This is a genomic window from Nocardiopsis baichengensis YIM 90130, assembly GCF_000341205.1.
In the GTDB taxonomy this organism is placed as follows: Bacteria; Actinomycetota; Actinomycetes; order Streptosporangiales; family Streptosporangiaceae; genus Nocardiopsis_A; species Nocardiopsis_A halophila.
The window spans coordinates 1-112,386 of sequence record NZ_ANAS01000011.1 but is presented as its reverse complement, the minus strand read 5'-3'; the positions used below and the strand labels follow the sequence as shown (position 1 = coordinate 112,386).

Here is a 112,386-nt window from a genome sequence, read left to right as displayed (position 1 = left end):
GGGGCCCCGCCGACCGGTCCCCGGCACGGGTCCGGTCGGCGGGCGCGGGCCGCTCAGCGTCCCGCGTCCGCCGCGCCCCCTGCGCGCGCGTTGCCGCCCAGCCCTTGGTGGTCCGGCGTCAGCGCGAACTCCACCACCTCCTGGGACAGGCTGCGCACACACGTCCTGCGCAGCTCATCGCGCACCCGGCGGAGCGCGGCCTGGCGCTCTTCGGGGGCGGCCTCCTCGATGTCGTCGAAGGCGGCCATCAGCCGCCGGCTCACCTGCGGCTGGCCCCCGCTGTTCACCACGAGCTCGGTGAAGGCCAGATCGACCAGAGGCTCCCACTGCGGGAGCGGGATCGCCACGCGTGCGGTCCCCTTGCGGTCGCGCAGGGTCCGCTCTCCTTGGGGGACCACGGCGAACGCCTCCACCAGGAGCTGGAGCCGGTCGATGCACTGGACCGCCGTCGTGGGGTCGTTGATCCCCGGTGAGAGCGCGCGGACCCCGATGTCGGCCAGCTGGCGCAGACCGAAGGCGGGGTCCTGGAACGTCGACCGCTCGGCCCCGGTGCGCACCGCCTTGGCCGCCCGGTCCAGCCTGCGGGGCTCCCGGGAGGCGTGCACCTCCAGGACCGGGGTGCCCGGCGCCACATAGTCGCCGATGTCGGGGACCACCCGGACGAAGGCGTCGTTGCGGGCGGCCCAGCGCATCAGGCGCGCAGTGTCGATACGGACGAGGACGCCAGAATCGGCACGCGACCGGACGACGGTGCAGGACTCTCCCAGCGGGGCCACCTTCGACCGCCTGGGCACGGGTCCGGTGGCCCGCGGCAGCGCCCGGATCTGCCTCAGCGTCTCGCGGCCCACGCGGTCCAGGACCGTCGTCGGACGCATCAGCTTGACCGTGCCGTCCACGAAGTACACGAACGCCACCAGGCTCGCCCCGACCAGCAGAAGCGCCGCGGCGGTGGAGAACACCGGCAGGAAGGGCACGTCGCCCTCATCGTCCCCGAGCAGGCCCCCGGCGTAGCGGACCAGCAGCGTGAAGACGAAGGTGCCCAGGAAGACCGCCAGTGTCACCTTGGCGGTCCAGCCCCGGGTGAACAGGTACATGACCCGCGGACTGAGCTGGCCGGAGGCCATCTGCAGGGCGACCAGGGTGATGCTGAAGACCACGCCCAGCACGGTGAGCGTGGCCGGGCCCGCCGTCTGCAGCACCGCGTTGCCGCTCTCGACCAGGGACTCCAGTGCGGAGCGCAGCTCCTCCAGGTCGGCGCTGGCCGCCAGGAACCAGGTCACCACCTGGTCGATCAGCACGGTCAGCGCGGCCAGCGGCAGGGCGGCGGCCATGCCCAGCAGCGGAACGAGCACGAAGGACTCGCGGATCCGCTCGCCGCGCTCGCGCCCCGCCGGATCGCGCACACGTCCGCCGCTCCCCGGCACCGCAGCCTCCCCGCCCGATCGGTGACGCCGTCACGCTACCTCCGCGAGCTGCGAGGACACCGGATCCGGGGCCGGACGGGCGTGCCGCCCAGAGGACGCGGCGGGCTGCAAGGATGGAGGCCTGAAAAGATGGAGGAGCACCGAACGCCGCGGACCCCGGCCCCGGACGGGGCCGGCGCGGCGGCCGGGGCCGACAGGACCGCCTGGCCACGAGCACGGATCGAGGAGAGCACGATGGGGCGCCGCGTCGTCTTCGCCGCATCGGCGGTCGCCGCGGGCGTGCTCTACTCCTCGTTCTGGTGGGAGGCGGCCCTTCCCACCGGCCTGGACCCCGGTGCGGCCTATGTGAGCGAGCTCTTCGCCCGCGACCAGCCCTTCCGCCCGCTGTTCGCCTCCGCCGAGGCGGCCGCCGGGCTGCTCGCGGCCGCCGCCGGCGCCGTGGGAGCGCTCGCTTGGGCGGCGGGGCGGGACCGCGGGCGCACCGGCCCCCTGACGGCCGGCGCGGCCGGGTGGGCGGCGCTGGTGCTGTTCGGGCTGCTGACGGCCGCCGACGCCCTGGTGCCCATGGACTGCGCGGTGACGGCGGACCCGGCGTGCGCGCTCGCCGAGGCCGAGGGGCGGCTGTCGGCGGCGCACACGGTCCACACGGTGACCAGCAGCGCCGCCGTCGCGGCCGGCCTGGCGGCGATGGCCGCGCTGGCCGTGGCGCTGCCGCGCCGCGCCCGGCGGCCGGGCCGTCTGCGGGCCGTGCTCGCCGTGCCCGCCGCCGCCCAGCTCGCGGCCACGGGCGTGCTCCTGTGGCTCATCGCCGCGGGCGCGGACGTCGGAGCGGCCCAGCGCGTGCAGGTCTCGGTGTTCTCCGTCTGGCTGATCGCACTGGGGGTGGCCCATGGCCCTGACGACTGACACCGTCGTCTGCGTTCCGGGCCTGGGCGGCGCCGCCTTCGACTGGGACGGCGTCGTCCGGCTCCTGCACGACGACTACGCGCTGGTGCGCTACGAGCGCAACGGCCTGCACCCGACCCTGCGCGGCGAGGCCGACCGGCTGGCGGAGGCCGCGGCCGGCCTGCCCGTGGTGGTGGCGGCCCACTCGGTGGCGGCCTTCCATGCCGAGGCGTTCGCACGGCTGTACCCGGACCTGGTGTGCGGCCTGGTCCTCGTCGACCCGAGCAACGAGCCGCGTCCGCCGCGCCCGTCCCGCGCCAAGGAGGCCCTCGTGCGCGCGGCCGGCCGGGTGCTGGCGCCGTTCGCCCCGCTGGTGGGCCCGCCGCTGCGCCGCGCGGTGGTGGGGCGGCAGAGCGCCTCGGGGCGCGATGTGGGCCCCCGGGAGGGGATCCGCGAGCGCTACGGGGACCCGCGCACGCTGCGCGCGGCCGCCGCGGAGCTGGCCGCCTACGACCGGATGGCGGCCGACCTGGCGGCGCTGCGGCGCGCGAGGCCGTTCCCCGACGTCGGGCTGACCGTGCTCAGCGCGCCCGCCGCGCCGGAGTGGCGGCGCCGCCACGAGGCGCTGGCGCGGATGAGCCCGCAGGGCCGCCGCATCGAGGTGCGTCCGGCCGGCCACATGCTCCACGTGGACTTCCCCGAGGTGGTGGCCGAGGCCGCCGACGAGCTGGCCCAGGGGCTGGGCCGTGAGCGGAGCCTGGGCGGACGCTGAGGCCGGGCGGCGGACCCGCTCGCCCGACCGCGCCGACCTGCTGAGAACCTCAGATGTGCCGCGCAGAAGCACTGTGCAGGAGAGGACTACTGGGCAGGAGCGCTTCGGACGTCGACGGGCCGCGCTCTCAGGGATCGATGGGGCGCACCGGCGGGAAGGCGATGGTGTCGCGGATCGTCCTGCCCGTCAGGGTGATGAGCAGGCGGTCGATGCCCATCCCCAGACCGCCCGCGGGCGGCATGCCGTACTCCATGGCCTGTAGGAAGTCCTCGTCCAGGCGCATCGCCTCGGGGTCGCCGCCCGCGGCCAGCAGGGACTGGGCGGTCAGCCGCTGGCGCTGTTCCACAGGGTCGTTCAGCTCGGTGTACCCGGTGCCCAGCTCCAGGCCGAACACGATCAGGTCCCACTTCTCGGCGAGGCGGGGATCGCCGCGGTGCCCCCGCGCCAGGGGCGAGGTCTCCGTCGGGTAGTCCCGTACGAACGTGGGGGCGACCAGTTCCTCCTCCACCAGCGCCTCGAACATCTCCTGTACGAGGCGCCCCTGCCCCCATTCGGGGCGCGGCGCCACACCGTGCGCCTCGGCCAGGGTGCGCACGCGCTCCAAGGGCGTGTCGGTGGTGACCTCGTGTCCCACGGCCTCCGACACCGCGCCGTAGACCGTCACCTCCCTCCACGGCTCGGCCAGGTCGTACTCGATGCCGTCCCTCTCCACGACGGTGGTGCCCAGGGCCGCGCGCGCGGCGGAGACCACCAGATCGCGGATGAGCGCGGCGACGGTGTCGTAGTCCCCATAGGGCTCATAGGCCTCGAGCATCGTGAACTCAGGATTGTGCCGAGGGGAGGTCCCCTCGTTGCGGAAGTTGCGGTTCAGCTCGAACACCTTGCCCGCGCCGCCCACCAGCAGCCGTTTGAGGTAGAGCTCAGGGGCGATGCGCAGGTACATGTCGGCGTCGACGGCGTTCATATGCGTGACGAAGGGACGGGCGGCGGCGCCTCCGTGCACCGGCTGGAGCATGGGCGTCTCCACCTCCAGGAAGCCGCGCTCCCGCAGGGCGTCGCGGACGGCGGCCACCGCGTCGCCGCGCATGCGCAGCATCCGCCGGGCCCGCGGGTCGACGATCAGGTCGAGGTGGCGGCGCCGCGCCCGCGCCGCGGCGTCCCGGGTGCGCGGCGGCGGCCGCAGGCACTTGGCGGTCATCGTCCAGGAGCCGGCGGCCACCGTGAGCTCCCCGGCGCGGGTGGCGACCACCTCGCCCTCCACGACCACCTGGTCGCCCAGGTCCACCAGGCGCTTCCAGCCGCCGAAGTCCCCGGCGGCGTCCCGGGCGAGCATCACCTGCACGTCGCCGGTGGCGTCCCGCAGCACCGCGAAGCCCACACCGCCGTGGTCGCGGACCGCCACCACGCGTCCGGCGACGGCGGCCGCACGGCCGGTGGCGGTTCCGGGCGCGAGCCCGGCGAACTCCGCGGCCAGCCCGGCGGCGGTGTCGGTGGGGGCGAATCCGACCGGGTAGGGGTCGCGGCCCTGCGCGCGCAGGGCGTCGAGTTTGGCGTGGCGCACCCGCTCCTGCTCGGAGAGGCGGCGGCGGGGCAGGCGCTCGGCGTCGGCCTCGCGCTCGATCCGGGCGATGCCCTCCAGGAGCGCCGGGGAGGGCCCCTTGGCCCGCGCACGGGGTGCGCGCAGGTCGGGCAGGAACCCCTCGGCGCGCGCGGCGGCGACGGCCACCGAGGCCAGGTCCCCCGGGCGGCGGTAGCAGACGAGGCGGGGGACCCATTCGGGCCGGTACTTGGCGTTGGCCTGGTACAGCGACTCCAGCTGCCAGAAGCGGGAGGCCAGGCTCAGCACCCGGTAGGCCGCCCGCAGCACGGGGCCGGCGCCGATGCGCGCCCCGCGCTCGAAGATCCCGCGCAGCACGGCGAAGTTGAGCGACAGGCGCCGCACGCCCAGCGATCCGGCGTCCTCGGCCAGGGCCGCCACCATGAACTCGTTGACGCCGTTCTCGGCGCCCGGGTCGCGGCGCATCAGGTCGAGCGACAGGCCGGACCTGCCCCAGGGCACGAAGCCGAGCATGCCCCGCAGCCGCCCGTCGGGGCCGAAGGCCTCCACCACGGCGCAGGCGCCGTCGCGGGGGTCGCCCAGGCGCCCCAGCGCCATGGAGAAGCCGCGCTCGGTCTCGCCGTCGCGCCACCGGTCGGCCAGCACGATCAGGTCGGCCATCTCGTCGGCGGGGATGTCCCGGCACCGGCGCACCCGCGCGGTGTACCCGGCCCGGCGCACCCGTCGCACCGCCTGGCGCACCGGCCGCATGCCGCGCCCGTCCAGGGTGAAGGACGCCAGGTCCAGGACGGCCTCGTCGCCCAGTTCGAGCACGTTCAGCCCCTCGCGGCCGTAAGCGGCCGCCGCGCGCTCACCGGCGCCGAGCACCCCGGGCGTCCAGGCGTGGGCGCGGCAGCGCTCCAGCCAGGAGCGGATCGCCTCGGGCCAGGCCCCGGGGTCGCCGATCGGGTCCCCCGCGGCCAGGCAGACCGGTCCCACCCGGCGGTAGGCGATGGCGGCGCGGCCGCTCGGCGCGGTGGCGGTCTCCTTGTCGTCGCGCAGGGCGAAGTAGCCCAGTGAGTCGTCCTCGCCGTAGCGCGCGAGGAGGCGGCGGGCTTCGAGCTCCTGGTCGGCGGAGAGTCCGCCGCCGGCGCGCGCGGGCCGGAACAGGGCCCACACGGTGACGAGGAGCAGGCCGCTGCCGAGGACGCCCAGGAGGAGATCGACCCAGGCGGGCACGGAGACGCCCAGCGCCTCGCCGGTGATCCGCGGTCCGAAGACGGTCTGAAGCAGCGAATAGGCCACGTCCTGCCAGACCGGGCCGGCGGCGCCCGTGTCGTTCCCGGCGACGACCGTGCCGCCCAGTCCGACCAGGACGAGGAGGCAGGCGGTGAACACGGCCGCGGCGAGCTTGCGGTCGGCCGGGTCGGGCAGCGCGGGGAACTCGCGGCGGGCCGCGACCAGCCAGGCGATCTGGGCGACCACCAGGACCGACGGGACCGCCAGGAGGGCCACGACGTCCGGCCACCCGACCAGGCGGCGCTCGTCGGGGGTGAGGCTGAGCAGGATGACCAGGAACAGGGCGGTGCGCGCCAGCACCACGCCGAGGACGGCGAGCATGATGCGCCGCGCGGAGCGCTTGCGGCGGCGCAGGCCGACCGAGAGCAGCAGCATCAGCGCGGCGAACGGAAGGCTCGGCCACCACCCCAGCGCATAGACGACGCCGAACCGGTCGACCCGGACGAGCCAATCGTCGATCGAACCCGAGAACCAGGCCAGCAGCGAGAGCACCGCGACAATGCGCGCATACCAGCTGAAGAAGGCGGGAGCCGCCTTGATCATGTGTTCCCCCCTAGCGGCGCACGCCCCTTCCGCGCTGCGCACATCGGGAAACAGTAAACGAGTTGCGAGGCCGGAAACGCCCTCCCGTGCGGCGTGCGCCGGGAGCGGACGGGAACGCACGGAATTCCTGACCGGAGATTTCCCGTCCTTTTAAGGGCGTTTGACGTCGCACCTCACCGGATCCGCTGGTTCGGCAGAGGCGCGAAGCGCTGCGGCCCGGCCGCCCTCCCCTTCAGAAATTGCGCCTGAAGAGCCGCACGCTTTCGTCCACCGCGACTACCACCCCGGCCGGGCGCTGCGGTCGGACGGCAGGCTCAGCGGGATCGTCGACGGGACGACGGCGTGCCGGGGGCCGCGTGCGATCGACCTGGCGCGCCGCCCCTCCGAACCCCGACGAACGGAGAAGCGGGCGTTGAACGACGATTCCGCCGGCTCCGTGCGGTGCCGCTCCCCCGCGATCGGCCTGGACGGGGATCGCGGAGCGGCGATCGGCAGTGGCGGTTCCCCCCTCGGTGGACGGAGGGGGGCGGGACGGCCCACAGCCCGCCCACCCCGCCCCGGCGGTGTCGACGCTGATGCCCTCGGCGGCGGGTCCGCGCCGCTCCGCCTCGGCGATGCGGGCGTCGTCCCCGATCAGCGGTATGCGCACGGCGGCATGCTGTGCGTGCCCTGTGCCGCCCCACGAGCCGTGGTCCCGCGCACGCCTCAGGCCTGCGGCTCGGCCCAGCTCAGGCCGTCGGCGGAGGGGACCAGCCCTCCCTCGACGAGCGGCGCCTCCTCCGTGCCGGGGCCGGCGACCCCGCGGCGCTGGATGCTGTTCATCTCCTGCATCACCTCGCTCACCACGGGCGTGCCGAAGAGGTTGTTCATCCGCTCCCCGCTCCGGGTCTGCGCCGGGCCGGTGCGGGCGACGGCCTCGGCCAGGTCGGCCGAGGAGGAGGCGAACTTCTCGGCCACCGATCCGGCGTCCACCAGCGCGCGCTCACCGGAGAAGGCCCCGCCGACCAGGGTCGTGAAGGCCTCCATGGAGGTGAGGTTCTCGGCGCCGGTGACCTTGCGGGCCTTCCAGAAGTAGGAGTCCTCCTGCTGGTCCATGTCGTAGAAGGCCGAGAGGAACTCGTAGAAGACGGCGTACTCGCGCCGGTAGCGCGCCTCGAACTCGCCGAAGGCGCGGGCCTCGTCCATGCCGTCGGCCAGGACGGCGTTGACGGACCGGGCCGCCAGCAGGCCGCCGTAGGTCGCCAGGTGCACGCCGGTGGAGAAGACCGGGTCGATGAAGCACGCGGCGTCGCCGACCAGGGCCATGCCGGGGGCCCAGAAGCGGGAGTTGGCGTAGGAGTAGTCCTTGCGCACGCGGACCTCGCCGTAGGTCCCCTCGGTCACCCGGGTGGCCCCGGCCAGGTAGTCGCGCACGATGGCGCACCGGTCGATGGAGGCGAGCAGGGTGCCCTCGCGGTCGGCCTGGATGCGGGCGGCCTGGTCCCGGTGGAGCACGGCTCCGACGCTGGTGAGGGTGTCGCTGAGCGGGATGTACCAGAGCCAGCCCTCGTCGAAGGCGGCGCACAGGATGTTGCCGCGGTCGGGGCCCGGGAGCCGTTCGCCGCCCTCGAAGTACCCGAAGACCGCGAGGTTGCGGAAGAACTCGGAGTAGTGGCGCTCGCCGCCGACGGCGCGGCTGAGGCGCCCGGTGCTGCCGGAGGCGTCCAGCACGTAGCGTGCGGAGATCTCGCGCTTGGCGCCGTCGGGGCCGGTGTAGCGCACGCCGGTCACCCGGTCGGCGGCGCGCACGGCCTCCAGGGCGGTGGACTCCTCGCGGACGTCCACCCCGCGGCGGGCGGCGTTCTTGAGCAGGATGTCGTCGAAGGTCATCCGGTCGACCTGGTAGGCGTAGGAGGTCGGCCCGGAGAGCTGCGGCGAGAGCGCGAACAGGAAGTTCCACGGCTCGGAGCCGGTGCCCCAGCGGAAGCTGCCGCCGCGCTTCAGCTGGAAGCCCGCGGCCTCGATGTCGTCGGACACCCCGAGCAGCCGGCACACCCCGTGCACGGTGGCCGGGAGCAGCGATTCGCCGATCTGGTAGCGCGGGAAGCGCTCGCGCTCCAGCAGGGCCACCCGGTGGCCCTGCTCGGCGATGAGGGTGGCGGCCGTGGAACCGGCGGGGCCGCCGCCGACCACGACGACGTCGAATTCCTCGACGGGCATGCTGGGTCCTCGTCTCATGGAGGGGTGTGGGGAAGCCACGCACGGACGGCGCACAGCGCACGGGGGCACGCACGACGGCGCCCATGCTTAAGGTAAACCTTACCTAAGTAGCGCCCCCAGTTTTGAAGGCGGACCGCCCCGTGTCAAGACCCGGCCGCGGACTCCCGTCCCACCCGCGGCGCCGCCCTTCCCGTGACCGGGGCCCACCGGACGCGGACGGACGCGGGCGGCCTCGGAGGACCCCGCCGCGGAGGCCTCCCGGCACCGGCCGGTTCACCAGGTCACCGGAAGCCGGTGCACCCCGTAGAAACCGGAGTCGACCGCCAGCGGGACCTCCTCGAGCGGAACCGCCGACCGGAGCCCGGGGAAGCGCCGGAACAGGGCCGCGTAACCGATCTGCAGTTCGGCCCTGGCCAAGTGTTGGCCGAGGCACAGATGGACGCCATGCCCGAACGCCAGGTGCTTCCGCACCGGCCTGCCGAGGTCGAGTTCGTCCGGGCGGTCGTAGGCCTCCGGGTCCCGGTTCGCGACGGGCAGGGAGATCGTCACGTTCTCACCGGCACGGACGACCCGCCCCTCGACCTCGACGTCGACCACCGGCGTCCTGGGGACTCCGAACTGGAAAATGGTGAGGTACCTGAGGAGTTCCTCCGCCGCGTTCTCAGGGGCGCCTTGCCCCCTGATCAGGGCGTCGCGCTGTTCGGGGTGGTGGAGCAGGGCGAGGGACCCCAGGGACAGCATGCTGGACACCGTCTCGTGCCCGGCGGTGAACAGGAACACCCCGGTCCCGGTGATCTCCTCATCCGACAGGTCGCTCGCGACCAGCTCGCTCAGCAGGTCGTCGCCGGGGCGGCGCCGCTTGAGGCGGACCAGTTCCCCCAAGTGGCCGGTGAGCGCCCGCATGGCCTCCGCGCTCTCCTGAGCGCTCACCTCCAGACTGAACAGGGTGGCACTGTTGCGCTGCACCTCCGCGCGCTCAGAACGGGGGACACCGAGGATCTCGCAGATGACCAGGGACGGCACGGGCAGGGCGAACCCCGCCACCAGGTCGGCCGGTGGACCGGCGCGCGCCATCGCGTCGAGGTGCTCGTCGGCGACGCGCCCGATCCACGGGCGAAGCGTGTTGACCCGGCGGGCGGTGAACCGGCCGGCCAGCAGCCTCCGGTAGCGGGCGTGCTCCGGCGGATCCATGTCGACGAACCATCCCGGCAGCGCGGGCCTGCCCAGGAAGACATCCGCCCCCGGCCGGGGAACGGGGACCCGCTTGTGCTCGGAACGCGCACTGAAACGGGGATCGGCCAGCAGCGCCCGCCCCAGGGCGTGGCCGGTGACGAGCCAGCCGAGATGCCCGTCGGGGTAGACGAGCCGGCGCAGCGCCGCCGCCCGCCCCGCGGCGAGCAGCCCGGGCGGCGGGTCGAAGGGGCCGTCCCTGCGGGTCGGAAGCGCCATCGCCTCCGGCCCGCAGGGGCGCCAACGGGCGGGCGCGCCCTCCCCTGCGGCGCTGCCCCTCGCGTCGTCGTTCATGTTCCTCCCCTCCATCCCTCCGTCTCCCGGTCCCGGTCGGCTCAGGGAGCTCCGGCGGCGCCCCGGCCGCCGGTCACCGGCGTGCGGCGCACTCCACGACCGCGTTGGCCCCCGCGGCGTGGACCGCGACGGCCGCGAGGCCGGCGCTCGCGGCGAGCTCGCCGATCTCGTCGCGGTCGCGCTCCCGCCCGCCGAAATAGGCGGCCATCCGCAGGTCCGCCTCGGTGCTCGGCGCCCGGCCGTCGGGACCGAGCTTCTCGATGACGAAGACCCGGCCCCGCGAGCCCGCCGCCTCCGCGCAGCGCCGAAGGATCGCCCGTGCGTCGCCGTCCCCCCAGTTGTGGAGGACGGCCGACAGCAGGTACCCGCCGGCCCCCGCCGGCAGCGGTTCGAAGAAGCTTCCGGCCACCGCCTCGCCCCGGTCCCGCAGCCCGGCCGCGGCCAGCCCCCGGCGCGCCTCTTCAACGCCGCCGGGCAGGTCCACGACGGCGCCCCGCAGCCCCGGGTACGCACGGAGCAGCGCGATGAGCAGCGTCGCGTTCCCGCCGCCGACGTCGACGACACGCCCCAGGGAGCCCCAGTCGTACGCGGAGACGATGGCGGGGGCGTCCTGCCCCACCGCCGTTCCCATCCGGTGGTGGAAGGAGGCCGCCAGCGCCGGGTCCGCGTCCAGATGCCTCCAGAACGGCCGACCGTGGTAGCGGTCGAACGCCGGACCGCCCGTCCGGACGGCGTGGAGCAGCTCCGTCAGGGACAGGTCGGCACTCCCCTCCGCGCCTTCGAGGTCCAGCCTGGCCCGCGCCCCGGAGGGGTGGTCCGCCCGCAGCACCTCGCCGACCGGGGTCAGCGAGTAGCGCCCTTCCCCGTCCCGGTGCAGCACGCCCGCGGTGCACAGGTGGCGCAGCAGGCGGTCCAGCGTCCCGGTGTCGGCGCCGGCGGCCCGTGCGGCCTCGGCGGCGGTGAGGGCCCCTCCGCCGAGGCGGTCGGCCAGGCGCAGGGTCGCCGCCACCCGGACCGCCATCGGTGTGGCCAGGCTCGCCAGAGCGTTCAGCTCGGCCTCGGCCCGTTCAGCGTTCACCGGCACCGCCCCCTCCGCGCCCTGAGGCCGCGTGGCGGACGAGCCCGGCGAGACGGGCGACCCCCTCGTCGATCCCCTCCGGGTCGAGGTAGCTGCAGGACAGGCGCAGTTCGTTCGCCCCGCCGCCGCCGATGTGGAACGGCGCCATCGGCGTCCACAGCACACCGAACTTCGACGCCGACAGCTCCAGCAGCTCGGCGCCGGCCTCCACCGGCAGCCGCATCAGGACGAAGAACCCGCCCGGCGGACGGTTCCAGCGCACCCCCGGCGGCGGCTCGCCCCCGGGTGCCAGCCGGCGGTCCAACGCCTCCAGCAGGTGGGCGAGGTTGCGCCGGTACAGGGCGGCCTTCCGCCGGCCCATCGCGTCGAGCGACCCGCCGTGCTCCAGCAGCATCCCTCCGATGACGGCCTGGGAGACGGGGGAGGTGTTGACCGTCGTCATGCTCTTGACCGCGGTGATGGCGTCGCTGAGCAAGGACCGTTCTCCGCCGCCGGAGCGCACCTCCTGGTCGGCGACGACGAATCCGACCCGGGCCCCGGGCATGCAGACCTTCGCGAAGGTGCCGATCAGGATCACCCGCCCGCCCCCGTCGAGCGCCTTGAGCGGTGGGAGCTCCTGCCCCGGCGGTGCTGTGAACGCGTAGGCGTTGTCCTCCAGGATGAGGAAGTCCTCTGCTTCCGCCAGGTCGAGCAGGCGTCTGCGGTGGGAGAGGTCCAGAAGGTTTCCCGACGGGTTGGAGAAGTCCGGGGCCGCGTAGAGCGCACGGATCCGCTTCCCGCGCCCTCTGGCCTCTCGGCACGCCGCCGCCAAGCGGTCGAGGTCGATGCCGTCCTCGGTCTCGGAGACCGGAACGATGCCGATGTCCAGGAGGCGGGCCGCCCCCGCGATCCCGACGAAGCACGGGTCGGCCACGGCCAGCACGTCGCGTCCCGGGCGGAACAGGGTACGCAGGGTGAGCAGCATGGCCTCCTGCGCGCCGACGGTGATGACCAGCGCTTCGGGCGGGACATCGACGTGGCCGGCCGCTCGCAGGGCGTCGGCGACGATGTCGTTGATCAGCCCGCGCGCCGGACCGTACTCGGTGAGGAGCCTGCGCGCCCGTTCCCGGTCCACGCCGCGGACGGAGCGGACGTGGTCCAGGAAGCGGTCGACGCAGGCGGCGATGTCCGCACCCCCGACCGGGGCGAGCTGCGGGGCTCCCGGCGCCAGGGACACCGCGTCCGGGTACCGGTCCATGATCTCGTTCAGGAAGTTGATGGACCCCAGGACCGGATGGTGCAGGGACCCGTGCAGGTCAGCCCCGTCGATCAGCACCGTCACCCGCCCCCTTCCGCGCCCGGCCGCTGCGCGACCACGCCGCTGCGACCTTGTCCAGGACGTCCTTGCTGTAGAGCCGGGACGCCTGGACGGCGGCGAACTCGGACAGGTACTCCCGGAGCCGGTCCGGCGGCTCCTCCGCGAGGGCGAGCATCCTCCGGTTCTCCACCACCGCCGGGGCGTCCAGCTCCTCGGCCGCCCGCTCCACGGCGCCCTCGACGGCGTCGGCGTCCACGACCTCGTCGCACACCAGGCCGGCCTCCGGGTCCGTGGCCCGGATCCTCTGCCCCGAGAGGATGATCCGCCGCGCCAGCCGGCTCCCCGTGAACCGGCCCAGGCGCAGACCCGCCACGCCCGGAACGATCCCCTCCTGGGCGGCCGGAAGGCTGAAGTAGGCGTCCTTCTCGGCGATGACGCGGTCGAAGAGCAGGAGCAGCTGCATGCCGCCGCCGATCGCGAACGCGTCCACCGCGGCGACCCAGGGCTTGTGCACCGCCTGCCGGGTGAGGCCGTCCGCGTCCGGCTCCGGGTGCAGCCCGTGCATCAGCTTGCCCAGGCACCCCATCTCCCTGCGCAGCAGGAAGTCGACGAAGGAGATCCTGCCGCCGTGCAGGTCCGACAGGTTGATGCCGGCGCTGAAGACGCGCCGTCCCCGGTAGCGCGGGTGGGTCATCACGCCTCCGCGGACGACGCCCACGCCGGTCCCGTCGTCCATGAGCACCAGGTCGACGGCGGTCTCCAGGTCATCGACCAGCCGGTCGTCCTCGGCGTTCAGGCAGTGCTCGTTGCAGAGCGTCAGATGGGCCGCCCGCCCGCTCCGCCTCAGCCGTACGGTCGGCAGGTCGAGCCGTCCCGACCGCCGGAAGTCCGGGAGCAGGCGCTCCGCACGCGGGGAGGGCGCCAGCATCGACTCCATGAGGCGGGGGCCGGCGTCCGGCGACCGCAGCAGGCCCCGGAAGAAGACGCCCTGGTCGATCTCGCGGCCCTCCTTGTCCTCCTGGACGTGCCGCCGCTCCGCGCCGAGCTGCTCCCGGGTCGGCACCAGGCCGGGGAACGCCTCGGCGGCGGCGAAGGCGAGGTCGGACAGCCGCTCCCTCCGCTCCCCGCCCCGGGTCAGAGCCTCGTACACCCCGTCGGCGTGCAGGCCGATGAACCGGCCCCGCAGCGCGCGGCACGCCCCCAGGACGCGGTCGGCGGTGCGCTGCCGTCCCCGGTCGCGGTCCCGCCGTTCGGGCAGCGCCGCGAGCAGCTCCTCACCCGCGCGGACGAACCCCGCCAGTGCCGCGGCATCGTCGGCGAGTGCGCCCTTCTGCGCGGGCATGGCCGCGCGCCAGTCCTCGACCCGCGCGGCGATCGGTGCCGTCATGGACGCGCCCCCTCCGGCTCGGCGCCGCCCAACCGGCGCAGCTCCCGGTCGCACGCGGCCAGGTGGGCGCCGAGGGCCTCCTCGAAGCCCGTGGTCGGGGCCTCCATGAGCAGCTGGCGCCGGACCGCGAGCTCCGGGCCGGCGATGCGGCCGAGCAGCAGGGCCGCCGCCCGCACCGAGTCGGCGACCTGCGCGGCCACGTCGTCGACCAGCCCCAGCTCGCCGGCGCGGTCGGCGGTGATCCCGTCGGCCCACAGCACCAGTTGCCGCGTCCGCGCCGCCCCCACCTGGTGGACCAGCCGGTGCACCGCCATGCCGGGCCAGAACTGGCCCTCATTGACGGGCATCAGCAGCCGCATGTCCGTGCTCCCGATCCGGTAGTCGCTCGCCAGGAGGAGGTCGAGCGCGGGGCCGCCGCAGGTCCCGCGGATCACCCCGATGACCACCGCGTCGAGGCGCTCCAGCCGCCGCACGGCCTTCTCCCAGCGGCCGACCTCCCGGATCTCCACCTTCCCGGGCCAGGAGCGGCCGTCCGGTGAGGTGGGGCCGGGCCACAGGACGACGACCGCCGGCCCGGAGGCCTCCTCGACGCGGTCGCACACCCCGTTCAGCGCCGCGGTGAGCTCGGCGAGCGGGCGCGTGCCGTCGACCTCCAGCGTGAACTCGAACTCCTCGTCGATCTCGTGCATGTCACTGCGCGCGTTCATGCCCTGCGCTCCTCTCCTCTCCCTCGGTGCCGCTACCACCGCAGCAGCGCCGTCTCGATCGTCGATCCCGGGCCCATCGTCATCAGCACCCCGTGGTCCCCCGGGACCGCCGCCCCCTCGGCGAGCAGGCGTTCGTAGGAGAAGAGGAACGATCCGCTGGACAGGTTCCCGCAGTCCCGGAGCACACCGGTGGTGTGCCGCAGGTCGTGCCGGGTGAGCCGGAGATTGACGCGCAATGCGTCGATGACCTTCTTGCCTCCCGAGTGCACGATCCAGTGCGCGATGTCGGAGCGGCGCAGTCCCGCGTCCGCGAGGAGGCGCCGCACCGGCTCCGCGGCGTGCGCCCCCACGACATAGGGGATGTCCGGATCGAGGGAGAAGCTGAACCGGCCGTGGGTCTCGTCCCAGTCGTAGCGCATGGCTTCGGAGGCCTCGGGGACGATCTCGCTGGCGAACCCGAGGAGGGCGGGCGCGCCCCCTCGGGCCCCGTCCCCTGCGGTCCCTCCCCCGGCGGGCTCGGCGCCGGCCTGGACCGCGACCGCCGCCGCACCGTCGCCGAACAGGCTGTTCACGACCGACGTGCGCATCGTCCCGTCGAAGACGTAGGCGGCGGAGCAGGCTTCGATGCAGACCATGAGCGCGAGCGCCCCGGGGCGGGCCCCGGACCACCCCGCCACCGCTCCCAGGGCGTTGAGCCCCGCGTTGCACCCCATGCCCACGACGTCCAGGCGCGAAGTGGCGGTGGGGATCCCCATCTCCTTGATCAGCAGCGCGCTGAACCCCGGCGTGATGAACCCCGTCGAGGAGACGCAGCACAGGTACCGGACGTCCGAGACGTCCGCGCCCGCCCGCTTCAAGCACGCCCGGATCGCGGAGGCCCCCATGGACAGGCCGCTGTCCACATGTCTGCGCAGGAGGTCCCCCTGCGTCTCCTGCACCATTCCCCCGCTCGGGGATTTCGGAGGCAGGGTCAGGTGGCGCCGGTCGATCGCGCTGTTCAGGAACACCGACCTGATCCGGGGCTCCTCGATCCCGAAGATCTCCAGCAGTTCGTGCTGTGTATAGGAATGCGGAGGCAGAGCGGTACCGACCGCGGTGATCCGCGGGTGCGATTCGGGCGTTCCAGCGCCGGAACACCCTCCCGCGCCCTCCGTATCCGGAGCTCGGACGCCTCTCATCAGTCTTTTCGCCCTCCCCTCTCATCAAGGGACTACCTGGAGAAGACCGCCGTTGATAACTTGGGCCCCATGAGCTCTCCCGCGGCGGAAACGGAAACAGCCGGCCAGGGGCCCAGAGTCCGATACGAGAAACACGGCCGCGTCGCACGCATAACCCTCGACCGCCCCCACGTGCTGAACGCCATGGACACCCGCATGCACGAAGAACTCGCGGAGGTCTGGGACGACTTCGAAGCCGACGACGATATCTGGGTCGGTGTCCTCTCCGGCGCCGGGGAGCGCGCCTTCTCGGTCGGGCAGGACCTCAAGGAGCGCGCCGCGCAGATCCGGTCGGGAGAAGCGGAGCCCACCACGTTCGGCAGCCGGGGGCGTCCGGGGTGGCCGCGGCTGACCGAACGCTTCGATATGGTCAAACCCCTCATCGCCGAAGTGCGGGGATACGCCCTGGGAGGCGGGTTCGAACTCGCTCTGGCCTGCGACATCGTCGTGGCGTCCGAGGACGCCGAGTTCGCCCTTCCCGAAGCACGGCGCGGACTCGTTCCCGGAGCGGGGGGCGTCTTCCGGCTGTCCCGGCAGATCCCCTTCACGACCGCCATGGGGTACCTGATGACGGGGCGCCGGATGACGGCCGCGCGCGCGTACGAGCTCGGGCTGGTCAACGAGGTGGTACCGCCGGGGGACCTCCGCGCCTGCGCCGACGGCTGGGTCCGGGACGTCCTGCGCTGCTCGCCCCTCTCCGTCCGCTCCATCAAGGAGGCCGCCGCGAAGTCGGCCGGCATGTCGGTGGAACAGGCCTTCGCCACCCGGTACGCGTGGGAGGAGAAGCGCATGCGCAGCCGGGACGCCGAGGAGGGGCCGCTCGCGTTCGCGGAGCAGCGCCCGCCCGAGTGGCGGGGGTACTGAGGCCGGCGGTCCGGCCGGACGCCACACCCCATCTCAGCCGTAGAGGTAGTCCTCGGGCCCGCCCTCCCGGACCGTGTCGAGGGTGAAGCAGTGGAAGCCCCCGCCGAACAGCCGCCGGTGGCGGTGCCGGACGGGAACGGCGGTGAACCCGTGCCGTTCCAGGGTCCGCGCCAGGTCCGGGCACGCTTCGTTGACCAGGACCGTCTCCGGGTCCACCGACAGCACGTTGAGGTCGATGAACGGGGTGGTGAGCACGAGGTCGTCGTCCTCGTAGCGCGGGAAGGCGTCCTCGCCGGGTGCGGGCGCCACGATCCTGTCCCACCTGCGCAGCGGCTCGGGGAGGTACTCGGCCACCTCCTCCGAGCGCACCAGGAGGGTGCCCGGGCGCAGGGCCAGCACCATGCTGTCGATGTGGCTGTCGCTGAGGCGGTGGACCCGGTGGATCCGGAAGCGCCCTTCGAGGTGGCGCTCCAGCCAGTCGACCGCCATGGCGTGGTTGGCGGTCGAGATGTTGGCGACCACATCGCGCCCCAGGCGCAGGCACTGGGCCCCGTCGAACATGATCTCGAAGCCGACGTCGTAGGGGGAGGGCTCCCGGCCGGCGACCGGCTCCATCGGGCCGCCGGCCGCGTTGTCCGCGTACGAGGGGTCGAAGGAGGCGTCGGTCATCAGCGGCCGGGGCATCACCGTCCAGCGCGCGCCGCGGCGGAAGTAGTCGGCGAAGATCCCGGTGAGGAACTGGGTCTCGAAGTAGCGGGACCGGATCATCGGCGAGGTCTCGATGATCTCGTCGCCCAGGACGAGCGCGATGTCGCGGACGTTGAGCGGCGGCACGACGGCGGCCGACCACGCGGGCGTGCTCACCTCGGCGGTCGACTCGTGCACGTCGATCGGGCGCAGGACCTTGACCGAGAGCGACTCCAGCGTCTTGGCGATCCCTTCGAGGTCCTCGTTGAGCTCGTCGACGTAGCGCTGCTTGATCGGCGAGCGGCCGGGCCTGCGCCCGCCGCCGTCGCGCGCAGGGGACAGCCGGGGGTAATACCACTCCGACTTCAGGTGCTCGTGAAAGAAGAGTTCAAAGGAGAGTTCACGCTCATGGGAGGTGTAATTGGCGGCCGAACCGACGACGACTTCTTTGAGCGGAGACCATTCGTCGAAACTGCTCAGCAGCATTCCCGCCTCCTTCGAAACCAGGGCATTCAGCGAAATTACAAGAGGCGCTCAAACGCGTCAACCCCACAAAGAAGCAATCATTCGAACCGGCCTCCTGCAGCAGGTCCGGCGACCGGACAGTCTTTCCTCACTCAAGGGCTACTGCCATGCAGCCCGAGCGCCGGGTAGCGTCGGCCCCGCCGTGCGGAATCAACGGATGCCCACCGGAGAGCGGTCGACGCCCGTCCACTCTCCGATGCATTTTCATTCTGCGCTTTTCAGCACTCCGGATCGGAATGACCACGGAGGATTCCAAAGGAGACTCGACATGTCTGAAAAGGTTTCCCGGCCCTGCGGGGATCTGAACGGCCTCGCCGAGCTGGGGCCCGACCGGCTGCAGTCGTTCCTGGAGGCGCGGGCCGGCACGGCCGTCCGCGGCGCGGGCGACTCGTTCTTCACCGCGCCGAGGGCCCAGACGGTCCGCGGCGTCGGCGACTCGTTCTTCGCCGCACCGAAGGCCCAGACGGTCCGCGGCGTCGGCGACTCGTTCTTCGCCGCACCGAAGGCCCAGACGGTCCGCGGCGTCGGCGACTCGTTCTTCGCCGCACCGAAGGCCCAGACGGTCCGCTAGCACGCCCGCTCTCAGTGGCAGTCGCCTGAGAGGAGGCACGCGGGTCCCCCGCCACACGGGGACCAGTGAGCGCGCCCGAGGGGGCGTTCATCCGTCTCCCTTGGGCGTTCCGCGACGTCCGCCCCCCATTCGCCGACGAGGGCCCATGGAACTGCGTTCGCACGTGAAGAAGACGTCCGGGCCGGGTGTGCACCGGGAGATCGCCGCAGAGGAGACCTGGCAGAACATCGCACCTCATCTGCGGCGCGCGGGGATCACCCGCCTGGCCGACATCACCGGGCTCGACTACATAGGGATCCCCGTCTACAGCGCGATCATCCCCCGCTCCAACGACAGCATCTCGGTTTACAGCGGGAAGGGGTTCCGTCCGGTCGACGCGAGGATCAGCGCGGCGATGGAGGCGATCGAGCGCTTCTCCGCCTGGCTGCCGCTGCGGCCCGACCTCGTCTCCTCCTATGACGAACTCGCCGCGGCCGGCAGGAACGTTCTGCACCCCGGGGACTGCAACCTGGAACTCACCCGGGACTACCGCGACGACGGGCCGATCTCCTGGGTCCGGGGCTGGGACCTGCTCAACGAGGAGTCGGTCCTCGTTCCGCAGGACGGGGCCGCCTACCAGGCGCGCCTGCACGAGCAGCCCTGCTACCGGATCACGACCACCAACGGGCTCGCGTCGGGGAACAGCATCGAAGAGGCGCTCTGCCATGCGCTGTGCGAGGTGATCGAGCGCGACTCGATGACCCTCGCCGAACTGGTCAGCAACTACCTGCCACAGGTGCTGGAACAGGACGGGCACCTGGGCGGTGCCACCGCCGGCGCGGTCGACCGCCTCCGCGGCCTGCACCCCCACGTCCGCCTCGACGGCCTCCCACCGCGTGCCCATCGCGCGGTGGAGCGGTTCACGGCGGCCGGCGTCGAGGTGCGCATCGCCGACATCACCTCGGATCTGGGGATCCCCGGCTTCTTCGCGGCCACGAGCGAGGACATCGGCGACCGCACCTCGCGGGGCCACGCAGGCTACGGCACCCACCCCGACGCCGAGGTCGCGCTGCTGCGCGCCCTGACCGAGTGCGCCCAGGCCCGGGCCGTCGACGTCCAGGCCATGCGCGAGGACATCAGCCTCCCCGGCTCCGAGGTGTCCAAGTACGAGATGCACGTGCGGCGCTCCTCCACGGTGGACAAGGGCTCGTGGGCCTGGCAGCCGGCGGACCGGACCGTCGGACTGGACGAGGTGGAGTCGCACCCCTCCGACGACGTCATGGAGGACGTGGCGCTGATGCTGTCGCGGCTGGAGTCGGCGGGGGCGGACCGGGTGATCGCGGTCGACCTGTCCCCTCCGCAGATACCGGTGGGCGTCGTCCGCGTCATCGTGCCGGTCCTGGAGTCCTGGGCGACGGACCAGGGCCGCATCGGCGCCCGGGGCGGGGAGGCGTGGCGCCGAGCCGTCCGGTCGCTGGCCGCCGAGGAGGAGGGGCACGCGACGGCCTCGGTCTGAGAAGCACCGGGGCGCCGTGCCGCGAGGCCGAATTTCCGATAGTTGGGGAGACCATGTACCCGGTCGTCTTCCTCGGTCCCAGTCTCGACCACAAATCCGCTTCCCGAGAGCTGGAGGCCGAATACCTGCCTCCGATCGCGCGCGGGGACATCGATTCCGTGATGGGCCGGGATGAGCCGCCATGCGCCATCGGGATCGTCGACGGTCGCTTCCTGAGCGACCTCTCGGTCTCCCCCAAGGAGGTGCTCAGGGCCGCGGACGCGGGCATAGCGGTCTACGGCTCCTCCAGCATGGGGGCGCTGCGGGCGGTGGAGTGCGCCCCGTTCGGTGTGGTCGGAGTGGGACGGATCTACGAGGCCTACGCCTCAGGGGAGATCGAGGCCGACGACGAAGTCGCCATCGTCTACGATCCCGAGAGCCTCCGCGCGCTCTCCACGCCCATGGTCGACTTCCGGTTCGCCCTCCAGGCCGGGGTCGAGCGGAACAGGATCGCCGACGACGTGGCCGAACGGTTCCTCGACGCGGCCAAGGCGATGCACTTCCCCCAGAGGACCACAGCGAACGTCCTGAGCGATCTGAGGGCCGAAATCGACGAGGATGCGGCCCGTGGGCTGGCCGAATACCTCGGGAATGAAGCGCCGGAGACCAAGCGGGACGACGCCGTCCGGCTCCTCAGAACGATGCGCGACGACCTGGGCCGCTCGACCGGGCGGCACGGCCCGGCCTCAGCGCACATGGCGCACGGCTGACCGAATGCGACCACTGAACGCACGCCGAAGGGCCCGTCTAGAAGTGAACCATCGGTGATCCACAAGTATCGAGAGTTGTTCCTCGTCCCCGGAGCGGCCGCATTCTCCCTCGCCGCGTTCGTCGGCCGGCTGCCCGTCGCCATGCTCGGGCTGGGGGTCGTCCTGCTGGTCTCGACGGTCTCCGGGTCCTATACGGCCGCCGGCACGGTCGCGGCCGCCACGATGGTCGGCTACGCGGTCGCCGCCCCGGTGGTGGGGCGGACGGTGGACCGGCACGGGCAGCGCCGGGTGCTGCTGGCGCTGGCCGCACTGCACTTCGTGGGCCTCGTGGCCCTGATGGCCGCGGCCGAGTACGGGGCGCCGCTCGCGGTGCTCTGCGCCGCGGGCGCCCTCGCCGGGCTCTCCCGCCCCTCGACGGGGACGATGGTGCGGACCCGGTGGGCGCACATCCTGCAGCGCGGGGACGGCCGGGCGGGCGAGGCGAAGGTGCAGACCGCCTTCTCGTTCGAGGCGATCGTCGACGAAGTCGCCTTCATCTCCGGCCCGGTCATCGTCACGGCACTGGCGACCGGCGTCCACCATCTCGCCGGTATCGCCGCCTGCCTGGTGATGACCGTCGGCGGCGCCACCGCCATGGCCCTGCAGAAGAACACCGAACCCCCCGCGCGGGGCGCACCCGGCGAACGCGGATCCGCCCTCGTGGTCCCGGGCATGGCGGTGATCGCGGTCGCGATGCTGTTCGCCGGGGCCATCGTCGGAGCGCTGGAACTCGCCGTGGTCGCGAAGACCGAGGCGTTCGGCTCCCAAGGCGCGACGGGTCCGCTCCTGGCGGTGCTGGCCGTCGGCAGCATGCTCGGCGGACTGTGGTACGGGGCGCGCTCGTGGGAGCTGCCTCCCGACCGACTGTGGATCCGGTGCCTCGCGGCCCAGGCGGTCGCCCTGGGGCTGCTGCCCTTGGCCGGCGGTATGTGGAGCCTGGCGGCGGCCATGTTCGTCGTCGGACTCACGGTCGCCCCCGTGGGCATCGCCGGCGTGGTCCTCATGGAGCGCCTGCTGCCCTCAAGGGTGCTGACCGAAGGGATCAGCATCGAGACCACGGCGATGGCGACCGGTGTCGCGGTCGGTGGATGGGCCGCCGGAGTCGTCACCGAGGAACTGGGCTCGGGCCGCGCCCTCGCGCTCCCGGCGGTGTGCGCGCTGGCCGCCCTGGGCGCGGCGGTGCTGGGAGCACGCCGGCTCGCCGTGGAGAACAGCTCCGAACCCGACGCGCCCTCCCGGACGGAGTGACCGAGCCTTCCTAACGAGTGGGGATGAGATGTCTCGACTGCTGATCGGCAACGACTTCACCGAAGAGCTGGACGGGGCGGACCGCGCGCGGGAGGCCACGGCCTGCTGGTACGCCCAGCGCACGCTCTTCTTCGCCGAGGACGGCGACACCGTCGTCCTCCCGCACGCCCCGACCGACGTCTTCCTGGGTTACGTCACCTCGTTGACCGGAACGGACCCCGCATCGCTGCGCATCGTCGTTCCCCCCGCCCGCGTGCACTCCCAGGAGCACCTGTCGGCGGAGCGGATCGCCGACCCGTCGTTCCACCGGGCGCTCCACGAGGCCATCGCCGGCCGCCCCGTGGACGAGGTGGTCATGCTGTACCCCGACCCGCGAATCGTCGCCCTGGCGCGCGCCCTCGGAATCGGGGACGCGGTACCGGGCGGCGACTTCATCATGCAGTCCGGTGGTGCGCTCGCGAACAGCAAGGCCGCCTTCCGCGCCCTCGCCTCCGGCACCGGGGTCCCGGTGCCCGAAGGCGCCGTCTGCAGCGACCCGTCGATGGCCCATGACGTCGTGGAGCGGCTGCTCGGCGCAGGCGCGCCGGTCATCGTCAAGCACGAGTACCGCCAAGCGAGCAAGGGGAACGAGATCCTCAGCCGACACGGAGGGGTGACCCCCCGGGGCGCTCCGCGGGCCGTCGTGCTGCCGGACCCGGAGTCCGCCCGGAAGCATCTCGAAGCGGAGTGGGACCGGCTGACCAGCGGTGGCCGCCACAGGCTGGTGGTCGAGAGGTACTTCCCCGACTCCGCGTCCGTGTTCGCGGAGCTGCTGCTCACCGATGCGGGGGTGGAGCTCGCGGGCGAGGGGGAGCTGATCTACGCGCCGACACCGCGCGGCCAGGTGATGCCGGCGTGCCGCCTGCCCTCCGGAGCACGCGGCGAGCTCGCCGTCCACAGCCGCCGCATGGGCCGCCTGTTGTGGGACATGGGGCACCGCGGGCGAGTGAGCATGGACGCCGTCGTCACCCCCGACGGGCGCCTGTTCTTCACCGAGTACAACGGGAGGGTCACCGGGTCGACCCACGTCTACGCGATCGTGGGGCACCGCGTGGTCGGCCGGGACTACCCCGGAAGCCGGGTCCTCGTGGAGCACGTCGGGCTCGTGGTGCCCTCGTTCGAGAGCGCCGTCGCCCGGCTGTCGGCCGAAGGACTCGCCTACGACCACGAAAGCCGGACGGGCGTCGTCCTCGTCAGCGACCTCCACACCGACGACAGGGACGTCATCTACTGCATCGTCGTGGACGACGTCGCCTCCGCCGAGAAGTACCGGCAACGCGTGGAACGGCTCTTCGGCGATGCCCGGACCGCCCGTTCCTAACCCCCGGCCCGCTCTCACCCCGGAAGGGGGCAGGTCCCTTGCCCGAACCCCGCCGCAACGACGACCTCTTCGAACGCTTCCAACTCATCGCGAACGCCCCGGCCCTGTTCAACGCCATCGTGGCCGGCCTCGACCTCGACCTGTTCGGGCTGCTCGCCGAACGCGGGGAAGCGACGCTCGACGACGTCCACGCCTCCACCGGGGTGCCCCCGCACAAGCTCCGCGTCCTTCTGCTCGCCCTGTGCTCGACCGGACTGGTCGACAAGGACGGCGACGTCTACCGCAACTCCGCCGTCGCCGAGGAGCACCTGTCGACGGACGATCCGGACAGCTGGCGCCATATCCTGATCGGCTGGCAGCGGATCTACTACCCGGCGTTCGCGCACACCACCCGAGGGCTGCGGGCGGGCACGAACAAGGCGGCCCTGGACGACTACACCGGGGCGGGCGACTCCCTCTACGCGCGGCTGTCCCACGACCGGGAGCTGGAGTCGGTGTTCCACGCCGCGATGTCGGCCTTCACGCTGCAGTCCATGCCCGGACTGGTGGAGAACGCCGAGCTGTCCGCCGTCCGCAGCCTGCTCGACGTCGGCGGCGGGGACGGAACGACGGCGATCAGCATCGCGCGGCGCTCCCCTGAGGCCCGGGTGACCGTCTTCGACCTGCCGAGCGTGGTGAAGCGGGCGGGCGAGGCCCTTCCGGCGGACCTCGCCGAGAGGGTGCTCTTCCGGGCCGGCGACATGTTCGAAGAGGACTTCCCCACCGGGTGCGACGCGGTCCTCTTCAGCCACGTCCTCGAAGTGTTCTCCGAAGAGAGGATCCTCCGGCTGCTGTCGAAGGCGTACGAGGCCCTTCCCTCCGGCGGGAAGGTCTTCCTCTACGGGTACAACGCCGCACCCGACGAGAGCGGCGGGATCATCTCCGCCCGATTGTCGCTGTACCTGAACATCCTGGCCAGCGGCGAGGGGATGGCCTACCCGGCGACCGACTACGAGGGGTGGCTGCGCCGGGTGGGGTTCACGAGGGTCCGGACGTACGACGGACTGCCCTACGAACACGGGCTCCAGGTCGCCGTCAAGGACTGACGGCCGCCCGTCCCCTCCCCTCGCGCAGCGGCCGGGGCGGTGGCCGGTCCCGTGTCGTGCGCGGGTCCGGCCACCGCCCCGGGGGGCTTGTCACTGGCGCCCGGAGGAGACCGGGAGCGGCGACTCGACCGGCTGGGGGCCCGCGGCCGGGCCGCAGCAGCCGCCGGAGTCCGCTTCCGTCTCGGAGGCGTCGGCCTCGGCGGCCTCGGCAGCGTCGGGCAGGCCCGACCCCTTGCAGACCCCGGTCTCGGGCAGGACCAGCTCCACCCGTTCGGCCGCCTCGCGGTCGCCCGCGATCGCGGCGGCGATGCTGCGCACCTGCTCGAACCCGGTCAGTGCCAGGAACGTGGGCGCGCGCCCGTAGGACTTCATCCCTGCCAGGTAGAAGCCGGGTTCGGGGTGGGACAGCTCCCGGGCGCCGTGCGGGTAGACCGTGCCGCAGGAGTGGACGTTGGGGTCGATCAGCGGCGCCAGCCCCACCGGTGCCTGCAGGGTCGCGTCCAGGGCCAGGCGGATCTCCGAGAGCGGGGACAGGTCCGGGCGGAACCCGGTGAGCACGACGACCTCGTCGACCGGGTCGAGCTCGCGGCCGTCCTCGCCGACCAGCACGGTCCCCGCCGCGCCCGTGCGGACCTCCGCGGTCCGGAAACCGGTGACCACGGTGATGTTCCCGGACTCCACGGCCCGCTGCCCCCGGCGCCCGAGCGCGCCCCTGGCCGCCAGCTGGTCGTCGGCGCCGCCGCCGAAGGCGTCGCCCACCTCGCCCCGGCGCAGCACCCACACCCCGCGCGTGCCCGGGTCGCGCTCGGCGGCCTCGGCCAGGTGCACCAGGGCGGTCAGCGCCGAGTGCCCGCTGCCCACCACGGCCGTGCGCCGTCCCTCGTACCGCACCCGCACGGCCTCCTCCGACAGGTCGGGGACCCGGTAGGAGACCCGGTCGGCCGCGGCCTCGCCGAGCGCGGGCAGCCCGTCGGCGCCCAGCGGGTTGGGGGCGCCCCAGGTCCCCGAGGCGTCGACGACCGCCCGGGCGAGGAGGCGCTCCTCGGCCCCGTCGGCCGTGCGCACCCGCACCGTGAAAGGCTCCTCTTCGCGACCGGTGTCGACCACGCGGTCGCGGCCCCGGCGGCTCACCCCCACCACCTCGGTGCCGAAGCGCACCCGCTCCCCCAGGGCCTCGGCCAAGGGCTCCAGATAGTCGCGGACCCAGTCGGCCCCCGTCGGGTACGACCCTTCATCCGGGTGCCGCCACCCGGTCCCGGCGAGTACCTTCTCCGCGGCCGGGGAGACCAGGTCGCGCCAGGTGGAGAAGAGCCGCACGTGCCCCCACTCGGCGACCGCCGCGCCGGCCCGCGCGCCCTTCTCCAGCACGACCACGGGCACGGCCCTGTCGACCAGCTCCGCCGCCGCGGCCAGTCCCACCGGCCCGGCGCCGACGACCACGACCGGTGGCCCTTCCGCATTCTTCGGCACCATGACGCTCCACCTTCCATCGATGTCGGTCGATCGAATGGAACTTTATCGATCCCCATCGATGGAATCAACCATCGATCATGGTCGATACTGGTTCCATGACGCTGACGCACGACCCCGCCCCGCCCGACCTCGACCCCGCCGACGCCGCGGCCTACGCCTCCTGGTTCGCCTGCCTGGCCGAACCCACCCGGGTGCGCCTCCTGCACACCGTGGCGGCCTGGCCGGGCGCGGCCGGGGTCGGCGAACTCGCGGCGGCCCTGGGCATCGGGCAGCCCACCGTCTCGCACCACCTGCGCAAGCTCGCCGAGGTCGGGTTCGTCGTCCTGGCCAAGGAGGGCACCTCCACCCGGGTGCACATCAACCCCGCCTGCTGCACCGGCCTGCCGCACGCGGCCGACGCGGTCATGGGACTGCTCGCCTCGCGCCCCTGCTGCCCCACCGACCTGCCCGCCGACGTGTCGGTGCGCGCCATGGAGCCGGGGGACACCGAGGACGTCCGGCGGATCTACGCCGAGGGCATCGCCACCGGCGACGCCACCTTCGAGACCGAGGCGCCCACCGCCGAGGAGCTGGAGGCCGAGTGGCTCGAAGGCCACCGATGGGTCGCCGAGCGGGACGGCCGGGTGGCGGGCTGGGCCGCCGCCGCACCGGTCTCACCCCGGGCCGCCTACTCGGGCGTGGCCGAGACGTCGGTCTACGTGGCCGAGGACGCCCGCGGTCAGGGCGTGGGCAAAGCGCTCATCCACCGCCAGGTCACCGGGGCCGACACCGACGAAGGGCTGTGGACCCTGCAGACGTCGATCTTCCCGGAGAACAAGGCGAGCCTGGCCCTGCACCACTCGGCCGGGTTCCGCACCGTCGGCATCCGCGAACGCATCGCCCGCCTGGACGGGCGCTGGCGCGACACGGTCCTGCTGGAACGCCGCTGCAACGGGGGATGCACGCCCGAGCCGGCGTGACCGGTGCTCCCCGTTCCTGCACCACCCGCCCCATTGGACCTGCGCCCAGAGCCGAACTCGATTGAGCAGGGGGCGGCATCGGAGCGCGCCAGGAGCCCACACACGACGAAACCCCAGGGCGGACTCGCGTTAAAGCGGTTCCGACCTGGGGTTTCTTCTGTGCGCCATCAGGGACTCGAACCCCAAACCCACTGATTAAGAGTCAGTTGCTCTGCCGATTGAGCTAATGGCGCCCGCCGCGTCCGGCTGCCCTGGGGCTTCCTGTCGGCGACGGGTTCAACTTTACCGGACTCTCCGGGGTGGCCGGACCATCCCGGCTGCCTACTGGGTCACAGTGCCCGTGGGGTCGCCGCCGCCGGTCACAGTGCGTCCTGGTCGCCGCGCGTCCCGCTCACAGGGCGTCCTGGGCCGGGCTTTGGAGGGCCTGGGCCTCGGTGCGGGTCCGGTCTGCGGCCGCCGGGCGGCCGTCGGCCTCGTAGGCGCGGGCCAGGGCCTCCAGCGCGCCCGCCAGGAACGAGGACCACCCCCGCGTCCGCCACAGGCGCACCGACTCCTCAAGCGCGGCGACCGCCTCGGCCGTGCAGCCCGCCACCAGATGGGCCTCGCCCGCCACCGAGAGGGAGTCCGCGAGGTGGTGGTTCATCCCGTGGCGCCTGCTCAGCGCGACCGCCGTCTCCGCCGTCGGCAGCGCCTCGGGGTCCTCGAGGGCGGTGTACAGCCGCGCCAGGTACATCAGGGAGAACACCTCGGCGTACCGGTCCCCCATCGCCCGCGCCATGTCCAGCGCGCGCACCAGGTGGTAGCGGCCGGTCTCCACCCGGCCGGACAGCGCCTGGGCCGCCCCGAGGAACTGCATCGCCGTCGCCTCGAACCGCGAGTTCCCCAGCAGCCGGGCCAGCTCCAGCGCCCTCTCCAGGTGCGCGACCGCGTCCTCCAGGCGCCCCTCTTCGTGGGCCGCGACGGCCATCACGTGGTAGGCGCGCGCCCGGCCGCCGAGGTAGTCGGCCTCCTCGGCGATCCGCAGCGCCTCCCGCGCCGACTCGTGCGCCGCGCGCGCCTCGCCCCGCGAGACCAGCCCCCAGGTGGCCATCACCCGGGCGTCGGCGACCCCGCGCGGCTCGCCCAGCTCGGTGAACATCTCCAGCACGCTCTGGGCCTCGGACCGCATCCCCGACATCGCCTCGCCGGGCCCCTGCGGTGTCGCCCACGTCGTCAGGTCGGCCAGCCCGCGCCGCAGCACGGCCTCGCCGAGCCGGTCGCCGGCCGCCCGGCAGGCCGCGATCGCGCTCTCGTGGGTGCGCCGCCAGTCGTCGAACCGCCCCCGGACGTCGAAGTACTTCTCCAGGCACCCCGCCAGGTCCCAGGCGGCCTCGTGCATGCCCAGCGCCCCGGCCTGCTGCACCGCCGCCGCCATGGACTGCCACTCGGCGTCGAACCACAGCATCGGCTCGGCCAGCGCCTCGGAGGCCTCCGGCGCCGGGAGCGGCCACCGGACCGCCTGCCCGTGCAGGGTGGCGTAACAGGGCCCCGGGATGTACTCGGTGGCCTGCTCGGCCAACCACAGCCACCCGCCGAAGGCCCGCCTGAGCGCCGCCCTCCGCTCCTCTTCGGGCTCGTCGGACTCGCCCAGCTCGCGCGCGTACAACCGGATCAGGTCGTGCATCCGGTAGCGCAGGCCGCCGCAGGGGGTCTCGGTGATGGTGAGCAGCCGGGCGTCGACGAGCTGTTCGATGTACTCCTGCGCCTGGTCGGTGGACACGTCCATCAGCGCGGCCACCGCCCATTCGGGGAAGTCCGGGACCTCCAGGGCCCCCAGCAGCCGGAAGGCGCGCTTGGCCCCCTCCCCCAGCGCGCGGTGGCTCAGCGCGAAGCTCGCCCGCACGGCCCTGTCCCCCGAGGCGAGCTCGTCGAGGCGGCGGCGCTCGTCCTCCAGCAGGCGCACCATGCGCGCCAGCCGCCACTGGGGGCGCCCGGCCAGCCGTGCCCCGGCGATGCGCACCGCGAGCGGGGCGTGGCCGCACAGCCGCACGATCCGCTCGGCGGCGGCGGGCTCGCGCTCGCCCCGCTCCTTCCCGGCGATCCTGCCCAGAAGTTCGACCGCGTGCTCGGGGGTGAACACCTCCAGGTCCACCAGGAGCGCGCCCTCCAGGCCGGTCAGCCGGGGCCGGCCGGTGACGAGGACGGTCGCCCCGGGGGCGCCCGGCAGGAGCGGCCGCACCTGGGCCTCGCTCGCGGCCCCGTCGAGCACCAGCAGCACCCTGCGCCCCGCCACCATGCTGCGGAACAGGGCGGCCCGCGCGTCCAGGGAGTCGGGCACGCCCGCCCCGTCGACGCCCAGGGCGTGCAGCAGGAAGGAGAGGGCCTGCGCCGGGGCCAGCGGCTCGGCCTCGGCACCGCGCAGGTCCACGTAGAGCCGCCCGTCGGGGTGCTCGTCGGCGAGCGCGTGCGCGGCGTGCAGGGCCAGGGCCGTCTTTCCGACGCCGCCCATCCCGGAGACCGCGACCACCGGGACCGGGCCGCCGCCGGCCAGGTGGGCGTGGATGCGCTCCAGCGCGCGCTCGCGGCCGGTGAAGTCGGGCAGATCGGCCGGGAGCTGCGCGGGCACCGGGAGCGGGACGGAGGCGACGGGCGTGCCGGTGGTGCCGGGACGCGGCGCCCCCTCGGCCTCCGGGGCGGCCAGCGCCGGGTCGTCGCGCAGCACGGCCTGCTCCAGGTCGCGCAGCTCGCGGCCGGGCTCGGTGCCCAGTTCCCCGACCAGCAGCCCGCGCCCGGTGCGGTAGACCTCCAGCGCCTCGGCCGACCGCCCCGAGCGGTGCAGCGCCAGCATGAGCCGGGCGCGCAGGCGCTCGCGGAACGGGTGCTCGTTGACCAGGGCGGTGAGCTCGGCGACGACCTCGGCGTGGCGGCCCCGGTCGAGCTCGGCGTCCATCAGCTCCTCGGTGCAGGTCCAGCGCAGCTCGTTGAGGCGCGCGGCCTCGTCGCGCACCACCGGCAGGGAGTCGAGTCCGGAGAAGGCGGGGCCCTTCCACAGGCCCAGCGCCTCGCGGAGGAGGGCGGCGGCCCGCGCGGGGTCGCCCTGCTCGCGCGCGCGGCGCCCCTGGCCGACCAGGCCGTCGAAGCGCTCGGCGTCGGTGTCGCCCTCCGAGCGCTCGATGCTGTAGCCGCCGGGCCCGCGCGCGACCGAGGCCGTCCCGCCCAGGGCCTGCCGGAGGTGGTGCACGTAGACCTGGAGGCTCTTCTGGGCGGAGCGCGGCGGGTCGTCCTCCCACAGGACGTCGATGAGCCGTTCGTCGGCCACCGGCGCCCCCCGGGCGCACAGCAGCGCCGAGGCGACCCCGGCGAGCTTGGGCGACAGGCGCACCTCACGCCCGTCGCCGTCGCGGACCTGAAGCGGTCCCAGGATGGAGAACCGCATGCGCTCCCTTCCCCGGCGGGCCCCGCGCCCGCCGTCGGCTCCCGCGTCCAGGGTGGCGCGGGAGATCCAACCGTAGTCCAACCGGACCACAGCCGCCGGAGGGAAGGATGGGCCGTGGATCAAGCGGCACCACCGCACGCGAGGCGGCGAGGGTGCGTTCCCTGCCCGACCAGGACGGCAGCCGGCGCCTCGGGCGCCGGCTGGGGAGGGCGGAGAGAGGTCCGGCGGCCGCTCGCGTCGGCAACGGCGAAGAGCGGCCGCCGCCCCTTGCTTCCCGTACAGCCCGTACAGCGGCCATCGACGACGGCGCGGTCATCGCCACGGGGGCGCGGCCCGCGCCGCGCGGCGACGCCCCCTTCCGGACCGCCCGCCGGTCGGTCTGGCAGGGGGCGTTTTCTGCGGTCCGAACACCGGTCCTTAACCTTCTCGATCTGCCCGGCGGCCGACCGGCGTTCTCAGCCCGGCGTTCTCAGCGCAGGAGCGGAGCGGGAAACGCGACGGTTTGCGCGCCGCCTCCTCCACCGAGGCCCCGGCCGCCCGCATCGACACCCCCGTTGATCTCGGGAGAGTCGGGGTAATACCGGCGAGTATTACCCCGACTCTCCCGAGATCAACCGCGAGGAGGCGGCGCGCACCCGGGGCGGGGCCGCCGATCGCGCCGCAGCGGCCGCACCGCTCACACGGGCGACGCCCAAAGTTCCACCACTCCAGCGGACACGACCTCGGCGCATCCCACCAGCCTCCATCGGACCCGGTACCGAGCGGAAAGGAACAGGCCGAGGACGTGTTCAGGAAGAGGGCATCCACTCCACCACACGGCGCAGGCCTTCGGGATCCTCGTGCAGGTAATCGGTCCAGCGGGCGAAGGCGCCGTGGGAACCGAGACTCAGGCCGTCCCACTCTGGAGCGACGAACAGACAGCAGCAGTCGTCGAAGACGAGCTCGATGCAGTCGACCACGCCCCGTTCAGGGCGGGAGTCCGGCCCGGCCGCATACTTGGCCCGGGTCAGGGTGTTGAAGTCACGCCCGTCAGCGAGGAACTGCCACTCCAGGGACACCGGCATGAACTCCTCCCCGTACTCCCTGTTCAGCACGACTTCGTCGAGGTCCTGTTCAGCGTCGGCGAGGCCGTCGGTCGTGGACAAGCGAAGTCGGCCGTACGCCCGCCGATCCTCGATGCGCAGCGCCCCCTCGTCGGTGACCACATAGACGCTGGTGTTCCACACGTTGAGGAACGGGCGCTCCTCGTTCAGCGTACGGTCGATGTAGCCCGGAACCACGAGGTCCTCGACCTTCCTGGCAGCCAGCCAGGAAAGGAGATCCTCAATGGAGGATGCAGTCATGTCCAGCGCTCAGTTTCTTCGGGGGCCCGGTGATCTGGAGGGACGTGTCCATGCTCTGGGCCGACCTCAGCAAGGACCGCCAGGAGCCGTCCTCCTTCAAGAGGATCTTCATTCCTTCGGCCCGATCGACGCGGACCTCAGGCATCCCCTTCTTCAGGGCGCCCATGGCCTCGGAGCCGGTGCTCAGGCGCTCGTACCCGCGGGCCGTTCGGGCCGCCGTGCACCGACGGCCACGGCTCCGAGTGGTCAAGCCGATTTCGACTCTGCCGACGCCGAACCGGATCTGACCGGCGGAGAGGAGACGGACGGGCGACACCTGCAGGACACTTCGCTGCCGCCCCCGGGCGGGCCACGTGCCCGGGCCGGGAGCCCGCACACGACGAAACCCCAGGCTCGGACCGGGGCGAAAGCCGGTCTGACCTGGGGTTTCTTCTGTGCGCCATCCAGGACTCGAACCTGGAACCCACTGATTAAGAGTCAGTTGCTCTGCCAATTGAGCTAATGGCGCGTGCCGGATTCCGCCTGGTCGGCTCCGTCCGACGTCGTTAAGGTTAGCAGCCTCTCGGACCGGTCGCGAACCGGTTGTTCCGGGCGGTTCGGCGTCCCCACCCCGCGCGGTGCGGAGGTGGGGCTCACTGCGCCTCGTGCGGTCCGTCCGCGGCGGTCAGCTCCACGCCACCACCACGCCGACGATGATGGCGATCGCGACGACCGCCCCCACGCCCGCCAGGACGTAGGGGGTGACGGGCCGACGCGGTGCGGCCTGCGGTTCGTTGTTGTCGGAAACGAACTTCTGGAACATGACGGTCGAGCCCGCGGGATCGACGTTCTCTTCGTTCTTCTGGGACATGCGGACGACACTAGCGACTCCCGGGGCCCGCGCGCGCCCTGTGCGGACGTGAATTCGGCCGGTTCCCCCGTCATCCGCCGCCCGAAATGAGGCGGGCGTGCGCTTCGGGGGGCGCACCGGCGGCGCGAAGGGCCAGGCCGGCTGCGCCGAGCACACCCTCGGCCGCCGTGAGGGGCCCGGTTCCGAACCGCTCGCGGACCCCCGCCCGCACACGCTCGGCGATCTGTCCGCCCGCCAGCAGCGCCCCGGAGACGACGACCGGCGCCGCCGCGCCGGGGGCCAGGACGGTGTCCAGGGCCGCGAGGAGCCGGGCGGCCGCCTCATCGCAGATCCGGACCGACCGGGCGTCGCCCTCCGCCGCCGCCCCGGTCACCTCGGGCGCCAGGCCGCCCAGCTCGGCCGGGAGACGCGCGTAGACGGTCCGGATGAACTCCTGGGGGTCCCCCGGGACGATGCCCAAAGCGGCGGCCATGCGGTCGGAAAGGACGGTCGGTCCTCCCCTGCCGTCGATGCCGGCGAGGGCCGCGCGCAGCCCCTCCAGGGCGATCCACACCGCCGACCCTTCGTCCCCCAGCAGCCACCCGTACCCGTCGCACCGGTGCCGGACGCTCCCGTCGGCCACGTAGGCCGCCACCGCCCCCGTACCGGCGATGACGACGGCCCCCTCGGGCTCGTGCGTCCCCGCGGCGAACGCCACCGCGATGTCGTCGGTCACGCGCGGCAGCCCCGGAAGGCCGACGCCCCGCCAGGCCCGCCCCGCCGTCTCCGCCGCGCGCGCGTGGCCGGCCGCCGACGCGCCCGCCACGCCGAAGACCGCGGCGGCCACCTCGTCGGCCCCAGCGCCCAGCACCGCACGCGCCCCGGTGACCGCCTGGCGGAGGGCCTCTTCGAAGGCTGCCGCGGGGTCGGCGCTGGAGAACTGGTTGCCGCCGCCCGCACGCCCCCGGGCGACCACCCTCCCGCCCAGGTCGGCGACCACGCACCGGGTCGACGTTCCGCCCGCGTCGGTACCGATCACCACACCGCCCACACCATCCCGTCCCATGAGGGCACCCTAGATCGCCCCACCGCGCACGCCCCTCGGCCGCTTCCGGCCATTCCGGGCGCGTCCGCACCTCGTCGGGCGATTCCCGGCGCTCCTGAACGCTCCTGAACGGTCCTGAACGGTTCGAGCGGTGCGCTTCCGGGGCGCTGACGCCCCTGAAGGCCCGACTGAAAGCGGACCGCCAGTGCGCTGAAAGCGGCCTCGTGCACATTGGGGAGCATCGGGGCGGACACGGCCGGCGCTTCCCCGCGGCCGCGCCCTCTCCGATGAGGAAAGCGGGCCGGACACGGGGAGGGGTCCGGCTCCCGCGAGCCGGAGGACGGACGGCTCGCGGGGGAAGCGGCGCTCCATGGGGAAGGGCGTCGAGCCCGGCGGGGTGCACGGGGACGATCGCCCCGCCGGGCCCTCCCCCGTCTACTCGCGACCGCCGATGAGGAATCGCGGATCGCCGCCGAGCGCGGCGGCCATCCGCACCGCGGGGGCGTCCTCATCGCGGTCCTCCACCCGGGCCGCCAGCTCCGCGGGGGCGGCGCCCGGGTGGGTGGACAGCCACGCCGCCGCCATGCTGAGCGGCAGCGGCAGGCGCCCGGCAGCGCCGACCAGGCGCCGGACCCCCTCGGGGTCGGCCCCGGCACGCTCCACGCCGATACGGGCGGCCAGCAGCGCCACGGCCTCCTCCTCGGAGAGCGCTCCGACCTCCACCGCTTGCACACCGTCCCGGATGATCAGGTCCGCCAGCCAGTACCTGCTGGTGACGATCACCGCCCCGGGCGGGGAGCCGGGCAGCAGGGGGCGCACCTGACCGGCGCTGCGGGCGTTGTCCAGCAGCATCAGGACCCGCCGACCGGCCAGCGCCGAGCGCAGCAGCGCCGCGCGCTCCTCCGGTGCGTCGGGGTAGGGCTCGGGGACGCCCAGTGCGCGCAGGAAGCGCGCCGCGACCTCGCCCGGCCCCGGGCGGGCGTCCTCGTCCCCCTTCAGGTCGGCGTAGAGCCGCCCGTCGGGGAACCCCTCCACTCCGGCGGCCCATCGCAGTGCCAGGGCGGTGCACCCGGCGCCGTACGGGCCGCTGATCAGCGCGCGGGCCGCGCCGTCGCGCCGCCCGAGCAGACGGTCCAGCCTCCCCAGCTCGGCCTCGCGCCCGACGAAACCGGGGTGGGGCGCGGGGAGCTGCGCCGGAACCGGCTGGGGCCGCCGCGGAGGAGGCGCGCCCTGGCGGCGGGACGCTCCGGCCGGCGCCTTCGCCTGGGGTCCGGCGGCTCCCGTGGTGTCCCCAGTGTCCCCGGTGCCCCCGGCGTTCCCGGTGTCGTCCGTGCCGCCCCTGTTCTCCGTTCCCACGGTGCGCTGGCGCGGCACTGCGGGGCCGGCCTCCGCCTCGGAGAGGTCGCCCCTGAGGATCCCCTCGAACGTCCGTTGCAGTCCGTGTCCCGGGTCCAGACCGAAGCGCTCGACCAGCGCGCGCCGCGCCCGGCCGAAGGCCGCGAGCGCGTCCCCCTGCCGCCCCGACCGGTACAGCGCCACCATGTGCTGGCGCACCAGCTCCTCCCGTTCGGGGAAGCGCGGAACCAGCCGGTTGAAGGCCTGCAGGAGCGCACCGTGCCTCCCCAGGCGCAGCCCCAGGGCGCCCCAGTGCTCTGCGGCCTGAAGAAGTTCGTCCTCCAGGTGCCGGGCGTCGCCCTCATGAATGGCCGCGCTGACCACGTCCTCCAGGACCGGGCCCCGCCACAGCGCCAGCGCGTCGCGCAACTGCTCATAGGCGCGCAGGGCGTCCCCCACCTGCTCGGCCCGGTCGGCGCCCGTGCGCAGCGCCCGCAGGCGCAGCAGGTCCAGCCGGTCGGCCGGCAGCTCCATCCGGTAGCCGCCGTCGACGCCGGTGACCAGGATCCGCGCGCCGGACTCCTCGCCCAGGGCCGCCCGCAGACGGGCCACGTGCACCTGCAGCGAGCCCTTGCGCGCGTCCGGGGCGGCACCGGTCCCCCAGAGGGCGGTGACGATGTCGGCGATCGGGACGGTCCTGCCGCACCGCAGGAGCAGCAGCGCCAAAAGGGCGCGGCGCTTGGTGCCGCGGAGCTCCACGGGCCTGTCCCCGTCCGTGAGGCTCAGCGGTCCGAGGACGCCGAACTCGTACTGTGCCACCTGTTCCTCTGCGGAGGTCCCGCCCCTCCCACCGCTCGCGCCGCTCCGGGCGTTGTGGGATCCGTCTATGCCCCCTACAGTGCCGGGCGGCGACCGCGGCGCGCAATCCGTCCCGGCACCCGTCCTCGTTCACGGCGGTTCCCCGCCGCCTCCCGCCGCGTCGGCGCCGCACCGCCCCCGAGATTGACTCCGACCTGAGACGGCACGAGACTTCCTGCGATGGCGAACTCGGCGAACCCCCCGGACAGCGGCGCGCGCGACGGCGCGCCGGCCCCCGGCACCGTGCTCCGGGTGCGGGCGCTGCTGCCCTCCCTGCCGCCGGCCGAGCAGCGGGTGGCCCGGCGCATCATCGACGACCCCGAGGGCGTGGCCGCCTCCTCCATCACCCAGCTGGCCCGGGACTGCTCCACCTCCGAGGCGACCGTGATCCGCTTCTGCCGGACCATCGACCTGTCGGGCTACCGCGAGCTGCGGCTGGCCCTGGCCTCCGAGGCGGGGCAGGCGCGCGGCGCAGGGATGAGCGGGCGCGCGCCGGTGGGCGACATCGACCCCGACGACACCCTGGTCACCGTGGTGCAGAAGATCGCCTACACCGACGCGCGCGCGGTGGAGGAGACCGGGGCCCAGCTGGACGCCGATGTGCTGCAGGCCGTCGTGGCGGCCATGGACGCGGCCCGGAGGATCGACATCTACGGGGTGGGCGCCAGCGCCTTCGTCGGCGCCGACCTGCAGCAGAAGCTGCACCGCATCGGCCTGGCCTCGTTCGCCTGGTCGGACAGCCATGTGATGCTGACCAGCGCCGCGGTGCTGCGCCCGGGCGACGTTGCGGTCGGCGTCTCACACAGCGGCGCCACCATCGAGACGGTCAACGCCCTGGCCGAGGCGCGCGGGCGCGGGGCGGCCACGGTGGCCGTCACCAACTTCCCGCGCAGCCCCATCTGCTCCTACGCCGACCACGTGCTGACCACGGCCGCCCGGGAGACCACCTTCCGCTCCGGGGCGACCGCCAGTCGGCTCGCCCAGCTCACCGTCGTGGACTGCCTGTTCGTCGGCCTGGCCCAGCTGCGCTACGCCGACAGCCGCTCGGCCCTGGAGACGACCTACGACGCGGTGCGGGGCCTGCGCGTGGGCGAGAAGGGCCGCCGGAACCCCGGCGGCCCCTCCGGCACGGGGTCTTCCGGCTCGGACACCTCCGCCTGAGCCGACCCTTGAGCGAGGCGGTCAGCCCCGTTCGAGGGCGGTCCCCATCAGCCCCAGGGGCGGCGCCCCCAGGTCGAGCAGGGCCGCGTGGAAGCGCTGCAGGGTGAAGCCCTCCGCCCACCGCTCGCGGGCGCGCTCGCGCAGCGCCTGGATCTCCAGCTTGCCCCAGGTGTAGCGGCCGTACGTGGGGTCGAAGACCGCCCTCCGCGCCTCGGAGTGGGCGGCGGGGCCGGCCAGCGGCGTGTCGGAGGCGAAGCGGCGCGCCGCGTCCTGGACCGTCATCTCCCCGGTGTGCACACCGATCGCCACGGCCAGGCGGGTGACACGGATGAGCGCCTCCACCCACACACCGGTCTCGAAGTGCGCCGCGGTGAACCTTTCCCGGCCGTCCGGCTCCCCGAGGGCACGCTCCTCGGCGATGCGTTCCTGCGCATAGGGCCCGAAGCCCTCCTCCACGCACAGCTCCTCGGCGTAGTGCGCCCATCCCTCGATGAACGCGGCGGAGAAGAAGCTCCTGCGGACGGGTCCGGGCGCGCGCCGCAGGGCGCGGCCGTGCGAGTGGTGGCCGGGGGCGACCTCGTGCACGCAGACCGCGGGCAGGGTGGTGGCGCTGAACATCTCCAGCCACTCCTCCCGGTCCTGCTCCGGCCACGCCGGGTCGGGCGGGGTGATGTAGTAGTGCGAGTCCCCGTCGTCCTCGGCGGGACCCGGCCAGGCCATCATCGCCGTCGACCAGCGCCGCGACTCCGGCGCCGCCGAGACCCGCACCCTGCCGTCGTTGTAGGGGGCCAGGCCGCGCTCCCGGGTGAAGTCCACCGCCAGCCGCGTCCAGGTGCGCGCCTCCTCCAGCACGCCCTCGGGGCCGGGGTGGTCGCGCACGAGCTCCCGCGCGGCCTCCAGCGGGGGCCGGCCGGGGGCGATGCGGGAGACGGAATCGGCCAGGCGCTCCATGAGGCGGTCGCGTTCGGCGTCGGCGCGCTCGGCCAGGCGGCCCAGGTCCACCTCGGCCCCGTCGCACGCGCCCATGAGGCGGGCCAGCGCCGGCCCGCCCAGGGTGGCGTCGGGGTCGCCGTCGCGCGCGGCCTTCTCCAGGTGGGCGACGAGGGCGGCGTGCGCATCGAGCGCGGGTCGGCGCACCCCCTCGGGGGCGTCGGCGGGGACCCCTTCGGCGAGCCCGCGCGCAGCGGGCAGGAGCGCCTCGGCGATCGGGGCGTTCAGCCGGTCGAGGGTCTCCACGGCCCTGCCCGCCGCGTCCGGCCAGGCCTTGAGCTGGTCCAGGCGCGCCCGGCGCCGCTCCTCCTCGGACGCGTACCCGCGGTCGTATCCGGCCAGGTCGAGCTCGCCGAGGTGGACCAGGGGGTTGGAGCGGTGGACCTCCAGCTCCCCGTAGAGGCAGCGCAGCGCCTCCTCGGCCACCCGGGCATGGGCCTCGTCGTGCGGGTCCTCCAGCGCCTCTCCTCCGAGCCGGGCCAGGCCCGCACGCACCCCCTCCCCGGACATGTCGCCGGTCGTCCCGTCGTACTCGTGGCGCCCCGCCCCCTCGCGCATCTCAGGGGTCTGGAGGTCGGCGATCGCACGCAGCCGTGCCGGAAGTTCGTCCATGGGGCGCGAGCCTACTCCGGGCGGGGAACCCACGCCCGGGCCCGGGCGTCGCACCGGGCATGGGTCGATTCCGCGGGCCGGGCCCGCTCCTCGGAAACCGGCGCCGGGCCTGGGCGGCCGCGGCCGCCGCCCTCTGCGCCGTGCTGCTCCCCCTGCCCTTCGCGTGGTTCCACCTGTCCTCCTCCGGACTGCGCAGCGGCGCCGACGAGGTCCCCGAACGGCCGGTCGCCCTGGTGCTCGGGGCCGGGCTCGACGAGGACGGCAGGCCCCGGACGATGCTGTCGCGGCGCCTGGACATCGCGGCCGAGCTGTACCACTCGTCGAAGGTGGACGCGGTCCTGGTGAGCGGCGACAACAGTCGCGAGGGGTACAACGAGACCGACGCGATGGCCGACTACCTGGCGGCCGTGGGCGTGCCGCGGGACAAGGTCGCCGCGGACTACGCCGGGTTCAGCACCTGGGACTCGTGCGCGCGGGCGCACCGGGTGTTCGGGGTCGAGGCGGCCACCGTGGTGACCCAGGAGTTCCACCTGCCGCGCGCGCTGGGGCTGTGCCGGGCGGCCGGCATCGACGCCGTGGGCGTGGGCGACCCCAGCGGGGACCGGAAGCCCTCCGACACGGCCTACGGATACGTTCGGGAGCTCCCGGCCGGCTACAAGGCGGCCGCCCAGGCCCTCTTCCGTCCCGACCCGGTCTTCCCGGGGCCGCCCGAGACGGACGTGGAGGAGGCGCTGGCCGCGCCCCGCTGAGGCGGCGGCCCGTCAGCCCCCGAAGAGGCGGCCCAGCAGACTCTTGGGGCGCTCTTCGGCGGCCTGTCCGGATGCGGCCTCAGGAGCGGCGTCTCCGTCCTGGGCCTCCGAGGCATCCTCCTCCTCGTCGTCGTCCACGCCGACGTAGTCGCGGAAGGCGTCCCGGTCGGCGGGCAGGGACCAGGCCTGGACCGTGTCCCCGACACCCTGCTCCTCCCAGTCGGCCTCCGGCAGCTCGGCCACGGACCACAGCACCCGCAGCAGCCGGTCGGGCTCGCCTCCCCCGTCTTCGGCGAGCGCCTTCTCCATGGCCTCGGCGGCGTCGGCCGGCCCGCTGCGCGGGCCCAGCACCGACTCCAGGGCGTCGCCGACCACGGCCGCGGCGGACGGCCCGGCCTTGGCCAAGGCCTCGGGCAGGATCCGCGCCCGCAGCTCCGCCGCCGCGTCGCCGCAGCGGCCCAGCGCCAGGTAGGCCAGCACCACCGGCTCGACCACGCCGGGGTGCGGCCAGGCGTCGTCGAAGAGCGCGGTGAAGCCCACCCGGGTCCCGCCCAGCTCGCCGAGCTTGTCCAGCGCCTGGACCGGCGCCCGCTCGCCGTGGATCAGGGCCAGCGCGCACGCGGCGGCGAACGCCCGGTAGAGGTTGCCGGCCTCCATCTCCTCCACCAGGGCCACGGTGGCGGTGGCGTCGGAGGGGTCGCCCAGCATCCCCAGGGCGAACAGCTCCGCGGCCAGCGGGCGGCGCCACTCCTCCTGCATGCGCACCCCGGTCCCGGACTGGCGGGCCTCCCGCCGGGCCTGGTCGACCATACGGGTGCGGATCCGGGAGACCGTTCCCTCGGCCGCCTCGGGCAGGAAGGCCAGGATGGACACCGCCCACTCGGCGGTCGAGTTCATCCCCCGGCGGTTCTCCCGGCCCTCCAGGAGCCCGGTGAGCGCCTCGGCCCGCTCGGCGACCGCCGCGCGGGTGTCCAGCTCGGCCTTGAGCAGCCCGGCCCCGCCTTCCAGGCCCAGCACGCCGAAGCGCGCGGACATGCGCCGGTAGGCCTGCTCGTCGGGGGCCTCGGCGCTCCACTGGCGGTACTGCTCGCGCGCCTCCTCAGGGGCGGCGGCCACCGCCCAGGCGACCTCGTCGCGCCACAGGTCGGTGTCCCAGAAGCGGGGGACGACCGCCAGCGGCACGGGAACCACGAGCTCGAACAGCAGGCTCAGCGCCTCACCCGGCGCGGCCGTGTCCGGGTGGCAGGCGATGTCGGCGAGGAAGCCCGCCGCCTCAGGGGCGGCGAGGTACCCGGGCCCGGGGTGGCGCAGGATGTCGTAGAGCGCGGTGACCGCGTCCATGGAGTCCGTACCGCCTCCGGCGATGGTCTGCAGCAGGCCGGGGATCTCGTCGCCCCGCTGCGGCGCCAGCCGCACCCAGTCGACGTCGTGCACTCCCTGAAGCGGCGCCCGGCCGGTGTTCGCGTCCATGGGAGCCGATTATCCCCGTCCGCCGACCTCCGGCGCGACCCGGTGCCCCTCCGCGGCCAGGAGCGCGTCCCGCACGTCGTCCCGGGGCGAGCAGGTGCGGAACGGGGCGGGACGGGACAGGGCGTCGCCCAGCGCGCGGGCGTTGGCACCGATCTCGCGCACATGGCCGAGCGCGGTGGCGCGCGGGCGCGCCCGCCAACTGTCGTCTCCCACGCCCACGGCGTCGATGCCGGCCGCCACGGCCAGCGCGAGCGCGCGCGGCAGGTGGAACCCCTGGGTGACCACGGTGGCGGAGTTGATCCCGTAGACGTCACGGGCACGCACGAAGCTGTCCCAGGTGCGGAAGCCGTAGGGGTCGGCGGCGATGCAGGCCGCAGGAACGCCCGCGGCCACCAGGTAGGCGCTCATCCCGTCGGTCTCGCACCCGGACGCCTCGCGGTTGTCGCCTGAGACCAGGACGGCGCGCACCCGACCCGTCCGGTGCAGCAGCGCGGCCAGGTCGAGCCGCCGCGCCAGCAGCAGGGAGGGCCCATGCGGCTTCATCCCCGCCCCGAGCACCAGGGCCACCGGCCGGACGGGCACGTCCTCGGGGCCGAACCGGCGCCCCAGCGCCGACGCGTGCGCCCAGGCGGTGGGCCCAAGGGCCGCTGCCGCCGCGCTCCCGGCGGCCAGTGCCGCCCGCTTCGCTGCTCCCACAAGGCGACCCTACCGGGGCCGGGCTCAGTGGATGGGCCACAGCCGCGCGATCTCGGGATACTTGGCGGCGATCCGGTCGCGGAACTCCACGGCCTCGGCCCGCAGCTCCCGCCACCCGTGCTCGTCCGCCCGGCGCACCGCCGCCTCCAGCTCGTCGGCCACCCGCCGCAGCTCGGCGCCGTCCACCCACATGATGCGGGCGCACAGGATGAGCACGGCGGTCTCCCCCGCGCTGTTGCCCCGCTCGCGGTAGAGCCGCAGCGCCTGCCGGGCGTGCCGGTGGGCGTCGTGCAGCGCGCCGGCCAGCGGCTGGGGGACGGTGCGCTCCAGCCGCTGGCCGGGCGGGGAGACCGCGTGGTAGAGGTCCTCGGCGGCGATGTGGTGGGTGCGCGCCTCCCAGCGGAGGTCGCCCGGCTCCCCCGAGCGCTGGCCCGCCTGGCTGAGCGCGCCGAATCCGGCGGCCGCGGCCGCGAAGGCGCGCTCGGCGTCGGGGAACGCACCGGCGCGCACGAGCACCCGCCCCAGGGTCAGGCGCGCGCGCTGCACGCCCCACTCGTCGCCCATGCGCTCCATGAGCACGATCGACTCGCGCACCAGGGCCATGCGCCCGCGCGCGGACCAGGCCCGCCGCAGCCGCCGCGCGGTGCGGCGCAGCACCGCCGGGTCGGCCTCCGCGCGCGCGGCGCGGACCGCGTTCTCGTCGCCGAGCAGTTCGGCGAGCCGGGCGGTGATCCGGTCGCGGCGGCCCCGCGCGTCCTGGACCGCGCCGCCGAGCACCGCTGCGGCGCCGTCGCCGCGCACCTCACGCTGGGCCCCGGCGTCGAACCGCGCCCGCCTGCCGACCCGGGCCACCTCCTTGAGCAGCGACTCGGCCGTGCGCCACTGAGCGCGCAGCGCCTTCTCATCCAGGCCGCCCAGGACGCGCAGGCACTGGGCGGCGTACCAGAGCCGCTGTTCGGCGCGGAAGCGCGCGCACAGCTCGCTGAGCTCGTACCAGGCCCGCAGCTGGTGGCCTTCATCGGCGTGGACCTCGGAGAGCATGACCCGGGCCAGGTCGCTCTGGCCGGTGTCGCCCTCCTCGGCGAAGAGGTCGCACGCCCACCGCAGCAGGTCCGAGGCGGGGCCCAGGCTGCCGATGTCGGCGTTGAGCTCGGCGAGGTTGTACAGCGTCCGCGCGCGCCACCAGCGCTCCCCGTGCCGGGCCATCACCGCCTCGGCGCGCTCCAGCTCCTCCTTGGCGCCGTCCAGCTCGCCCCAGCGCTGGAGGCAGACCCCGCGCGCGCGGCGGGCGCGGGCCAGCCAGCGCTCGTCCACACCCTTCTGCTCGAAGGCGTAGAGCGCGCGCTCGGCATAGACGACGCCGGGTCTGTACTGCCCGCGCGCGCCGGACAGCTCCGAGGCGTCCAGCAGGGCCATGCCCAGGGCGTGCAGGTCGCCGTGCCCGTAGGCCAGAGCAAGCTGGGCCTCGACCGCCTGGTCCCACTCCTCCCAGTGGGCGCGCAGGGCCTGGCACATCACCGCGAAGGCGCGCGCCAGCCGCCAGCCGAGCCGGGCGTGGCCGGCGTCGGCGGCCAGCCACAGGCAGCCGAGCAGGACCTCGCGCTCCCGGTCCAGCCAGGCCGGCGGGTGCTCCGGGCCGGCCAGCCCCAGGCCCCCGTCGTCCCCGGGGCCGGGGTCGGCGCCGGCGATCGGCGGCCGGGGGAAGCCCGCGTCGACCCGGTGCTGGTCGGCGGCGGCGCGCTCGACCATCCAGGTGTAGGCGGCCACCAGCCTCCGCCCGGCCTCCCGGGCCGCCTCGGGCGACCACTCCCGGCGCGCCTCCTCGGGGTCCACGCCCAGTTCGGCCGGGCCGAGCGTGCGCATGGTGTCGTGCACCAGCTGGTGCATCCGGTACCGGTGCACCCCGTCGTCGGCGCGCCCGATCGGCTCGATCAGGGACAGCCCCACCAGCTCGGCCAGGACCTCGGCGGCGCGGGCCCGGTCGGCGTCCAGCAGCGCGGCGGCACCGTAGTCGGCGACCTCCCGCATGCCCGTGGCGGCCATGCGGTGCAGCAGGCGGGCGGCCTCGGTGCCGCAGAGCCGGAACACCCCCAGGAAGGAGGCCGGGAACCCGGTCGGACCCAGCAGCGGGGTGCCGTCGGTGCTGCGCAGCTTGTCCAGCAGCTCCTCGGTGTCCTCGCCGCTGTGCGAGGCCAGGCGGGTGCCGCACATCTTCAGGGCCAGCGGCAGGCCGTGGCAGTGGGAGGCGATGGTGCGGCGCAGCGCGCGCTCGTGCTCGCGCTCCCGGGCGTCCGAGGGCAGGGGGACCTGGCGGTCGAGGAGTTCGGCGCCCTCGTCCTGGGTCAGCCCTTCCAGGTGCTCTTCGACATAGGAGAACCCGACGTCGTGGAAGGGGCGGCGGGAGGTGACGACCACGGCGCTGTAAGGGCTGTTCGGCAGCAGCGCCGCGACCTGTGCAGGGTCCTGGGCGTTCTCCAGCACCAGGAGCAGGCGCCGCCCGGCGGTGCGGCTGCGCCAGGCCTCCTCCAGGTGGCGGCGGGGGCCGCGGGGGCTGTCGCCGGAGGCGCCGAGCAGCTCCTCCAACAGGTCCGGGACCGTGCGCGGGCGCGAGGAGGCGGCGGCCGCGGCGAACTCGGCCGCCCGCTCGGCCGCCGGATCCCCCTCGTCGGGCCCGGACCGCCCGGGCAGCCGGCGCAGGCGCCGCGGGAGCACGTCGCGCAGGCGCATGCGGGCCGCCGCACCGCCGGGCGGCTCCTCGCCCTCCTCCTCGTCGGGGCTGGTGCCGGTGGTCAGGTCCACCCACCGGGAGCCGTCGGGGAAGCGGTCCTGCACGTCCCGGGCGATCCGGTTGGCCAGCTGGCTCTTTCCGGTCCCGGGGGCGCCGGTGACCACCACGACCAGCGGCGGGGTGTGCCGGCCGGGGAGCAGCCACGGGCGCAGGCGCGCGGCCAGGCCGCGCCGGCCGGGCCGGGGGAAGCCCCGGAACAGGCGCCGGAGCCGCCGCCGCTGCTCGCCGTAGCCGGTGAAGTGGGGCTCGGGGTGCAGCAGGTTGTCGCCGCGCCCCTCCCGCCAGAAGGGCTGTGCGCCCCGCCCCGCCGAGGTGCGCCGCACGTCCCGCACGATGAAGGGGAGCTGGGCCAGGGCGCCGATGACCACCAGGCCCCAGATCGCCTCGTTGGGCAGCCAGTCGAGCAGGTCGGGGGCGTTCTGCAGGACCGTGGCCGCGATGGACAGGCAGCCCCACGCCGCCCATCCGGCGGCGTGCGCGCTCAGGCGGCGCCGGGAGACCGGCCCGGCGGCGGGCGGCTGGGGGGTGGGCCGCTCGGTCATCTGCTCCTCATTCCCGGCCTCGGGGGCAACGCCCTGATGCTCTCAGACCGCCTGCTGCGCACCGGGTCCCGCATCCGCCCCGGGGCGCCGGACGCTCGCGGGGTCACCGGTTCGGATGCGCCGGGCCGCGACCGGGTTCGCGCGCGGCCCGCTCCGACCGGCCGCGCCACATCCTGTCTGGTATTTGGGACACCCGTGACCGGATCAGTGCAGGTCAGCGGAGGTGCGCCCGCCCGTCGACGGCGGAGGGGCCCCAGAGGGCCGGGGCGGCGCGTGTGACCTGGCGAACAATGGGCCGCGTCACACCCGTCGCGGAGGTCTCCCCATGTCAGACGCCCCCCGGTCCGCGGCACCGGCCGCGGCGCCTCCCCGCACCGCCGCCGTCCGGTTCGCCGCGGCCACCCTCACCGGGCTGTTCTTCTTCCTGCTGCCGCTGCGCGTGGACGGCGCCTGGACCATCCCCTTCGACCTGCTGGTGAGCGCGATCCGGGACGGCGCGCCGACCCTGGTGCGCTTCACGGTGCTGGCCATGATCGCCCTCTCGGCCCTGCTCACCCTGGGCGCGGCGGCGCAGCGCGCACTGGGGCGCACCGGGCCGGCCGACCTGTCCCCTTTCGCCACCGGGTGGGTCTTCACCGCCGTCCGCCTCGCCGGGGCGGCCGTGGCGGTGATGGTCGTCTCCGGCACCGGGCCGGCCGCCCTCCTCGACGAAGGCGTGGGGCCGATGATCTTCGACAGCGTCGTGGTGGCGGTCGCGGTGATCGTGCCCATCGGGGCGGTCTTCGTGACGCTTCTGGTCTCCTACGGCGGCCTGGAGTTCATCGGCACGCTCGCCCGCCCGGTGATGCGCCCGCTGTTCCGGGTGCCGGGGCGCGGCGCCCTGGACGCCTTGGCCTCGTTCGTGGGCTCCTACTCCATCGGGCTGTACGTGACCAACCGGATGTACCTGGAGGGGCGCTACAGCGCGCGGGAGTCGGCGACCATCGCCACCTGCTTCAGCAGTGTCAGCCTGGGCTTCTTCGCCGTGGTGGCGGCCACCCTGGACCTGATGCCCTACTTCCCGCTGATCGTGGGCTCGGTGCTGGGGCTGTCGGTGGTCCTGGCGGCGGTCCTGGTGCGCATCCCGCCGCTGTCGCGCAAACCCGACACCTACGCGGCCGAGCCCCGGCCCGAGCCCGAGCCCGAGCCCGAAGGCCCCCTGGTGCGCACGGCGGTGCGGCGGGCCGTGGAGCGCGCGGGCGCCTCCCGCGGGGTGGCCCGCGAGTGCGCGACCGGGTTCGCCGAAGGGGTGCGCCTGGCACTGGTGATCCTGCCGACGATCCTGGCGGTGGGCACCGCCGCGGTCCTGGCCGCCCAGCACACCCCCGTCTTCGACTGGCTCGGCCGTCCCCTGGAGCCGGTGATCGCCCTGCTGGGCATCCCCGACGCCGACGTCGTGGCCCCGGCCTCCCTGGTGGGGCTCAGCGAGATGTTCCTGCCCGCGCTGTTCGCGACCGGGGCGGCCGTGGAGGCCAAGTTCTTCGTGGCGGTGCTGTCGCTGACCCAGCTGCTGTTCTTCTCGGCGACCATCCCGCTGCTGCTGGAGCTGGACGTGCCCGTCCGGCTGCGCGACTGCCTGGCCCTGTTCGTCCTGCGCACGGCCCTGTCGATCCCGCTGATCGCGCTGATCGTGCACCTGGTGTTCTGAGGGGACCACCATCCGGGCGATTTGCGGACGGCCGGCGGACGGCCGCCCGGTCTTGGCCGCTTCGGGCCACTCGGGCGGTTTGTCCGAGGCCTCCGCGAGAATCGGGCATGTAAGGCGAGACGCAAGTGGCTTGCGCGCCGGATGTGAGGAGGCCCATGCCCCAGCTGGCCATCGATGCGACGTGTCTGCCCCAGTACGACAAGCTCGACCGGCCCACGCGCGAACGGCTGCGCGCCGCCACCCGCATGTTCAGGGAGCTCCCCCTGGACGCCCTGCTCGCCCACCCCGACCTGCGCATCCGCTCGCTCCCCGCCGGGCAGGACCCCCGCATCCGCACCTTCCGGATCAGCGACTCCTGGACCGGGGTGATGCTCGCCCCCGAGTCCGGCGAGACGTTCCTGCTGGTCCACCTGCTGCCCCGGGACACCGCCGAGGGCTGGGCCCGGGACCAGCGGCACGACGTCAACGGCGTCATGGGCACCCTGGAGCGGCGGGACGCGACCGCGCTGGAGAAGACCGTCCCCGAGGAGCCCGCCCCCGAGGAGCCGGCCGGCCCCTTCGACGCCGTCTCCGACGGCGACCTGGAGCGGCTGGGCGTGGACCCCGAGATCCGCCGCTTCGTCCGCAGCCTCGGCTCGGCCCGGGAGCTGGCGGCCTGGCGCCCCGCGCTGCCCCAGGACCAGTTCGAGGTGCTGTCCGCCCTGGCCGAGGGGCACCCGGTGCGCCGGGTGCAGGAGGAGGTGGTGGCCCCGCGCCGGCCGCGTGTGGGGGCGGTCGCCACCGACGACTACGACGCCGCCATCCGCAACACCCGCGAACGGGTCATCGTGGTCGGCGACGACCAGGAGATCGAGGACGTGCTCGCCGGGGAGTTCAACGCCTGGCGCGTCTTCCTCCACCCCAAGCAGCGCGACCTGGCCTACCGGCCGCGCTTCGGGGGCCCGGCCAAGGTCACCGGCGGTCCCGGCACCGGCAAGACCGTCGTCGCCCTGCACCGGGTCAAGCACCTGGCCGAACACCTGCCGCTGGACGGGCGCATCCTGCTCACCAGCTTCACCAACGCCCTGGTGGACTCGCTCAAGGGCAACCTGGCGCTGCTGCTGGATCCGCCGCTGCTGGACGACGTGGACGTGGTGACCATCGACAAGCTCGCCCTGGACGTGGTCCGCCGGGCCCACCCGGACATGCGGCTGCGCACCGACACCCGGGGCGTGTTCGCCAACATCGCCCGCCAGCACGGGCTGGCCTACCCGCCGGACTTCCTGTACTCGGAGTACCGGCACGTGGTGATGGCCCAGCAGATCACCACCTTGGAGGGCTACCTCGACCCCGACGCGCGGCGCGGCCGCAGCACGCCCCTGGCCGCCGACCAGCGGCGCGCGGTCTGGCACGCCATCAGCGAGGCCCGCGCGCTGATGCGCACCGGGCGCGCGCTGCCGGCCGAGGAGATGCACGCCGAGGCCGCCCGCCTCCTGGCCGAGCGGTCGGAGGCGCCCTACACCAGCGTCGTGGTCGACGAGGCGCAGGACCTGCACCCGATGCAGTGGCGCACGCTGCGGGCCGCCGCAGCGGAGGGGCCGGACGACCTGTTCATCGCGGGGGACAACCGCCAGCGCATCTACGACAACACGGTCTCCTTCAAGCGGCTGGGCATCAACGTGGTGGGCCGCTCCTACCCGCTGCGCGTCAACTACCGCACCACCCGGCAGATCCTGGACTGGGCGGGCGGCATCGTCGCCGGGCGCACCACCGAGGAGCTGGGCGGCTCGGCCCCCGAGCCGGAGGGGGCCGACCGGTGCGTGCTCAGCGGCCCCGAGCCCCGGCGGCACGGCGCCGCCGACGAGCCCGCCGAGCTGGACGCCCTGGCCGAGCAGGTGCGCGGCTGGCTGGCCGAGGGCATCGCCCCGGCGGACGTGTGCGTGACCGCCCGCACCAACCGGCAGCGCGACGCGGTCGCCGCCCATCTGCGGGCCCGCTCGCTGCCGGCGGCGGCGTTCAACCCGCGCGAGCAGGCGGTCACCGACGCGGCCGGGTCGGTGCGGGTGGCCACCATGCACGGGGTCAAGGGCCTGGAGTTCCGGGCGGTGGCGGTCACCGGAGCCACCGCGGCGGCACTGCCGCTGCTGGACCACGTGACCCCGGCCGAACAGGACGAGAACCAGCACCGGGCGGACCTGGAGGCGCAGCGGTCGCTGCTGTACGTGGCCTGCACACGGGCCCGCGAACACCTCTACGTCTCCTGGCACGGCACCCCCAGCCCGTTCCTGCCCGAGACATGAGCACCGGGGACCGCGCCGGTCCGGTCCGCGCCGGTCCGGTCGTGTCCACTGGAGCGGCGCCTTCACCCGAGGCCCGGGCCGACACGGTGCGCCGACGGTCACCGTAGAAGCCGGCGGCGCGAGACCCGGGGCGGGCGGGCGCCCCGCCCCTGCCCCTCGGCCCGCTCCCCCTCGGCAGGCGGACAATCGGGGGCATTGCGGGCACCGTGGAACCGAATCCCGTTCTGGTCTGGCCGGGATCGCGCCCGGGAGCCGCCGTGGGGCGTCGATCGGCGCACTTCCCCCCTCCCCGAACCGTGACGGCGCGTATTCACCCAGGTCAGAAGGGGGTGCTGGTCCCGGCGCCGGCCGGGTGGGGCGCCGCGGGCGCGTCCGGGCGGCGACCGGGCCCACCACGCGCCCGGCCCGGACCGCGAGAGGCCCGACGGCCGACCGGAGGCCCCGGGGAACCGCCCCGCCTCTTCGTCGCCGCCCTCCCACTGCACCCCGGCGGCCCGCCGCCCGCCCGGCAGGCGCGAGCGGGGCACCGGCCGTGCCGTCGTCGCTCCTCCCGCGCAACCGGTGGGCCTTCGCCGGGGGTTCGTGCGTCTCCGTGCGTCCACCCGATGCACCGGCCGGGCGCCCGGGCCGACGCGAGATCAGGGGGCCTGGGAGCGGGCTTCGCGGACCATTTCGGCGATCTGGTCGGGGTGGCGCAGGTCGCTCCACGTGAAGCGGAGCAGCACCAGGCGGCCCGGGGCCGTCGCCATGCGGTTGTGCCGTCTGCGGTCGGCGAAGAGCGCGTCCGGCAGCGAGTGCGGCCCGGCGCCGTCGGCCTCGGCCGCCACCCCCCACTCCGGCCAGGCCAGGTCGGCGCGGCCGGCCAGCTCCCCCTCCGCGGTGAACACCGGGTACTGCAGCTCCTGCGGGGCCAGGCCGCGGTCGGCCAGCACCAGACGCAGCCGGGTCTCGAAGGTGCTCTCGGCCCGCCCGTCGGCCTGCCCCCACCACGGGCGGCTGCGCGGTGCGCCGAGCCTGCCCGCGTTGGCGGCGGCCAGCTCCTCCAGCTCGCCCGGGTCGACCAGCCCCAGGTTGAGCGCCGAGTCCAGCACGCTGACGGCGGTGAAGCGGTCGGTCACCAGCACCGTGTCCCGGAGGGTGCGGGCCGGGGTGGTCAGGCGCAGGCCCCGGCGCACCGTGGTCTCGCCCGGCGGCACGTCCCAGCCGTACCGGCGCACCCCCGCCGAGGCCCCGCCGCCCCGCCCCGGTGCGCTGACGTGCACGTGCTCGTACCCGGGACCGGGCAGGGGCCCCTGGACGCCCCAGAGCCGGGCGGCGGTGGGCCCGACCGCCACCGCCCGGGGCCCCAGCGACAGCTGGACGGCCTTGACCCGGGCGGCCAGCGGCAGCGGCCCCGGCTCCACCCGGTAGACGTTGGGCCGGACCCGGGCCCAGCGCCGGGAGCGCACGAGCCGGTCGATCGCCCGGTCCGCCAGCCCGCAGCCGCGGGCCTGGTCGCGGGAGACGACCCCGTGCTGGGAAGCGGCCAGGGAGGTGAGGGCGGCGAAATCGTCCATGCCCCTCATGGGACAGCGGCGGCGCACCCGCCCGCCAGTGGGCCGCCCCCGCCTGTGGACGGTTTCCGCCCCCTCACCGGGATCCGCCGTGCCCTCGGGGACGGCCTGGGCTCCGGTGATCCGGGGGCTCCCCGAGCGGGCGACCGCGGCGGGGCCCGGGCGGGCCGGCGACCGCCGGATTCACAGCGGCTCGGGCCCGTTCCCTCCCCGGACCAAGGGCCGCGGCTTCCTTGAGGGGAGCAAGGTGATCCCCTCCGCAAACGGCCCGACGGGTGTCGTCGTCCCTGGCGGGCGGCCATGGCGGAGCGATGCCGGGCGGCCCCGCCGGGAATCGCGGGATCCGGCGGCCGCCGCCACTCGGTAGGCTCACCGACCATGATCTCCGCCGTTCGCGACGTCTTCTCCGGGGCAGGGCTCCTGCTTCGCGGGGCCGGCATGGTTCTGAGCCGGCCCAAGCTGTTCTTCCTGGGCGCCATCCCCCCGCTGTTCACCTCGCTGCTGTTCCTCGGCGCGCTCATCGCGCTGCTGCTCAACATCGGCGACCTGGCCGCCTGGGCCACCCCCTTCGCCAACGACTGGTCCGAGGGCTGGCGGACGACCGTCCAGGTCACCGCCGGGGTGCTGATGGTGGGCGGCGCCGTGCTGGTCATGGTGGTCGGCTTCACCGGCCTGACCCTGGCCCTGGGCGCGCCCCTGTACGACCTGATCGCCGAGGACGTGGAGGAGCGCCTGGGCGGCGCTCCGGAGGTCGACGAGTCGCTGACCGGGTCCATCGCGCGGTCGGTCCGCCAGTCGCTGGTCCTGGTGCTGGTCTCGGCGCTGTTCGCCGTGCCGATGCTGATCGCCGGGTTCGTCCCGGTCGTCGGGCAGACGGTGGTGCCGGTGGTCTCGGCCCTGGTCGGCGGGTTCCTGCTCGGCATGGAGCTGGTGGGCGCCGCCTTCGACCGGCGCGGGATGCGCCGCCTGGCCGACCGCCGCCGCGCGCTGTGGTCCCGCAAGGCGCTGTCCCTGGGCTTCGCAGTGCCCGCCTACCTGCTGCTGGCGGTGCCGTTCGTGGCCGTGCTGGTGTTCCCCGCCGCGACCGCCGGCGGCACCCTGCTGGCCCGCCGGGTCCTCCCCGCCGTGCCGCCGGGCGCCCCGCAGGTCCCGCCCGGCCCGGCCGCGCCCGCCGCACCGCCGGTTCCTCCCGGACCCCCACACGGTCACCCGCCGGCGCCGCCCCAGGGGTTCACGCCGCCGGGCCGCTAGAGACGGGGCCGGAGAATCCGGTGCGCGGCCGGTGGTGGCCGTAGCGGCCCGAAAAGGCCGGTCCACCGGCGTGCCGCGCGACCCCGGATATGCCCGGTCGAAGGCAGGGGCGTACCGGGGTGGAGCCGGAGGGCCTTCTGGGGGAACCGGCGTTGACCTCGCAGTCCACAGTCGCAGTCCGCACCGGAGCCGGAAAGCCCCCTTCCTTGTGCGACCGCCGCTTCAAACGTGCGGGCCGATACCACCGCCCTGGCGGATGGCGTCCGCTGGAGTGGCGCGGCCCGCGGAACGCGCCTCAGCGCAGGCCGGCCGGGCGGTCCAGGGCCGTGGTGATGAGGCGGTCCACCAGCGCCGCATAGTCCACGCCGGTGGCCGCCCACATCTGCGGGAACGCCGAGCTGGGGGTGAACCCCGGCATCGTGTTGAGCTCGTTGACGTAGACCTCGCCGTCGTCGCCGTAGAAGAAGTCCACCCGCGCCAGCCCTTCGCACCCCATGGCCTCGAAGGTGCGCACGGCCAGGGCGCGGATGCGCTCGATGACCTCCTCCGGCAGGTCCGCCGGGATGGTCAGGCTGCTGCTGGAGAGGTACTTGGCCTCGAAGTCGTAGAAGTCGAACCCGTCGGCCACGTGGATCTCGGCCGGCAGGGACGCCTCGGGAGCGGCCCCGCCGACGCCCTGCAGGACGCCGCACTCGACCTCGCGCCCGGACAGGGCCGCCTCCACGATCACCTTGGGGTCGTGCTCGCGCGCGGTCTCGATGGCGGCCACGACCGCGTCGGTGTCGGAGCCGTCCGACACCTTGGTGATACCGACGCTGCTCCCGGCGCGCGCGGGCTTGACGAACAGCACCTCGCCCAGCTTGGCGATGTCGTCCAGCACCCGCCTGCGCTCGGTCCGCCACTCGCGGTCGGTCACCGGCACGTAGGCACCGGTGGCGATGCCGTGCCCGGTGAGCATGGCCTTCATGAAGACCTTGTCCATCGAGGCGGCGCTGGCGAACACGCCCGCGCCCACGTAGCGCGCGCCCATCATCTCGAACAGGCCCTGGATGGTGCCGTCCTCGCCGTAGGGGCCGTGCAGCAGCGGCAGCACCACGTCGACCTCCCCCAGGCGCTGCGGGACCGCGTCGGGCTCCAGCACCGCCAGGCCGGACCCGGAGTCGAACGGCAGCGCCAAGGCCTGCCCGCCGCCCGCGCCCTCCACGGTCGGCAGGCGGTCGCCGTCGATCGCCAGGCGGTCGGGGTCACCGGAGGCCAGAACCCACTCGCCGGTACGGGTGATGCCCACCGGCACCACTTCATAGCGGTCGGTGTCGATCACCGACAGGACACTGCCCGCCGTGACGCAGCTGATCTCGTGCTCGGAACTGCGCCCGCCGAAGACCACGGCGACGCGGACCCTGCCCTGCTCGGTCGTTCTGCGCTGCTCGGCCATACTGCCCGACCCAATCTCGCCTCGTAGAGATCCGGGCGCCGCGGCGGCGCTCCGGTACTGTCCGATCGGCCCCGTCCCCCGGTGACCGCATACCCGCCCAGGCCCGTCCGTCACGCCCCGCCGCAGGCGTCGAGCGCCGCGAGTGCGTCACGGACCAGGTCCCGCGGGTCCTCCAGGCCGATGGAGAAGCGTACCGCGCTCGCCGCGATGCCCGCCCTCTCCAGCTCGGCGTCGCTCAGCTGGCGGTGCGTGGTGGAGGCGGCGTGCCCGGCCAGGGTGTGCGTTCCTCCCAGCGAGGCGGCCACGTCGGCCAGCTCCAGCGCGTCGGCGAAGGCCATGCCCTCCTTGCGGCCGCCGTGCAGGGCGACGTTCACCACCGCGCCGCAGCGGCCTGCGTCGAAGAGCGCGCGGGCGAGCCCGTGCCCGGGGTGCCCGGGGAGCGAGGGGTGGTCGACCCGGGCGACCGCGGGGTGGGCGGCCACCGCGGCGGCGAACTCGGCGGCGGTGGCGCACTGGCGTTCCATGCGCAGCGGCAGCGTCTCCAGCCCCCGGTGGAGCAGGTAGGCCTCGTCGGGCGCCAGGGTGGGGCCCAGGTCGATGCGGGCCGCGCGCACCCGGGCGATCGGCTCGGCGAACCCGACGGCCGCGCCGCCGGTGGCGTCGCTGTGCCCGCCGATGTACTTGGTGGCCGAGTGCAGGACCAGGTCGGCGCCGTGCTCCAAGGGGCGGCACACCGCCGGAGAGGCGAAGGTGGAGTCCACCACCAGCAGGGCGCCGCCGTCGTGGGCCGCGCGCGCGAGGGCCGGCAGGTCGGCCACGAGCATGCCGGGGTTGGACAGGGTCTCGGTGAACACCAGCGCCGTCTCCGGTCGCATCGCGGCGCGCACCTGGTCGATGTCGCCGGCGTCCACGAAGTCGGTCTCCACACCGAAGCGGCGCAGCAGCCCGTCGAGGAGCGAGTAGGTGTTGCCGTACAGCGCGCGCGAGGCGACCACGTGCGACCCGGCCGAGGTGAGCGCCAGCAGCGCCGTGCTGATCGCCGCCATGCCCGAGGCGAAGGCCTGCCCGTGCACCGGCCGGTCGGCGCCGGCGCCCTCCATGGCCGCCAGGGCGGTGGCGAAGGCGTCGGCGGTGGGGTTGTCGATGCGGGCGTAGGAGTAGCCGCCGCGGGCCCCGTCCAGCACTTCGGCGTAGTCCTGGGAGGCCTCGAAGGCGTAGGTGGTGCTGCGGTGCACCGGCGGGCGCATGGGCCGCTCGCCCTGGGGCCCGTCCCCGATGGGCAGCCGCACCGCCCGCGTCGCTTCGCCGTACCGGCCGTACCGGCCGTACTCGCCGGACTCGCTCATGGTCGCCTCCTCAGACTCCGTACCGCTCGGGCTTGGCGGTGCGCGCCATGAAGGCCTGCAGCGCCTCGGCCGGGGACAGCTCGTGGTGGATCATGCCGACCACCGCCTCGGTGATGGGCATGTCGATCCCGTTCGTGCGCGCGAGCGCCAGGATCGACTCGCAGGACTTGACCCCCTCCGCGGTCTGCCGGGTCCGCTCGACGGCCTGCTCGACGGTCAGCCCCTTGCCCAGCTGCTCGCCGAAGGTGCGGTTGCGCGACAGCGGCGAGGAGCAGGTGGCCACCAGGTCCCCCATGCCGGCCAGCCCGGCCAGGGTGTGCTCGTCGGCGCCCAGCGCGACGGCGAGCCGCACGGTCTCGGCCAGCCCGCGGGTGATCAGCGCCGCCTTGGCGTTGTCGCCGAAGCCCATGCCCACGGCCACCCCCACGGCCAGGGCGATCACGTTCTTGACCGCGCCGCCCAGCTCGGCGCCGACCAGGTCGGTGCTGCTGTAGGGGCGGAAGTAGGCGGACTTGCACAGGTGCTGGAAGCGCACCGCGGTGGGCTCGTGCGGGCAGGCCACCACGGCGGTGGCCGGCTGCCGCTCGGCGATCTCGCGGGCCAGGTTGGGGCCGGTGACCACGGCCACCTGCTCGGCGGGCAGCCCCAGCTCGGCGGTGATCACCTCGCTGGCCCGCAGCGAGGTGCCCAGCTCCACGCCCTTGATCAGGCTGACGACGACGGTCCCGGGGGCGATGTGCGGCGCCCAGTCGCGCAGGTTGGCCCGCAGCGACTGGGAGGGCACCGCGACCACGGCGAACTCGGCGCCGCTGAGGGCCTTGGCCGCGTCGGTGGTGGCCGAAAGGGCGGGGTTGAGCTCGATACCCGGCAGGTAGTCGGGGTTGGCGTGCCGGGTGGTGATCGCCTCGGCGACCTCGGCGCGGCGTCCGTGGACCTCCACCTGGGCCGCGCCGGCGTCGGCCAGCACGTTGGCGAAGGCGGTCCCCCACGAACCGCCGCCCATGACCGCGACCTTCGTCATGCGGCCCCTTTCTGAAGCTCCTGGTCCTGCAGCATCGTGCAGACTCGTGCGGCATCGTGCGAAGGGCGCCCCGGTCCTCCGGGGCGCCCCGAGCGGGCGGGCCTACGGGTCAGGCGCCCTCGCCCGTGCCCTCTGCGGTCCCTTCCTCGGCCCCCTCCTGCAGGGTCGCCCGCCGTGCCTGCTTGGGGTCGTAGGGCACGGCCGGGGGCTCCTCGCCGCGGATGCCGGCCTGGAGGTCGGTGATGGCGCGCATGATGTCGGTGGTGGCCTCCTTGAGCAGGGTCGCCGTCAGGGGCTTGCCCTCATAGGCCGACAGGTCGACCGGCGGGCCGGCCACCATCTGCACCTTCTTGCGCGGGAACGGGCGCAGCTTGGTGGTGCCGTAGGGCAGCAGGTGCTGTTCGCCCCAGTGCGCCAGCGGGACCACGGGGACGCCGGTGGACAGCGCCAGGCGCGCCACGCCCGTCTTGGCCACCATGGGCCACAGGTCGGGGTCGCGGGTGCAGGTGCCCTCCGGGTAGAAGATGACCGAGCTGCCGTCGCGCACCAGGGCGTTCTCGGCCTCCTGGAGCGCCTTGACGGCGTCGGTGCTGCCCCGCTTGACGGGGATCTGGCCGGTGCTCTTGGCCACCGAGCGCACCACGGGGATGCGCATCACGGCCTCCTTCATGGTGAAGGTGGGCCACCGGCGCCCGCCCACGTAGAGGAAGTGCGCGATGGTGAGCGGGTCGGACATCGACAGGTGGTTGGCGGCGATGATGACGCCGCCCTCGCGGGGGACGTTCTCCTGCCCGCGCCACTCGGGCCGGGTCACCGCCCGCAGGATCGGGCGCACGATGGAGGCCACGACGACCTTCACCCACCGCGACTCGCGTTGCTGGGCCACTGCTTCCTCCGGATTCGCCCCTGGTCATCGGCGCGCGCCGCACGGCCCCAGGGGGGAGAACGGGCCGCGCGCGGTCGATCCAGTCTAGGAGGCCCGACGATCCGCCCATGTCACGGGCGCCCGTCGGCGAACGTCCGGCGCCGGGGGCGAGTCGGGCGTCCGCGGACGGACCGCGTCCTGTTTACCCTTTTTCTGAGTCCGTCCCGGGTCGCGCCGTTCCGGGGTCCCATCGAGCCGAGGGGGAAGTGCGCCGGTGACGCTGCTGTGGTCGGTGCTGGTCCCGGTCAAGGCCCTGGAGGACGCGAAGACGCGCCTGGCAGGGCCGGACGACGCCGCCGCGCGCGCGGAGCTGGCGCTGGCCTTCGCCTGCGACACGGTAATGGCCGCGGCGGCCTGCTCCCGCGTCGGACGGGTGTTCGCGGTGACCGACGACACCCGCGCGCACGAAGCGCTGGGAGCCCTGGGCGCGCACATCGTCGACGGAGAGCCCGGCGGCGGCCTGAACCCCGCTCTGGGCCACGGGGCCGAACGGGCCCGCGGCGCGCTGCCCGAAGCCGGGGTGTGCGCCCTCTCGGCCGACCTGCCCGCCCTGCGCCCCGACGAGCTGGACCGGGTGCTCGCCGACGCCGGGCTGCACGCGCGGTCCTTCGCCGCCGACGCCCAGGGTGTGGGCACCACGCTGTACGCCGCCGCGCCGGGATCGGTGTTCCTTCCGGCGTTCGAGGGGCGGTCCCGTCTCCGGCACCGTTCGCTGGGGACGGTGGAGATCCTCCGCACGGACGTGCCGGGGCTGCGGCGGGACGTGGACACCCGCGAGGACCTGGCCCAGGCGCGCGCGCTGGGCGTGGGGCCGCACACGGCCAAGGTGCTGGGGCGGCTGGGCCTGTGATGGCGGGCCGCGCCAAGCCCGCCGAGACCGCTCGGGGTGCGCACACGACGGCGCCGCCCGGCCCCGTAGGACCGGGCGGCGCCGCACCGCCCAGGGGTTACTTCTTCTTGCCGTTGACCAGGTCCTTGAAGTCGGCCCCGGCCCGGAACTTCGGGACGAAGCTGGCGGGGACGTTGATGGTCTCCCCGGTGGCGGGGTTGCGGGCGGTCCGGGCGGCGCGCTCGGCCTTCTCGAACACGCCGAATCCGGTGATGGCCACCTTGTCGCCTTCGGCGACGGTCTTCTGGATGGTCTCCAACACGGCGTTCACGGCCTCGGTTGCGGTCTTCTTGTCCCCCAACCGGTCGGAGATCGCGTCGATCAGGTCACGCTTGTTCATTGGTTCCTCCGGTTCCCCCTTGCTCGCACGAAATTAGGGGACCGGAGGGCCCCGGCACAAACACAAACACCGAAAGTTCTCAGCGTGTCGGGGGGTCGTCCACCTGCGAAGAGATCTCCTCCAGCATCCGGTCGAGCCGCTCGGAACCACGCACGGGATCCCTTTTGACCGCTTCTGTGACCGTCAAAAGCCTACGAATAACCGGAATCCGGACACCCTCGGGGAGGGCCTCCGCGCGCCGGTGGGCCTCCCGCAGGCGCCGCGCCAAGTCCAGGTAAAATTCCGCGCCGGGCGGGGCGTCCGGGGCGCCGGAGCCCTCCTCCGACGCCCCCTCCGGACCCCCGCCGGGCCCTACTGCGCCACCGGAAGCCACGGCGACCGCCGCTCCTCGAACGTCCCGATGTCGTCGGTGTGGCGCAGGGTCAGGGCGATGTCGTCCAGCCCCTCCATCAGCCGCCAGCGCGTGTAGTCGTCGATCTCGAAGGGCTCGGCCACCCCGGGGGCGCGCACCTCGCGCTCGACCAGGTCCACGGTGATCGGGGTGGACGGGTCGGCCTCGACCATGTCCCACAGCCGCTCGATCACCTCCTGGGGCAGCACCACCGTGAGCAGCCCGCCCTTGAGCGAGTTGCCGCGGAAGATGTCGGCGAAGCGCGGGGACAGCACCGCCTTGAAGCCGTAGTCCTGCAGCGCCCAGACCGCGTGCTCCCGCGAGGACCCGGTGCCGAAGTCGGGGCCGGCGATGAGCACGTCCGCGCCGGAGAACTCCTCCTTGTTCAGGACGAACTCCGGGTCGGCGGCGCGCCAGGCGGCGAACAGGCCGTCCTCGAAGCCGGTACGGGCGACCCGCTTGAGGTAGACCGCCGGGATGATCTGGTCGGTGTCCACGTTGCCCGCGCGCAGGGGGGCGCCCCGGCCGGTGTGGACGGTGAACTTCTCCATGCTCTGAGCCTTTCGGGTTCCGTCGTCTCCGTCGTCGTCGGGGCGGCGGCTACAGGTCGGCGGGCGAGGACAGGGTGCCGCGCACGGCGGTGGCGGCGGCCACCAGCGGCGAGACCAGGTGGGTGCGGCCGCCCTTGCCCTGGCGCCCCTCGAAGTTGCGGTTCGAGGTGGAGGCGCTGCGCTCCCCCGGCTTGAGCTGGTCGGGGTTCATCCCCAGGCACATGGAGCAGCCCGCCTCGCGCCACTCGGCCCCGGCCTCGGTGAACACCTCGCCCAGACCCTCGGCGTTGGCCTGCTCCTTGACCCGCATGGATCCGGGGACCACCAGCATCCGCACCCCGTCGGCGACCTTGCGGCCCCGGATGACCTCGGCGGCGGCGCGCAGGTCCTCGATCCGCCCGTTGGTGCACGACCCCAGGAAGACCGTGTCCACGGCGATGTCGCGCATCCGGGTGCCGGCCTCCAGGTCCATGTAGGCCAGGGCCTTCTCCGCGGCGGCGCGCGCGCTGGGGTCCTCGAAGTCGGACGGCGCGGGGACCGCGGCGTCCAGCGACACTCCCTGGCCGGGGTTGGTGCCCCAGGTGACGAACGGCCCGATGTCCTCGGCGCGCAGCACCACCTCGTGGTCGAACTCGGCCTCGTCGTCGGTGCGCAGGCTCTTCCAGTGCGCGACGGCGGCGTCCCACTGCTCACCCTGCGGGGCGTGCGGGCGGCCCTGGATGTAGTCGAAGGTGGTCTCGTCGGGGGCGATCATCCCCGCGCGCGCTCCGGCCTCGATCGACATGTTGCACACGGTCATCCGGGCCTCCATCGACAGCGACCGGATGGCCGAGCCGCGGTACTCGATGACGTGGCCCTGCCCGCCGCCGGTGCCGATCTCGGCGATCACCGCCAGGATGATGTCCTTGGCGGTCACCCCCGGCCTGAGCTCGCCCTCCACCGTGACGGCCATGGTCTTGAACGGCGTCATCGGCAGCGTCTGGGTGGCGAGCACGTGCTCGACCTGGCTGGTGCCGATGCCGAAGGCCAGGGCGCCGAAGGCGCCGTGGGTGCTGGTGTGGCTGTCGCCGCAGACGATGGTCATCCCCGGCTGGGTCAGGCCCATCTGCGGTCCCACCACGTGGACGATGCCCTGGTCGATGTCGCCCATCGGGAACAGCCGCACACCGAACTCCGAGGCGTTCTTGCGCAGCGTCTCGATCTGGGTGCGCGAGACCTTGTCGGCGATGGGTCCGAGGACGTTCTCGGTGGGGACGTTGTGGTCCTCGGTGGCCACGGTCAGGTCGGGGCGGCGCACGCCCCGGCCGGCCAGGCGCAGGCCCTCGAAGGCCTGCGGGCTGGTCACCTCGTGCACCAGGTGGAGGTCGATGTAGAGCAGGTCGGGTTCGCCCTCGGCACGCCGGACGACGTGCTCCTCCCAGACCTTCTCGGCCATCGTGCGAGCCATGTGCGACGCCTCCTCGCGTCTCGGCGGTGCGGGTCAACGGTTCCACGGGCCCGACACCCGCCGCCCCGCGGGCCGGCCGCGACGCGGACACGCGTCGGCCCGAGTGGATTTGCATTCCACATATCGAGACGGCAATATCAAGCCATGGACAACTCTAGCCCATCGAGCGGCGTCGGCGTCCTGGACAAGACGATGTCGGTCCTCGACGCCCTGGAATCGGGGCCGGCCTCGCTGGCCCAGCTCGTGCGCATCACCGGCCTGGCCCGGCCCACGGCCCACCGGCTGGCGGTGGCCCTGGAGCGGCACCGGATGGTGACCCGCGACAGCCAGGGCCGGTTCGTGCTCGGTCCGCGCCTGGGCGAGCTGTCCATCGCCACCGGTGAGGACCGGCTGCTCGCGGTCTCCACGCCGGTGCTGTCCCAGCTGCGCGACCTCACCGGGGAGAGCGCCCAGCTCTACCGGCGCCAGGGCGACGTGCGGGTGTGCGTGGCCGCCGCCGAGCGCGCCAGCGGCCTGCGCGACACGGTGCCGGTCGGCAGCGAGCTGCCGATGAACGCCGGGTCGGCCGCCCAGGTCCTGCTGGCCTGGGAGGACGCCGACCGCATCCGCCGCAGCCTGCGCGGGGCGCACTTCACCGCGCAGAGCCTGACCCAGGTGCGCCGCAGGCGGTGGGCCCAGAGCGTGGGCGAGCGCGAGCAGGGCGTGGCATCGGTGTCGGCCCCGATCCACGGCCCCGGGGGCCGGGTGATCGCCGCGGTGTCGGTCTCCGGCCCGATCGAGCGCCTGACGCGCTCCCCCGGCCGCCTGCACGCCCCGGCGGTGACGGCGGCCGCCGAGAAGATCACCGAGGCGCTGCACCACACCGAGGGGGTATGAGGGGCGGGCCGCACGGCGTTCCCTGGGATTCGGTGAATCACCCGACTAACCTGGAATTCGACTGTTAGCGTCACGACCGACGGTTCGACATAGGAGGTCAGGCCGATGGCCGCACCACTCCCTGAGCTGCCGTTCCAGGGGGCGTCGTTTGACCTCGAAGAGGTGGCCGACACCTTCACCCCGCCCGAGGGCTTCCGGGTCGAGATCATCGAAGGGAAACTGGTCGTGTCGCCTACCCCCCTGGGCCCCCACCTCAAGATCACCAGTTTCCTCCAGGCGAAGCTCACCGGGCTCGCCCCCGGGTACCTTCCGGTTCAGCACGCGACGGTCACCATCGGTCCGACCGGCGAGCGCTACATTCCCGACCTCGTCCTTCTCCCTGAGCCGATGCTCGACGAGAAGCGCTGGAAGTTCCCCTCCTACGAGCCCGCCCTGACCGTGGAGGTCACGTCCCCGAGCAACGCGGACACCGACCGGGTGAAGAAGGTGCGCGGCTATGCGCTCGGAGAGGCTCCCGCGTACCTGCTCATCGACACCGACGATGACCGCTGGACCCTCTTCGAGCAGCCGCAGGCAGGCGTCTACCGCAAACAGACCCGGCCGACGCCGGAGGGGATCCTCCCCCTTCCCCCGCCCTTCACCGGGCCCCTCGACTGCTCCGGGCTCAGCTGAGCGCCCTCACCCCTCCAGGGGGATCCGCAGGATGCGGTCGTCCTGTGGGCCCGGATCGCCTCGGCCGTCGCGGTTGCTCGTGGCCGCCCAGACCGCCTCCCCGCCGGGCTCGGTGACCACGTCGCGGATGCGTCCGTACTCGCCGACGAACAGCGCCTCCGGCTCCTCCACGGGGTCCTGCGGGTCCCCGGTCAGGGGCAGCCGCCACAGCCGTTCGCCGCGCAGGGCGGCCGCCCACAGCGAGCCGCCCGCCACGGCGGCGCCGCTCGGGGAGGCCTCGGCCGGCCGCCAGGTGACCAGCGGGTCGACGCGGTCCTCCCCGCCGCCCTCGCCCTCGACCTCGGGCCAGCCGTGGTCGCCGCCGGGCCGTACGGCGTTGATCTCGTCCCAGGTGTCCTGGCCGAACTCGGTGGCCAGAAGCGTCTCGCCGTGCCAGGCCAGCCCCTGCACGTTGCGGTGGCCGTAGCTGTAGACCAGGTTGTCGAAGGGGTTGCCCGGCGCGGGGTCGCCCTCGGGGGTCATCCGCAGGATCTTCCCGCCGAGGGAGCCGGTGTCCTGGGACCGGCCCTCCTGCCCCGCGTCCCCCGTGCCCGCGTACAGCATCCCGTCCGGGCCGAACTCGATCCGGCCCCCGTTGTGGAAGCCGGAGGCCGGGATGCCGTCGGCGACCACCTCCTGCTCGCCGAGGCCCTCCCCCGGCGCGTAGTCCATGCGCACGATCCGGTTCTCGTCCTCGGCGGTGTAGTAGGCGTACAGGTCCCCGCCGGATTCCCCGGCATCCGGCGACACGGCCAGGCCCAGCAGCCCGCCCTCGCCTCCGGGCGCCACCCCCTCCACGGTGCCGACCTCTTCGGCCTCCCGCCCGGTGCCGCCGTCGCCGCTTCCCGGCGGCAGGCGCAGCAGGCGCGCCGAGTCGCGCTCGGACACCAGCGCCGAACCGTCCGGCCAGAACACCACCGACCAGGGCACCTCCAGGCCGCCGACGACGGTCTCCGGCTCGCCGGGCGGGACCGTCCGCCCGGCCGTGGCCGACGCGTCCGCCGACGGTTCGGATCCGGTGCCGTACCGGTCCCCGCCGGGCTCCCCCGCCCCACCGTCCGCGCAGGCCGGCGCCGCGGCGAGGAGGAGGGCCGCGGCGGCCCACCGCCGCGGCCGCGCTCGCGATCGCATGCCCCCTTCCTGCCCGGCGGGCGCGGCGGGAAATCCCGGTCCCCCCCTGGCCTCTTATTGACACCTTGTTTAACATGACGCCATGTCTCGCACTGATGTGACCGGCACCACCGCAACGGCGTTCCGGGTCCCCACCGCGGACGGGCTCGCGCTCGCGGCGCGCGCCTACGGCGACCCCGCCGCACCCACCGTGCTGTGCGTCCACGGCTACCCCGACGACTCCTCGGTCTGGGACGGCGTCGTGGCCCGCCTGGCCGCGGACCACCACGTCGTCGTCTACGACGTCCGCGGGGCCGGCGCCTCGCCCGCCCCGCGCGAGCGCTCCGGCTACGCCCTGGACCGGCTCGCCGACGACACGGCCCGGGTCGCCCGGGCCGCCGGCGGCGGCCGCCCCGTGCACCTGCTGGCCCACGACTGGGGCTCCCTCGCCGCCTGGCACACCGTCACCGACGAGCGCCACGCCCCCTTGTTCGCCTCCTACACCTCCGTCTCCGGCCCGTGCCTGGACCACGCGGCGCACTGGATGCGCTCCCGGCTGCGCCCCAGCCCGCGCGCGCTTGCGGACCTGGCCGACGAGGCGCTGCGCTCGTCCTACATCGGCTTCTTCCACCTGCCCTGGGTTCCCGAGCTGGCCTGGCTCAGCGGCGTCGGGGGCGCGGCCCTGCGCGCGCTGGAGCGCTTCGGCCCGTCCGACGGTCGGCCGCCCCGGGACCGCAGGCTGCTGCGCAACCACCTGAACGGCCTGGAGCTGTACCGGGTGAACATGCGCGACCGGCTCCTGCGCCCCCGGCGGCGGCACACCGGCGTGCCGGTCCAGGTCCTCGCCCCCACCCACGAACTGTTCATGGCCGAGAGCCTGGTCCTGTCCGCAGGCGAGTGGGCCGAGGACTTCCGGTTCCACCGGGTGGCCGGCGGGCACTGGATCCCCCGCACGCGCCCCGGGGTCGTGGCCGGGCGCGTGCGCGAGCTGGTCAGGGGCGTGGAGGAGGGCACGGTGCCCGAGCCCGGGGACCGGTCCGCGGCACGTCCGCTCGGCGGGCAGCTGGCCGTGGTCACCGGCGCCGGCAGCGGCATCGGCCGCGCCACCGCGCTGGAGCTGGCCCGCCGCGGGGCCCACGTGGTCTGCGCCGACATCGACGCCGCCACCGCCGAGCACACCGCCGAGCTGGCCTCGCGCGAGGGGCCGCGCGCCACCGCCCACCGCGTCGACGTGGCCGACGGCGATGCGGTCGCCGCCTTCGCCAAGCGCGTGCGCGCCGAGCACGGGGTCCCCGACACCGTGGTCAACAACGCCGGGATCGGCGTCGGAGGCCCCTTCCTGGAGACCGCCGACGACGACTGGCGCCGCGCCATCGACGTCAACCTGTGGGGCGTGATCAACGGCTGCCGCGCCTTCGCCCCGATGATGGTCGAGGAGGGCGTGGGCGGGCGCATCCTCAACACCGCCTCCGCCGCCGCCTACCTTCCCTCGCGCGCCTACCCGGCCTACGCCTCCACCAAGGCCGCCGTGCTCATGCTCAGCCGCTGCCTGCGGGGCGAACTGGCCGGGCACGGCATCCGGGTGACCGCCGTGTGCCCCGGGCTGGTCAACACCGGCATCATCTCGGCCACCCGCTTCTCCGGTGAGAGGGCCGGCGCAGGCGACGGGCCCGACACCGGCTCATCGACGCGCGACCGGCTCAACCGCCTGTACCGCCGACGCGGGTTCACCCCCGAGCGCGCGGCGCGCGAGATCGCCGACGCCCTCCAGCGCGGCCCCGAACTGCTCCCCGTCACCGCCGAGGCCCGCGCCGGGCTGGCGCTGTCACGGGTCTCCCCGGCCGCCCTGCGGGCCGCCGCGCGCCTGTCACCGCTCTCCTGACCCCCATGCGCTGAGGACCGCAATGACCTCCGACACCGGACGCTCCCCCGCTCCCGCCCTGCCCGAGGACGAGCCCGAGCACATCGTGCTGCACGCGCGCGACGTCCACTTCGACTGGTCCCGCCTGGACCTGCACTGGATCCCGGGCGACCCGTTCGCCACTCACGTCATCAACGTCCTGCACCTCCTGCTGCCCGAGGGCGAACGGTGGTTCGTCGAGGTCTTCAAAGAGGCCCTGCCCTATATCCGCGACGACCGGCTGCGCGAGGACGTGCTCGGCTTCATCGGCCAGGAGGCCGTGCACGCCGAGGCCCACGCCGGGGTCCTGGACCACATGGACGCCCACGGACTGGGTCCGGGCCCCTATGTCTCGCAGATCGCCTGGATGTTCCGGCGGCTGCTGGGCGACCGCGGCCTGACCGGTGCCCGGGCCGAGTCCTGGCTGATGACCCGGCTGGCCCTGGTCTCCGGGATCGAGCACATGACCGCCGTGCTGGGGCAGTGGGTGCTGGACGCCGAGGCCCTGGACCGGTCCGGGGCCGACCCGGTCATGCTGGACCTGCTGCGCTGGCACGGCGCCGAAGAGGTCGAGCACCGATCGGTCGCCTTCGACCTGTTCATGCACGTGGACGGGGACTACCGGCGCCGCGCGCTGGCGATGGTCGTCTCCACCGCCGCCCTGACCGCCCTGTGGGTGCGCGGGGTGCGCTTCCTGATGGCCAACGACCCGGTGACCAAAGGACGCCTGAAGCCGCGGTGGCGGGACATCCTGCGCAGCGGGCGCCAGGGCGTCACGCCGAACCTGTGGCGCCTGGCCAGGTCCGTCCCCGAGTACTTCAAGCCGCGCTTCCATCCCTCGCAGGTCGGTTCGACCGCCAAGGCCGTGTCCTACCTGGCGGTCTCCCCGGCCGCGCGGGCGGCCGAGCGGCAGGGGACGGAGGACGCGTGAAGCACGGCGACCGGAGGTACGCGGACCCGCCCTTCCCCCGCGACCTGCACGGCCGGGACCGCCCCGACCCCTTCTTCCGCGCCCTGGACCGGCTCGCCGACGGCCTGCAGCCCCTGCTGTCGGCCCTCGGCGGCGCCAAGCACCCCGCCGGCGCCGAGCACTCCGACGGCGCCGGGGCTCTGGGCGGCGGGGCGGTGCCCATGCGGGTCGCGGCGGTCGGCAGGCCCGCCGAGGAGGTGACCGCCCTGCGCCTGGAGCCCCTGGACGGCCGCCCGGTGCGGCCCTGGCAGCCCGGATGGCACCTGGACCTGGTGCTGCCCTCGGGGACGGTCCGGCAGTACTCCCTGTGCGGGGACCCGGCCGACCCCGCGGGCTACCGCATCGCCGTGCGGCGCATCCCCGGCGGCGCCGGCTCCGGCGAGGTGCACGCGCTGGAGCCGGGGGCCCAGGTGGCGGTGCGCGGCCCCCGCAACGCCTTCCCGTTCGCCCGCGCCGAGCGCTACGTGTTCATCGCGGGCGGGATCGGCATCACCCCGATCCTGCCGATGGCCAAGGCCGCGGCGCGGCGGGGAGCGCCCTACCGCCTGGTGGTGGCCGGGCGCTCCCGCGCCGCCCTGCCCTTCCTCGACGAGCTGCCCCGGGCCCCCTCGGGGTCCGTCGAGGTGCGCACCGACGACGCCGGCGGCGTCCCGGACGGCGCGGAGCTGCTGGGCGCCCCGCCGGCCGGCGCGTCGGTCTACTGCTGCGGTCCGCCCCCGCTGATCGAGGCGGTGCGCGCCGCGCTCCCGGACGCGCCGCCCCTGCCCTTCCACTGGGAGCGGTTCTCCCCGCCGCCGGTGCGCGGCGGCGCGCCCTTCGAGGTGGAGCTGGCGCGCAGCGGACGGGTGGTGGCCGTACCCGCCGACCGCACCGCCCTGGACGCCGTGCGGGCGGTGGTCCCCGGCGCCGCCTTCTCCTGCCGCCAGGGCTTCTGCGGGACCTGCCGGGTGCCCCTGCTGGAGGGCCGGGCCGACCACCGCGACCGGCCGACCGGCGGCGCCCCGGGCGACCGGGGGACGGTCGCGCTGTGCGTGTCCCGCGCCGCCGGCGGCGGGCGCCTGGTCATCGACCTGTGACCGGTGCCGGTACGGTCGGGACCATGGCCAGCAGCGAGCGCACGGGAGCCGGGGCGCGGCGCCCCCGGCGGATGGCTCCGCACCGGAGGCGCGAGGACCTGATCCGCACCGCCCTGGAGCTGTTCGCGCTCCGCTCCCCCGACCGGGTGACGCCCGAGGACGTGGCCGAGGCCGCGGACGTGTCGCGGGCCCTGGTCTACCGCTACTTCCCGAACATGGCCGAGCTGCGCGAGGCGGCGCTGCGCACCGCCGTGGACGAGCTGGCCCCGCGCCTGGCGCCCCCGCCCGACCTTCCGGTGACCGAGCAGCTGCGCACGGCGCTGCGGGCGTTCATCGCCTTCGCCGACGCCTACGCCCCGGCCTACACCGCGCTGCTGCGCGGCGGCTCGATCGTGGCCACCGAGAGCACCGAGTCGGTCATCGACGAGGTCCGCCGGCAGGTGCTGGACCTGCTGCTGGAGCGCTCGGGGGCGGGCGAGCCCGCCCCCCGCGAGCTGCTGGCCATGCGGTGCTGGATCTCGACGGTGGAGTCGGCGGTGCTGATCTGGCTCCAGGAGCGCCCGATGGGCGCCGAGGAGCTGGCCGACTGGCTGCTCGACCAGCTGCTGGCGATGACCGGCGCCGCCGGGGCCGGCGAGGTGGAGACCCGGGCCGCCGGGGCCCGGGTCGGCGACCGCCCCTGACCGGCGGGGCCCAGGGACGGGCCGCGGGTCAGGAGGACCGGCGCACCGGCGGGTGCAGGTGGGTGGTGACCCCGACCCGGTTGAGAAGGTTCATGTGCGCCGCGGCCAGGATCAGCGCGGCGGTCTCCCGCTCGGAGTAGTGCTCGGCCACGGCCGCGTAGGCCTCGTCGGAGACCCCGTGCTCGCCCAGGCGGGTGATCTGGTCGACCAGCTCCAGCGCCGCCCGCTCGGCGTCGGTGAAGTGGGCCGGGGCCTCGTGCCACACGGCGAGCAGGAAGAGCCGCTGCTGGGACTCCCCCTGGCTCAGGGCGTCCTGGGTGTGCTTGTCGACGCAGAACGCGCAGCCGTTCAGGTAGGACACGCGCAGCTTGACCAGCTCGCTCAGGGTGTCGCCGAGGACCTTCTGGAGCTCGGGGCCGGCCTCCAGGATCTTGCCGTAGATCTCGGGGATCTGGTCGCGGACGGTGACGCGCTTCATGGGGCGCCTGCCTTTCGTCGTCGATCGCTCGATCACGGTTCGTCGACGGCTAGGACACGGCGGTACCGAGGCCCGTGACACCACGGGAGGGTGATCCGCGCCACCTTCGCCTGAAGCACCTCTGAGTAGCACCTCTGACATGCGAAAAGCCCGGACTCGCGATGAGTCCGGGCCTCTCCTGGTACCCCCGAGCGGATTCGAACCGCCGTTACCGCCTTGAGAGGGCGGCGTCCTAGGCCACTAGACGACGGGGGCCTAACGGGCCTCATCCTACCGGACCCGTGAGTCCGGCCCGACCTGCCCTGCGCCAGTAAAAAGGCTCCCATACGAATGGGAGCCTCTCCCTGTTGCGTACCCCCGAGCGGATTCGAACCGCCGTTACCGCCTTGAGAGGGCGGCGTCCTAGGCCACTAGACGACGGGGGCCCAAGAGAACCGATGAGTCGGTCCCGCGACCTCCGCGAGGAGGCCGTTGGCTGGGGTACCAGGACTCGAACCTAGACTAACTGAACCAGAATCAGTCGTGCTGCCGATTACACCATACCCCAGTGCTTTTCCCCGGGGGGCTTCCCTTTCGGGCCTGTCCCCCGCGGCGACGTGCTTAACTTTAGCGGACTTCGGGAGTACTCGCGAACCGGAATCCGGGGGCGGCCGGTGTGCGCCCGGCCACCCCGGTCCTTCGGTGCGCCTCCGCCCGGCGTCTACTGGGCGGGGGCGTCGGCGTCGGCCTGCTCCTGCGCCTGCTGGGCACGCAGGCGCTCCAGCGCGGCCTCCAGGCGCGCGCGCACCCGCTCGCGCCCCAGCAGCTCCAGGGACTCGAACAGCGGCAGGCCGACCGTGCGCCCGGTCACCGCCACCCGCACCGGGGCCTGGGCCTTGCCCAGCTTCAGCCCCTGGGCCTGGCCGACCTCCTCCAGGGCGGTCTTGAGCGCCTCGGCCTCCCAGGCCTGCCCGGGATCGGAGAAGCGCTCCAGGGCGGCGGTGAGCATCTCCTCGCCCACGCCCGGCTTCATCGCCTTGTTCCAGGACTTCTCGTCGAAGACGGGCTCGTCGAGGAAGAGGAAGTCCACGTTGGGCACGATCTCACTGAGCACCGCCACGCGGCTCTGGGCCAGCGGCGCGATCGCGCGGAAGGCCTCCTCGTCGAAGCTCTCCTCCGGCCAGGGCGCCTTGTCGGGGGCCAGGTAGGGCCGGCAGCGCTCGACGAAGTCCTCCACGCTGAGCGCGCGGATGTACTCGCCGTTGAAGGCCCGCAGCTTCTTCTCGTCGAAGAACGCGCTGGAGCTGTTCACCTCGGAGATCTTGAACAGCGGCTGCATCCGGTCCCAGGGCATGATCTCCCGGTCCTCGCCCGGCGACCAGCCCAGCAGCATCAGGTAGTTGACCATCGCCTCGGGCAGGTAGCCCTCCTCCTGGTAGGACTCCAGGGCGACCTTGTCGCGGCGCTTGGACAGCTTCTGGCGCTTCTCGTTGACGATGACCGGCAGGTGCGCCCAGACCGGCGGCGTCTGCCCCAGCGCCTCCCACAGCAGCTGCTGCTTGGGGGTGTTGGACAGGTGCTCCTCGCCGCGGATCACCTCGTTGACGCCCATCTCGACGTCGTCCACCACGTTGGCCAGCACGAACAGCGGGGACCCGTCAGCGCGGGCGATGACGAAGTCCTCGATGTTGTCGTGCTCGAACTCCACGCGGCCGCGGATCTTGTCGTCGACGACGGTGGGCCCGCCCTCGGGCACCCGGAAGCGCAGCGCGCGCCCGGGCCCGGCCTCCAGGCCGCGGTCGCGGCAGAACCCGTCGTAGCCCAGGTGCGGGTTGCCCCGGCGCTCGGCGACCTGCTCGCGGGTGCAGTCGCAGTAGTAGGCCTTGGCCTCCTTGTGGAGGCGCTCGGCGGTCTCCCGGTGCTTGTCGGCGTAGTCCGACTGGAAGTAGGGCCCCTCGAAGTGGGGGTCGTCGGCCGAGATGCCGAGCCAGGACAGGGCGCTGGTGATGCCCTCGGTCCACTCGGGTTTGTTGCGGGCGGCGTCGGTGTCCTCGATGCGGAGCACGAACCGGCCCTCGGGCTGCTGCTGTGCCAGCGCCCAGTTGAACAGTGCGGAACGGGCGCCGCCGACGTGGAACATGCCGGTCGGGGACGGCGCGAAGCGAACGCGAATCGAAGTCTCACTCACCCGACCCAGCCTATCGGCGCTGGGAGCGGCCCCCGGGAGCGCCGACGGCCCGCGCCCCCGGAGGGGCGCGGGCCGGTGCCGGTGGCGGCGGTACGGGTCAGCCCTGGGACAGCGGGCCGATGTCCTCGGGCAGCGGGCGGTCGACCTCGACGTCCTCGACGTCGCCCTCGGCGTTGTCGGTCACCGCTGGGTCGCGGACCATCTCCAGGCCCTCACCGGCCTCGTAGCGGGTGATGAACCCGCCGGAGAAGCCCCCGCGGTCGTCCTCCGTGGAGGCGAAGGGAACCAGGCCCGGGCCGCTCCCCTCCTGCGACTCCAGCGCCTCGATCAGGGACGCGCGGGTGGGGTCCTCCCCCGCGGCCTCCAGCGCCTGGACGAACAGCACGGCCTGCACCATGCCGTAGACGGTGGTGTTGCTCATCGGGGCGTCCTCGCCGTACTCGTCGTAGACGCCGCGGAAGAACTCCACCCAGGGGTCGCCGTCGTCCATCTCGACCGGGGGCAGGTAGCCCAGGGTCAGCAGCCCGTCGAGGAAGTCGTCCGGGTCGCCCCCGGAGCCGGCCTGCTCGGCGAAGGAGGACAGCAGCCCGCGCAGGGTGACCGTGTCCCCGCCGATGCTGCTGGTGACGAACTGCGGCTCGTAGCCGATCCGCGCCGACTCCAGCAGCGCCAGGGCCACGTAGTTGGGGATGCAGGCGCAGACCACGACCTCGGCCCCCTCCTGCTCCAGGTTGGCGATCTGCGCGGACACGTCCTCGGCGCCGGACTCGTAGTGCTCCACGGCCACGGCCTGGTCCTGCAGGTACATGTCCAGGCCGCGCTGGGAGTCCACACCGACGTCGTCGTTCTGCATCAGGTAGCCGACGTCGGCGTCGCCGAACTCCTCGGAGATGTGCTCGCCGAGGATCTTCGACTCCTTGGTGTAGTCGACCTGGTAGCCGTAGGTCAGCGGGTACTTCTCCGGGTCGTTCCACATCAGCGCCCCAGAGGAGGGGAACAGGTCGGGAACGCCCTCGGTGTTGAGGAAGTCGACCACCTTGGAGTGGGTGGGGGTGCCCAGGCCGCCGACCATCGCGAAGATCTCGTCGTCGTGCACCAGCTCCCGGGTGACCTCGACCGTGCGGGTGGGGTCGTAGGCGTCGTCCTCGGCCAGGTACTCGATGCTGCGCCCCTGCACCCCGCCGTTGGCGTTGACGAAGTCGTACACGGCCTGGGCCCCGACCGAGATCTGGCTGTAGCCGGGGGCGGCCGGTCCGGTCAGCGGCATGTGGGCGCCGATGGTGACCGTGTCGTCGGTGACGCCGGTCGACACATCGAGGTCGGCCGCGGCCCCCTCGCCGGTCTGGCCCGCGCCGGTGCACCCGGCCGCGAGCAGTGCCAGGGCCAGGGACGCGGCGGCCAAGGGCCGGGCGGCACGGATGGGATCGGTTCTCATCGTGAATCTCCCGTCTTCAAGGGGGTGCTGCGGTGGCGGCCGAGGGCGGAGAGCGCGCCGTGCACGCCGCGCGGCCAAGCGAGGACGACGGTGATCAGGACCGCGCCGAAGAACACCACGGGCAGGTTGTTGCGCACGTCGGTGCTCAGGTCCAGGGCGTGGGCCAGCTCGGTGCCGGCGGCCTCCACGTAGACGATGGCCAGGGCCGCCCAGAAGGCGCCCCACAGGCTGCCCAGGCCGCCGAGCACGAGCGCGGCGAGCAGGACCAGCGACAGCGACAGCCCGTAGGTGGAGGGGGTGGCGGTGCCCAGCACGTAGGCCTGGCAGGCCCCGGCCAGGGAGCCGGCCCCGGCGCTGATGACGAAGGCGGTGACGCGCGCGCGGCCCACCGGGACGCCCGACAGGGACGCGGCGGCCGCGTCGTCGCGGAGGGCCCGCAGGTGGCGCCCGAGGCGTCCGGCGCTCGCGGTCGCCAGCACCACCAGGCCGATGAGGGCGACGGTCCACACCACGATCGCCCGCCACTGGGTGTCGTCGACCGCGCCGGCCAGGAAGGGCGGCGCGCCGATGGTGGCGAAGGCCAGGCCGTTGGCGCCGCCCAGCAGGTCGGGGAAGCGCAGGGCGATCGCGGGCAGGCCGACCGCCAGCATGAGCGTGGCCCCGGCCAGGTAGGGGCCGTGCAGCCGGGCGGTGGCCGCCCCGACCACCAGGCCGGCCAGGCAGCCGGCGGCGCACGCGGCGGCCATCCCGGCGGCCAGGGGCATCGCGGGGACGTTCACCACCAGCAGGGCCATGGCGTAGGAGCCGACGAACATGAAGGCTCCGTGGCCCAGGGAGACCTGGCCGCTGGTGCCGACCAGGAACTGGAGCCCGGCGACGGCCAGCAGGTGCAGGCCGACGTTGGCCACCCGCAGGTCGGTGACGGGGCCGGTGGCCGCGGTGAGCGCGGCGACGGCGGCCAGCGCCGCCACCGCCCACAGGCCGTGGCGCACCAGCGGGTGGCGCAGGGCGGCGCGCCGCCCTGGGCGGGGCGCGGTCGCCGCGGGCGCGGAGTCCGCGGCGGCGGGGTCGGCGTCGGAGGCCGGGGCGCGGTGGGTGGACGGGGCCATGGTCAGACCTTTCGGGCGGCGGCCCGGGAGAACAGGCCGTCCGGTTTGAGGGCGAGCACGGTCAGCAGCACCGCCAGCGCGGCGAGCGCGGTCAGCTCCGGGCCCGCGTAGCCGGTGACGTAGGACAGCAGCACACCGACGGCCAGGCCCCCGGCCACGGCGCCGAAGGGGTTCTCCAGGCCGCCCGCCACGGCGGCGGCGATGGCGAAGACGAAGATCAGGTCGAAGGCGTTGGGGGCCAGGAAGGGGGGCGCGGCGAGCATGCCCGCCAGGGCGCCGATCGCCGAGGCGAGCGCCCAGGCGGAGGCCAGCACCACGCCCACCCGCACCCCGGACAGCCGGGCGGCCTCGGGCCGGATCGCGGCGGCGCGCATGCGCAGCCCGGCGGGGGTGAAGCGGTAGAGCGCGAAGAGGCCGAGCGCCACGAGCAGGACCGAGACCAGGGCGAAGGCGTCGGCCGGGGAGAACCGGCCGCGGTAGTCCAGCGGGTAGGCGAAGGACAGCGGTTCGTTGCCCCAGACCATGCCCACGGCTCCCTGCAGGACCATGAGCAGGCCCAGGGTGGCGATGATGGGGCTGAGCGGGGAGGCGTTGCGCAGCGGGCGCACCAGGAACCGCTCGGTGCCCGCGCCCAGCAGGGCGCCGGTGGCCAGCGCCGCGGCGAAACCGGCCCAGTAGGAGCCGGTGGCCGCGGTCACGGCGTAGGCCACGTAGGCCGAGACGAGCGCGAAGGCGGGCTGGGCGAAGTTGAGCACCCGGGTGGCCTGGTAGATCAGGACCAGGGACAGGGCCAGGGCGGCGTAGACCGCCCCCGTGGCCAGCCCGTTGAGGGTGAGGTTGGCGAAGTGCTCCATGGTCGGCTCCCTCACAGACCCAGGTAGGCGGCGCGGACGCGGGGGTCGCCGAGCAGGTCGGCCGAGGCGCCCTCGGCGGCCACGGCCCCCTGGTCCAGGACGTGGGCGCGGTCGCTGGCGCGCAGGGCGGTGCGGGCGTTCTGCTCGACGAGGACGACCGTCAGGCCGGTCCGGGCCCGCAGGTCCTGGAGCAGCTGCATGATGCGCCGCGTGATGAGCGGGGCCAGCCCCAGGGAGGGCTCGTCCAGCAGCAGCACGCGCGGGTCGGCCATCAGCGCCCTGCCGATGGCGAGCATCTGCCGCTCGCCCCCGGAGAGGGAGGAGGCCTGGCGGGTGCGGCGCTCGCGCAGGGGCTCGAAGAGGTCGTAGACCTCGCCGAGGGCGGCGTTGCGGGCGGCGCGCCCGCGCCGGACCAGGCCGCCCAGGCGCAGGTTCTCCTCGACGGTGAGCTCGGTGAGCACCCCGCCGCCCTCGGGCACGTGCAGCAGTCCGCGGCGGACGAGCTCCTCGGCGGGGGCGCCGGTGACGTCCTCGCCGAAGAGCAGGACGCGGCCGCCGCGGGGCGGGTGCAGGCCGGAGGCGGCGCGCAGGAAGGTGGTCTTGCCGGCGCCGTTGGCGCCCAGGACGGCGTGCACGGCGCCGCGGGCGACCTCCAGGTCGACGGTGTCCAGGGCGCGGACGGCGCCGTAGTGGACGGTCAGCCCCTCGGTGCGCAGCGCGGAGGCGGTGGGGTCGGCGGCGCGCTCGGCGGTGGCGCGGTCCGGGGCGGTGCTCCCCGGGGCGGTGCGGTCAGCGGCCATCGTCGGCCTCCTCGCCGGTGGGGTGCGCCTCCGGGGCGGGGCCGGCGGCCGGGTCGTCGGGGTCGCCCTCCGCGGGGCCGAGGTAGGCGCGCTCGACGGCGGGGTCGGCGCGGACCTCGTCGGGGGTGCCGTCGGCGATCACGCGCCCGAAGTCGAGCACGACCACCCGGTCGCACACCCGCATGACCAGGTCCATGTGGTGTTCGACGAGCAGGACCGAGCCGTAGGCGCGCATCGCGCGCACCCGTTCGGCCAGCTCGGACATCTCGTCGGCGGACAGCCCGGAGGCCGGCTCGTCGAGCAGCAGCAGTTCGGGGCCGCACACGCAGGCGCGGGCCAGCGCGACCCGCTTCTGCACCCCGTAGGGCAGGGTGCCGGGCAGGGCGTGGGCGGCGTGGGCGACGCCGAACTCGCGCAGCGCGGACTCGGCGCGCTCGCGGACCCGCCGCTCGTCGCGCGGGGCGCGGCCCAGGCCGGTGAGCATGCCGGGCAGGCGGCCGGTGGCCAGCGGGTCGGCGCCCACCATGACGTTCTCCAGCACGGTCATGCCGGAGAACAGGCCGAGCCCCTGGAGCATGCGGGAGATCCCCAGGCGCGGCAGGTGGTGGGGCCGGTGGCGGCGGAGCGGCCGTCCGTGCCGGGTCAGCGTGCCCGAGCGGGGGCGGACGACGCCGGAGACCGCGTTGAACACGGTGGTCTTGCCGGCCCCGTTGGGGCCGATCAGTCCGACGACGCTGCGGTGGGGCACGTCGAAGGTGACGCGGTCGAGCGCGGTGAGGCCGCCGAAGGCGACCGTGAGCTGCTCGACCGCCAGAACGGGGGGTGCGGTCGCCATGGGCTCCTCTGTGCTGGTCCGGTCCGCGCGGGGCGTCCGACCGGCCGGAGTGTGAACCAACCGGTCTGTCGGGTTACGGGGGCGCCGTGCGCCTCACCGGCGGGAACGTCCCGCGGCTGCCCCTCGAACGCTAGCCCGAGCGGAGACGCCACCGGAAGATCCCCGAGCCGGGACCGGTGGTTTCCCTGATGGGGGTGACCGTGTGCAGTGGCGGCCGCTCGGACCGTAGGAGGGCCCCGGCCCCGCCGCCCCTTTGTCGTTGATCTCGGGGAAGTCGGCGTTAAGAGGGCCCTCTTAAGGCCGACTTCCCCGAGATCAACACGGGTTCCGCCGGCGGTCTCACGGGGTGAGCGAGACGGTCACTTCCTCGGAGTAGGGCCCGGTGTGCCACCCCTTGTCGGCGCGGACCTGGACCAGGTACCCCGTGCCCGGGCGGGGCGCCTCCAGGGTCCAGGTGCGCTCGTGGGCGGGCTGGAGGCGCTCCTTCTGCCAGGTTGGGGCCCGGTCCCCGGGCGGCTCCTCGGCCCAGCGCACCCGGTAGTCGGTCGCCCCGGGGACAGGGTCCCACGCCAGCCGGACGCCCGGACCGGGCCCGGTCTCGATCCGGGGCTCGGGAGCGGTTTCCGGGCCGAACCCCACCTCGGGGAAGGGGCGCGGGTAGGGCTCCCCGTAGCCGAACTCGGTGTCCAGGGCGTCGGCGTAGGCGGCGGCGATCTTCAGCTCGCCGCGCGCGTTGGGGTGGGTGCCGTCGTAGGTGTCGCGCTCGGGGACGAAGGACTCGGCGTCGGCGACGTCGACCGGGACCACGCGGGCGCCGGGCTCGGTGTACTCCTCGGCGACGCCGCCCAGAACCGAGTTGTAGCCGCCGACCCGGGCGGAGAAGGCGGGGTCGTCCAGGCCTCGCTGGGTGGGCAGCACCTCGGCCAGGAGGACGTGGGGCGGGTCCCCGCCCTGGCGGGCGGCGTCCAGGAAGGCACGCAGGTGCTCCTCCATCTCCGCGGCGTCGCTGCCCACCCATCCCAGGTCGTTGATGCCGAGCATGACCAGCAGCACGTCGGGGTCGTGCTCGGCGACGGTCGAGCCGATCTCCTCGGAGGCCTCTTCGAGGGTGCGGCCCCACATGGCGTCGTGGGCGGTGCCGAAGCCGGGGTCGGCGTACCCGTCGTGGCCGTCCAGATCGGCGGTGGCCCGGTTCTCCACCCCGTCCTTCGGGCCGACGAACTCCAGGTCGGGATCGGTGGCCGAGAGGTGGTTCCACAGGCGGTAGCGCCAGGTGGCGTCGCCCGTGCCGCCGTGGGTGATGGAGTCGCCGACCGGCATGACGCGCACCCCGCGCCCGTCGTCGCCGAGGACGGAGCCGCCCCCGGACGCCGAGGACGAGGCCGAGGACGACGGGTCCCCGCCGGGGTCCGGCGCCCCGCTCCCGCCGGCGGGGTCGCACCCGGCGGCCAGGGCGGTGGCGAGGCCGGCCGCGGCCAGGACGGCGGCCGCCCGGGACCGGGGGCGCGTCGGGTCGAGCATGCACACAGCCTTCCAACGGCGACAAAAGCGGCCTACCTGGCGAAAGGCCGCAGCCGACCCCACCAGGTATACCCGGCGCGGGTCACACGGGGACCACCGCGGGCACACGGCCCGGCGGCGGTCACGGGACGGGGCGGAGAGCGCGGGGCGCGGCGGGCCGGGTCAGTCCGCCGGGCGGACGCCGCCGGTGACGATGTCCTGGACACCGCCCGGGGCGCCCTCGGTCGGCCATTCCCACCAGAGCACGAGAGGGTCGTCGCCTTCCTCGATCTGCACTCCGAAGAGGACGCCGGACAGCGAGCCGCCCGCCGCCTCCTCCAGCTCCGAGTCCGCGGGATGGAGAGCGAATTCGGCGTAAGCCGCTCCGTGGAGACCGGGCGGCGCGTCGACCGGTGTGAACGTGCTCAGCACCTCGCCTGTCGGGGAGATCTCGTTCACGAACCGGACGACGGCCTGATGGGCGTCGAACTGGTCCGCAGGATAGCCCGAGAGCACTTGGAGGCCGCCCACAACGGGGTCCGAGTAGACGGATTCGGTGCCCTCGGGGAACGGCGTCTCCTCAGGGTCCAACTTCTCCCAGTCGTTGTGGATGGGAAGGACGAGACCGTCGGTCTCGATGGTGCGCCATCCCTCGGGGAGGCCGTCCCCGCCTCCGTCGCCTTCCCCATCGTCCGCCTCCGCCGCCTGGGTCAGGGCGGGGATGCCCTCGCCTGGCGGCCAGACCGAGGACTCCTCACTCTCGAACTCCTCGGCGGTCATGGCCGCGGACTTCGTCGGTGCGTCCGTGTCGGAGGAATCGTCGGCATCGGCGGTCCCGGGAGGCCGCAGGAAGGTGACCGACAGGAGGACGGCCGCGCCGCCCGCGGCGAGGGAGACGAGGAGGGAGAGGCGTGACGTGCGCATCGGGGGATCGTTCTCGCAGGGTGGTAGGGGTCAGGGGCAGGGGCGTGTGCTCAGTCGCCGATCCATGCGCGCCACCCGTCCGGGGCGGGGCGCAGGCCGTTGAGCAGGGCCATGGCGTCGTCGGCATCGAAGCCGTCGGCCCGCAGGAGACGCACGAGAACCGGGGCGGACTCCTGCTCGACCTGCAGCACGTAGTACGTGCCGCTCACGGCGACGCTCTCTTCGGTCTCGGGGTCGGTGTAGGCGGCGGGGTAGGAACAGAGGCCGGCCGCATGGACCCCGGGCAGGTCGTACTCCTCGCACCCGTCGTTGGTGCCGAGCGGCAGGTCGAGTTCGTCGCCGCGGTGCAGCGAGGTCGCGTCGAGGAGGGCCTGGTAGGGGCCGATGTCGTCGCCGGGGTAGTCCAGGACGCTCAGCTCACCGAGGGGATCGCCGTCGGGTGCGCTCCAGGAGGCCGCGTAGCCGTCCTTGAGGTCCTTCTCGGGCACGGCGGCCCAGTCACCGGGCACGGTGTAGGAGATCCCGGCGGCCTGCTGACGCTCCCAGCCGGAGGGGTCGGCCTCGTAGTGCACGGGTTCCTGGGCGACCCAGCTGAGATCGTCCGCCCCGGGGATCCCGAGCGCTCCCCCGAACCGCGCCACGATGGACACCGCGACGATGAGCGCCCCGACCAGGACCACTACGAGGGCGGGCTTCGAGAGCCGTCGTTCCATTACCGCTTTCCATCCGTCTTACCAGTGCCAAGGGGCAGTGCGATGCCAGTGCTCAGGGGGCTCAGGGGTTCACTCCGCGGGGCGCACGCCGACGGTGACGACGTCCGCCGCGTTGTGCGGATAGTCGTCCTCGGGCCAGCCCCACCAGATGAGGACAGGGGCGCCGTGAGGGAACGGTTCTACCGCGTAGAGGAGGCCCCGAACGGCACCGCCGACCTCGTCCGTCAGGCGCGGCGAGAAGGGCTTGAACGTGACCTCCGCGACCATCGCATCGTCGATTCCGGGGGCGGGGAACTCCCCTTGCATCATGGGGCCGGCGACCTCCCCCGCCATCTTGAGCTGATTTCGCGTGGAAACGACCGCTCCGGTGGTGTTGCGGGAGGAGGTCATGTGGGTGAAGACCTGAGCGCGGCCGAGCCGGAGCCCGCCGCCGTCCGTCTCGGCAAGGACGGGGCCCTCCCCCTCTTCGCCTCCTCTGCCCACCGCCCACGATTCGGGTACGGGAATGTCCAACCCGGCCTCCGTGGTCAGGGCCCATCCCTCGGGAAGCCCGTCCGCCGACGCCCCGGACGCGGAGCCGCCATCGCCGGGGGGCCAGACCACCGACTCCGCGTCCGCGAACTCATCGGCGCTCATGGCGGCGCCCTCCTCGGCGGCACCACCGGTACCGGCCGACGTTTCGCCATACCTCCACAAGAGGCCGACGCCCAGGCAGAGGACGAGGAAGCCCGCGGTCAGCGAAAGGGCGGTGGAGGAGGGGGACATGCGCATGGGGGACGTCTCACAGGATCAGGGAGAAAGGGCGGAGATTCAGGGGAGCAGCCCGCCGTACTCCGGACGCACGGCGTCCATGAGGACCGTCGCCGTGGCATCGGTGTCCTCCACGACGAGGACCCGCACGAGCACGGGGGCGGAGTCGCGCTCGACCTGGACAGCGAGGTAGGAGGCGGTCATGCCGTCGATCCGCCTTCCGCTCTCCGGGTCGAGGTAGGCCGCGGCGAAGGAGCAGGAACCGGCGAGGTAGAAGCCGGCCCAGTCGTATTCCCAACAGTCGTCGTTCCCGGCGAGCGGGAGGTCGAGCTGTTCACTTCGCTGGAGGGAGGAGGCTTCGACGAGAGCGCGGTAGGCGTCGGTCTCGGCGTCCGGGTAGTCGAGCACACTGAGTTCCCCGGCGGTGCCGCGGCCGCCCGTTGAATGCCACGAGGCGGCGTAGCCGTCCTTGAGACCGCTCTCCTCCACGGGCGCCCAATCACCGGGGACGGCATAGGAGACCCCGGCCGCCTCGTGCCGCTGCCACCCCTCCGGGTCGGGCACGAAGTGATAGGTATCGACGGACTCCTGCGCGAGCCGACTCAGACCGTGGGCGACGGGAACGACCACAGCCCCACCGCCGAGCCGCGCCACGACGGACACCACGGCCACCACCACCGCGAGCCCGAGCACGAACACCGCGGGCTTACTCGGTCCTGAATCCATGCCCTACCTTGCCGATTTCCTGTTAGCTACAGGCCGGGATCACCCGCACCAATACTCCTGCCCGCGCCCCATGACCAAGGAATTCCGCCTGAAACGGGAAGTGGTCCAACCGCTCTGCAATATCGGACAATCCACACTCCCAGTGATCACCCCGTCGATCAGCTCGATCAGCCCCATGTCCCACACCTTGATCGACAGCTCATCCGTGACCACGACACTCGAGACACTCCCCCCTCCATCAAGAGAGAAGAACATAGGACACCCACCTGAACCCTCCCCCCAAGGAAAGAGTCCGGGCAAGTCCGGATAGAAAGAATAGCTATTGAGCACTTCCCTCCCAACCGACCCCTCGAGTTCAACAACACCCTCTTTCCCCAGAACGGGACTTGACGCGATCCTATAGTGCTCCGACGCAACACGAAGAAATTTGGAGCTCATTCCAGGATTCGGAAAAAAGAATTGGAGAATATCAACCCACTCTTCAGGATCGCCTTCTTCGTCGATCTCATCTGCACGCACTTCTAGATAAAAGGCGCCAACATTCGCAAGAGATTTTATTGAATCCGAAAAAACGATTGATGTGCGCGATTCAAATTCTCGCCATTGCTCTGGAGTGAATCGGGTTCCGTTGGCCGATTGTTCGCTCTCTAGCCACGAAGACAGCAGCATCAAAACAACCCCTCCATTGCTCGACAAGCAGCACCTGGAAGGTCCAGGGAGACCTTCACATTGATGATGCACCTATCCTCAGAGTATCCATCTCTCCCAATGGCCTGGAGATGCACGCCCGCCGGAATATCACTATCCCCCACGTAGACCGGTTTCGGAACGTACAGCAGCTCACTGGCAGGATCGCCTGTGGCCTCTTTGAAGACCCTCGTCTCTACATCCCTCATGAGCGGGGTATTAGCTTTCGCGTGGAGAGAAACGAGATTCCTGGTAATGCCACGCCCCCCTAGCTGCCTCCCGAGAACATGCCCGCGATGATGGATACTCGGATCGAATCCGGGCGGCTTCCCTGAGGCGGAAGTCCCTTGCTTAATAGGGCCACCACAATGGTACAAGAGCGCGGGACCACGCTGCCCCGTCGCAGAGTCGATAGATGGATGCTTCAGCTGCCTATTGCACTCCCCGCCAACCTCAGGAATAAAGGAACCACCCCACATTTCCGGCCACTCCTGCGCAACTTTCTCAACTGCTGCATCGAATCCAAATTCGTCAGCATAACCCTCGAGATCATTGAGGGCCTCAACGGGCTCTACCCCCGACTCCTCCTGCTCTCGCGCCTCATCCACGTCTTGTTGAGTGACCGGATTATCGATAGACGGCCGCGGTTGGGGAGTGGCGAGAATGCTCGCCAGAATCGCCTTTCGCGGATCAACCTTCGGAACCACCGGGCGTTGAGGGCCTCGCCCCCCAGCAGCGGTCCCTACAGCACCTCTTCCTCCGCCGCCCCACCAGCCGGATCCTCTCGTTCCAGGGGACCGGTAGCCCCCGCTCACGGTAACGACCCCTGGCATGGAGAAATTGGTGTTGGCGCGCCCCCGGATCGTGTGCTCGAGAAGGTGCCACATGCGACCGATCCCGGCCGAAAGCGCTCCACCGACCTGAGCGCCTGCCATGGCGGCCCCACCGAAAAGTCCTCCGACCGGCCCTGAAAGCGAAGCTCCGAGAGCGTGCCCCAAACTCTCAGCCCCCAGATTGACGAAACGCCCGACAGGATGGCGACTGAGGAACCCGCGGGATCTCGAAAGCGCGCCGCCGAGCTTTCCCGCCAACTGACCCCCATCCACCCAATGACCGGTTGTATCAATATGGGAAACCGGATCCGCATTACCGTACGTGTAGCGGTTGGTCTGCACCGACGGGTCGGGCTTCAGGGTCATCGTGTCCCTTGAGGCGAACCTCCCGGTCCCCGGCTGGTACCAGCGGGCGTGCATGTTCACGTCGCCGGTCGCCGGGTCCGTCCACTCGCCCTGGTAGCCGACCGAGGCCTCCTGGCCCTGGGCCTGCACCACATCGCCGAACGGGTCGTAGGAGGCCGAGCCCAGCATGTCGCCCTCCGGAGTGAAGGCCGCCAGCAGGTCGGAGTGCGTGTTGCCGAAGGCCAACCCCGGCTCGCCCTCGCCGTCGGCGACGCTCAGCAGTGCCCCGTTCTCGTCGCGCCCGTAGGAGGACAGCACGTCGCCTCCGGGATCGGTCACGGTGATCGGGTCGTTCTCCCAGCCCGCGTAGGAGAACTCCGACCGCTCTTCAGCGGAGAGGACCCCGTCGTCCTGCGCACGCGACACCACGCGCCCCAAGGCGTCGTAGCCGTAGGACACGCTCCCGTCCCCGGCCGTCGTCATCCGCTCGAAGGCGTCGAACTCCGGCGTCCGCGCGACCCCGGAGACCACCGACTCCGCCAGAGTCCCGCGCGGCGTGTACTCCCAGCGGTCCCCCGCACTGGACGAGGTCAGGCGGTTGCGCTCGTCGTACTCGAACTGCACGTCCCCGGCACGCACACGGTTCCCGGAGGCGTCCCACTCGTACTCCGTCACCTCTCCGGACGGATCGGTCCACGACACCAGGCGCCCCGCGCCGTCGTAGGAGAAGGACTCCGTGCCCGCACCGGCCGTCCCGGTGGTCGTCCTGCCGACCGTGCGCCCTTCGGCGTCATAGGTGTAGGAGACCGACGGCCCACCTGCCACCGCGTCGGATGCGAGACGGCCGAGGGGGTCGTAGCCCAGTTCACGAACAGCGCCGGCGTCGGTGGACACCGTGACCGGGCGGCCCTCGCCGTCGTAGGAGGTCGCCACCGTCGCGCCGGTCACCGGGTCGTACTGGCTCACCACGCGCCCGGCGGCGTCCCGCTCGAACGTGGCGGTCCCCGTCTCCTTGTCGGTCCGCGACTCCAGGCGCCCGGCGGCGTCGTAGGCCATCGTCACCGACGGCACCGGCTCGCCCGTCCCGTCGGTCTCGGGCCCGAGCAGCTGCGCGAGGTTCCCCCGGTCGTCGTAGACCGCCTGGACCTCACCGAGCGCCGTGCTGATCCGGTTCAGGCGCCCTGCCGCGTCGTATCCCAGGCTCCTGTTCGCGGCGACCGCATCGCCGCCCGTCCCGGACTCGGCCACCAGCCGGCCGAGGGCGTCGAACTCGCGGGTGCGCACGACCCCGCCCGGGGCCTCCTCGCGCACCGGATTGCCGCCGGCGTCGTAGAAGGTCCTCCACGTCCGGTCGGCCTCGTTCGGGGTCGCCTCGGTGGCCGGTTCGGTCAGGGACTCCACCAGGCCCACGGCGTTGTAGTCGGTGATGACCGAGTTCCCGCGCCCGTCCGTGGTGCGGGTCCTGCGATCCATCGCGTCATAGCCGAACGAGGTCGTGATCGTCTCGCCGTCCGCGACCGGCTCGACCAGCCCGACCATCCGACCCGCGGCATCGAAGTCCCTGCGGACCGTGTTCCCGAGCGCGTCGGTCGCCGCCACCTTGTTTCCAGCGGCGTCATACGACAGGGACGTACTGGTCCGCTCGTCGGTACCGGCGCCCGCAGTAGCAGTCTCGGTCATCCGACCGGCGAGGTCGAAGGCCGTCGTATGGACGGTCCCCTCAGCGGTCTCGGCCCGGACCGCCCGTCCTGCCAGGTCGTAGGCGAAGTGCGTCCGGCCGCCGGCCTCGTCGGTCGACTCGACGAGCTCGCCCGCGGCGTTGTACGCCGAGGTCCGGGTGTGGCCCAGGGGGTCGGTCATCGACACCACGCGGCCGCCCGCGTCATAGGCGTACTCCGTCGTATAGGCAGCGGCCTGGGGCAGCCGCTCGACCCGGGTCTCGGTCACCTGGCGGCCGAGGTCGTCGTAGGTCGCCTCGGTGAGGGCGCCCGAGGGGTCGGACACCGCGGCCGTCTCTCCGGTCGGCATCGAGAGCATGACCCAGCGGCCCGCCTCGGCCCCCTCTTCGGCCGGCGGGTCGGTGACCACCGCGAGGTTCCCCAGCTGGTCGTAGGAGTAACTCCGGGTGGCCCCCAGGGCGTCGGTCTGCGCCGTCTTCCTCCCCAGGTCGTCGTAGGCGACGGTCGCCCGAGGCGCGATCACGGCCCCGTCCGGGCCGGTGTACTCAGGGGCGGTCTGAGCGACGACGCGGTCAGCCGCGTCGTATTCGGTCACGGTCGTTCCGCCTTCGGCGTCCACTTCGTGGGTCCGGTTGCCGAAGGCGTCGTAGCCGTAGAGCGTGGTGGGACGTCCGCGTTCGGCGGAGCCGCCCACCGACTCGATGTCCACCTCGGGCCCGCGGACCTCCACCAGGTCGCCTCGGGCGTTGTAGCGCATGTCCGTGGCGTAGTCCGAGGCCGACGCGCCCTCTACGGCCCCCCTGGGGTCGACTTCGCGCACGACACGGTCGAAGGCGTCGACGGTGTACCGCGTGACGAGGTCCTCGTCGCCGTTCTCCACGGTCTCGGAGACCAGGTTGTCCCCGGCGTCGTAGGCGTACCGGACCTCTTCGACACGTTCGGCGCCGGCGGCGGTCCGACTCTCGGAGAGCACATTGCCGTTGCCGTCATAGGAGTAGGAGGTCGAACGGGCCAGCCCCTCCGGATCGAGGACCTCCTCGGTGAGGAACGATGCCGCGTCATAGGTGGAGACCGTCCGCTTCTCCCCGCCTTCGGTCGTATGGGCGACGGTGTTCCCGGCGCCGTCGTACTCGAACTCCTCGAGAACGACGTCACGCGGCTCGTTTTCGTCGTTGAGCACCGCCCCCTGAGCCGTCACGCGGGCGGGGAGGCCGTCGGCGTAGTAGTCGTAGGCCGTCGTGCGGCCGACGGCATCGGTGACCGAGGCCAGACGCCCGGCGGGGTCGTAGGCCCGCGACTCCAGCACCAGGGTCGTCGGTTCGATCGGCATGTCGGGGTGTCCCGTCCAGCCGATGAGCCTCTTCTCGGCCACCTCTCCGCGGAGGGTGTAGGTGGTCTGGAACTGCGTTCCCTCGGCGTCGATTCGGGTGACCACCGCCCCCGTGGCGTCGTAACCGGTGCGGGTCACGGCTCCTTCGGGGCCGGTGTGGGCCTTCTCCCGGCCGTGGTCGTCGTACTCCCACGTTTCGACGCGCGCGGCCCCCTCGGCCTCGAGGTCGGCCGTCTCGGCCGTGAGCCGGTTGCCGTCGGCGTCGTAGGTGTAGGTGGTGCGCGCGGTGTGGCTCGCCCCGGTGACCTCGTTCTCCACCGTCGGGGCGGTCTCGGTGAGCACGCGCCCGGCGCCGTCGTAGGTGTAGGCCGTCGTGGCCGACTCGCTTTCGGGGTCGTCCGAGGCGGTCTCGCTGAGGACCCGCCCCAGGCCGTCGTAGGTGAAGGTCGTCGTCAAGCCGTTGGGGGCGACGACCTCGGCCCGGTCCCCCGCCGCCGTGTACGCGTAGCGGGTCGTACCGCCGTTGGGGTCGGTCTCCGAGGCGAGCAGCCCCGCCGGAACCGTTCCCCCGCCCACGGCCGGTTCGGTGCCGTCCGTGTAGGTGAAGTGCCGCTCCCGTCCGTTCGGGAAGCCGTCGGTGGGCGGACCCGACTCGGACCGCTGCTCACCGTGCTCGGTGTAGGCCCACCACGTGCGGAACTCCTCGTCGAGGAAGTCCTGCGAGCGCGGGTCGTGGTAGCTGGTGAGCTGGTCGTTCCTCGGGTCGAAGGGGTCGTCCGCGTTGTGGAAGTAGTGGAACCAGTCGGCGAAGCAGTTCTCGCCCGCCGTGTCACGGCAGGTCTTGCGCCCGATCCGGTTTCCCCGCTCATCGTTGAAGTACTCGGTGACGGCCCCGTTCGGGTCGGTGACCTCGGCCAGGAACCCGCCGACGTCGTAGCCGTAGGTGGTCGTATAGCCGAGCTGGTCCTCTGTGCGGATGAGCCGGTGGCCTTCGAGCGCGTCGTAGGTCGACACGGTGGTGCCACCCCTCGGGTCCGTGACGGTGACCTCCGCCGTGGCCTCCGGCTCCTCGGCGCCGGTGTCGCCCCGGTACACCCGGTCGCCGTAGAGCCATTCGCCCCCGTCGGCGTCCACATGCCGCTCCACACGCGAGGTGGACTCGTCATAGGAGAGGGCGTCCTGCACGCGCTCCTCCGGGGAGAGGGCGGAGACGAGGCGGTCGGCGGGGTCCTGCCCCGATTCGGCGTGCATGCGGACGGTGTCGGGGTGCAGGGGCCGCTGGTACACGGCGACCTCGTCGATGCGCCCGTCGAAGGGGAACTCCCCCTTGGTGTCGCGGGTGGCGGGCCAACCGGAGTCGGCGACGCCCCGTCCGGCGTACAGGAACTTCATCGCCCGGTGGTCGACCTGGCCCTCCAGGCTGCCGACCTGCTCCCCGTCGATGTACAGGCGCTGTTCCGTACCGTCGGAGGTCAGTGCGACGTGGTGCCATCCGCCGTCGTTCACCGGCTCCGGGGAGACGATCGAGGAGCCCGCGCCCTCGGAGTTCCAGAACCCGCCCCGCAGCTTGCCGTCGGTCCCGACGTAGAGCACCGGCGTTCGCTGGTCCGGGTCCTCCTCGGCGTCCATGGCGCCCAGGACCGTGCCCTCGCCGGTCGTGGAGATCCACGTCTCGACGGTGATCCGTGTGCCGATCCGCTGCAGGAGCGAATCGGGCAGGGACGCATGCCCGACGCCCGCGTCGAGGGAACCGCCCGGGGTCCCGGCGAGGGGGTGCTCCGAGCCGAGGGCCCCGTCTGCGGTCTCGACCGGCTCTCCGCCCAGGGCCTCGTGGATCTCGTCGGCCGAAGAGGTGCCTTCGCCCTCGTCGAACCGCCAGTAGCCGTACGGGTTCGCGTCCAGGACGGCGGCCCGGTAGTGCGAACCGTCCTCGTAGGAGTAGCCCGTGCAGCCGCCCTCCGGGTCGCAGACCGAGGTGAGGCGGTCACCGTCGTACGTGTAGGTCCACTCCGCCGAGGTGCCGTCCGGCCCCTCGGCCGTGACCGATGAGACGTGGCCGTCGGACCATGCGAAGCGGAGCAGCCGCCCTCCGGCACCGCTCGCCGTGGACAGGCGGCCGTCGCTGTGCTCCAGCGTCTGCTCCCGTCCCCGGTGATCGGTGACCTTCACAAGGGCCCCTTCGGCATCGAAGAGGTAGGAGTCGCCCTGCTTGTCCATAAGGCGCCATCCCCCGCCGTCCGTGGCACGGAGCGTGGCGAACATGCCCTTGGGCGGGGTGAAGGAGCCGTCGCCGTTGCGGGCGAACCGGTACTGGCGGCCGTCCGGATAGGTCACGACGGCGTTGCCGGTCCCGTCGGCGTCGGTCAGCAGCCGCATGTCGAAGCGGGTGCTCCACCCGGACCCGAACATGCCGTCCTGACGAGGGTCGGCGGAATTGAAGGTGCGCGTCACGGTGAGCGGCGGTCCCGGGGTGGGGACCGAGGCGTCGGTCTCGGCGCGGGTGAAGTTGCCGAGCAGCGGGTCGACCTCGCCCTCGGCGCCGACCGTTCCGCCCGCGGCGAGCCGAGAGGTGACCGCGGGCTGATCGGGCTCGGCCCCGACGGTCAGCCAGGGCCCCTCCGTGGTCTCTCCGCCGTCGCGCACCCAGACGGTCCAGGAGTAGTGGCCGCCCCATTCCATGAGGCCGTCGGGGAGTTTCCAGGAGGTCTCCTCCTGCCAGCCGGAATCGGTGCACTCCCAGTCGGGCCACTCGCCGTCACAGAAGACGAACCAGAATTCCAGGCTGTCGTCGGGCCAGGAGTCGTTATTGCGGCCGACCGCCGTGAACTCCGGCCTGAGCGTCGCAACGGTCGCTCCGTCGCGGGGGCTGTAGTCCACCAACTGCGGCGGCAGGTCGGGGACCTCGAGCTTGAGCTGGGCGGTTCGGGGGACGCCCCAGGCGGCGAACGACTGGGCCTTGTGCGTCATGTCGAACTTGACGGTCCACTCGCCGGGAGGCAGCGGTCCGACCTTCGCCTTCACCGTGACCGTCTCCCCCGTCGAGACGTTCTCCGGCATCTCGGTCGTCGGGGCCTCGTGGTAGACGCGCTCCCCGTCCGGTCCATAGAGCCCATAGCTCAGCTCGTAGCCGTTGGAAGGCGTCCAGGTCTCCTTGCCCCGGTTGGTGACCTCGACGTCGACGTAGGTGGCGCGATTCGCGGTGGGCGCGGGGTCGGCCTCCGGAGGGTCCTGGGCGAAGCCGTAGTCGGCGCGGTAGGGGCTGTAGACGACGGTCATGTACGGCGCGCCCCACGATTCGCGGCTGCCGAACTTCTTCCAGCCGTAGCTGTCGGACGTCGAGGCCCTGACGGTCAGGCCTTTGTTCGACTTGTCGCCGTCCACCCAGGCCTGGACGAGGTCTCGGCCGCGGTCTCCGAGGTCGATGCCCTCATAGGCGGCGGGACAGGAGCTGGAGGAGGCGCCCGCGGGCATCCATCCGTTGGCGAAACTCTCTCGGCCGAGCGGGGTCGAGTCGTACTTCGGCCCCGGGTACCCCGCGATCTTCTTCTGGTTCCACGAACCGGTGACCTCGTGGACGGTGACCGGCTTAGGGGTGCAGGAGTAGGACCAGTGGTTGAACAAGTAGAGCTCGGCGTTGTAGATCTTGTGGTGCTCGAGCTCCTCCACCATCGACGAGAAGCGCAGGTACGAGGCGGCCTTGGTCGACCCCCCGTTGTACGTGCCGGCCTTGAGGTCCTTGTCCTTGTAACGCGACGAGCGGTAGCCGCTCTGGACGTAGGTGTCCTGGGAGGCGTTGTAGTTCCACGCCGCCGTCGGGTCCACCCGCACCGGGTAGGTGCGGTCCCCGCTGGAGAGCCAGTCGAAGTCCGCCGTCACCTCAAGGGTCCAGGAGCCGCCCTCCTCGACGAGCTCGAAATGCACCTCGTCCGACTGGGCGCCATCGCCCGACCGGGGGTCGATGTCGGAATCGCTCATGTAGCCGGCGGGGATGTGGCCCTCAGAGTCACCGGACTCGGGATCGACGAGGTCGATACCGCCGTCATCTGCTTTTCGCGGCTCCAGACCGTCGAGTTCCAGCGGGAACCGCCACACGGCCCCTTCGGGGCTCTCCGGCGCCTCGTCGAGGACGATGGTCTCCTTGACCGCTCCGCCCCGCAGCGCGGTGAGCTCGATCCCGGCACCGTCGAGCGCGCCGTCGTAGACGATGGTGTCGGGGTCGTCCCCGCTCACTTCACCGCGGGCGTCCTCCGTCCCCTCGGCAGAGAAGGCGATGGACCGCCCGTCCTCGGTCTCCATCCTGGCGAGCGGCGCGCCGTCGGCCGTCTCGGAGAAGTCGACGTCGTTCGCATCGGCCTTGTTGCTCCACACGCCGGTGCGCTCAGGGACGAGGGAGGGATCGATCTCCTCCCAATCGCCCTCCTCGTTCGCGAAGTGGAGCGGCTCCAGGGAGAAGTCCGTGGCGAGAGTGCCGTCGGCGTTCCGGTAGGTGCGGGAGAACTCGTCCCGCTCCTCCGGGATCTCCTCGCTGGTGTCCGGATCGAAGCCCTCGACCTCCGGCTTCTCCGGTTCCTCCATGGTCCGGGTCTCGGCCTGCGGAGGCTCGACCGAGGCCTCCTCGGGGACGTCCGGCAACTCCCGCGGCAATGCGTCTTCAGGCGGTTCGACCGCACCGCCGCCGTCGCCTTCGGCGATCGCCTCGTCGGCGCCCACCTCGTGGGGCCGACCGTCCGCACTTCCCATCCGCTGCTCAGGAGTCGCGACATCGGCGTCGGCCACGGGGCTCAGGCGCGGCATCCACACCGTCTCGGCATCCGGGACCAAGGCGAGAGGGGCGAGGACCGCCAAGACGGTCGCGAGGACCGCCGTATGGACGGCGAGTCGACGGGCAGCGGCAGGCAGGGGTCGGGAGGCACGGGCGCCGGGGGTCACGTCGGTCTCCGGGGGTGGGGGATGCGCGGGAGCGCAGGGAACTTAGCCGGTCTTTAAATGCCTGAACAAGCTCTAAGAGAGGACATACCACCACAAACCTCCTGAATGGCGTGGGTCACACTCGCCACCGGAAGCACTCCGGCCCCCGAACGCGCTGGTCGGGCGCGGGGTGTTCAGGCGGGCACAGAGCGGGATAATTCCGGCAATGTGACGTGAATCACCCCGCCGGTGCGTTTCTGTGGCGTGGGAGGGAAAATTACCTTCTAGGAACAAGAAGCCGAGGAAGGAAACCTTCACGAGGAGAGGCGGGCGCATGGCCGGCACCGGGACCGATACCGGGCGGGACGGGATCGACGGGCGGGGGCTGCGGGACGAGCTCGCCCGGCTGGCGACCGAGGCGCGCAGGGACGACCTGGCCGACATCGACCGCAGGTCCACCGCCGACATCCTGCGCACCATGAACGCCGAGGACGCCACGGTGCCCGCCGCCGTCGCCGAGGCCGTGCCCGCCATCGCCGCGGCCGTGGACGCCGTCGCCGAGCGCATGCGGCGCGGCGGGCGGCTCGTCTACGCCGGGGCGGGGACCGCCGGGCGGCTCGGGGTGCTCGACGCCTCCGAGTGCCCGCCCACCTTCGGCACCTCCCCCGGCCAGGTCGTCGGCCTCATCGCCGGCGGCCCGCGCGCCGTGAGCGACGCCGTGGAGGGGGCCGAGGACGACCCCGGCGCGGCCGCCGCCGACGTCACCGCGCTCGGCATCGGCCCGCTCGACACGGTCGTCGGGGTCTCGGCCTCCGGCCGCACCCCCTACGCCGTGGAGGCGGTGCGCTCCGCACGGCGGGCCGGCGCGCTGACGCTCGGCGTCTCCTGCAACCCCGGCTCCCCCCTGGGCGCCGCCGCCGAGCACCCGGTGGAGGTGGTCGTCGGCCCCGAGCTCATCGCCGGCTCCACCCGTCTGAAGGCGGGCACCGCCCAGAAGCTCGTGCTCAACATGGTCTCCACCGTCACGATGATCCGCCTGGGCAAGACCTACGGGAACCTGATGGTGGACCTGCGCGCCACCAACGAGAAGCTGCGCGCCCGGTCGCTGGGCATCGTCGAGGCCGCCACCGGCGCCTCCCCCGACGACGCCGAGGCCGCCCTGACCGCCTGCGACGGCTCGGTCAAGGAGGCCATCCTCGTGCTGGCCGCCGACGTCGACGCCGCCACCGCCGCCCGCCTGCTCGGCGACAGCGGCGGCCGGCTGCGCGAGGCCATCGCCGCCGCGCTCACCGCCTAGCGCCCGCTCCGCGCGCCCCTCCCCCGCCGAAAGGAGTCCCCCGTGTCCGACCGGGACGCCGCCTCGGGACCCGAGGCCACCGCCCGTGCCCTGCTCCCCCTCGTCGGCGGGCAGGCCAACGTCACCTCGATCGCGAACTGCATCAGCCGCCTGCGGCTCGGCCTGGCCGACCGCTCGCTGGTGCGGGACCAGGCGATCAGGGACCTGCCCGCCGTCATGGGCGTCGTGGAGGACGACACCTACCAGATCGTGCTGGGCCCCAAGGCGGTGACCGAGGTCGCCGAGGCGTTCGAGCGGCTGGTGGAGCGCGAGCGCGCCGACGCCCCCGCCGCGCCCGCCGACGCGCCTGGGGACGGGGACACCGCCGAGGTGCTGGCCGAGCGCGGGGCCGCCATCCGGGCGGCGAACAAGCGCCGCAACGCCACCCCCTTCAAGCTCTTCCTGCGCCGCATCGCGAACATCTTCGTGCCGCTCATCCCGGCCCTGATCGCCTGCGGCATCATCGCCGGGGTCACCGGCCTGCTGCGCAACCTCGGCTGGCTGGAGGGCGCCGTCCCCGCGCTCACCGCGATCAGCTCCGGGTTCATGTCCCTGATCACCGTGTTCGTGGGGATCAACGCCGCCAAGGAGTTCGGCGGCACGCCCGTCCTCGGCGGCGCGGTCGCCGCCATCATCCCCTTCGCCGGGGTCGCCGACGTGCAGGCCTTCGGCACCGCCCTGTCGCCGGGCCAGGGCGGGGTGCTGGGCGCCCTGGGGGCGGCGGTGCTGTGCGCGGTGGTCGAGCGCCGGGTGCGCCGCCACATGCCCGGCACCCTGGACGTGCTGCTGACCCCCACCATCGCGGTGCTGGTGGCGGGCCTGGCCACCGTCTTCGGGCTGATGCTGGCGGCCGGGGCGCTGTCCGAGGCGATCGGCGCCGGGGCGAACTGGCTGCTCGGGCAGGCGGGCGCCGCCGCCGGGCTGGTGCTGGGCGGGCTGTTCCTGCCGCTGGTGATGCTCGGGCTGCACCAGGCGCTCATCCCGATCCACACCACGCTGATCGACCTGGAGGGCTACACCACCCTGCTGCCCGTCCTGTCCATGGCCGGGGCCGGGCAGGTGGGCGCGGCGCTGGCGGTCTACCGCCGGATGCGCCACGACGAGGGCATCCGCTCCACGGTGCGCTCGGCCCTGCCGGCGGGCCTGCTGGGCGTGGGCGAGCCGCTGATCTACGGGGTGACGCTGCCGCTGGGCCGCCCCTTCGTCACCGCCTGCGCGGGCGGCGCCGTCGGCGGCGCGTTCGTGGGCCTGATGGGCCAGCTGTGGGCGACCACCGGTTCCACCGCGATCGGCCCCTCGGGCTGGGCGCTGTTCCCGCTGGTGCAGGGCAGCGCCGGGATCGGGCCGGCGGTGGCGGTCTACGGCGGCGGGCTGCTGGTCGGCTACGTCGCCGGGTTCGTGCTCACCTACCTGTTCGGCTTCCCCAAGGGCGGGCCTCCCGCGGCGGTGCCGCGGGAGGCCGAACAGGCCCCGGACGCGGTCAGTCCCGGGTGACGATCGGGTTGTTCAGCTCCCCGACCTTCTCCACCGCCACGCTGACCCGCTGCCCCGGCTCGACCGGGCCGACCCCGGCCGGGGTGCCGGTGAGCACGACGTCCCCCGGCAGCAGCGTCATGAAGGTGCTGATGTAGGAGATCAGCTCGGGGATGGGGTGGATGAGCGCCGAGGTGCGGGCGTCCTGGCGGACCTCGCCGTCCACGGTGGTGGTGACGCGCAGGTCCGCGGCGTCCTCCAGGGTCAGCCCGGTCTCGATCCACGGCCCGATCGGGCAGAAGGAGTCGAACCCCTTGGCCCGGGTCCACTGCTTGTCGGTGCGCTGGAGGTCGCGGGCGGTCACGTCGTTGGCGACGGTGAACCCGAAGACCATCTCCTTGACGCGCTCGGCCGGCACCTCACGCCCCATGCGGCCGATGACCACGGCCAGCTCGCCCTCGTAGTCCACCTGCGAGGACGCCTTGGGGTAGAACACCGGGTCGTTGGGACCGGTCACCGCCGTGGAGGGCTTGAGGAAGACCACCGGCTCGTCGGTGGGCTCCCCGGTGACGTCCTTCATCTCCTCGACGTGCTCGGCGTAGTTCTTGCCGATGCACACCACCTTGCTGGGCAGGACCGGGGACAGCAGGCGCACGTCCTCCAGCTTGGCGCGCTCGCCGGTGAGCTGGATGTTGCCGAGCAGGGGGTGCCCGCTCATCCGGGACACGAAGTCCTGCCCGCTATCGGCGTCGGTGTCGACCAGGCCGAAACCGACGTCGTCTCCGGAAGAGAATCTCGCGATGCGCACGGCTGCCCTACCTAGCCTTCATTGGGGAGACCACGACCCGTCCGAGGGTACCGAGGCCTGAGGGCGCACGGCCCGCGCCGCGCGACGCGGGCGTGAACGGTGCGCGCACGACCGTTCAGTACTGCTTACCCTTTGCGGTATGACCGACTGGGATCTGCGCAAGCTCCGGGTGCTGCGCGCGCTCGGCGAGCACCGCACCGTCCGGGCCACCGCCGAGGCGCTGAACATGACGCCCTCGGCGGTCTCCCAGCAGCTGGCCGGGCTGTCCCGGGAGGCCGGGGTGCCGCTGCTGGAGGCGCACGGGCGGCGGGTGCGCCTGACGGATGCCGCGCACGTGCTGCTGCGCCACGGCGACGCCGTCTTCGCCCAGCTGGAGCGGGCCGAGGCCGAGCTGGAGTCGTTCGCCCGGGGCGAGGCCGGGCGGGTGGCGGTGGGCGCCTTCGCCACCGCCATCCCGGCGCTGGTCGTGCCCGCGGCGGCCGACCTGCGGCGGCGCTGGCCCGACCTGGCGGTGCGGGTGCGCGAGGCCGAGGCCGCCGAGGTGTACGAGCTGCTGGCCGCCGGCGAGGTGGACCTGGCGCTGTCGCTGGCGGCCGACGCCCCTTCGCCGCGGGACGCCACGTTCGAGCGCACGGTGCTGATGGCCGACCCGCTGCGGGCGGCGCTGCCGGCCCAGCACCGGCTGTCCGGCGCCCCGGGGCTGCGCCTGGCCGACCTGGCCGAGGAGCCGTGGATCTTCGGCGACTCCGGACCCTGGCGGCAGATCACCGAGCACGCCTGCGCGGCCGCCGGGTTCACCCCCGACCAGGCGCACGCGGCCGCGGACTGGAACGCGGTGCTGGCGATGGTGGAGGCCGGGATGGGGGTGGCGCTGGTGCCGCGGCTGGCGGCGCCGGGCGCCCGGCCCGGGGTGGCCGTGCGCGAGCTGCGCGCCGACCGGCCGCTGCGGCACGTGGTGGCGGCGGTCCGCTCGGGGGCGGGCGGGCGGCCGCGGCTGGCCCGGGTGCTGCGGGCGCTGCAGCGCGCGGCCGCCGAGCACGCCGACGGCCCGCCCGCCCCGGGCGCATTGTTCAGTGATCCTGAACAGTCTGCACAGTAATCGTCGATGGACACGAAAGGTCGGCCGCGCGCACACTAGGGGACGGAATCGCCTTTAGTGGCATGAACTTCACATCCCCGACAGAGGTCCTTCCGGACCTCGTGAGGAGCACCGTGGCCGAGACCCCCGCCGATCCGCACGCCTTCGACGCCCGGCCCTACTCCGGCGGCGACCCCTACGCCGACTACCGGGCCACCGAGCACGCCTTCACCTCCCTGGTCGACCTGGCCGACCGCCGCCTGGGCGGTTCGGTCGTCGCCGCCAACGACGAGTTCTTCGCCCAGCGCGAGAACCTGCTCAAGCCCGAGCCGGCGGTCTTCGACCCCGAGGCGTTCGGCCACAAGGGCAAGGTCATGGACGGCTGGGAGACCCGCCGCCGGCGCAACACCGCCGAGGCCCCCTTCCCCGAGGACGGCGCGCACGACTGGGCGCTGATCCGCCTGGGCCTGCCCGGCGTCGTGCGCGGCGTGGTCGTGGACACCGCCCACTTCCGCGGCAACTACCCGCAGCAGGCCTCGGTGGAGGCCGCCTGCGTGCCCGGCACCCCCTCGCCCGAGGAGCTGCTCCAGGCCGAGTGGACCGAGATCGTGCCCCGCTCCCAGCTGCGCGGCCACGCCGCCAACGGCTTCGCGGTGGACGACGGGCGCCGCTGGACCCACCTGCGCCTCAAGCAGTACCCCGACGGCGGCATCGCCCGCCTGCGGGTGCACGGCGAGGTCGCCGCCGACCCCGAGTGGCTGGCGGCGCTGGGCACCTTCGACCTGGCGGCGCTGGAGAACGGCGGCGCCGTCGAGGACGCCTCGGACCGCTTCTACTCCCCGCCGGAGAACACCATCCTGCCCGGCCGCTCGCGCAAGATGGACGACGGCTGGGAGAACCGCCGCCGCCGCGTCCGGGAGAGCAACGACTGGGTGCTCTACCGCCTGGCCGGCCAGGCCGACGTCCGCGCGATCGAGATCGACACCGCCTACCTGAAGGGCAACGCCGCCGGCTGGGTGGAGGTCTCCTTCGCCGACGCCGACAAGGGCGACCTGTCCGACCCCGCGGTGTGGACCACGGTGCTGCCGCGCACCCGCCTGCAGCCCGACTCCCCGCACCGGTTCCTGCTGACGGGGGCGCCCGCGGCCACGCACGCGCGCATCGACGTCTTCCCCGACGGCGGCTACTCGCGCGCGCGCTTCCACGGCAGCCTGACCTCCGCCGGCCTGGAGGACCTGCGCGCCCGCCACGCGCGGCTCTAGCCCCCTCCCCGCGTTGATCTCGGGGAAGTCGGCCTTATGACGGCACTCTTCAGGCCGTCTTTCCCGAGATCAACGCGGGTTCGGGCCCCTGCGCGCGCGGAACCGCCCCGTCCCCTTCCGGCCGTTCAGGCCAGGGCGGCGGCCGTTCCCACGAACACGCAGACCAGCACGAGCAGCACCGCCAGCAGCGGCGCCACGAAGCGCAGGTAGGCGCCGTAGCCCACCTTCGCCAGGACCAGTCCGCCCATCACCACGGCCGTGGTGGGCACCCACAGGTTCATCCACCCCGAGGCGGCCTGCCAGGCGGTGACCACGATGTCGGCCGGGACCCCGGCGAAGTGCGCGAGCGGGGCCAGGACCGGCATCGCCAGCGTGGAGTGGCCCGAGGTGGAGGGGATCAGGAACGCCAGCGGCAGGTTGACCAGGAACACCAGCACCGCGAAGAACCCCGACGAGGTGCCGGACACTGCCGCCTCCATGGAGTGCAGCACGGTGTCGGTGATGCGGGCGTTGTTCATGATGGCGGTGACGCCGCGGGCGGCCACGATCACCAGCGCCGGACCGATGAAGTCGGCCGCGCCCTGCACCAGGGTGTCGGTGAGCCGCTTCTCCCCCATCCGGTCCATCAGCCCCACCGCGATCGCGGCGACCAGGAACAGCGCCGAGAGCTGCCCGAAGGACCAGTCGAGCTGCCAGGCGTAGGGCGCGGCGTCCGCCTCCCCGGTGAGCACGCCCGCCCAGGGCACCACGGCGAACACCATGAACGCGAACACCAGCGCCATGAACGCCACGACCACGGCCTGCGTACGGGTCAGCGGCTCGGGCTCGGCCTGGCGCCCCGCACGCTCGGCCGCCTCGGCGTCCCCGGGCAGGAACCCGACCAGGGAGCGCTCGGGCCGCGCCTTGACCCGCGCGGCGTAGCGCAGCACGTAGCCGATGGTCACGGCGGTCAGCACGGCCCACATCAGCAGCCGCAGCGGCAGCCCGTCCCCCAGCGACACCCCCGCCGCCGAGGAGGCCACCCCGGTGGCGAAGGGGTTGACGGTGGAGGTCAGCACCCCCACCCCGGCGCCCAGGATCACCGCGCCGGCCGCCGTCATCCGGTCGTACCCCAGCGCCAGGACCATGGGCACGATCAGCCCGTAGAACCCCAGGGTCTCCTCGGCGAAGCCCTCGATGGAGCCCAGCACGGAGAAGACCGCCATCACCGCCGCCACCAGCAGCAGGCCGCGGCCGCGGAGCCGGTGCGCCAGGCGGGCGATCGCCCGGTCCAGCGCCCCGGTGGCGAACACCGTGGTCACGAACGCGCCGATGGCCAGCACGAACAGGAACACCGCGGCGCTGCCGAACAGCTCGCCGGCGTTGTCCGGGGCGACCGTGCCGGTGTCGGGGTCGCGGATGCCGTAGAGCCCGTTGACCGGGGCGAGGAACAGGTCCATGAGCCGCTCGCCGACGGTGCGGCCGCCGTCGACGCGCTCGTAGGTCCCCGCGATCGGGGCGCCGTCGCCGTCCCTGCGGTACTCCCCCGGCGGGATGAGGAAGGCCGCGAGCCACACGGCGACGGTGACGGCCGCCAGCACGGTGAGCGCGCTGGGGAAGTGCCAGGTTCGGGCCTCCGAACGGGGTTCCGGGTCGGGGGCCGGGCGGGTCTGCGGGCCGCTCACCGTGCGTCCTCCCGCTCGCGGTGGCGGCGGGCGTACTCCTGGAAGAACACCGCCTCGGCCACCACCGCGCGCTTGAGCTCCTCCAGCAGGACCCGCTCATTGGGGGCGTGGAGGTTGGACTCGGAGTCCTGCGCCCCGAACAGCAGGATCTCCGCCCCTGGGACCGCCTTGGCCAGCCCCGACACCAGCGGGATGGCCCCGCCGCTGGCCATGTGCACCGGTTCGGCGCCCCAGGCCACGCGCATCGCATCGGTGGCCGCGCTATAGGCGGGGCCGCCTGTCTGCGCGGCGAACCCCGACCCGGCGTCCCCGGCGGTCACCTGGAGCGGGATCCCGAACGGCCTCAGTCCCTCTAGGTGGCGCACCAGCGCGCGCTGCGCCTCGGCGGCGTCCTGTCCCGGGTGCACGCGGAGGTTGATCTTGGCGCGCGCGTAGGGGACGACCGCCGCCGCGGCCGTGTCGACGGCCGGGGCGTCCAGCCCCATCACGGTGATGGCGGGACCCGTCCACAGGCGCCGCCCCAGGCTGCCGGTCCCGATCAGCGGCGCCTCGGACCGCACCCCGGCCATGCGGCGGAACTCCTCCTCGTCCAGGGTGGCGCCGTCCCACTCCTCGCTCAGCAGCCCGGGGACGGCCACGTTCCCGTCGGCGTCGTGCAGTGTGGACAGCGCGTGCAGCAGCGCGATGAGGGCGTCGGGCGCGGCACCGCCGAACTCCCCGCTGTGCCGGGGGCCGTCCAGGGTGCGCACCTCCACGACGACCTCGGCGTCGCCGCGCAACGCGACGGTGAAGGTGGGAACGCCGGGGCGCACGTTGCCCATGTCGGCGATGACCATGGCGTCGGACCCGAACAGCTCCGGGTCGCTGGGCGGGTACTCGTCCAGCGGGCCGCCGTACTCCTCCTGGCCCTCGATGACGACCTTCACCCCCACGGGCGGGCGCCCGCCGAACACTCTGAGGGCGCCGATGTGCACCAGGATGTTGGACTTGTCGTCGGCGATCCCGCGCGCGCGGACGGCCGGACCCAGCGGTCCGGCGTCGAACTCGGTCGGCTCGAACGGCGGGCTTTCCCACGCGGACTCGTCCCCGGGCGGCTGGACGTCGTAGTGGGCGTACAGCAGCACCGTCGGAGCGCCCTCGGGCGCCGGCAGGGAGCCGGTCACCACCGGGTAGGAGCCGGGCAGCTCCAAGGAGCCGACGGACTCCATCCCCGCCGAGCGCAGCAGTTCGGCCACACGGTCGCGGGCGCGCAGCACGGGCGCCTCGGGGTGGCCGGGGAACGCGATCGAAGGGATGCGGGCCAGGTCCACCAGGTCCGAGCGCAACCCTTCGGCCAGGCCCTCGACGGTCCGGGCGATGTCCCGCATACGGCTCCTCCAGGTGGGTGCGGTCGTGGCCGGGCGCCATTGCCCGCATCCTCCCCGGCACCGCCCCGCATGGCCCCCAGGCGCGCCCCCGCGCTTCGTAAAGAGTGGGTGTTGCCGCGGTCAGGCGCCGGAGGTGGTGGAGACTTGTCCCGGACCCGTTGCGGTCGAGGTTGCCGATGTCGCCGTCGAGGAAGGACACCGCCATGAGCGTGGTCAAGTTCAACGTGCTCACCGTCCCCGAGGGCGGGGGCGCGACGCTGGAGGAGCGCTTCTCCAAGCGCGCGGGGCTGGTCGAGGGCCAGCCCGGTTTCGAGGAGTTCATGCTGCTGCGCCCTGTGGAGGGCACCGACCGGTACCTGGTGTACACGCGGTGGAAGGACGAGGAGTCGTTCCAGCAGTGGCTGGAGAGCAGCGCCTTCAAGAGCGGCCATGCCGAGGCCGCCAAGGACGCCGCGGCGGAGCAGGGGCAGGGTCACGGCCATGGCCACGGGCATGGACACGGCCACGGCGGGCCCGCCGCCACCGGCAGCGAGCTGTGGGGGTTCGAGGTCGTCCAGCACGTGGGCGGCGGGGGCGCGTAATCTTCCGCCAATTCCCGGACTGCGGATGACCAGGCGGGGAGCGGGCGCGTTCGCGCGTCCGCGGATTTCTGGGATGCTGGAAGCTCGCTCCCACCCCATTCCAGGAAGGTCCGCGCGTGCCCGAGCGAGCTCCGCAGTCCGGCGGCCGCCGGCGCCGCCGCTACCCGCTTGAGGTACTGGTCGGGCTGGCCGTGATCGTCCTCGGCTGCGCCATTCTCGTGGCCGACCGCCTGCCCTGGGTCCCCGACCCGGGCGCGGACGGGGCCGCGGTTCCGGCCGCGTCGTCCACGGCCTCCCCGGCGGCCGGCGCCCCCTCGGGGTCGCCCTCGCCGGAGGCCTCGGCCGGTGACGACGGGGACGGCGGCGAGGACGGTGACGGGGACGACGGCGGGCCCGGGGAGGACGCCTCCCCGATCATGCGCTCGGTGGAGGACGAGGTCGTCTCCGCCGACGGCGACCTGTCCGTGGTCGGCGGCGACACCGAGCGCGTCGGCGACGGCCCGGTGGTCCGCTACACCGTGGAGGTGGAGGAGGGGCTGCCCGGGGAGGGGGAGGACTTCGCCGCCGCCGTGGACGCGATCCTCGCCGACGAGCGGGGCTGGCGCTCCCAGGGCCACTCCTTCGAGCGCGTGGAGGACGGAGCGGTCGACTTCCGCGTCGCCCTGGCCTCCCCGGACACGGTCGACGCCATGTGCGCACCGCTGCAGACCAACGGATACACCTCCTGCAAGGCCGGCGGCCGCGCGATCATCAACCAGAACCGCTGGGTGTCCGCGGTCGAGCACTTCGACGGCGACCTGGAGACCTACCGGGTCTACGTGATCAACCACGAGGTCGGCCACGCCCTGGGCCACGGCCACGTCGGCTGCCCCGGGACGGGCGAACGGGCCCCGGTGATGATGCAGCAGACCCTCCGCCTGAACGGCTGCGAGCCCAACGGCTGGCTGGAGCCCTAACCCGCGTCGGCCGGCCCGGTGGACACCTCGACCTGCCCGCGGACGGAGCGGATGAGGACGCCGGCCGGAGAGCCGAGGAAGCCGAGGGACCAGTCGGCGGGCCCACTGACCGGGTCGTGGCGCCCCGGGGCCGCGATGTGGCGCCCGTCGCCGAACACCAGGCGCAGGTGCCCGGACGGGAAGGCGATGGAGACCAGCACCTCGGTGCCGACGAGCGTCTGGAGGACGTCCAGGGCGTCACCCGAGGCAAGCGGCGCGGCCCCGGGGGCGCGCGGCGTCCCCTTGGAGAACAGGCACTCCTCTGCCGGCTCCAGCACGAAAGGCGGAACGGCGACGACGACACGGCCGTCGTCGCCCCGCTCTTCGACGCCCCCGACCCGCAGCCCGCGGAGTCCGAGGTCCCACCGGTCTTCCCTGAAGCGAACCACGAGACCCGATCCTCCAGCAGGTGGCCGACGAGGTTCCCCATGGTTCCCGATGCCCGTCAGCGGCGGGCCCGCCGCCGTCGGCTTCCGCGCCGGGGCCCGCCCCACGTCATCCTCCCGCCGGCCGGATCACCGCCCTCTTCAGCGCAGCCGCCGGTAGCACCAGATGCGGCGGGTGAGTGCGGCGGCGCCCAGGACGAGGCACACCGCGGAGAACAGCACCAGCAGCGGCATCAGCCAGACGACCACGATCCAGTACTGGAAGCTGAACGACCCGCCCTGTGCCCCGATCAGTGTCGGGAGGAAGAGGCCGAGGGCGGTCACGAGTCCCAGCGGGATGAGTCGGAGCACGGCCCTCGGGCGGCGGGCCCCGCGGCGGCGGAGCGCCCAGCGCCGCGCGCGGACCACCGCCGTGCTCAGGAGCGCGCCCGCCGCCAGGGTGAGCCCCAGCAGGACCGCGTTGACGATGGTCAGCGGGTTGCTCATGGGGGTCGTCTCAGCACCGGCCCGCTCCGCCAGGAGGTTGTTCGTCAGCAGACTCGGTGCCCCCACACCGTTGGTCAGGACGACCACGGCGGTGCCGGTGCCGGGCGAGAACGCCATGTCACCGGTCCAGGTCGCCAGGGTGCCCCCGTGGGCGACCAGCGGCGCGTCCCCGCCCGCCGGGTCGGGGCGGACCTCCCAGCCCAGGCCGTACTCCTCGGCCCCCGGCTGGGCGGTGTGCATCTCCTCCAGGGAGGCCTCGCTCAGCAGGCCGGTGTCGAGCGCGCCCTGGTTGAAGCGCACCCACCGCACCATGTCGTCCAGGGTCGAGACGACGCCGCCGTTGCCCACGCAGCGGCCGGGCATCTCCGGGACGGCGACGGCGGCGCCGAGCACGACCTCGTACCCGGAGGCCAGCCCCTCCGCCGGGTCCGAGCAGCCCAGGGTGGCGGTGGTGTCGTCCATCCCCAGCGGGGCGAACAGCTCCGAGGCGAGGAAGGCGTTGAACGGCTCGCCCGAGACCTCCTCGACGATCCGCGCCGCGACCGAGTAGTTGGTGTTGTGGTACTCCCACCGCTCCCCCGGGTCGGCGGCCAGCTCCTTGTCGGACAGCTCGGCGACGACCTCGGCGGCGCTGCGCGGGGGCGGGAACGCGTACTCGTTGTTGGTGGTGATCGACAGCCCCGAGGTGTGGCTGAGGAGCTGTCGGACCGTGATCTCGCGGAAGCGCGGGTCGGCCATGGTGAACTCGGGCAGGACGCCGACGACCGGGTCGTCCAGGGCGAAGTCCCCCCGCTCAACCAGCAGCATGACCGCCGCCGCGGTGATCGGCTTGCTCATCGACGCGACCCGGAAGCGGGTGTCCTCGGTGACGGCCTCGCCGTCGCCGTCGCGGCCGCGGAGGGTGGTCCCGTCCGTGGAGCCGTCGATCACCGCCACGGCCATGCCGGGGGTGTCGTAGGCCGACCGGTAGGCGTCGACCAGCCCCTCGGCGCCCGTGTCCGCGCGGGCCGGCGGCGCACCGGGCACCGCGGTCGCGACCAGCACGGCGAGCGTGAGGACGAGTCGGGCGGCCGCGGAGGACCGGGTGGGGAATGCAGGGAGCATGCGTCGGATGTTCACGGCGGCAAAGCTAGTTCCGGAGCCCGTCGGCCCACCTCACCCCGCGGGGTGAAATCGCGCCGCCGCCCCGGCTCACCGGCGCGGGGAGCGCGGCGGTCGTGGTTGCATTGGCCCCGGCGTGATCCGGCCGCCCGTCTCGCGCGCGGCCCGGCGGAACGGTGCGGCACAGGGTGGTCATGGACGGCTTTGCGACACACGGCGACCGCGGCGGCGACCGGTGGCCCCGGCTCGCCCTGGCCGCCCACTGCGTCCTGGCGCCGCTGTCGGTGGCGGCCGTGGTCCTCATGGTCCTCGCGGGCGCCCGGCTGTGGCAGGTCGCGGCGGTGGTCCTGGCCGCGGTGGCGCTGCACGCGGCGGTCGCCACGGCCCGGCGCCGCCCCGTCGCGGGGTTCGCGGCGGCCTCGGCGGCCATGCTGGGGCTCGTGCTGACACCGATGCCCGGGTGGGCGCCCAGCGCTCTGCCGTCGGCGGGCTGCTTCCTGGTGGTGCTGTGGCGCATCGCGTCCGTCGCGGGGTTCCGGCTGCGCCTGGCCGCGCTGCTGGTGGGCGTCGCCGGGGTCGTCATCAGCGGGCTGACCGCCTGGGCGCGGCTCCCGGAGGGCGCGGCGGCGTGGACGGCGGCGGCCCAGGGCGCGATCGAACTGTGCGCGGTCGCCGGGGTGTGGGGCGGCGCGGTCGCGGCGGCCCGGCGCCGGCAGCGGGCCGCCCGGGCGGAGCGGGAGCGGCTGGAGGCGGCGCGGTCGGCCGAACGCGCGCGGATCCGCCGCGACCTGCACGACGTCATCGCGCACTCGATCACGGTGATGGTGGCGCGCGTGGACGCGGCGGCGGTGACGACCGGCGACGACGGCACGCGCGAGGAGCTGGAGGACGTGGCCGAGTCGGGCCGCGACGCACTCGGGGCGCTGCGCGCCATGCTGGCCGTGCTGGACGCGGGGCGCCCGGACCGTACGGAGGCGCCGCCGGCCCTGGCCGCCCTGCCGGATCTGGTGCGGTCGGCGTCCACGCCGGTGCACCGGGTGGCCTTCGAGGAGGAGGGGACGCGCGGGACGATGGCGATCGACGCCGAGGCGGCGCTCGTGCGCGTGGCGCAGGAGGGGATCACCAACGCGTTCCGCCACCTGCGGCCCCCGGTCTCCGTGGAGGTCCTTCTCCAGTGGCGGGAGGGGGAGGTCCTGCTCCGGGTCCGCGACGACGGCGGCCGGGGCGCGCTGGACAACGGCCCTGCCGGGACCGGGCTGGCGGGGTCCCGGGAAAGGGTCGAGGCCGCAGGCGGAACGTTCTCCGCGGAGCAGGAGGACGGCGGGTGGGTCCTGACGGCACGGCTACCGACCAAGGAGCAGCGGTGAGACCGGTACGGGTACTCCTGGTGGACGACCAGGTGCCGCTGCGCCGCGCCCTGCGCACGGTGCTGTCGGCCGATCCGGGCATCGAGGTCGTCGGGGACGTGGGCGACGGGCGGGCCGCGATCGAGGCGGTGCGCTCGCAGGGCGTCGACGTGGTGCTGATGGACATCCGCATGCCGGGGCTCGACGGCGTCGGCGCGACGAAGGAGGTCACGCGCCTGTCGCCGACGACGCGGGTGCTGATCCTGACGACCTTCGATGCCGACGAGCTGGTGGCCGCCGCGGTGCGGGCCGGAGCGAGCGGCTACCTGACGAAGGACACGCGGCCGAACGCGCTACGGAAGGCCGTCCACGACGTCGCGGCCGGGACGTCCGCCTTGGCCCCGGGGGTGGCGGCCACGGTCATCGACCTGCTCCGCGAGGCACCCCGCGCCGAGCCCCGGACCAGTGCCGAACCGCTGGGCGCCCTGAGCCCGCGCGAGGTCGACGTCTTCATGCTGATCGCCGCCGGCCGTTCCAACACCGAGATCGGCGAGGAGCTGTTCCTGAGCCAGAACACGGTGAAGACCCATGTGCGGGCGGTCCTGACCAAGCTGGGCCTGCGCGACCGCGTGCACGTGGTGATCCACGCCTATGAACACGGCCTGATCCAGCGGCCGCCGGGCTGACTCCGCCGTACGCCCTGCTGTTTGGAATGCGGCGGGTTCCCAGCCGTCCGCGCAGGTGCGGCTTGCTCAGACAGAGCTATGGGCCCGACAGGGGCGAGCCGCCGTCGCACTCCAGCAGGCGCAGAAGGTTCGCGTTGCGCTCGGCTATGAGCAGCCTCATGTACTCCTTCAGCACCAGCGTGTCGGCCACGCGCCCCAACGGCCCCAAGGGAGAGGCGAAGTCCACCCGGTCGGTCATCAGGCACGAGCGGTCCTGCAACCGGTGGAAGGCGTGCTCATGGCACAGGCGGGCGAATGGGCCCCGGACCTGCTCGCCGACGAAGAAGTGCGGGGCGTCCATACGGGTGATGCGACTGCCCACCCTCCAAGTGATTCCGAAGTGGCGGGCCTGGAAGGTGACGGTGTCGCCTTGGTCGAGCAGCCCGCAGGCGCTGGTGCTCACAACACGTTCGCAGTGGCGCCGCATGATGTGGGGGTGCAGGTGGGGATCTGCGCAGGCCCGGAAGACCTTGTCAAAGGGGGCGGGGATGACGGTGGTCAGCTCAATACGGGGCACGCACGCATCCTAGGCTCCTGAGCCCGCCCGGCGAGGGATCGCGGTCCCTCGCCGGGCGGGGTGGCCGCCCTCCCCCTCCGTGCCGGGGCGGCCGGGGATGCCGCCGGTCCGGAGGCATGGACCGGCGGCGGGTCGACGGGGAGCGGGGTCGTGTCCGCAGGCGTGGTGGAACTCTGCGGGCCCCGGCCGCCCCCGGGAGCACTGCCCGCCGCCCGCACCGACTCCCCCGAGATCAACGGCGAGGAGGGGGCGCGCACCCGGGGCGGGGCCGCCGGTCACGCCGCAGCGGTCGCACCGTTCACAAGGACGCGGCCGAAAGCTCTACCACTCCAGCGGACACGACCGGGAGCGGTGGCCCGCCCGCCGCGCCGCCCGGCGTCGGAGGCGGGGCATCGGGCGCGGCGGGTGCACTTCCGCTCGGTGTTCAGTCGGTTATTCCGTGGCCGAGTTCCTGAGGGCCGCCACCTCTGCGGCGCGACTCTCGGAGGGCTGTTCCATCAGGGCCGCGAGGTCGTGGCGCTCGCGTGCGGCCTTCTCGAATTCGCGCGCATCGCCGCCCTTCGCTCCAGGCGGCACGAGGCTCAGGCACCGGTCGGCGCGCCCCAAGAGGACGCCGAAGACCTCCAGGTCATGGCAGGCGAGTCCGAAGCCGTGGACCGCGTGTTCGGCCGTGAACAGCAGAGCGGAGCCGTCGCTGGTGTAGCCGACGCCCCAGGAGGGCGCATAGCGCAGGGCCAGTTCGACGAAGCGGGCGTACCGGTCGCCGCCCAGGCGGGGCGGGGTGTAGCTGATGCTCATGCCGCACACCCGGTTCCGTCGTCGGGGAACTCCTCCGGGAGGCGGCGGAGGCCTTCGACCACGGCCTCCAGGGAGATGTGCGGAGCGGCCCGCAGGATGCCGCGCGCGGCATCGGCGCGGATGGCGAGAAGGGCTTGCCGGTCGCGCCAGTGCCCGGAGCGCACGGGGACCGCGAGGACGGACAGCAGGGCGTCGATGAGGTCGTCGGCGTCGGCCGTGCGGTAGGCGGGGCACGGCGGCCCGGTGGTGGTGCGGCGGGTCATCGCGCGGCCTCCGCCCGGACGGCGAGCAGCTCGCGCACCAGCGGGGCGAGCTCGGCACGCAGGTCATCGAGGCCGTCGGAGCGGCGCAGGGGCGGCGCGGTCACCGCGCACGGCACGGTCGGAGCGGCCTGGCGGAAGCGGCTGCGCGAGTGCCGGCCGCGCGGTCGCGGAGTCGGCACCAGAGCCACCAGGGCACGAAGAAATCGCAGGTAGGACACGGGTCCCCCAGGGGGTCGAGCCGGATGGGAGGTCCGGCGTGGGATTGAGTTGTGACCTAGCATGCAACGTAGCCGCTACGTTTTCAAGTGAGTTTACGTAGAAGGCAATATGCAACGTCAGCATCGTAGAGGGTGAAATGTCCAATTCCCAAGGTCACGGATACGCTGGACCGGCTCGTACGGAGGGGAGCGCGATGCCGGACAGCCCCACGATCAAGCGCCGCCAGCTGTCGAACGAACTGCGACGCCTGCGCACGGCCGCGGGAATGACGGTGGAGGAGGCGGCCGAGCGGCTGGAGTGGTCCCGTGCGCGCCTCGGCCACATCGAGACCGGACGCCGCAAGAAACCGCTCGTCACAGACGTCCGGGCATTGCTCGACCTCTACGACGTGACGGACGAGCGCGAACGCGAGGCGATCCTCGGATTGGCCAGAGCTGCGCGTGAATCGGGATGGTGGACGCGATACGAAGACGTCTTCACCGGACGCTTCCCCGGCTTCGAGGCCGCCGCGCGACGGATCAGCACCTTCCAGCCTGCGACCATCCCCGGCCTGTTGCAGACGCCGTCCTACATCGAGGCCGTCACCAAGGCCACGCTGCTCTACGACGCAGATGACATTCAGCGAGTGATCGATGCCAGGCAGCAGCGGCAGGCCATCCTCACCGGCCAGGACCGCCCAGAGGTCTGGGCGGTCATCGACGAAGCCGCCCTCCTCCGCCTCGGTGACGGCGAGATGATGCGGGAACAGATCCAGCATCTGATCGACGTAGCGGAGGACACGTCGAACTCGGTCACGATCCAGGTACTGGGGATCGACGCCGGACTCCACGCAGGGGTCGGTGGTCCGTTCGTGCTCTTGGACTTCGACGAAGGCATGAACGCCCTCGTCTACATCGAGACGGACACGGACGGCCTCTATCTGGAAGAGTCTCCCGAGGTCGAGCGGTACCGAAAACTCCTCCTTCACATACAGGTGGCGGCGATGAACCCTCCGCGCTCCCTGGCATATCTGAAGGACATGCTCACTTAGAGAGAAACGATGAATCCGATACCAAGCACAGCGCCTGGACAGTTCCGCAAGTCGTCGTACTCCAGGACGAACGACTGTGTTGAAGTCGCTGACGGCGTCGGAGTGAGCGCCGTGCGCGACACGAGACACCGCGCCATTGGGACCTTGCTTTTCAGCTCTTCCGAGTGGCGAGCCTTCATCGAAGCGACCAAGCGCGGTGAGACCTGACCCTCTGGCTCATAAGAAGGAGGCCCCACCGAAGACGGTGGGGCCTCCTCCAACTCAATCCCGCGGTCAGAGTACCCCTGCCGCATACTCCAGCGGTAGATCGTGGTCACGCTAGAACCGTGGCCTGACATCGAGGAGAGCGCAGGACCTCGCCTTGGGGTCAGGGGCCCGCCAAGCAGCGCCGCCCCAAGGCAAGGGACGGTGGGGGCGCAATCCCGCCCCGCCCCCACGACCACGCCTCGTCGGCCTCTCCCCCCCGGGGCCGCATGGCGGACGCCGCGCGGTGGCGGTGAAGGTGCCCAGCAGTTCGGCTTCAGGGGCTGGGTGGATGCGCGCGTCCACGTCGGTGGTGCCGTATCCGGCCAGGAGGCCGGCCCACTGATCGGGCTCGTACTCCCACCGGTACAGCCACACCGGCCACCCGGCGAACCCGGCCCCGGACACTCCCTGGCTGGTCATCGGTGTGATCGACGTTCAGGAGCGGGGCGGCCGCATCACGGCACGTTCGCCCCTGAGGCGGATTTACGGGTTGCCCGGCCCCTGAGGTCCGGGAAGTCACCGGATGCGCGCGACCCCTCGTCGAGACGATCCTTTCTGGTACATGCCGCACCCGATACGAACGGAAGGCATCTGACGAGGCAATGTCAGAAAGGATGCTCGACAGTCAGGCACAGCGGTTCCAGGCGGTATCGGCCGGGGTCCTTGCGCTGACCGGTGGTGTCCTGACGGTGACCGGCAGCCTCCTACAGCAGCGAGCACAGATCCCGCGCGGCGACCCGACGGGGGTTCTGCACCACATCGCCGGGCACCCGTGGTTCGCCGCAGCCCTGGTGAGCGTGGTCGGAACGCTGTGCTGGGCGGTGGCCTTCCCCGCGATCGGCCGCACCCTCCGGGATCCGGTCGGCCGGACGGCCGCCCGGATGGCCGAGCCCGTACTCGCCGTGGCGGCCGCAGTCTTCGCGGTCACCTACGCCCTTGACGGGTTCACCAGCGGGATGATCGCCCGGCAGTGGATCTCCGGCGAACGGGGGACGGACGCACTGACCGACATCCGAGTCGTGGAAGGAGTCGTCGGAGGCACCTCCACCCTCTCCCAGGCCCTTCTGGGCTTGGCGCTTTCCGCCTACGCGCTGGCGATACTGCGCAGCGGCCGGTATTCCCGCGTGCTGTCCTGGGCGGGCGTCGCCGCGACGCTCGGCTGGTTCGTCGGCGGATCGGCCCTGTTCCTGCAGCTTCCCGGAGCATCGTTCCTGTTGCTCCTGCCTTTCACCACACTCGCCACGATCTGGACGATGGGCCTGGGAATCGCACTCTTGCGCCACAACCGGCACAGCGCACCCGGCGCAGAGTCGACGTCCTGATCAGGCGGCGGGACGAGCCGCCCCCGGAGGCTCAGGTCCGGCCAGGGCGCCACGACGCGGCCGCTCGGGCGGACGCCGTGCCCGCGGCCAGTCCGGCGGCCACTGCAAGGGCGATGGCGCCCAGCGTGATCGCCCCCAAGGTGTCGGGCGGAGCCACGGGAACCTGCCGGTTCTGCTGGACGACCGTTCCCAGCGGCAGGCTCAGCAGCGCGGCCAGGACCGCCGCGAGGGACAACGGGGCAGTGAGGAACCCCAGAGCGACACCGTAGTGCCACCTGCGTCGGCCGGTGAGCACGCTCAACGGTGCCGTCGCGCGTACCGCCTCGGCGATGTGCCCGCCGGCGCTGATCAGCCCGGCGGCCGCGAGAAGCCCCATCCCGTAGCTCCCCAGCAGCACGCCCCACTCCGACAGGCGGGCGTTGGCCGGGGTCATCTCCAGCGTGGCCAACCGGTCCACCTGGATGGTAGGTCCGAGCACCGGGCGAAGTGCCGCGTCGACCTCTGCACGGTTCACCGGGTCCTCCATCGGTGACAGCACCGCGAGCTTCTCCACGCTTCCCTCCGCTCGCGCGACCGGGGCCGACTGGACCTGGGCTTCCCCACCGACCTGCCAGTTGAGGAGTTCGGCGACGCGGACGTCGCCGCTGCCCGTCCCGACTGGAGCGGGACCGGCCGGGCAGTCCAGTTCCAGTGACCCCAGGACGGGGCAGGGTGCGCGCAGTACGGTCGGCCCCCGGTCCTCGTCGGCGGTGTCGATGGCCATCAGCCGGGCCCGTTCGGGGAGGGCTCCCCGGGCCTCGCCGATGCGCTCGCCGGTGAGCTCATGCGCCGAGACCTGCAGGGCGCTGTCGCCGAGCCGCTCGTTCGCCATGCGCGCCTGCGCGGAGGTCAGGGTCTCCGACGCCAAGAAGTAGTGCATGTTGACCAGCGTGACCACGCCGATGACCACGGGGGCGACCAGGCGGGCCAGCACTCCGGGCCGGTGCCGGCACCAGCGGCCGGCCACGATCCAGGACGGGCGCCCGGCGCGAAGGCCCTGCCGGGCCACCGCCGCACCGGCCCAGGCCAGAATGGCCGCCAGCGCGGACGGGGCCAGCGCCAGCGCGCCGACCAAGGCGACCGCATAGACCGGCAGCGTCCATGCACTCCCGGGAGGCGCGAGGACAACACTCGAGGCCACGGCCGTCGACAGGGCGAACAGGCCGATCTTCCAGGTGGCGACGCGGTCCGCCCCCGGTCTGGGCCGGGCGGCGCCGCGCCGGGCCCGCCGGGCGTGCAGTGCGGCGTACCCCAGGGCCGACGCGGCGAGGGAGACGGCGACCAGCGCCGGAAGGAGCCACCACATGCGCCGGACGTCGGCCGCGTAGACCGTGTAGTCGATGCCCGGCACCGCGAGGTCGGCCAGAAGCGGGGGAAAGGCGAACAGGGCGCCGAGGGCGGTACCGACCACGATCGCGTCCGCGCAGGAGGCCAGGCCGACGAGGAAGTGGTGGCGCCTGCTCGCTCCCAGCGCGGTGAGCAGGGCGGCCCGGCGGTCGCGCCCCGATGCGGCGAAGCGGGCGGCCACGACGAACAGCCCTGCGGCGGGCAGGAGCACGAACACCAGGTAGGCGGAGACCATGAGCTGCTGGGCCGCAGGGGTGAAGGCGATGTCCTCGCCGAAGGGGTAGGACCCCGGAGGCCCGAACCCGCTGATCGGGTACGCCCAGTCCTCGGGAACGGCGGCGTCATCGGGCAGGCCGACGTAGGCCAGGCGCTCGGCGGGTGAGAGCAGCCCTTCGGGGCCGATGCTCCCGGCGTATTCGCCGTAGCGGTCCTCGATTCCGGGTTCGGCGTCGGCCAGTGCCGGCGAAAGGTAGACCTGGCCGGGTTCGGGCCAGGCGGCGAGGCCGGGAGGCGGGGGCGCGGTGGGGTCGATCGGGTCGAGGTAGACCACCGAGTGCTGCCAGTCGCCGGCGCTGTCGGGCCGCTCGGCCCACTCGGCGACGGCCTGGCCGGGGGCGTCGGTGATGATGGGCTGGCGCTCCGCATCGCGCAGGTCGCGCCCCTGGAAGGTCGCCAGCACCACGGCCAGCCCGACCAGGGTGACCGTGAGCGCACAGGTGGCGGCGATCAGAACGGCCCGTCGTGCGCCCGGCGGGACGCCGCCGGCGCGGGTCCGCCCGAGGAGCAGGAGGCGGCGGTCGAGGCCCGGGGATTCGTCGCTCACCGCTGCACCTCGCTCAGGCCGCCGTCCCGCAGGTGGAGAACGCGGTCGCCGCGTGCGGCCAGGTCGCGGTCGTGGGTGACCACCACCAGTGCGCATCCGCGCCGGGCGGGGAGGCCGAACAGGATGTCGGCGACCTTGTCCCGGTTGTCGGGGTCCAGGGCGCCGGTGGGCTCGTCGGCGAGGAGCAGAGCGGGGTCGGTGATCAGGGCCCGGGCCACGGCGGTGCGTTGGTGCTCGCCCCCGGAGAGTTCTGCGGTGGTCTCGGCGGCCGTGGCCACATCCAGTTCGGACAGGAGGGTGCGGGCGCGCTCGGCGGCCTCCTGGGCTCCGAGCCCGGCGAGCAGCCCGGCCAGAGCGACGTTGTCCACCGGGGTGAGCTCGGGCAGGAGCTCGCCGTGCTGGAACACCATGCCGATCTCACGGCTGCGGAGCGCGGCCAGCCTTCTGTGGCGCAATCGGGTGATCTCTTGCCCGGCGACGCGGATGTTTCCGGCGTCGGGCGCCGACAGACCCAGAACCAGGGAGAGCAGGGTGCTCTTGCCGCTTCCGCTGGGACCGGTGACCACGGTCGAGGTACCGCCGTGGGCCTCCAGGTCCACCCCGTCCAGAAGGGAACGGCCGACGACCGTATGGACGACTCCGCTCATCTGCAGCGGTGGCGTCTCATCGGAAGTCCGGGAGGGAGCGGGGGCGGCGGCGCCGGTCGGCATGTGGTCGTCTCCGGGAAGGATGTTCGAACGGATGAGCGGTAGGCATGTGCTCGAAGGGGCGGCCCCGCGCGAGACCCGGCACTTGGGCCGTGACCGCACGCGGGACCGCTAGGGAAAGCGTTAGGCCTTCCAGTCGCTGCAGGCGTCAGGCCATGCGCTGATGCTCTCGCAGACGCGGAGTTTGAGGATGTCGGAACCGCTTCCGCTGGTGGCGGTCGTCCCGTATCCGCTCTTGTTGTACAGACCGCGCTCGGTTCCCGGCGACGCCTGTCGGTAGTACTTGCCGTAGACGACACGGCCGTCGTCCTCACCGTCGTAGACGGAGATCTTGGAACCGCCAGCGGTCGTGTAGGCCTTGTCGTCTCCCTGATAGGCGGTGATCGCCATGGCGGTGCCGTTGAGCAGCGGCAGGGCAGCCAGGGCCGCGATCGCCGAGCCAGCGATGATCTTCCGAGCGTTCACAGCGACAACTCACTCGCTTCTGTTATCGATCGGCTACGTACAGCACCCGGCCGGGGCGCCGCCAATCCTGACGAACACCCCATACAGAATCAAGCGTGATGATGCGCCACAGAGAGATAAGAAGGGTGTTAATGCACGCAGCGGAGACGGGGCCGGATCCGGCCACCCGCCGATTGCGGCGTTCTCCACCCCCGACCGTGGTCGGAATCGGCCGCCCCGGTCCATCCGGCCCCGCGACGACTACTTCGAGGACCTCTGACGGCCCCTCAGCGGCTTCTTCCTCGAGGAGGATGAGATGACGCACGACGAGAAGGTGTTCGCGACCTCCAAGGAAATCGCCCTGCCACTCGCCGACATGGTGTGCTTCTTGGAAGAGAGCTTCACTTCCCAGTCGAAGAGACCGACCATCATGCCTGAACAGCTCCCCCTCACTTCCGCAGGTCGAGCTACAGCAGCGGGACGGGACAGAACTGTGTCGAGGTCGCCGACCTCCCCATGGGGGCGGCCATTCGGGACAGCATCAACCGTGGATGCGGGCATCTCGCCTTCGGCGCTGATGAGTGGAGCGCCTTCCTCGAACAGGTTAGGACCGACAGGCTTTAGGTGCAGCAGCAAGGCATCGCTGCCTCAGATGGAAGGCCACTACGGATACGGCCCCTCTGTTCCCCTGTCTACAACGCACTTAGAGGTCATCTCATTTGGAGTCTCGGTAGCCTGGCCGGGTGTCGATG

General features: G+C 73.4%; 89 protein-coding genes, 5 tRNA genes and 2 pseudogenes. 35 read left to right on the top strand and 61 right to left on the bottom strand.

The window, feature by feature from the left end; translation table 11 throughout:
* Window positions 1-53: 53 nt before the first annotated feature.
* Window positions 54-1,403 (bottom strand): DUF2254 domain-containing protein, encoded by a 1,350-nt coding sequence (locus C892_RS0110975; protein WP_017557223.1) that lies wholly within the window; start codon window positions 1,401-1,403, stop codon window positions 54-56.
* 150 nt (window positions 1,404-1,553) lie between these two features.
* On the opposite strand from C892_RS0110975, the gene C892_RS0110970 reads away from it, so the two are divergent.
* Both C892_RS0110970 and C892_RS0110965 read left to right on the top strand, forming a co-directional pair.
* A complete protein-coding gene (locus C892_RS0110970) occupies window positions 1,554-2,330 on the top strand; it encodes a DUF998 domain-containing protein (RefSeq protein ID WP_017557222.1) in 777 nt (258 codons plus the stop codon).
* Window positions 2,314-3,081 (top strand): alpha/beta fold hydrolase, encoded by a 768-nt coding sequence (locus C892_RS0110965; RefSeq protein WP_017557221.1) that lies wholly within the window; start codon window positions 2,314-2,316, stop codon window positions 3,079-3,081. The genes C892_RS0110970 and C892_RS0110965 overlap by 17 nt, the downstream gene beginning before the upstream one ends.
* 127 nt (window positions 3,082-3,208) lie before the next feature.
* Here C892_RS0110965 and lysX read toward each other — a convergent pair whose 3' ends face one another.
* Entirely contained in the window at window positions 3,209-6,460 is a 3,252-nt protein-coding gene (lysX, locus tag C892_RS0110960; RefSeq protein ID WP_017557220.1) for a bifunctional lysylphosphatidylglycerol synthetase/lysine--tRNA ligase LysX, read from the bottom strand.
* A 160-nt stretch (window positions 6,461-6,620) separates the two neighbouring features.
* On the opposite strand from lysX, the pseudogene C892_RS32785 reads away from it, so the two are divergent.
* Window positions 6,621-6,821: pseudogene (locus C892_RS32785) on the top strand (phosphotransferase); the annotation flags it as partial.
* Window positions 6,822-7,165: 344 nt separating this feature from the next.
* Here the strand turns inward: C892_RS32785 and C892_RS0110955 are convergent.
* The 7 genes from C892_RS0110955 to dpgA form a co-directional block, all read right to left on the bottom strand.
* The gene (locus tag C892_RS0110955) at window positions 7,166-8,659 is read right to left on the bottom strand and encodes a tryptophan 7-halogenase (protein ID WP_017557219.1); all 1,494 of its coding nucleotides are present in this window, start codon (window positions 8,657-8,659) and stop codon (window positions 7,166-7,168) included.
* A 273-nt stretch (window positions 8,660-8,932) separates the two neighbouring features.
* Window positions 8,933-10,108: a cytochrome P450 gene (locus C892_RS0110950; RefSeq protein WP_017557218.1), complete on the bottom strand. Its 1,176-nt coding sequence runs from the start codon at window positions 10,106-10,108 to the stop codon at window positions 8,933-8,935.
* Window positions 10,109-10,256: 148 nt separating this feature from the next.
* A complete protein-coding gene (locus C892_RS0110945) occupies window positions 10,257-11,267 on the bottom strand; it encodes a methyltransferase (RefSeq protein ID WP_026124293.1) in 1,011 nt (336 codons plus the stop codon).
* The gene (locus tag C892_RS0110940) at window positions 11,251-12,582 is read right to left on the bottom strand and encodes an aminotransferase-like domain-containing protein (protein WP_017557216.1); all 1,332 of its coding nucleotides are present in this window, start codon (window positions 12,580-12,582) and stop codon (window positions 11,251-11,253) included. Before C892_RS0110940 ends, C892_RS0110945 begins: the two co-directional genes overlap by 17 nt.
* Window positions 12,557-13,945 carry a (3,5-dihydroxyphenyl)acetyl-CoA 1,2-dioxygenase DpgC gene (gene dpgC / locus C892_RS0110935; RefSeq protein WP_017557215.1) on the bottom strand — a complete coding sequence of 463 codons (1,389 nt, stop codon included), beginning with the start codon at window positions 13,943-13,945 and terminating at the stop codon, window positions 12,557-12,559. Before dpgC ends, C892_RS0110940 begins: the two co-directional genes overlap by 26 nt.
* The gene (gene dpgB / locus C892_RS0110930) at window positions 13,942-14,652 is read right to left on the bottom strand and encodes an enoyl-CoA-hydratase DpgB (protein WP_017557214.1); all 711 of its coding nucleotides are present in this window, start codon (window positions 14,650-14,652) and stop codon (window positions 13,942-13,944) included. Before dpgB ends, dpgC begins: the two co-directional genes overlap by 4 nt.
* 32 nt (window positions 14,653-14,684) lie before the next feature.
* The gene (dpgA, locus tag C892_RS0110925; protein ID WP_338040840.1) at window positions 14,685-15,830 is read right to left on the bottom strand and encodes a 3,5-dihydroxyphenylacetyl-CoA synthase DpgA; all 1,146 of its coding nucleotides are present in this window, start codon (window positions 15,828-15,830) and stop codon (window positions 14,685-14,687) included.
* Window positions 15,831-15,899: 69 nt separating this feature from the next.
* Here dpgA and dpgD point away from each other — a divergent pair, with 69 nt between their 5' ends.
* Window positions 15,900-16,733, top strand: a complete 834-nt coding sequence (dpgD, locus tag C892_RS0110920) for an enoyl-CoA-hydratase DpgD (protein ID WP_083932530.1) — start codon at window positions 15,900-15,902, stop codon at window positions 16,731-16,733.
* A 33-nt stretch (window positions 16,734-16,766) separates the two neighbouring features.
* Here dpgD and C892_RS0110915 read toward each other — a convergent pair whose 3' ends face one another.
* A complete protein-coding gene (locus tag C892_RS0110915; RefSeq protein ID WP_017557212.1) occupies window positions 16,767-17,906 on the bottom strand; it encodes an inosamine-phosphate amidinotransferase in 1,140 nt (379 codons plus the stop codon).
* Window positions 17,907-18,213: 307 nt separating this feature from the next.
* Here C892_RS0110915 and C892_RS0110910 point away from each other — a divergent pair, with 307 nt between their 5' ends.
* The 6 genes from C892_RS0110910 (at window position 18,214) to C892_RS0110885 (ending at window position 24,492) form a co-directional block, all read left to right on the top strand.
* On the top strand, window positions 18,214-18,516 hold the full coding sequence (locus tag C892_RS0110910) for a thiovarsolin family RiPP (RefSeq protein ID WP_017557211.1): 303 nt from the start codon (window positions 18,214-18,216) through the stop codon (window positions 18,514-18,516).
* Between the two features lie 145 nt (window positions 18,517-18,661).
* A complete protein-coding gene (locus C892_RS0110905) occupies window positions 18,662-20,011 on the top strand; it encodes a YcaO-like family protein (protein ID WP_017557210.1) in 1,350 nt (449 codons plus the stop codon).
* A gap of 53 nt (window positions 20,012-20,064) precedes the next feature.
* Window positions 20,065-20,760: a TfuA-like protein gene (locus C892_RS0110900; RefSeq protein WP_017557209.1), complete on the top strand. Its 696-nt coding sequence runs from the start codon at window positions 20,065-20,067 to the stop codon at window positions 20,758-20,760.
* A 75-nt stretch (window positions 20,761-20,835) separates the two neighbouring features.
* Window positions 20,836-22,047 (top strand): MFS transporter, encoded by a 1,212-nt coding sequence (locus C892_RS0110895; protein ID WP_017557208.1) that lies wholly within the window; start codon window positions 20,836-20,838, stop codon window positions 22,045-22,047.
* A gap of 28 nt (window positions 22,048-22,075) precedes the next feature.
* Window positions 22,076-23,407: a preATP grasp domain-containing protein gene (locus C892_RS0110890; protein ID WP_017557207.1), complete on the top strand. Its 1,332-nt coding sequence runs from the start codon at window positions 22,076-22,078 to the stop codon at window positions 23,405-23,407.
* 38 nt (window positions 23,408-23,445) lie between these two features.
* Window positions 23,446-24,492: a methyltransferase gene (locus C892_RS0110885; protein WP_017557206.1), complete on the top strand. Its 1,047-nt coding sequence runs from the start codon at window positions 23,446-23,448 to the stop codon at window positions 24,490-24,492.
* A gap of 90 nt (window positions 24,493-24,582) precedes the next feature.
* Here the strand turns inward: C892_RS0110885 and C892_RS0110880 are convergent, their stop codons facing one another.
* Window positions 24,583-25,965: an NAD(P)-binding domain-containing protein gene (locus tag C892_RS0110880; RefSeq protein ID WP_026124292.1), complete on the bottom strand. Its 1,383-nt coding sequence runs from the start codon at window positions 25,963-25,965 to the stop codon at window positions 24,583-24,585.
* A 95-nt stretch (window positions 25,966-26,060) separates the two neighbouring features.
* Here C892_RS0110880 and C892_RS0110875 point away from each other — a divergent pair, with 95 nt between their 5' ends.
* Window positions 26,061-26,924: a helix-turn-helix domain-containing GNAT family N-acetyltransferase gene (locus tag C892_RS0110875; RefSeq protein ID WP_017557204.1), complete on the top strand. Its 864-nt coding sequence runs from the start codon at window positions 26,061-26,063 to the stop codon at window positions 26,922-26,924.
* Between the two features lie 160 nt (window positions 26,925-27,084).
* Here C892_RS0110875 and C892_RS0110870 read toward each other — a convergent pair.
* The 7 genes from C892_RS0110870 to C892_RS0110835 all read right to left on the bottom strand — a co-directional run bounded on the left by C892_RS0110870 (window position 27,085) and on the right by C892_RS0110835 (window position 35,710).
* A tRNA-Lys gene (locus tag C892_RS0110870) sits at window positions 27,085-27,157 on the bottom strand.
* A 158-nt stretch (window positions 27,158-27,315) separates the two neighbouring features.
* Entirely contained in the window at window positions 27,316-30,339 is a 3,024-nt protein-coding gene (locus tag C892_RS0110865) for an AfsR/SARP family transcriptional regulator (protein ID WP_017557203.1), read from the bottom strand.
* A 788-nt stretch (window positions 30,340-31,127) separates the two neighbouring features.
* Window positions 31,128-31,682 carry a hypothetical protein gene (locus tag C892_RS0110860; protein WP_017557202.1) on the bottom strand — a complete coding sequence of 185 codons (555 nt, stop codon included), beginning with the start codon at window positions 31,680-31,682 and terminating at the stop codon, window positions 31,128-31,130.
* A gap of 435 nt (window positions 31,683-32,117) precedes the next feature.
* A tRNA-Lys gene (locus tag C892_RS0110850) sits at window positions 32,118-32,190 on the bottom strand.
* A 156-nt stretch (window positions 32,191-32,346) separates the two neighbouring features.
* Window positions 32,347-32,532, bottom strand: coding sequence for a hypothetical protein (locus tag C892_RS0110845; protein WP_017537111.1), 186 nt, complete (start codon window positions 32,530-32,532; stop codon window positions 32,347-32,349).
* Between the two features lie 70 nt (window positions 32,533-32,602).
* Entirely contained in the window at window positions 32,603-33,577 is a 975-nt protein-coding gene (locus tag C892_RS0110840; protein WP_239647345.1) for an N-acetylglucosamine kinase, read from the bottom strand.
* A 414-nt stretch (window positions 33,578-33,991) separates the two neighbouring features.
* Window positions 33,992-35,710: an AfsR/SARP family transcriptional regulator gene (locus tag C892_RS0110835; RefSeq protein ID WP_017557199.1), complete on the bottom strand. Its 1,719-nt coding sequence runs from the start codon at window positions 35,708-35,710 to the stop codon at window positions 33,992-33,994.
* 219 nt (window positions 35,711-35,929) lie between these two features.
* Here C892_RS0110835 and C892_RS0110830 point away from each other — a divergent pair, with 219 nt between their 5' ends.
* A complete protein-coding gene (locus C892_RS0110830) occupies window positions 35,930-36,910 on the top strand; it encodes a MurR/RpiR family transcriptional regulator (protein ID WP_017557198.1) in 981 nt (326 codons plus the stop codon).
* A gap of 21 nt (window positions 36,911-36,931) precedes the next feature.
* Here the strand turns inward: C892_RS0110830 and C892_RS0110825 are convergent, their stop codons facing one another.
* A complete protein-coding gene (locus tag C892_RS0110825) occupies window positions 36,932-38,512 on the bottom strand; it encodes a DUF885 family protein (RefSeq protein WP_017557197.1) in 1,581 nt (526 codons plus the stop codon).
* Window positions 38,513-38,571: 59 nt separating this feature from the next.
* On the opposite strand from C892_RS0110825, the gene C892_RS0110820 reads away from it, so the two are divergent.
* The gene (locus C892_RS0110820) at window positions 38,572-39,261 is read left to right on the top strand and encodes a SanA/YdcF family protein (protein ID WP_017557196.1); all 690 of its coding nucleotides are present in this window, start codon (window positions 38,572-38,574) and stop codon (window positions 39,259-39,261) included.
* A 12-nt stretch (window positions 39,262-39,273) separates the two neighbouring features.
* Here C892_RS0110820 and C892_RS0110815 read toward each other — a convergent pair whose 3' ends face one another.
* From C892_RS0110815 to C892_RS0110805, 3 genes are read right to left on the bottom strand one after another with little or no spacing between them, the layout of a single operon-like run.
* Window positions 39,274-40,731, bottom strand: a complete 1,458-nt coding sequence (locus tag C892_RS0110815; protein WP_017557195.1) for a hypothetical protein — start codon at window positions 40,729-40,731, stop codon at window positions 39,274-39,276.
* Window positions 40,732-40,740: 9 nt separating this feature from the next.
* Window positions 40,741-41,427, bottom strand: a complete 687-nt coding sequence (locus tag C892_RS0110810) for a SanA/YdcF family protein (RefSeq protein WP_026124291.1) — start codon at window positions 41,425-41,427, stop codon at window positions 40,741-40,743.
* Window positions 41,428-41,451: 24 nt separating this feature from the next.
* The gene (locus C892_RS0110805; RefSeq protein WP_026124290.1) at window positions 41,452-44,757 is read right to left on the bottom strand and encodes an NB-ARC domain-containing protein; all 3,306 of its coding nucleotides are present in this window, start codon (window positions 44,755-44,757) and stop codon (window positions 41,452-41,454) included.
* Between the two features lie 325 nt (window positions 44,758-45,082).
* On the opposite strand from C892_RS0110805, the gene C892_RS0110800 reads away from it, so the two are divergent.
* A complete protein-coding gene (locus tag C892_RS0110800; RefSeq protein ID WP_017557193.1) occupies window positions 45,083-46,444 on the top strand; it encodes a YjiH family protein in 1,362 nt (453 codons plus the stop codon).
* Between the two features lie 155 nt (window positions 46,445-46,599).
* On the top strand, window positions 46,600-48,723 hold the full coding sequence (locus C892_RS0110795) for a UvrD-helicase domain-containing protein (RefSeq protein WP_017557192.1): 2,124 nt from the start codon (window positions 46,600-46,602) through the stop codon (window positions 48,721-48,723).
* A gap of 638 nt (window positions 48,724-49,361) precedes the next feature.
* Here C892_RS0110795 and C892_RS0110790 read toward each other — a convergent pair.
* The gene (locus C892_RS0110790) at window positions 49,362-50,279 is read right to left on the bottom strand and encodes a type IV toxin-antitoxin system AbiEi family antitoxin domain-containing protein (RefSeq protein WP_017537122.1); all 918 of its coding nucleotides are present in this window, start codon (window positions 50,277-50,279) and stop codon (window positions 49,362-49,364) included.
* Between the two features lie 375 nt (window positions 50,280-50,654).
* Between C892_RS0110790 and C892_RS0110785 the strand changes: the two genes are divergently transcribed.
* Complete coding sequence (locus tag C892_RS0110785) at window positions 50,655-51,527, top strand: EI24 domain-containing protein (protein WP_017557191.1); 873 nt, start codon at window positions 50,655-50,657, stop codon at window positions 51,525-51,527.
* Between the two features lie 295 nt (window positions 51,528-51,822).
* Here the strand turns inward: C892_RS0110785 and C892_RS0110780 are convergent, their stop codons facing one another.
* From C892_RS0110780 to C892_RS0110765, 4 genes are all read right to left on the bottom strand, one after another.
* On the bottom strand, window positions 51,823-52,962 hold the full coding sequence (locus tag C892_RS0110780) for a D-alanine--D-alanine ligase family protein (RefSeq protein ID WP_017557190.1): 1,140 nt from the start codon (window positions 52,960-52,962) through the stop codon (window positions 51,823-51,825).
* Between the two features lie 110 nt (window positions 52,963-53,072).
* Window positions 53,073-54,308 carry a trans-sulfuration enzyme family protein gene (locus tag C892_RS0110775; RefSeq protein ID WP_017557189.1) on the bottom strand — a complete coding sequence of 412 codons (1,236 nt, stop codon included), beginning with the start codon at window positions 54,306-54,308 and terminating at the stop codon, window positions 53,073-53,075.
* Window positions 54,309-54,318: 10 nt separating this feature from the next.
* Complete coding sequence (locus tag C892_RS0110770; RefSeq protein ID WP_017537126.1) at window positions 54,319-55,329, bottom strand: NAD(P)H-dependent glycerol-3-phosphate dehydrogenase; 1,011 nt, start codon at window positions 55,327-55,329, stop codon at window positions 54,319-54,321.
* 109 nt (window positions 55,330-55,438) lie between these two features.
* Window positions 55,439-56,215, bottom strand: coding sequence for a lysophospholipid acyltransferase family protein (locus C892_RS0110765; RefSeq protein ID WP_017557188.1), 777 nt, complete (start codon window positions 56,213-56,215; stop codon window positions 55,439-55,441).
* A 253-nt stretch (window positions 56,216-56,468) separates the two neighbouring features.
* Between C892_RS0110765 and cofC the strand changes: the two genes are divergently transcribed.
* A complete protein-coding gene (gene cofC / locus C892_RS0110760) occupies window positions 56,469-57,104 on the top strand; it encodes a 2-phospho-L-lactate guanylyltransferase (protein WP_017557187.1) in 636 nt (211 codons plus the stop codon).
* A gap of 97 nt (window positions 57,105-57,201) precedes the next feature.
* Here the strand turns inward: cofC and C892_RS0110755 are convergent, their stop codons facing one another.
* The 4 genes from C892_RS0110755 to leuC all read right to left on the bottom strand — a co-directional run bounded on the left by C892_RS0110755 (window position 57,202) and on the right by leuC (window position 59,872).
* The gene (locus C892_RS0110755) at window positions 57,202-57,483 is read right to left on the bottom strand and encodes an HU family DNA-binding protein (protein ID WP_017537129.1); all 282 of its coding nucleotides are present in this window, start codon (window positions 57,481-57,483) and stop codon (window positions 57,202-57,204) included.
* Between the two features lie 79 nt (window positions 57,484-57,562).
* Window positions 57,563-57,856: an SCO5555 family protein gene (locus C892_RS32845; RefSeq protein ID WP_017557186.1), complete on the bottom strand. Its 294-nt coding sequence runs from the start codon at window positions 57,854-57,856 to the stop codon at window positions 57,563-57,565.
* Window positions 57,835-58,425 (bottom strand): 3-isopropylmalate dehydratase small subunit, encoded by a 591-nt coding sequence (gene leuD, locus C892_RS0110745; RefSeq protein ID WP_017557185.1) that lies wholly within the window; start codon window positions 58,423-58,425, stop codon window positions 57,835-57,837. The genes C892_RS32845 and leuD overlap by 22 nt, the downstream gene beginning before the upstream one ends.
* A gap of 49 nt (window positions 58,426-58,474) precedes the next feature.
* Window positions 58,475-59,872, bottom strand: a complete 1,398-nt coding sequence (gene leuC, locus C892_RS0110740; RefSeq protein WP_017557184.1) for a 3-isopropylmalate dehydratase large subunit — start codon at window positions 59,870-59,872, stop codon at window positions 58,475-58,477.
* A 192-nt stretch (window positions 59,873-60,064) separates the two neighbouring features.
* On the opposite strand from leuC, the gene C892_RS0110735 reads away from it, so the two are divergent.
* The gene (locus tag C892_RS0110735; RefSeq protein WP_017537133.1) at window positions 60,065-60,748 is read left to right on the top strand and encodes an IclR family transcriptional regulator; all 684 of its coding nucleotides are present in this window, start codon (window positions 60,065-60,067) and stop codon (window positions 60,746-60,748) included.
* A 105-nt stretch (window positions 60,749-60,853) separates the two neighbouring features.
* Window positions 60,854-61,420, top strand: a complete 567-nt coding sequence (locus C892_RS0110730) for a Uma2 family endonuclease (protein WP_017557183.1) — start codon at window positions 60,854-60,856, stop codon at window positions 61,418-61,420.
* A 6-nt stretch (window positions 61,421-61,426) separates the two neighbouring features.
* Here the strand turns inward: C892_RS0110730 and C892_RS0110725 are convergent, their stop codons facing one another.
* Window positions 61,427-62,590 carry a PQQ-dependent sugar dehydrogenase gene (locus C892_RS0110725; protein ID WP_017557182.1) on the bottom strand — a complete coding sequence of 388 codons (1,164 nt, stop codon included), beginning with the start codon at window positions 62,588-62,590 and terminating at the stop codon, window positions 61,427-61,429.
* Window positions 62,591-62,672: 82 nt separating this feature from the next.
* On the opposite strand from C892_RS0110725, the gene C892_RS0110720 reads away from it, so the two are divergent.
* From C892_RS0110720 to C892_RS0110705, 4 genes are all read left to right on the top strand, one after another.
* Window positions 62,673-64,451 (top strand): SDR family oxidoreductase, encoded by a 1,779-nt coding sequence (locus C892_RS0110720; RefSeq protein ID WP_239647344.1) that lies wholly within the window; start codon window positions 62,673-62,675, stop codon window positions 64,449-64,451.
* 22 nt (window positions 64,452-64,473) lie between these two features.
* Window positions 64,474-65,400: a metal-dependent hydrolase gene (locus tag C892_RS0110715; protein ID WP_017557180.1), complete on the top strand. Its 927-nt coding sequence runs from the start codon at window positions 64,474-64,476 to the stop codon at window positions 65,398-65,400.
* Window positions 65,397-66,515, top strand: coding sequence for a PDR/VanB family oxidoreductase (locus C892_RS0110710; protein WP_017557179.1), 1,119 nt, complete (start codon window positions 65,397-65,399; stop codon window positions 66,513-66,515). Before C892_RS0110715 ends, C892_RS0110710 begins: the two co-directional genes overlap by 4 nt.
* A 71-nt stretch (window positions 66,516-66,586) precedes the next feature.
* On the top strand, window positions 66,587-67,198 hold the full coding sequence (locus tag C892_RS0110705) for a TetR/AcrR family transcriptional regulator (protein WP_017557178.1): 612 nt from the start codon (window positions 66,587-66,589) through the stop codon (window positions 67,196-67,198).
* A 28-nt stretch (window positions 67,199-67,226) separates the two neighbouring features.
* On the opposite strand, the gene C892_RS0110700 is transcribed toward C892_RS0110705, so the two are convergent.
* From C892_RS0110700 to C892_RS0110620, 17 genes are all read right to left on the bottom strand, one after another.
* Window positions 67,227-67,676, bottom strand: a complete 450-nt coding sequence (locus C892_RS0110700; RefSeq protein WP_017537140.1) for a carboxymuconolactone decarboxylase family protein — start codon at window positions 67,674-67,676, stop codon at window positions 67,227-67,229.
* A 179-nt stretch (window positions 67,677-67,855) separates the two neighbouring features.
* Window positions 67,856-67,931 (bottom strand) — tRNA-Glu (locus tag C892_RS0110695).
* A 97-nt stretch (window positions 67,932-68,028) separates the two neighbouring features.
* Window positions 68,029-68,101: transfer RNA gene (locus tag C892_RS0110690), tRNA-Glu, on the bottom strand.
* 47 nt (window positions 68,102-68,148) lie between these two features.
* Window positions 68,149-68,223: transfer RNA gene (locus C892_RS0110685), tRNA-Gln, on the bottom strand.
* Window positions 68,224-68,376: 153 nt separating this feature from the next.
* Entirely contained in the window at window positions 68,377-69,843 is a 1,467-nt protein-coding gene (gltX, locus tag C892_RS0110680; protein WP_083934356.1) for a glutamate--tRNA ligase, read from the bottom strand.
* A 97-nt stretch (window positions 69,844-69,940) separates the two neighbouring features.
* Entirely contained in the window at window positions 69,941-71,278 is a 1,338-nt protein-coding gene (locus C892_RS0110675) for an ABC transporter substrate-binding protein (protein ID WP_051060519.1), read from the bottom strand.
* Window positions 71,275-72,387, bottom strand: coding sequence for a branched-chain amino acid ABC transporter permease (locus tag C892_RS0110670; protein WP_017557175.1), 1,113 nt, complete (start codon window positions 72,385-72,387; stop codon window positions 71,275-71,277). Before C892_RS0110670 ends, C892_RS0110675 begins: the two co-directional genes overlap by 4 nt.
* A 2-nt stretch (window positions 72,388-72,389) precedes the next feature.
* The gene (locus tag C892_RS0110665; protein WP_017557174.1) at window positions 72,390-73,241 is read right to left on the bottom strand and encodes a branched-chain amino acid ABC transporter permease; all 852 of its coding nucleotides are present in this window, start codon (window positions 73,239-73,241) and stop codon (window positions 72,390-72,392) included.
* 11 nt (window positions 73,242-73,252) lie between these two features.
* The gene (locus C892_RS0110660; RefSeq protein WP_017557173.1) at window positions 73,253-74,041 is read right to left on the bottom strand and encodes an ABC transporter ATP-binding protein; all 789 of its coding nucleotides are present in this window, start codon (window positions 74,039-74,041) and stop codon (window positions 73,253-73,255) included.
* Complete coding sequence (locus tag C892_RS0110655; protein ID WP_017557172.1) at window positions 74,031-74,876, bottom strand: ABC transporter ATP-binding protein; 846 nt, start codon at window positions 74,874-74,876, stop codon at window positions 74,031-74,033. Before C892_RS0110655 ends, C892_RS0110660 begins: the two co-directional genes overlap by 11 nt.
* Before the next feature lie 339 nt (window positions 74,877-75,215).
* On the bottom strand, window positions 75,216-76,397 hold the full coding sequence (locus C892_RS0110650) for a GDSL-type esterase/lipase family protein (RefSeq protein WP_017557171.1): 1,182 nt from the start codon (window positions 76,395-76,397) through the stop codon (window positions 75,216-75,218).
* A gap of 162 nt (window positions 76,398-76,559) precedes the next feature.
* On the bottom strand, window positions 76,560-77,300 hold the full coding sequence (locus C892_RS0110645) for a hypothetical protein (RefSeq protein ID WP_017557170.1): 741 nt from the start codon (window positions 77,298-77,300) through the stop codon (window positions 76,560-76,562).
* A 50-nt stretch (window positions 77,301-77,350) separates the two neighbouring features.
* Window positions 77,351-78,013, bottom strand: coding sequence for a hypothetical protein (locus C892_RS0110640; RefSeq protein WP_239647343.1), 663 nt, complete (start codon window positions 78,011-78,013; stop codon window positions 77,351-77,353).
* A 69-nt stretch (window positions 78,014-78,082) separates the two neighbouring features.
* On the bottom strand, window positions 78,083-78,649 hold the full coding sequence (locus C892_RS0110635) for a hypothetical protein (protein ID WP_239647342.1): 567 nt from the start codon (window positions 78,647-78,649) through the stop codon (window positions 78,083-78,085).
* A 174-nt stretch (window positions 78,650-78,823) separates the two neighbouring features.
* Entirely contained in the window at window positions 78,824-79,489 is a 666-nt protein-coding gene (locus tag C892_RS0110630) for a hypothetical protein (RefSeq protein ID WP_239647341.1), read from the bottom strand.
* Window positions 79,490-79,528: 39 nt separating this feature from the next.
* Window positions 79,529-80,158 (bottom strand): hypothetical protein, encoded by a 630-nt coding sequence (locus C892_RS31260; protein ID WP_152513374.1) that lies wholly within the window; start codon window positions 80,156-80,158, stop codon window positions 79,529-79,531.
* Entirely contained in the window at window positions 80,158-89,157 is a 9,000-nt protein-coding gene (locus C892_RS0110620) for a DNRLRE domain-containing protein (RefSeq protein ID WP_051060521.1), read from the bottom strand. Before C892_RS0110620 ends, C892_RS31260 begins: the two co-directional genes overlap by 1 nt.
* Window positions 89,158-89,605: 448 nt before the next feature.
* Here C892_RS0110620 and murQ point away from each other — a divergent pair, with 448 nt between their 5' ends.
* Together murQ and C892_RS0110610 are read left to right on the top strand one after the other, a co-directional pair.
* Window positions 89,606-90,568, top strand: a complete 963-nt coding sequence (gene murQ, locus C892_RS0110615) for an N-acetylmuramic acid 6-phosphate etherase (RefSeq protein WP_017557164.1) — start codon at window positions 89,606-89,608, stop codon at window positions 90,566-90,568.
* Window positions 90,569-90,610: 42 nt separating this feature from the next.
* Window positions 90,611-92,101, top strand: a complete 1,491-nt coding sequence (locus C892_RS0110610) for a PTS transporter subunit EIIC (RefSeq protein WP_017557163.1) — start codon at window positions 90,611-90,613, stop codon at window positions 92,099-92,101.
* On the opposite strand, the gene C892_RS0110605 is transcribed toward C892_RS0110610, so the two are convergent.
* Window positions 92,088-92,888 (bottom strand): fumarylacetoacetate hydrolase family protein, encoded by an 801-nt coding sequence (locus C892_RS0110605; protein WP_017557162.1) that lies wholly within the window; start codon window positions 92,886-92,888, stop codon window positions 92,088-92,090. The genes C892_RS0110610 and C892_RS0110605 overlap by 14 nt on opposite strands.
* 139 nt (window positions 92,889-93,027) lie before the next feature.
* Here C892_RS0110605 and C892_RS0110600 point away from each other — a divergent pair, with 139 nt between their 5' ends.
* Both C892_RS0110600 and alc read left to right on the top strand, forming a co-directional pair.
* The gene (locus tag C892_RS0110600) at window positions 93,028-93,987 is read left to right on the top strand and encodes a LysR family transcriptional regulator (protein ID WP_017557161.1); all 960 of its coding nucleotides are present in this window, start codon (window positions 93,028-93,030) and stop codon (window positions 93,985-93,987) included.
* 62 nt (window positions 93,988-94,049) lie between these two features.
* Window positions 94,050-95,228: an allantoicase gene (gene alc, locus C892_RS0110595; RefSeq protein ID WP_017557160.1), complete on the top strand. Its 1,179-nt coding sequence runs from the start codon at window positions 94,050-94,052 to the stop codon at window positions 95,226-95,228.
* A gap of 125 nt (window positions 95,229-95,353) precedes the next feature.
* On the opposite strand, the gene C892_RS0110590 is transcribed toward alc, so the two are convergent.
* Window positions 95,354-96,892, bottom strand: a complete 1,539-nt coding sequence (locus C892_RS0110590; RefSeq protein WP_017557159.1) for a YfcC family protein — start codon at window positions 96,890-96,892, stop codon at window positions 95,354-95,356.
* The gene (locus C892_RS0110585) at window positions 96,889-98,259 is read right to left on the bottom strand and encodes a M20/M25/M40 family metallo-hydrolase (protein WP_017557158.1); all 1,371 of its coding nucleotides are present in this window, start codon (window positions 98,257-98,259) and stop codon (window positions 96,889-96,891) included. Before C892_RS0110585 ends, C892_RS0110590 begins: the two co-directional genes overlap by 4 nt.
* 203 nt (window positions 98,260-98,462) lie before the next feature.
* Between C892_RS0110585 and C892_RS0110580 the strand changes: the two genes are divergently transcribed.
* Entirely contained in the window at window positions 98,463-98,840 is a 378-nt protein-coding gene (locus tag C892_RS0110580; protein ID WP_017557157.1) for an antibiotic biosynthesis monooxygenase family protein, read from the top strand.
* A gap of 116 nt (window positions 98,841-98,956) precedes the next feature.
* Window positions 98,957-99,796 (top strand): DUF3152 domain-containing protein, encoded by an 840-nt coding sequence (locus tag C892_RS0110575; protein ID WP_017557156.1) that lies wholly within the window; start codon window positions 98,957-98,959, stop codon window positions 99,794-99,796.
* Here C892_RS0110575 and C892_RS0110570 read toward each other — a convergent pair.
* Both C892_RS0110570 and C892_RS0110565 read right to left on the bottom strand, forming a co-directional pair.
* Window positions 99,793-100,224, bottom strand: a complete 432-nt coding sequence (locus C892_RS0110570) for a hypothetical protein (protein ID WP_017557155.1) — start codon at window positions 100,222-100,224, stop codon at window positions 99,793-99,795. The two genes, C892_RS0110575 and C892_RS0110570, sit on opposite strands and share 4 nt — an antisense overlap.
* Window positions 100,225-100,362: 138 nt before the next feature.
* Window positions 100,363-101,826, bottom strand: coding sequence for a serine hydrolase domain-containing protein (locus C892_RS0110565; protein ID WP_239647340.1), 1,464 nt, complete (start codon window positions 101,824-101,826; stop codon window positions 100,363-100,365).
* A 176-nt stretch (window positions 101,827-102,002) separates the two neighbouring features.
* Between C892_RS0110565 and C892_RS0110560 the strand changes: the two genes are divergently transcribed.
* Together C892_RS0110560 and C892_RS0110555 are read left to right on the top strand one after the other, a co-directional pair.
* Window positions 102,003-103,175, top strand: a complete 1,173-nt coding sequence (locus C892_RS0110560) for a sensor histidine kinase (RefSeq protein ID WP_026124285.1) — start codon at window positions 102,003-102,005, stop codon at window positions 103,173-103,175.
* Complete coding sequence (locus tag C892_RS0110555) at window positions 103,172-103,840, top strand: response regulator (protein WP_338040839.1); 669 nt, start codon at window positions 103,172-103,174, stop codon at window positions 103,838-103,840. Before C892_RS0110560 ends, C892_RS0110555 begins: the two co-directional genes overlap by 4 nt.
* A gap of 76 nt (window positions 103,841-103,916) precedes the next feature.
* Here C892_RS0110555 and C892_RS0110550 read toward each other — a convergent pair whose 3' ends face one another.
* From C892_RS0110550 to C892_RS31760, 4 genes are all read right to left on the bottom strand, one after another.
* A complete protein-coding gene (locus C892_RS0110550; RefSeq protein ID WP_017557151.1) occupies window positions 103,917-104,396 on the bottom strand; it encodes an SRPBCC family protein in 480 nt (159 codons plus the stop codon).
* 432 nt (window positions 104,397-104,828) lie between these two features.
* Window positions 104,829-105,194 carry a hypothetical protein gene (locus tag C892_RS0110545; protein WP_017537168.1) on the bottom strand — a complete coding sequence of 122 codons (366 nt, stop codon included), beginning with the start codon at window positions 105,192-105,194 and terminating at the stop codon, window positions 104,829-104,831.
* Window positions 105,191-105,457, bottom strand: coding sequence for a hypothetical protein (locus C892_RS0110540; RefSeq protein WP_017557150.1), 267 nt, complete (start codon window positions 105,455-105,457; stop codon window positions 105,191-105,193). Before C892_RS0110540 ends, C892_RS0110545 begins: the two co-directional genes overlap by 4 nt.
* Window positions 105,454-105,636: a hypothetical protein gene (locus C892_RS31760; protein ID WP_152513373.1), complete on the bottom strand. Its 183-nt coding sequence runs from the start codon at window positions 105,634-105,636 to the stop codon at window positions 105,454-105,456. The genes C892_RS0110540 and C892_RS31760 overlap by 4 nt, the downstream gene beginning before the upstream one ends.
* A gap of 233 nt (window positions 105,637-105,869) precedes the next feature.
* On the opposite strand from C892_RS31760, the gene C892_RS0110530 reads away from it, so the two are divergent.
* From C892_RS0110530 to C892_RS0110525, 3 genes are all read left to right on the top strand, one after another.
* Window positions 105,870-106,706, top strand: coding sequence for a helix-turn-helix domain-containing protein (locus C892_RS0110530; protein WP_017557149.1), 837 nt, complete (start codon window positions 105,870-105,872; stop codon window positions 106,704-106,706).
* Between the two features lie 9 nt (window positions 106,707-106,715).
* Window positions 106,716-106,913, top strand: coding sequence for a DUF397 domain-containing protein (locus C892_RS30515; RefSeq protein WP_083934355.1), 198 nt, complete (start codon window positions 106,716-106,718; stop codon window positions 106,911-106,913).
* A 653-nt stretch (window positions 106,914-107,566) separates the two neighbouring features.
* On the top strand, window positions 107,567-108,274 hold the full coding sequence (locus tag C892_RS0110525) for a DUF4386 family protein (RefSeq protein WP_017557148.1): 708 nt from the start codon (window positions 107,567-107,569) through the stop codon (window positions 108,272-108,274).
* A gap of 31 nt (window positions 108,275-108,305) precedes the next feature.
* On the opposite strand, the gene C892_RS0110520 is transcribed toward C892_RS0110525, so the two are convergent.
* From C892_RS0110520 to C892_RS0110510, 3 genes are all read right to left on the bottom strand, one after another.
* Window positions 108,306-110,483 carry an ABC transporter permease family protein gene (locus C892_RS0110520; RefSeq protein WP_017557147.1) on the bottom strand — a complete coding sequence of 726 codons (2,178 nt, stop codon included), beginning with the start codon at window positions 110,481-110,483 and terminating at the stop codon, window positions 108,306-108,308.
* Window positions 110,480-111,130, bottom strand: a complete 651-nt coding sequence (locus C892_RS0110515) for an ABC transporter ATP-binding protein (RefSeq protein ID WP_017557146.1) — start codon at window positions 111,128-111,130, stop codon at window positions 110,480-110,482. The genes C892_RS0110520 and C892_RS0110515 overlap by 4 nt, the downstream gene beginning before the upstream one ends.
* Before the next feature lie 183 nt (window positions 111,131-111,313).
* The gene (locus C892_RS0110510) at window positions 111,314-111,655 is read right to left on the bottom strand and encodes a hypothetical protein (RefSeq protein ID WP_017557145.1); all 342 of its coding nucleotides are present in this window, start codon (window positions 111,653-111,655) and stop codon (window positions 111,314-111,316) included.
* A gap of 441 nt (window positions 111,656-112,096) precedes the next feature.
* On the opposite strand from C892_RS0110510, the pseudogene C892_RS30505 reads away from it, so the two are divergent.
* Window positions 112,097-112,258, top strand: a pseudogene (locus tag C892_RS30505) (DUF397 domain-containing protein); the annotation flags it as partial.
* Between the last annotated feature and the right edge of the window lie 128 nt (window positions 112,259-112,386).

Excerpts from the sequence above, each read along its gene's own strand:
- C892_RS0110970 (WP_017557222.1), top strand. The coding sequence starts at position 1,554 with ATGGAGGAGCACCGAACGCCGCGGACCCCGGCCCCGGACGGGGCCGGC.
- C892_RS0110965 (WP_017557221.1), top strand. The coding sequence starts at position 2,314 with ATGGCCCTGACGACTGACACCGTCGTCTGCGTTCCGGGCCTGGGCGGC.
- lysX (WP_017557220.1), bottom strand. The coding sequence starts at position 6,460 with ATGATCAAGGCGGCTCCCGCCTTCTTCAGCTGGTATGCGCGCATTGTC.
- C892_RS0110955 (WP_017557219.1), bottom strand. The coding sequence starts at position 8,659 with ATGCCCGTCGAGGAATTCGACGTCGTCGTGGTCGGCGGCGGCCCCGCC.
- C892_RS0110950 (WP_017557218.1), bottom strand. The coding sequence starts at position 10,108 with ATGGCGCTTCCGACCCGCAGGGACGGCCCCTTCGACCCGCCGCCCGGG.
- dpgC (WP_017557215.1), bottom strand. The coding sequence starts at position 13,945 with ATGACGGCACCGATCGCCGCGCGGGTCGAGGACTGGCGCGCGGCCATG.
- dpgB (WP_017557214.1), bottom strand. The coding sequence starts at position 14,652 with ATGAACGCGCGCAGTGACATGCACGAGATCGACGAGGAGTTCGAGTTC.
- dpgA (WP_338040840.1), bottom strand. The coding sequence starts at position 15,830 with ATGAGAGGCGTCCGAGCTCCGGATACGGAGGGCGCGGGAGGGTGTTCC.
- dpgD (WP_083932530.1), top strand. The coding sequence starts at position 15,900 with ATGAGCTCTCCCGCGGCGGAAACGGAAACAGCCGGCCAGGGGCCCAGA.
- C892_RS0110915 (WP_017557212.1), bottom strand. The coding sequence starts at position 17,906 with ATGCTGCTGAGCAGTTTCGACGAATGGTCTCCGCTCAAAGAAGTCGTC.
- C892_RS0110910 (WP_017557211.1), top strand. The coding sequence starts at position 18,214 with ATGTCTGAAAAGGTTTCCCGGCCCTGCGGGGATCTGAACGGCCTCGCC.
- C892_RS0110905 (WP_017557210.1), top strand. The coding sequence starts at position 18,662 with ATGGAACTGCGTTCGCACGTGAAGAAGACGTCCGGGCCGGGTGTGCAC.
- C892_RS0110900 (WP_017557209.1), top strand. The coding sequence starts at position 20,065 with ATGTACCCGGTCGTCTTCCTCGGTCCCAGTCTCGACCACAAATCCGCT.
- C892_RS0110890 (WP_017557207.1), top strand. The coding sequence starts at position 22,076 with ATGTCTCGACTGCTGATCGGCAACGACTTCACCGAAGAGCTGGACGGG.
- C892_RS0110880 (WP_026124292.1), bottom strand. The coding sequence starts at position 25,965 with ATGGTGCCGAAGAATGCGGAAGGGCCACCGGTCGTGGTCGTCGGCGCC.
- C892_RS0110875 (WP_017557204.1), top strand. The coding sequence starts at position 26,061 with ATGACGCTGACGCACGACCCCGCCCCGCCCGACCTCGACCCCGCCGAC.
- C892_RS0110865 (WP_017557203.1), bottom strand. The coding sequence starts at position 30,339 with ATGCGGTTCTCCATCCTGGGACCGCTTCAGGTCCGCGACGGCGACGGG.
- C892_RS0110860 (WP_017557202.1), bottom strand. The coding sequence starts at position 31,682 with ATGACTGCATCCTCCATTGAGGATCTCCTTTCCTGGCTGGCTGCCAGG.
- C892_RS0110845 (WP_017537111.1), bottom strand. The coding sequence starts at position 32,532 with ATGTCCCAGAAGAACGAAGAGAACGTCGATCCCGCGGGCTCGACCGTC.
- C892_RS0110840 (WP_239647345.1), bottom strand. The coding sequence starts at position 33,577 with ATGGGACGGGATGGTGTGGGCGGTGTGGTGATCGGTACCGACGCGGGC.
- C892_RS0110830 (WP_017557198.1), top strand. The coding sequence starts at position 35,930 with ATGGCGAACTCGGCGAACCCCCCGGACAGCGGCGCGCGCGACGGCGCG.
- C892_RS0110825 (WP_017557197.1), bottom strand. The coding sequence starts at position 38,512 with ATGGACGAACTTCCGGCACGGCTGCGTGCGATCGCCGACCTCCAGACC.
- C892_RS0110820 (WP_017557196.1), top strand. The coding sequence starts at position 38,572 with ATGGGTCGATTCCGCGGGCCGGGCCCGCTCCTCGGAAACCGGCGCCGG.
- C892_RS0110815 (WP_017557195.1), bottom strand. The coding sequence starts at position 40,731 with ATGGACGCGAACACCGGCCGGGCGCCGCTTCAGGGAGTGCACGACGTC.
- C892_RS0110805 (WP_026124290.1), bottom strand. The coding sequence starts at position 44,757 with ATGACCGAGCGGCCCACCCCCCAGCCGCCCGCCGCCGGGCCGGTCTCC.
- C892_RS0110800 (WP_017557193.1), top strand. The coding sequence starts at position 45,083 with ATGTCAGACGCCCCCCGGTCCGCGGCACCGGCCGCGGCGCCTCCCCGC.
- C892_RS0110795 (WP_017557192.1), top strand. The coding sequence starts at position 46,600 with ATGCCCCAGCTGGCCATCGATGCGACGTGTCTGCCCCAGTACGACAAG.
- C892_RS0110790 (WP_017537122.1), bottom strand. The coding sequence starts at position 50,279 with ATGGACGATTTCGCCGCCCTCACCTCCCTGGCCGCTTCCCAGCACGGG.
- C892_RS0110785 (WP_017557191.1), top strand. The coding sequence starts at position 50,655 with ATGATCTCCGCCGTTCGCGACGTCTTCTCCGGGGCAGGGCTCCTGCTT.
- C892_RS0110780 (WP_017557190.1), bottom strand. The coding sequence starts at position 52,962 with ATGGCCGAGCAGCGCAGAACGACCGAGCAGGGCAGGGTCCGCGTCGCC.
- C892_RS0110775 (WP_017557189.1), bottom strand. The coding sequence starts at position 54,308 with ATGAGCGAGTCCGGCGAGTACGGCCGGTACGGCCGGTACGGCGAAGCG.
- C892_RS0110770 (WP_017537126.1), bottom strand. The coding sequence starts at position 55,329 with ATGACGAAGGTCGCGGTCATGGGCGGCGGTTCGTGGGGGACCGCCTTC.
- C892_RS0110755 (WP_017537129.1), bottom strand. The coding sequence starts at position 57,483 with ATGAACAAGCGTGACCTGATCGACGCGATCTCCGACCGGTTGGGGGAC.
- leuD (WP_017557185.1), bottom strand. The coding sequence starts at position 58,425 with ATGGAGAAGTTCACCGTCCACACCGGCCGGGGCGCCCCCCTGCGCGCG.
- leuC (WP_017557184.1), bottom strand. The coding sequence starts at position 59,872 with ATGGCTCGCACGATGGCCGAGAAGGTCTGGGAGGAGCACGTCGTCCGG.
- C892_RS0110735 (WP_017537133.1), top strand. The coding sequence starts at position 60,065 with ATGTCGGTCCTCGACGCCCTGGAATCGGGGCCGGCCTCGCTGGCCCAG.
- C892_RS0110730 (WP_017557183.1), top strand. The coding sequence starts at position 60,854 with ATGGCCGCACCACTCCCTGAGCTGCCGTTCCAGGGGGCGTCGTTTGAC.
- C892_RS0110725 (WP_017557182.1), bottom strand. The coding sequence starts at position 62,590 with ATGCGATCGCGAGCGCGGCCGCGGCGGTGGGCCGCCGCGGCCCTCCTC.
- C892_RS0110720 (WP_239647344.1), top strand. The coding sequence starts at position 62,673 with ATGTCTCGCACTGATGTGACCGGCACCACCGCAACGGCGTTCCGGGTC.
- C892_RS0110715 (WP_017557180.1), top strand. The coding sequence starts at position 64,474 with ATGACCTCCGACACCGGACGCTCCCCCGCTCCCGCCCTGCCCGAGGAC.
- C892_RS0110705 (WP_017557178.1), top strand. The coding sequence starts at position 66,587 with ATGGCTCCGCACCGGAGGCGCGAGGACCTGATCCGCACCGCCCTGGAG.
- C892_RS0110700 (WP_017537140.1), bottom strand. The coding sequence starts at position 67,676 with ATGAAGCGCGTCACCGTCCGCGACCAGATCCCCGAGATCTACGGCAAG.
- C892_RS0110675 (WP_051060519.1), bottom strand. The coding sequence starts at position 71,278 with ATGAGAACCGATCCCATCCGTGCCGCCCGGCCCTTGGCCGCCGCGTCC.
- C892_RS0110670 (WP_017557175.1), bottom strand. The coding sequence starts at position 72,387 with ATGGCCCCGTCCACCCACCGCGCCCCGGCCTCCGACGCCGACCCCGCC.
- C892_RS0110665 (WP_017557174.1), bottom strand. The coding sequence starts at position 73,241 with ATGGAGCACTTCGCCAACCTCACCCTCAACGGGCTGGCCACGGGGGCG.
- C892_RS0110660 (WP_017557173.1), bottom strand. The coding sequence starts at position 74,041 with ATGGCCGCTGACCGCACCGCCCCGGGGAGCACCGCCCCGGACCGCGCC.
- C892_RS0110655 (WP_017557172.1), bottom strand. The coding sequence starts at position 74,876 with ATGGCGACCGCACCCCCCGTTCTGGCGGTCGAGCAGCTCACGGTCGCC.
- C892_RS0110650 (WP_017557171.1), bottom strand. The coding sequence starts at position 76,397 with ATGCTCGACCCGACGCGCCCCCGGTCCCGGGCGGCCGCCGTCCTGGCC.
- C892_RS0110645 (WP_017557170.1), bottom strand. The coding sequence starts at position 77,300 with ATGCGCACGTCACGCCTCTCCCTCCTCGTCTCCCTCGCCGCGGGCGGC.
- C892_RS0110640 (WP_239647343.1), bottom strand. The coding sequence starts at position 78,013 with ATGGAACGACGGCTCTCGAAGCCCGCCCTCGTAGTGGTCCTGGTCGGG.
- C892_RS0110635 (WP_239647342.1), bottom strand. The coding sequence starts at position 78,649 with ATGAGCGCCGATGAGTTCGCGGACGCGGAGTCGGTGGTCTGGCCCCCC.
- C892_RS0110630 (WP_239647341.1), bottom strand. The coding sequence starts at position 79,489 with ATGGATTCAGGACCGAGTAAGCCCGCGGTGTTCGTGCTCGGGCTCGCG.
- C892_RS31260 (WP_152513374.1), bottom strand. The coding sequence starts at position 80,158 with ATGCTGCTGTCTTCGTGGCTAGAGAGCGAACAATCGGCCAACGGAACC.
- C892_RS0110620 (WP_051060521.1), bottom strand. The coding sequence starts at position 89,157 with ATGCCGCGCCTGAGCCCCGTGGCCGACGCCGATGTCGCGACTCCTGAG.
- murQ (WP_017557164.1), top strand. The coding sequence starts at position 89,606 with ATGGCCGGCACCGGGACCGATACCGGGCGGGACGGGATCGACGGGCGG.
- C892_RS0110600 (WP_017557161.1), top strand. The coding sequence starts at position 93,028 with ATGACCGACTGGGATCTGCGCAAGCTCCGGGTGCTGCGCGCGCTCGGC.
- alc (WP_017557160.1), top strand. The coding sequence starts at position 94,050 with ATGAACTTCACATCCCCGACAGAGGTCCTTCCGGACCTCGTGAGGAGC.
- C892_RS0110585 (WP_017557158.1), bottom strand. The coding sequence starts at position 98,259 with ATGCGGGACATCGCCCGGACCGTCGAGGGCCTGGCCGAAGGGTTGCGC.
- C892_RS0110580 (WP_017557157.1), top strand. The coding sequence starts at position 98,463 with ATGAGCGTGGTCAAGTTCAACGTGCTCACCGTCCCCGAGGGCGGGGGC.
- C892_RS0110560 (WP_026124285.1), top strand. The coding sequence starts at position 102,003 with ATGGACGGCTTTGCGACACACGGCGACCGCGGCGGCGACCGGTGGCCC.
- C892_RS0110545 (WP_017537168.1), bottom strand. The coding sequence starts at position 105,194 with ATGAGCATCAGCTACACCCCGCCCCGCCTGGGCGGCGACCGGTACGCC.
- C892_RS0110540 (WP_017557150.1), bottom strand. The coding sequence starts at position 105,457 with ATGACCCGCCGCACCACCACCGGGCCGCCGTGCCCCGCCTACCGCACG.
- C892_RS0110530 (WP_017557149.1), top strand. The coding sequence starts at position 105,870 with ATGCCGGACAGCCCCACGATCAAGCGCCGCCAGCTGTCGAACGAACTG.
- C892_RS30515 (WP_083934355.1), top strand. The coding sequence starts at position 106,716 with ATGAATCCGATACCAAGCACAGCGCCTGGACAGTTCCGCAAGTCGTCG.
- C892_RS0110525 (WP_017557148.1), top strand. The coding sequence starts at position 107,567 with ATGCTCGACAGTCAGGCACAGCGGTTCCAGGCGGTATCGGCCGGGGTC.
- C892_RS0110515 (WP_017557146.1), bottom strand. The coding sequence starts at position 111,130 with ATGAGCGGAGTCGTCCATACGGTCGTCGGCCGTTCCCTTCTGGACGGG.